Raw genomic sequence first — 111,975 nt, forward strand, 5'->3', positions numbered from 1 at the left:
CCCGGTGTCGGCGTCTTGTGTACCCGATTATGTCACGCCGTTGTGTACCGCGCAAGTTCTGTAACGGTAACTCGTCGTTACAGTCCCTCTCTCGTAGAGGTCTAGACCTCTTGGTAATTCTAGCAATTGGAACAACGGGCTATCGGGGGTGGGCGTTGATTATGTACCTGGGTTTGCGAATGGCGTTACATTCTCACGCTGTTGCCGGGGGGGATATGTTATGTACCGGCCTTCTCTGCCGTCTGAATTCTCATCCCGGAGCGTGGAGAATTGCTAGGTCTGTCTTTCGTGCTTTCCGGTGGTGAGGTCTTTCTGCAGTGCGAGGCAGAGCGTGAGGAGGGCGCCGGGGGTGGGGATTTGCGGGCCGGCCGGTTGGAGGCGGCCGGCCCGGCCGGTCAGGCGCCGAGGCCGATGTGGGAGACGTAGGTGTAGGCGCCCCAGTCGGAGTCGAGCTCGCCGATGATGTCGTCCCAGATCTCTTCGAGCCCGGCGACGTCGCCGGCGACGAAGGCGTCGACCGCGTCATCCCAGATGTAACGGACTTGGAAGCGGCGTACGCGCAGGTTGCTGCGGCGCCGCGGTGCCTCGACGACGTCCTGGTTGATGGGGTGGATCTCCAGTTCGGTGCCGTGGCCGCCACGGTTGAGGTGCTGTTTCAGGGCGCCGGGGTTGTTGAGGATGTTGGTGGCGCGCAGGTTCCAGTAGGCGGTGTCGATCGCTTCCTGGTTCTCGGGGCGGGGGTGTTGGGTGCCTCTGGTCCAGGCGCGGATGGTGGGGCGGGTGGCGGTGATGCCGGCTTCGGCCATGGCCTGGGCGCCGCCGCCGGTGGTGGTGAGGTAGTTCATGCGGGCCATGAGGCCGCGGCGGGTGCTGGCGGGGGATCTGATGCCGCCGTGGATGATCATGCGTTCCAGGGCGTCTTCGAGGGCGCGGCCGAGGGCGTATTTGCCGTGGATGTTTCCGGGGTCGCGGTTGGCCCCGTATTTTCCGAAGTTCTTCCATCCGTCGGTGGACATCAGGCGGTGGTCTTCCTCGGCAGGGTGTACTGGTTCTTGAGTTTCATTTCGGCGGGGCTGCGGCCTTCGGTGAATACGGTACGCCAGTCTCCGCCGGTGACGTGGAGTTCGTCCGTGCCGCGGACGCGGACGACGGTGAGGCCTTCTTTGTGGGCGCGGTGGGCTTTGTACCAGAGGTTGGCGAATGCCTGGGAGCGGATGGTGTGCATCCACTCGGGTCGGCGGATTTCGAGGTTGGCGTTTGATTCGCCGAGGGTGGAGGTGAATTTCGAGTACATGGCTTTCACGTATTCGACGGCCACGGTTCCGTCGGCGTATCCGGCGGCTTCGCGTTCCAGGGCGGTGTGGCGGGCTTCGGTGAGGACGCGGCGGAATTTCTCCAGCAGGCCTTCGCTGGCGCCGCTGGTCCAGCTCTCGGCGATCACCGGCTGGTCGCACAGGTCGTAGCGGGCGCAGCGGATGAGGAGGCGGATGGTGGCGTCGGTGAGGACGACGGGGCCGGTCTCGCGGCGGTTGCCGATGGGGTCGGGGAGGTGGGGGTGGTGCCAGGTGGGGCGTTGGGTGAGGAGGTGGACGCCGGAGAGTTTGGGGTCGAAGCCGCCGTGGGGGTTGTGCCTGAGGGCGCCGATGGGCAGGTGTGTCTTGAAGGCGGCCATGAAGGAGGCGTTGGTGTCGAGGGCGTCGACGGTGACGGGGTCCAGGGCGCCGGTGTTGAGTTGGTCGGTGAGGTGGGTGTTGGTCCAGTTGTGGCGTCCTTCCCAGATTTCGTCTGAGCCGTCCTTGGTCTTTTTGCGGAGGATTTCGAGGAGTTCCGGATAGACGGTGTGGTCGTAATTCGAGCCGACGCGGGTTTCTTTGAATAGGGCCATGGCGTCGGGCACGGCCTTTTTCACCAGGGCGGCGGTGGCGGCTTCGACGTCGCCGCCGTGCTCCTGGAGGGCCTGGTCGACCGCGCGGGTGATCTGGCCGGTGTAGTGGGAGTAGTCGCGGCCGGCGTAGGTGCCGCTGCTGGCGGTGGTGCGTGGCGGCTGGGTGTGGTGCGGCGTCGGGTCGGTGGTGGTGGCTCCAGGGTCTGGAGTGGGCTCTGGCGCGGGTGTGTGCGGATTGCTGGTCGGCTCGCTGGTTGCGACGGGTGTGGAGCGGCCGGGGACGGCTACGGGCGGCCAGGCGGAGGCTCCGGGCGCGGCGGGGGCCTGGGGGGTGGGCTCGGGGGCGGTCTGCTCGGGGGGTTCGGGGGCGTGGGCGTAGGGGTCGAAGTCGGTGGGGTCGGTGAGGCGGGCGTGGGCGCGGTCGGCGTGGAGGGTGAGGGTGGTCTGGAGGCCGAGGTCGCGTTCGGTGATGGCGAGTTGGACGCGGTGGTGGGGGTGGTCGGGGTCGGGGGTGAGGTGCAGGACGGTGTCGAGGCCGAGGGTGTTGATCAGGTCGGGGTGGTCGGTGTCGAGGGCGGCGAGGACCGGGAGGTGGTGGGTGCGGGCGAGGTGGGCGAGGGTCTGGGCGGCGTCGCGGAGGCGGGGGCCGGACAGGGGCAGGTGGGGGTCGTCGGCGGCCTGGAGGCGGTCGACGACGAGGAGGGCCGTGCCGGTGAGGTCGGTGAGGGTCTCGGCGATGGCAGCTGCGGTGAGGTCGGTGCCGTCGTCGATGTAGAGGGGAGCTGTGGCCAGGTCGTGGTGGAGGGCGGCGACGTCGGCCTGTTCGGTGTCGGTGAGCTGGCCGGCGCGCAGGCGGCGGTAGTCGACGGGGAGGTGGGCGGCGACGATGCGGGCGGCGATGTCGGCGCGGGTGAGGCCGGAGGCGGCGTAGAGGACGGGCTGGTGGTGGTCGAGGGCGGTGGTGCGGGCTGCGGTGGTGGCGAGGAGGCTGCCGCCGGTGCCGGGGGCTGCGGCGACGAGGTAGAAGCGGCCGGGCTGGAGGCCGCCGAGGGCGTGGTCGAGGCTGGGGATGCCGGTGGACAGGCCGCGCGGGGACGTGACTGTGTCGGTGGTGGGTTCGGTGTCCGGGGTGGTGGGGGCCAGGACGGTGGTGAAGGCCTCGCCGAGGGGGGCGAGGCGGCGTGAGGCGCGTGGCGCGGCCGGGACGCCGGTGTGGGCGGGGGCGGTGTCGGTGGGCGCGTGGTGCAGGGCGGCGGCCGCGGGGGTGTCATCGGTGGTGTCGGGCGCGGTCTTCGGGTCGGTGGCCGGGGGGACGGGGGCCGGGTGGGGGTGCTGTTCGGCCGGGGTCGGGTCGTTCGGTTCGGCCGGCGCCGGGGCGGCGTCGGCCGCGGTCGTACGGGCGGGCTGGGGCGACGGTGCTGGTTCGGCGCCGGTCGGGGCGGGACCGGTGGGCTCCGCGACGGGCGTGGGCCCGGTGGGCGGGACGGCAGCGGTGGCCGGGGGCGCCGCGGTGGTGGGTGCGGGGGTCGTCGGCGGGTGGGGGGTGCCGGTGGGGGTGGCCGGGAGCAGCACGGCGACGGGGGTGGTGTGGCGGCGCAGGACCTGGGGGTGGCCCTGGGCGGCTTCGTGGATGAGGTCGCCGAGCTTCTTGCGGGCGTCGGCGATCCCGTGGGCGGGCGCTTGCTCGAGGTCCCAGCCGAGTGCGGTGGCGGCGTCGGGGGTGGTCAGGAGGGCGTGGTCGGTGTCTTCGCGGGTGAGGGGGGTGGGGGTGCCGTCGGCGGCGGCGCGGATCAGGTCGGGCAGCGCGGCGCGGGCCTGGTGGAGCGTGGCGGGGGTCTTGCCCGGGACGGCCTTGGTCTTGCCGGGCGGCGGGGCCGGTTCGGTTGTGGTGGTCGCAGGCTGGTCGGAGTCGGCGGCGGGGGCCAGCGTGGCGGGGGCCGGCGGCTCCGCGGCGCCGTGGGAGGGCGGGACGGCGGGCCGGCTGGGGGCCGGGGCGGTGTCGGCGGCCCGGGGGGCGGGTTGTTCTTGTGGCGCTGTGAGTGCGTCGGTGGCGGGGAGCGGTCCGGCGGCCCTGTCTGGGGCGGAGGGTGTGGTCGGGGTGGGGGGCGCGGTGGCAGGTTCCGGGCCGGCTGCGGACGGTGCGGCGGTCGCCCCGGGCTCGGGAGCGGGCGGCACGAGGGCGGCGGCCGGGGTGGAGATGGGGGCGTCTTCGCCGGCCGGGTCCAGGTGGTGGTGCAGGAGCACGCACGAGCTCAAGGACGCCAGGGCACGACGCTGAAGGACGTCGTCGAGGCGGTCGTCGCCGCCCAGGACCAGCGGGAAGTTGTCGGCCGACCACAGGTCGTACAGCATGCGCAGGGCCGCGGTGGGCAGTTCGTGGGCCTTTGGCACGATGACCAGCCGGGAGGCGCGGCGCAGTTCGGCGGCGATCAGGTCCTCGGTGGCCCACAGCGTGCCGGGCTGTGGCACGCGCTGGTCGAGGCCGAGCTGTACGAACAGGTCGCGTACCAGGGAGGTACGGTCCTTGCCGCCCGTGTGCACGGCTGGAAGGTTCGGGAGGCTGGGAGTGCGGGTGAGGGCGGTGTGCACGGTGGTGGCGTCGGGGCCGGTGACGGTCAGGATGGCGCGGGCCTGGGCGATCTCCCGTACGTGGTCGGCCAGTTCTTCGCCGTGGGCGGTGCTGGCAGGTTCTGGGGCGGTCCGCGGGTCGCCGGTGACCGCGGGGTCGGCGGCCGCGTCGTCGGCGGGCGCGGCAAGGGCTGCGGGGTCGGCGGGCGGGGAGGTGTCGGGCGGTGCCGGGGTGGTGGCGGGCTCGGCGGGGCGGGGGTCCTGCTGCTCGGCCGGAGTTGTACCGCTCGGCGCGGGGGTGTCCGGGGAGGTCGGCGCTACGTGGTGCCGGAGGGTCACGCGGGAGTTCAGGCTCGCCATGTCCGAACGCGACAGGAGAGTGGTGAGGTTGGTGTCGCCGATCAGGACCAGCGCGAAGTTCTCGCGCGCCCACAGGCTGTAGAGCAGTTGGAGGGCGGAGGCGCGCAGGCCGGGGGCGGTGGTGGCGATGATGAGGCGGGGGGCTCGCTTGAGTTCGGCGACGATCAGGTCTTCGGTGTCCCCCAGGGCGTGGGGTCGTCGCTGTCGGCGGCCGAGGCCCAGCTGCGTGTAGAGAGCGCGGACCATGGAGGCGCGGTCGTCGCCGGCCACGGACACGGCCGGCTGGCCTGCGGGCAGGTGCTGGGCGAGGGCGGTGTGGGCGACGTCCGGGTGGGGGCTGTTGAGGACCAGGACGGTGCGGCGTTCGGTGATCTCGTGCAGGGCGCCGGCCAGCTCGTCGCCGGCCAGTTCGGCGGCGGCCGGCTCGTCGGCGGCCGGAAGGGGGTTGGGTGCCTCCTCGACGGCGCCGCCCTCGGGCCCGGCGGCCGAGACCGTGTCGGGAGCGGCAGCGGGATCGGGGAGGAAGCCGTCGGCGGACTCCGGCGCGGCGGGCGGCTCGGCCGGGACGGCTGCGGGAGCAGCCGGGGTGGAGGCGGGGGCCGGGGCTGTGGGGGGCTGCTCGGCGGGGGCCTTCCCGCTCGCTTTGGCCGGCGCGGCCAGGGCGGGGCGCAGGTAGTCGTCGACGACCTGCTGCAGCAGCGCGTAGGCCCGCCCGGCGCGGTCGCTGGTGGGACCGCCGAACGCGGAACGGGGGGCAATGAGCAGCACGTGCCAGTGAGCGCCGGTCGTGCGCATATTCGCGGCGGCACTCAGCGCCAGGCGCAGCGGGCGGCCGGACTTCTCCGCCAGCCCCCCGCGCGCCGGGTTCACCAGACCATGAGCGGGCACGGACAGGTTCTGACGCAGCGCGAGCGGCACACTCCCCCACACCGGGTCGTCGGCGGGCGGCAGCAGCAGGCCCGTAGCTGCCCCGGTGTTGGCGGCGGAGACGGAACGCGAGGAGGACACGGGCAACTCCAGCAGAAGCAGGACGGGGTGGGCCGCGTCGCGGGCGGCGGCCGGGGCCGGCGGAGGACAGGCGCGCAGCGGTCGGCCACACGCCGCACAAGGGGTGTAACGCCTTGAGGACGAGTCTAGCCCTCCGGTACATAATCGGGGCCGGTTTGTGTAACGCGTGAGGGTGGATGAGGTGGTCGGCACAGTGACGCCGACTGCGAGACGGCCGGGCACGGGCGGAGGGTGAGTCGGAGCTCGTGCCGGGGGTCGGCGGGCCGGGGCTGTGGAGCGGAGCGGGGCGTGGGTGGGCGCAGCTGCGGCGACGGGCAACGGGCGCGGCGCGGCGGGCGGGAGCGGCGGGCGGGCGGGCGGGCGGGCGGGCGGGAGCAGTACAGCCGCTGCGGGTCGGGGCGGTAGGGGGTGGGCGCGGTGCACGAGAACGTGGTCCCTGCCTGAACGTGCCCCGGGTGGGGCCGGGTTCACCGGGTCCGGACGCCAGCGCGGTCGAGCCGGGCGGACACGTTCACCGGGCTGCGGATGCCCGACCGCAGGAGCGGCATCATGCCGGGGCGGCTCGGTGTCCGCGTTCCGGTGGCGGCCGGCGGGAGCGGGGCCGACGCGACGGCACGGCGAGGCGCGCGCATGCGAGCGGGCGCCGGAACTCGCGGGCGGGCACCTGAGTTCGTACCTGCCGAGGAACAGGGGCGGGCCGAAGCGGGCGCCGGGCGGTACTGCGGCACAGGGCGGGGTGGTGGGAGTTGTTCACCGACGTTCGCCGAACAACTTCGTACAGCCGCGAGCACCCGACACGGCAGAGCCCGAGCCCCCAGGCCGACAGCGCGGCGGCCGGCGGTGCACGGCGCCGGCTTGGCGACGGGGCGGCCACGACGACACAGGGCGGGGCCGGCCCTGCGCGCGACGCCGGGCGGCGCACCGGGCCGGGCCGGGCGGGGACGGGCAGCGGTACACCCGTACGGCTCCGTGACCGTGTCCGCGGTTGGTCGTTGAACCGATGGGGTTATCTGTGGCCTGCTCCGCCCGGCTACCGGCTGGGGCGAGGTGTCGGTGACCCGGCACCGGAGGCCGTCGTCTCGGCGTGTTCCCGCGCGCGGGCCTGCTGGGCCGGTGGAACCCAGCGGCCGGGCGAGAGCGGGAACGGACGACGCGCGGCACGGCGGCAGCGCGGCAGGGGGCCAGTGACCTCGGTACCGACCGCAGGACGCCCGGCGCGGCACCGACCGGAGACGGCCGGCGGGGAGCCCGGCGGCGACGGCCGGCGGGCTGAGAGCTCGACGGCCCGGCGGGACCGGACAACGGACAACGGACAACGGACAACGGGCCGGGGCGCGGGCGGCCGGCGGACGGGCGGGAGCGGGTGCCGCGACGAGCCGGACGACGGACGGCGCGGCGGAGCCGCGGGTGGGAACGGCCGGGAGCCCGGCAGGCCGACGACGGGCGGCACGGCAGGGTGCGGCGGCGGCCGGCGCGGGGCCCGGCGGCAAGCACGGACGGGACTGTTCACCGATGTTCACCGAACAACCCCGAACAACGCCGAACAACCCACCACCCGGCAGCCCGGCACCGCCCACCCGGCAGCGGGCGCACGCGGCCGGCACGGCGACCGCAGGACGGCGGCGGGACGGCGGGGGCACGGCGGCGGCGCGGGAGCGCAGCGGGCCGGGAGCCCGGCGGCACGGCGACGGCGGGCGGGCGGACAGCGCGGCCGGGGCGGACGCGGAGGCGCGCGGCGCTGGGGCGGCAGGTTGGCGGGCGGCGCGGACGGCCGGCCGGAACGGCAGCGGGACGGCGGGCGGCAGGGAACGGGCGGCTTCCGCGGATGCCGTACGGGCGGACGAGAACGGGGCCGCGGCGGGCCGGGATCACGGCGTCACGGGAGCACGGCGGCGGGGGAACGGGCGGCGCGGGCGCGGCAGGGACGGGAAGGCAACGGCAGCCGGGGCGCGGGGCGGCGCTGGGGCGGCCGCAGGGACGGAGGGCGGGCGGCCGGCCGGCCCAGGCCGCGGATGCGGTCGCCGGGCGCGAAGGCCGAGAGGCTGATGCCGGGCCCGGCCAGGCCCGGGGCCGGCGCCACCCACCGCACCGCCGGCCTCCACCGCAGGACGCCCGGCGCGGCCGGCTGCGCGACGGGCAACGGACCGGGGCGCGGGGACGGGGACGGGCGGCCGGACGCAGCCGTGGGCCGCAGGCCGCGCAGGCGCGCCGGGCGGCAGGGAACGGGCGCGGGACGCGCGGGACGGCGGGCGGGCGGACGAGAACGGGGCCGCGGCGGCCCGGGAGCACGGCGCCACGGGAGCACGGCGGCGGCGCGGGGAGCGGACGCAGCGGCGGACGGCGGCGGCACCTCGACTCCTTCTGTGCGTGCCAGGATTGACCATGGCCATGGGGTACGCACAACGACGCGAGTTGCTCAAGAAGCGCTACGGCACCGGCTCCGCTGGTCTGGATCCGGTCCGGGTCCTGTCTGCCGTGGCGGCCGCAGCCAACGGGCACTTCACCCTGCCGGAGCAAGCACGGCCGATTGTCCCTACAGAGGACCTTCTCGCGGCGCTGAGTCAAGTACCCGAGGCGCGCTCGCGACTCGATCAGGTGGAGTTGGACCTCATCCGGGCAGCCCGTTCCGGCACCGTCTCCTGGCAGTCCATCGCCGACGCCCTGGGGCTGAAGTCCCGGCAGTCAGCGGAAGCGAAGGCGCTGCGGCTCGAGCGCGCCACCGCGCCGACGGGAGGAGACCGTGATGTTGCCGCCCAACGGGCACACCGAGCCCGGCAGCGGGCCACCACTGCCTGGTGCCGGAAGCACGAGGAACGCATCAGGGGCATCGCGGAGCACTTGGTCTCAACCGCCGGTGCTTGGCCCCAACTCACCGACGACACGCTGGCAGCCCTGTCGGTCCAGTCACTGACCGCCGCGCTGGAGGCCGGGGGCGACGGTGCGCAACTCGTCGGATACATGGCGCCGTTGGAGTGGCGCCTGTCCTACGAGGCCTCCACGCCGGCCGCCCAGGGGCGGCTGGCCGCCGCGGCCGAGCAGGCCCGCACGGACATGCTCCAGCTCCTGGCCGATCTCGGCAGCATCTCCTACGACACCTCTCCTCGCGACCTGTGATCAACACGCCCCACCACCAGCTGTTCGAGCGACGTCCGCAACCTGACCGCGCAAGCCGCAGTCCAGTGCCCCCGTCAGCGCGCCAGGCGGCTCTCGTCCATCGGGCAGCCTTCAAGCCCGACACCGACGACATCCGCGACTCGCCCGCCCTCGGCGTCGCCCAGCGTCTGCACGAGCGGCGCCAGCGTCACCGACCCCCAGGCCCTCGATAACGCCCGCAAGCTCCACCCCGAACTCGACTACGCCGACGACCCCATCGCCGCCGTCCAGGACGCCGACCTGCTCCTGCACCTGACCGAGTGGCCGCAGTTCTCCCACGTCGACCCGCACCGCCTCGCCGTCACGCACCGCCATCCCGAGGGTCGTCGACGGCCGCGGCACGCTCGACCCGTGACCTGGCGCGAAGCCGACTGGACCTTCCGCGCCCTCGGACGCCCCTGAGCCCCTTGGTCAGCCGATCAGGGTGCGGGTGGCGATACCCCTCAGCGTTGCAGCCTGCTTGGCGATGTCCAGGTTCTCGTCGGTGGGTTCGCCGCGCAGAGGCCCACAGAGCACAACGGGGCGTTGCCCTTCCACCATCGGCCACCAGTCGTCGGGCACCGGGATGCCGGCGCCCAGGTCGAACAGATTCTTCTCGACGGCGTTCTGTGCGTCGTTGAGGCGGACGACCTGCTTGATACGGCGGGTGCCGGCGTCGATGGAGACGACCCACCGGGGGTCGCGCTGGAGGACGTCGTCCCACAGAGGCCAGCCGAGCCCAGTCAGGTCATCCAGTTCCCCGGCGGGGGTGCGCGGCTCCATGGTCAGCATCAGCAGCCACCCAGCTGGCGGGAGATGGACCCGCGAGAGCACCAGGGCGAACGGGGAATCAAGCCGGGGATCAGCTGCACGGCTGCGGTCAATGCCCATGCTGACAGGATCGCAAGGGTAAGGCCGCGACACGCCGCGCCTCACCCGAACGAATGAATCAGTAGCTCAACGCTTGCGCGCGAGACTCCCTGCATGTCGCCCAGGCTGTGGCCTCCTTCAGCGTCAGATTCCGCGCGAGTCGGGCTCTCTCGGGTGCCGAGTCCGGGCCCGTGGATCCGGCCACCGCTACCTCCAGGACAAGGAGTCGATTGAGCGGCCGGGCTGCTGCGATCTTCTCGTCACGTTTGGTGAGCCGCTCGCGATCCTTGACGGGCTCACGTGGCCATCACTCGGGAGGGTGATGACCCGGCACCCGCTCGCCTGGCATACTGCTGGAGCGCCCGTGGGCGTGTGCCGTCAACTGCTTCCACCGCGTTCGGCGAACCAAGCCTCTGCTGGGACCACGAAAACGCATCCGGCCCGTCCAACTGATCTTTCCTCAAGGTCTGCCCGGTGCGCTGCGCGGTGGGGCGTACCCATGTTCCGGCAGACCGGAATGGATCACTGTGACGCCGAACCCCACCCATCGCAAGCGCCTGGCGAACGCGGTTTCCAAGGCCACCTCGGTGCCCTACCAGCGCGCCCTTGACGCGGTGATCCAAGCGTCCAACGCCGGTGAACTGCCCGCGCGACTGGACACGGACGGAATGCGGCAGGCCCTCGCTCTCCTGACCGAGCGACTTGGCGGCCCCGCGGAGTCCTTCGAGGCCTTCCTGGGCCGCCACAGTGGAGAGCCGACAGCCCGTCAGTACGAGCGGTGGGCAGCCGCCCGGCCCGACAATCCCGAGGCCGCGCCCGCTTTGATCAACGCTGGATGGCAGCACTCCAAAGACGGCGGGCACCGCAAGGCGCTGGACCTTTTTCGGCGGGCCGCGCGGATTGCCGATGCCGATTGCCGCCGTCTGGCGCTGATTGGACAGGCCGAGCAGCTACACCGGCTCGGCGACCAGGAGAACGCTCGATCGGTGTTCCTCGCTCTCGCGGACGAGCTTGCCGGCAAGGAGCCCGACTTGGATCTGCTGAACCGGGTCTGTGATTCCCTGACAGACCTGGACGATCCCGCGATCGGCTTGGAGTGGTGTGACCGGCTTCTCGCGGCCAGCGACGATCCCCTGGGCGATGGCCTGGACGCCGTCGTCATCCACCGCCAGAGTGTGCGCGCACAACTTGACCTGGAGCCCGACGAACTCGACCAGCTCTCTGACGAACTCGAGGAACAAGAGACCGCACTCCTGCAATCCTGGACGAACCTCGTCCGCGACGAAGCGGACCGAGTAGCCGTCTCCCGCACGACTCCGGACGGGGCATTCGACGGACTCGTCCTGGTCTGGCCCGACGAGGACGTGCCCATGGTTCAGGAACGGTGGCCACAGCTTCTGCCCCGCAGCGTCGACCTCGCCGAGTACCGGCGCAACCGGGAACACCGGGCACGGCAGTTTAGCGACGACGGCGCGCGCCGCGTCTTCCTCGTCCCCGGCGAGCTCTCCGAGTACGAGCGCTACGCCGCCCACGAGGGTGCCGCCCCAGTCCTCCCCCAGACTCTGACCGCCTACACCCAAGCCCTGCACGCCCAACACCCAGAGGGCGAGACGGCCTGGCCACCCCCACGGAACGGCCCGTGCTGGTGCGGCTCCGGAGTCAAATACAAGAAGTGCTGCCGCAATCCGGATGCTGGTTGAGGACATCCCGGCGTCTGCCTCGGCAGGGTGAACGCCCAGCCTGCCGAAGGCGCATCTGCGCGTGAGTGCCCCGGGACGCACGACCACCGTCCCGGGTACCACTCACCAGGTCAGCTGCACGATCCGTACGGCGCAATGTGCGTTGGGGCGTTGTGCACTGACCGAACCCTGGCAATTCGCGGCGACCGCTTCCCGCAACTGCTCGCTCTCGGCGCGGTGGGCCGCCAGCCGGGCTATTGCCAGCGGCTTGACCTCAGCTTCCTCCACCAACTTCTGGTCGCGGGCGGCGACGCGTCTCCTGAGCTCGGAAACCTCCCCTTTGAGGCGTTCGGGCCCACAGTGTGAAGCCTGTCGCATGGGCCGTCATGCTCCCCTCGCCAGCTCGATGGTGGCGGCTCGCGTTGCGAGTTGACGGGCTTCGGGCACGGTAGGGAAACGCCGTAGGCGTACCTGCATGTCCTGCAGGGCGGTGCGGACCTTCACGGAGCGAACGCCGTCGGCGCAGTCGAGGAAGTCTGACCAGGTGGCTATGGCGTCGGCGGTGTCGCCTTGGAGCAGGCGGACTGCTGCGAGGTCGGCCAGGACGATGGCGCGGGTGCGGCGTCGGTCCAGGCCATGAATGTCCAGGGCGAGGCGGAGGTGTTCCTCGGCGGCGGTGAGGTCTCCAAGGCTGCGGTGGATCATGCCAGCTTCGTGGGCCCAGCGGCCCGGGGAGTAGTGGGCTGCCCAGGAGTCGCGGGGACCGGCGGGCGGTTTTCCGATCGCGGATTCCGCGACTGCGAGGTGCCGTACGGCAAGGGGGCGGTCGTGGTCGTGGGCAGCAGCGTTGGCAAGGGTGGCGTTGTAGTAGGCGACGGCGCGCGGGTTGTCGAGGTGGCGGCCGTAGTCGACACAGGCCTCGCTGAGCTGCACGGCTTCGGCGCGGTAGCCGAGGTCCATGCAGTGGACGGCAAGGCCGCGCAGGGCGGTGGCGGCAAGTTCCGGTTCGTCGGCTTCGGCAGCGAGGCGGTAGGCGTGGGCGTAGTAGTCCTGGGCGAGGCCATGGAGTTCAGGGGTGTCGCCTTCGTCCTGGGCCATCCAGCCGGCGAGGTGGGTGAGCTGGGAGGTAGCGGCGAACAGTTCCTTGCCGACGGTCTCGGTGTACGAGCCATTCAACCAGGGTTCGACGTCCTCGGTCAGATAACGCACGGCGAGGTGGCGGGCGTGGCCGCCGCCGAGCTCGGAGGCGGAGTCGCCGAGGCTCTTGACCATGACTTTGATGGCGTTGACTTCGCCGCGGCCGACACGGACCGCGCCGGCGGGGACGGCGTTGACGCGTCGGGTGATGCTGTCGGGGTCGGGCAGGCCGAGGGCGGCGAGGGCGTAGCCGCTGGACGCGGTGAGGAAGCTCCGGCGGTCCACGTCGAGATCGCTCCTTCCCAGCTCGATGACGGAATCCACGGTATCGGCGCGGTCTGCTGCGCGGGCGGGGGGCTGCGGCACGGACCTGGCGTCGGGTTCGAGGCCGAGGACGTGGGCAACGTGGGGCCACCAGTAGTCGGGCGTACGCTCGCCGGTCATCCATTTGCGGGCGTACTGGCGCTGTAATCGGTCCGGCCCGCTGCCCTCGGCCTGGCCGACGGCGCGTGCCAGCTGGCTGGGACCCCAGCCGCGTTCCCGGCAGGCCGAGCGGATCAGGCGTGCGAGGTGCTGAGCGTGCGGCGTGCGCGTCATCCCTGACCCCGTCCCTGGACTACGCGGGATTACAGAGGACTACATCTTTCCCTCTTCCTGAAGCGGGCACGCGGCGCTTGACTGAACCTTCTCTCCGCTCGAACACGGTTGGTTCGCAGGGAAGTTGGCCTCGCACGGTCTGGCTTCGGCAGTGGGCGCAGGCCTCAGAGCCGGGACCGCGCCGTCCGGGCGGTGGAGCGGGCAGCTCGCGTCGGTGCGGGCGGCCCGGCCCGACGAACCGGTGTACGAGAGGAGTTCCGGTGACCGCCACTGTGGTGATCTTGGATTGCTTCACCGTGGAGCCCAGCGGCCTGGGCGTCCCGCCGTACCTGTCCGCGTACGTGCGGCAGGGGTACGCGGCGCTGCGCCGGTCCCACCCCGGTGCGCAGGTGCGTTACCTGACGATCGACGACGTTCGCTGGTGCCTGGCCGGGGGACGGCCGGCGGTTCAGGCGCCGCTGAGCGACCGGTTGACGTACTCCGCGACCGTCAACCGGGACAAAGCCATAGAGCTGCTGAGGGATGCCGAGGCGGTGGTCGTCGTGGCCGGAGACAAGGTGCCCTCGGTGCACCTGCACGCCGTCAACGGTTCACAGGACGACATCGCGCGCGCGGTCGGCTGCGTGCGCGGCCGCCGCTATCTGCTCGGTCCGATGGCGACGTGGGCCCTGTCGGAGCCGGCCTCGTGGGCCGGACTGTTCGACTCGGTCCATACCCACACCGTCACGTCCGGCACGCTCGCCCTGGGCAGCCGCACACCTGCTCCGTACGAGCAGCTGGAGGCGGACCGGAGTCCGTTCACCGAGCTGATCGAGCAGATGCCCTGGGCTCCGGTCGCCGAGCTGGAGCTGTACCGCGGCTGCACCCGGCGGGCGTTCTGCCGGTTCTGCAACGAGCCGGGCAAGTCGCCGGCGGTCGCGCACCGCACGGTTGATGACGTCCTGGCCGAGGTCGGACAGCTGTACGACGCGGGGGTGCGCCACTTCCGGCTGGGCCAGCAGACATGCTTCTTCTCCTACCAGGGCCGTGACGAGAACGCGATCCGGGCCCTGCTGGCCGGCATCCGGGAACGGTGCCCGGAGCTGGAGATGCTGCACATCGACAACGCCGACCCGCTGGCGGTGGCCTCCCCGGTCGGCAAGCGGATCGCGGCGGCGGTCGCCGAGCTGTGCACCGAGGGCAACTGCGCGCCGATGGGGATCGAGTCGTTCGACCCGGCCGTGATCGAGCGCAACACGCTGACCTGCACCGAGGACGTCCTGTTGCGGGCCATTGAGCACGTGAACGAGGCTGGCGCCGTGCGTGGTGCGGGCGGGCTGGCGAAGCTGCTGCCCGGACTGAACCTGATCTACGGGCTGCCGGGGGAGACCCATGCCACGCACCTGGCCAACCTCAAGGCGCTGCAGCGTATCTACGACGCCGGGCTGATGTGCCACCGCACCAACGTCCGCCTGGCCCGCGCCTTCCCCGGCACCCCGCTCGCCGAGGAGGAGACCGCGCTGGAGGGCCTGCCCTCCGCGGAGCATTTCGGGACGTGGAAGGCCGACATCGACGAGGTCTGGGACCGGCCGATGAAGGAACGCGTCTACCCGGCGGGCCTGGACATCCCCGGTGTGCACGCCTACTTCGTCGATGAGCGGGGCACCTGGTTTCGGCGTCTGGGTTCCTACGCGATCCAGATCATCGACCGCGGCGTCGCCGTCCCAGTGGGAACGCCGGCGGACGTCACCGTCACCGGTCACGCCCCGCGGGTCATCTACGGCGCCCACCGTGCCCGCTGACCCGTCGGCCGCCGCGCCACTGGCTGTCCGGCGGGTGGGGGTGCTGGTGCCGTGGGCGAACCAGGCGGTCGAGGAGGAACTCGCTCAACTCGGCGGGCCGGGCGTGGTTTTCCACTACGCTCGGCTCGTGCCGGCCTCCCGCACGACCGCCGTCGACGACTCGTTCTGGCATGGTCTGCGGTCCGCCGCGACCGATGCCGTGGACTCCATGCGCCACCTTCCTCTGCACTCCATCGTGCTGGCGTGCACGTCCGCCGGATTCACCGGCGGACCGCCGCTGCCGCCGCGCGTGATCACCGCCTTCGACGCTCTCACCGCCGTCCTGCACCGCCGCCGGCTGGCCCGCATCGTGCTGGCCACCCCCTACCCGCAGCCGGTCACCCGCGCCGAAGCTGCCGCGCTCGGCGACCACGGGATCCACGTGCTCGCCCACGTGAGCCTCGGCCAGGACGACGGCTACCCCGGCATCAGCACCCAGCAGATCCTCTCCCTGTGCGCCGGCCTGCCGAAGACGGCGCTCGCCCAGGCCGACGCGCTCGTCCTGTCGTGCACCGGCTGGCGCACCCTGGCCGCCGCCACCGCCCTGCAGGAGCAGCTGGGTATCCCCGTGGTGTCCTCCAACCGCGCCCTCGCCACCCACACCCTCACGCCCGCCCCAGGAGCAGCGCCATGACGACCGCGACGACCACGCCCGGAAGACGCACCGACGACCGCGTCCTCGCCCTGGTCACCCGGGCCGCCGCACTCGCCGATGTGCGCGCCGAGGTGGAAGCCAACCACGACCACAATCGCTGGTGGCCGCCCACCATCGCCGACCCGCGGATGCGTATGCTCGCCGCCGGCTGGTCCACCCGGATCAGCTACCGCATGGTCGACACCTACGCGGCCGTCCTCGCCAAGGCGGAGGCGATCGGCTTCGACGCTCTCATCGACCTCGACGACGCCCAGTTACGCGACCTGGTCACCCCGCTCGGCCTGACCGAAGCACGCCTCGCCTACCTGTACTCGCTGGCCGACACCCTGGCCCGCTGGGACAAGGACGGCACCGACCCGGCCGGCTGGGACGCGAAGACGTTCACCGCCACCTTCGCCCGCGAGGTGCGCGGCGCCTCGTACAAGGTCGCCCAGTGCGCCGCGCTCTATGCCCGCGGCTACCACTGCGGCATCATCCCCGTCGACTCCGGCATGGTCACCAAGCTCGCCCCCGCTCTCGGCTTCACTCTCCCCTCCGGGCCGGCAGCCCACGAACACCTGCGCCGGCTCCTCGAACACGCCGTCACCCGCCACACCGAGGTCCTGCGCACGCTCGCCGACGCCCAGAACGTCACCATCCCGGCCGGATCCGCCCCGACCTGGTGGACCCACCTGACCTTGATCTACTTCAAGCGCCTCTACCTCAACCGGCCACCCGCACACCTGTGCCCGCGCCGTCCGACCTGCTCCGCCCTGACCGACTGCGCGCACACCCGGACCTGACCGAGCGGGAGAACCGCGATGCAGCGCACCATCGTGATCGGCAACATCTCCCTCGACCACATCCACCGCCCCGGCCACCCTCCACTCCACCAGCTCGGCGGCGCCGCCCTCCACCTGGCCGCGGCCGCCGCCCGCGCCGGGCTTCCCGCCGCGCCGGCCGCCTCCATCGGCAGCGACCTCGCCCACCTGCCCGACGACCCGCGGCTGCCCGCACTGGACTGGACCCTCCTGCACCACGCACCGCAGTCCTCGGCCGCGTTCACCATCCACTACGACCGCGCCGGGACGGTCACCGCCGTCGACACCGCCTACGGTGCCGCCGAGCACCTCACCGCCCACGCCCTGCGTGTTATCGACCGTCATCCTCAGGCGGTCTTCCACATCAGCGGCCGCCGCCCCCTCGACCTCCCCGCCGTTCTCGGCGCGCTGACCACCCGCGACCACACCTTCAGCCTGGACTTCCACCTCCCCAGCGCCCCGCACCTCATCCCGGCCGCCGCTCCCTGGCTCCACCACGCCACGACCGTCTTCGTCAACGCCGAGGAACACCTGCTCCTCACCCAGAGCACCGGATCCCGGCCCTGCCCGGAAGTCGTCGTCACCGACGGCCCCCGCCCCGCCTACGTCGTCCTGAACGGCCGCCCCGGCCCGCCCGTCGTCCCTCCCGCCGTGCCCACCCTCCGGCAGATCACGGGCGCCGGAGACACCCTCGCGGGCACCTACCTCGCCCACCGGGCCCGCGGCATCCCGCCGGGCGCCGCGCTGACCCACGCCGTCCAGGCCGCCAGCCGCCACACCACCCAGCACCCGCTGACCCTCGCACCGCACCGCGCACCGCCCTGACCATCAGCAGGAGGCCGCCCGATGCACTACCTCGCCCACCGGCTCTTCGCCGCCCACGACCGCGCCCTCGCCGCCCAACTCGCCCACCACCTCAGCCTCAAGACCGGCGAGGACCACGTCTTCCTCCCCTTCTGCGACACCGACGAGGAAACCCTCGTCGCCGACGTCAAGGGCCGACGGCTGTTCGAACTCGACCAAGAGCGCCTGCGCCGCATCCGCGCTCTCACCGCCATCGTCCACGGCCCCAGCCCCGACGACGGCGTCTGCATGGAGATCGGCTACGCCGCCGCCCTCGGCGTGCCCGTGCTCCTGGTGACCACCGATTTCCAGGACTACTCCAGCACCCCCGACGGCCCGCACACCGTCTTCCCCGATCCGCTCCTGGACGCCCTCGCCACCCGCATCATCCGTATCCCCCAACTCGCTCCGTCCGCCGAACCGCCCGCCATCACCCGCTACGCCGGCTTCGCCGCCCGCAACCACTCCCAGGCCCAGCGCGCCATCGAGGCCTGCGTCGACGCCGCCCTCCAGCTCCCCGCCCCCACCACCCCGATCACACTGGCCCCCGTCTGCCCCGGCACCCGCAGCACCACGACGGTGTACGCGGAACCCTCCCTGTACGCCCCGCCGCCCGCCGGCTTCCCCGGGCTGGCCGCCCGCCAGGACATCACCATCACCGGCCCGACCCGGTTCACCTCCACCGATCCCCTCACCGCCGCGCACCACGACTGGACGGCCGCCCTCGGCAGCACCCGGATCGTCGTCGACGCCTGCGGCCCCGAGACCCCGCCCGGCGCAGCCCTCCTGATCGGCGCAGCCCGCGCCACGGGCCTGCCGGTGGCTGCCTATCTGCCGCGCAGCACCTACACCCACGCCTCCGGCCGGGAGCCCAACTACCGCAACCTCATGATCCAGTACGGCGTCGACGCCACCCTCCGCAGCGCAGCCGAGGTGACCGCATGGACCGGAGCGTGACCGTCGAGGAGATTGCCCGCCACCGCACCGTCGTACTCGAAGGCGGCGACGGTGTCGGCAAGAGCACCCTTGCCGGCCTCCTCGTCCCCCATGGCTTCACCAGCGTCCACTCACCGCGCACCCCCGATCACGAGGACCTGACCCGCCGCTACCGCGACCTCCTCGTTCGCCCGGGCCGGCTGGTCCTGGACCGCAGCTTCATCAGCGAACTCGTCTACGGCCCTCTCTACCGGGACCAATCACGCCTCACCTGGGACCAGGCACTCGTCCTCGCCGACCTCGTCACCGCACGCGACGGCGTATTCCTCCACGTCACCGCCCCCGCCACCACCGTGCGACACCGCCTCAAGACCCGAGACGGCCAAGCACCTGCCCTGGACGAAATCACCACACTCGCCGCCGCCTACCAGCAGGTCTTCCGCGCTCTCGCCGACCACGCCACCGTTCTCACCTACAACACTGCGCCGGAAACGAGTCACACCACCGGCTGACTCCTGTCCCGTTCCCGCCCCCACAGCACCCGAGCCTCGTTAGTGTTCCCCGAGAATGCCGCACCGCACCACAAGGGGAACGCCGTGGACATCGCCGAAGCCCAGAAACTCGCCTGGGCCAACAAGCTCGCCAAGGGCTTCAACACCACCGACATTCCCATGGAGTTCGGCCTCCTCAACGCCGAGATGGGAGAGGCGTTCACGGCCTGGCGCAAAGGCCTGCCGGACGCCGGCGAGGAGCTGGCTGACGTGTTCCTGTACCTCGCCGCGATCGCGCAGATGCAAGGTGTTGACCTCGGCGAAGAGGTCGCGCGAAAGATCATGAAGAACGAACAACGCGAATACAGCGCCGGAGCCAACGGCACACTCGTGCGAACCAGCGGCGACTAGACCAGCGCAAGCAGGACTCCGGCTGAACCGCCGACTGGAGACTGAAGATCCGGTGCCCCCGGAAGGGATCCCCCGCTGCGTCGAGGCGGATGTGACGCAGCCCGACGAGCTGCTGGCGGCCGTGGAAGGAGCCGGGATCGACTTCGGCCAGCCTGTCGCCCTAGGCCTGCACGCCCTGATGGACTTCATCCTCGACGACATGCACCCGTACACGATCGTGAGCCGGTTGCTGGGCCGGCTGGCCCCGAACTCGTACCTGAGCCTGTCCCACTGCACCGGCGACTTCGCGCCAGAGGTGTGGAAGGCCGTTACTCACACTTACGAGCAGCACGGCATACCGGTCCAGGCACGTACCGAGGCCGAAGTGCTGCGGTTCTTCCGTGGACTCGACTTCGTTGATCCAGGGCTTGCAGTGGCGCACCGGTGGCGTCCCGAACCCGCTAGTGGTCCGAGCCTGGTCACGGACAGGCAGGTCTCGTTGTATGCCGGGGTGGTCGCCCAGCGCCGCCTCCGGATCCGACAGGGACAACCCGTACACCGAGGCGGGATCGGCGAAGTTCGTCATATGCCACAGCTGTTCGGCGGTCATGCGCAGGTCGTGCCGGGCGGTCTCGAGCGCGGCCTGGACTGCCGGCGGGCGTTCATCATCCGGGTCGTCCAGGATGGTCTCCACCACGAGGTGGAGATCCTCAAGATCGACGACCACTGGTTCATCGAAGCCGAGACCGAGCACAAGGACCACTTCCTCTGGTGACCGCACGGGGTTCGCCGGGGTGGGGAAGACGGGCGCCGCGGTCCACCCTCATACCGGGAAACGAGGCTCGGCGGTAGCAGTCACCGGCTGGGCAAGCGAGGCGGCAGGACAGTGTCCCGTGCTGGCCTTACGTCGCGGCGGAGCTGCTGGTCAAGCTGCCGAAGTGCGGAGCCGGACATCGCCGGCGTCGTTGCTGGCGCAGGCCCACGGCAATGCGGGTATACGGGCGTGAAGGACGCTGCGGGACGCACAGCACGCATAGGGCGGGGGCGAGTGGCTGCGGCGGGCGTGCGATCCGCGGCCTCGTGGCGCTAGCTCGACGAAACGGGCGCTGCGGCTTCGGGGGCGCGGTTGCCAAAGTGCCCGGAGCCACGGAAGCCGGCGGGGGCGGAACGACGCGGTCAGCGGGGCGGCGGTCGGCAGGCGGCGGGGCAGGGCGGGGCGACCGGCAGGAATGTGGGGGGTTACGAGACCTTGCGGCCGGGGAAGCACAGCTGTTTGGTCAGGGCGCGGTTCACCAGAGGGTCGCGTCCGGGCACGTACGACGGGCGAGACCTGTACCCGCAGCGTTGGTAGAGCGCCAGAGCGCCATGATTGCGAAAGCCTGTTTCCAGCACGATCTGCGTGGCGCCAACGGTGACAGCGTGGCGCTCCAGGTATTCGAGGATGTGCTGGCCCAGGCCGTAGCCGCGCGCGGTCACGGCTACGTACATCCGCTTGATCTCCGCGGTGTCCGCGTCGAGGAGGCGGACACCGCCGCAGCCCACCGCCACGCCGTCGCGATGAGCTGTGAGGAACAGCCCATGCGGCGGGTCGAATTGTGCGGCAGGGGTCTCGCCGGGGTCGTCGGCGAACCCATAGGTGGCGACCTGGTCAAGTTGTAGGGCGCGCGTGAGGTGGCGTGCGTCCGGGTGGTCGTAGGGAACCTCACTCAGCAGCGGGAGGGCTCGGCTGGTCATGGAACCGATAGTGCCTGTTCGACTGTGGCGAGCGCATCAGCCCTGTCCGAGTGGATGTGACTGTCGGGCAGCGCCAGGACGAGCACGCGGGGCGGGTGGGGCGGTACATAGCCGGAGAGCCGAATATTGCTTAATTGGATTTATTTCGGTAGGGTTGGGGTAATGCACAGCATCAACGTCACTCCACTCGCCGATTCCAGCTGGCTGAGGTCCAAGGCGACAGATCCGTATGGCCGCGCCGGCACAGTCCGCCTCGCCTACCAGGTCAGCACCATCCAAGTCGCGATCCTCACCGACCTGACCCCCGCTCCGGACACGTGTCCGGTCTGGATCCAACCCCTCGATCTGTTGGCACGCGACGGTGGCACGGCGGACTTCCAGGACTTCCGCGCCCGATTCAAGGAGGAGTCGGACCTCAAGCTGCTCATGTTGAGCGATCGCGCCTGCGCCTCCGAGCGGGAGCGCCAGCGCGAACTGCAGGACCGCCTCACCCCATACTCCTTCGCCGAGCACCGCCTCCACCGGTTCCTGAACGCTCAGCTCCGGGTGGGCGACCGCGTGGTCGACACGTACAGGGGCAGGCGGGGCACCCTCCTCGATCCCAGCCCGCCACCGCTCCCGCACATTTCGAGCCCCATGATCGTCCGGTTCGACGAGCCGTACGTTCCCGGTGACCCGCAGTGGCTCAAGGGAACCTCCACCATCTCCGCCATCGGGCTCTACCCGACTCTCGGACTCCTCTGACCCGGCCCTATCCGACGACCGACGTCGGCCGGGGCGCGGTCGGCCGGCGCGGTGGCCGCGAGCGTGCGGGTGGATGGGCGCTGTCCGGCGGGCGCGGGCTCGGGAGGTCTTTTGCGGGTGGATCGGACGTAAGGTCAGCGGATCTGCACCAGTACCACGGGCCGGTAGGGGGCCGGCTTGCGCCCGGTGCACAGCAGTTGGTGGGTCCCCTGCAGGCCGGTGACGTGCCGCAGCTCCCACATCTCGTCCCGGAGCAGGATCACGTCGCGGCCAACGGCCGACGGCAGGACGGCGCGCTGGGGGAGTTCACGCATCGAGTGCATCCTTCGCCGGGAGGGCCAAGAACTCCGCAAGGGTCTGGGAGTTGGAGCGTGCAGCCTGCCCCAAGGCTAGATGGGAGCTCCGTACCTGCTGGAGGGCAAGGCGGAGGTGGTGGCAGGTGATGAGGGGCAGCAGGCCGCGTAGCCGGACGGCTGCCCCGAGGTGCTCGAGAGCCATCTCCAGGTACGCGGTGGCGGTAGCACGCCCGTCGACGTCGTGCGGGAGGTGACGGGCAGTTTCGGCAAGGAGAGCTGCGAGTTCGGCGACACCCGGGTCTTCAGGTACGTCAGCTCCCCACTTCGCCAGGGCGTCTGCAAGCTCTTCGATGGCGCGAGCACGGAGAGGTGCGAGGCGTACGGCAAGTGCGTTCACCTGGCTATTGTCTCTTGAAACGGCCACTGCGTGGGGCGAATTGGCAGAGGGCCAACTGCCCTGGGTGCGGTTCACAGCTCTCGTAACCACCGACTCGCGCACGTGAGACAGCGAACGCGCCGCGCCACCGTCGTCGCCGTCGACGGCGACGGCGACGGCGACGGCGACGAGCCGCGGGGCATCCGGTCGTACGAGGAGACCGGCTGTCCCTGCCCCGGACCGCGTGGGCAGGGACCAGTCGGTCTCAGGCTCCGGGGTCCTCGGGCAGCCGCTCACGCCAGGCGCGCAGCTGTTCGCCCACGCGGTCCAGGTCGGCCAGCACCCCATCCAGCTCGGCGCGGGTCCGCACCGGCACGTAGTCCCTGAACAGGTCGTTCCCGTTCTGGTCGTGCACCCCGAAGTCGATCCGCGTCCGCCGTCCGTGTCCCTCGAACGTCTCGTTCGCGCACGTCGTGAATATCCCTGTGAGTTGCTCGCCGCTGACCAACGGCGGGAATGTCACCGCCGCCGCCCCCGAGAGGTGAATGATCGTGTCGAGGCGGGCATCCTCCCCGCTGTGATCGGTCGTGCACCACGGCGGGCAGTTCTCGCCGGTCACCGACGACTTCCAAGCGTTCGCATCCATGAGCCAAAATCCTGCCATGTGGTCTGAATGCGTCATCACGGCGGGACCAGCGCCCCGCACGGCCAAGCAGCATCATGACCATCAGCCGGTGGACGCGACGGCTGGCTGACTCCGGCGGCCAGCGCCACTCTGCTGAGCTTGGGCAGTGCCACGGACGGTGGCAGGGCACACCTCCCCAGTGGGCAAGAGGTCGTGATCGTAGTGTCGAAACAGTGGGCTACGCCCCACGTGCGCAGGCGTCGAGGGTCTCCGCGACGCTAAGCGCCGCCAGGACTTGAATTTGCCCCTCGGCAGCAGGGAGGGCGCCGGTTGCGACCGCTTCCGCGATCCGCGCCGCGTGCTCGATCGCTGCCGCGACTCCGTTGGGCTCTCGGCATTCGGTCAGCCGCTCGTACGCCGTGCGCAGCGCAAGGGCGATGTCCCCCTCGTGGTCCTCCGGGCCTTCGGCGGTCAGCGGCCGAATCCACGAGTCGGCGTGGGACTGCACGATCGCCGTGTAGTCCCGGTAGTCCAGTACGGTGCCGCACCGGCCGCCCGCGCCCGCCTCAGTGCGTCGTCCGATCCAGCCGCTCGCCAGCCACCGGTGCCGGCGGCAAAGCTCCAGCCGGTAGTTCAACGGACGGTCCTGCGCCCGGGTGCGGCGTTCGATGACGACGGTCGACGGCTCGGTACAGGTGGTGATCTGACGTAAGACCGGCACGGTGCCTCCCCTTCCGGTAGTGGGTGAGGATCTGATGATGGCTGCCGCCGAGTCCGGGAACAGTCCGCGGTTGGATGGTGTGACGGTGACGCCGCTCTCACTTCTGGGCAACGGGGATTGGTGATCGAGAGGTGATCACCCCACCGAACCTAGTTGCTTAATTGGTTTTATCGCTGTATAGTTGCGTCATCTCCCGTGGGAGACAGGCTCCTGTAGCTCAGTAGGAAGAGCGGCCGTAAAACGGAACGGCGACATGGTGGGACGGTTGCGGATGCACCGGGTCCGGGCCCTGGCAAGCCAAAAGCCCCAGGGTTGGGGAACCTCAGCCCCCGGCAGGGAAGCGCGTTTTCCAAGCCCACCTACCCGGCGCGGGTTCGAGTCCCGCCAGGAGCACCCACCTTCACCGACCGCCTCACTTCCCGCTGGAGTCACTCATGAGCGCTTCTTGGCGCACTATTCCCATGCCGCCCCGCGTCGCACGGCTGCCTCGCAACAGCGCCGGGCTGCCGGTGCCCGGCAACATCGTCTGGTGCCCGGCAGACGATGACGGCTCGATCCTCGTAACCAAGAGCGATGAGCTGGGGGGTCACATCACTTGCCAGTGCACGCCAGGGCGCGGAACCCCCGCATTCGGGGAGCAATGCCCGGTCAGGCAGAGGCAGTTCATGGCCCAGCGGCGTTGCGGCCTGTGCACGCAGGACATCGCGGCCACGGAGCAGTTGGCGTTCATCGGCGAGACGGACGCCCAGTACTACCTGGAACCGCCGCTCCATCATTCCTGCGCTGCCTACGCTCTGCAGGTGTGCCCGCGTCTTCACGCGGCCGGCGAGCGCATCGAGGTCGCTCTCACCCAGACCTACGAGCTGGCGGAGGACCGGATCACCGGCATGACGCCCGAGGGGGAACTGCGACGCGCCACGTTCCTCTTCGGTGACCCGTTGTCCCGGCATCTGGGGATCCTGGAGTTCTATCTTGCCTTTCCGGTCTCGCCAACGCGGCTGACCGGACCGGCCTGGCTGGCCGAGCACCTGTCACGACCGTCCCAAGGGGCACCCTCCGCGTGAGCTTTCGTCTCGACGCGGGAAACCTCCGCAACCGAATCCGCCCCATATCCGGGGCTCACTTCCACCAATCCGGAGCCAGCATGCGCGCCGAGCACATCAAGTTCACCCGCAAGAACCCGATCACCGGCCGCAGCCACCGGGGGCAGCGTGACATTCAGTACGCAGCCGTGGACGAGGTCGTTCTCCGGGTGACCCACTTCCACAGTGGTCCTCAGCCGGTCCGCATCGAGTTCGCCGACGAGCACCTGTCCGCCGCGGGGCTGCAGAAATGGAGTCACAGCTGGTACCGGCACACCCACGGCACCGACTCCTTCGACACGGCCCGTACGTGGATGGCTGAGTACTTCCGCTCCCAGGAGTCGGCCGAGCTGCTGGCTCACTACGAACAGGCCGTCGAAACCTGGCAGATGCTCGACGTGGACTCCGCCAAGGTGCCCGCTCCGTACCGCATCGTCGAACTGCATCACGACCACTACCTCGCCGTCGCCAACAACCCGCGCCCGCTGCTCTGGCAGCACAGCAACCTGGCGTGGGAGGACGGCACCCCGAGGGTGGGCGGCACCTCGATCCTGGCCGAGGCCAACCGCCACTCGCCCAGCCGCGACGGCGCTGACTACACCGGCTGGATCGTCTCCAGTGACGGCGGCCGGAGCTATTCCGACCCCATCTCGCGCAAGCCCGACGCCCTCGCGTACCTCCGCGTCATCGCTGACCAGAACGTGCCCGCCGCCAAGGACAACCGATAGCCGCCACGCCTGGGGCCTTCAGCGATTCGTGCGCAGTTTCGATCAAACCTTCCTTCAGGAGGTATTTCCCACTCGACGCCCGAGCCTGGTGCCGGATGCGGCATCCTGGCCCCATGGAAGACGAGCCGCTGGCGGAATGGGCGCGCAGGCGTGACGAACGGCGCGCCCGAGCCACGGGCCGGCTGCGGGCTGTGGCCCTGACCGAGGGGCCATACCGCGCGGCCCATGTTGACCCGAACGCGCCTCGCGCGATTCAGGAATTCGACGGTACGCAGTGGGTGACCTTGAGCCTCGCCGTCGACCTGGCCGCCGCCAAGGCCGTGCTGTATCCGCCGCAGCCCGAAGCCGAACGTCCGGCCGAATGGGACCGCCCGGCGATGGCGAAGGGGACGGGCCGGCATCGCCGGACTACCCCTTCGGACAACAGTGACCGCTGAGGCGCGGGACATGAACGAAGGTCCGTCCGCGGCCACCTGCCACGTGTACCCCACAGGTACATCCGTGCGTCACGCCGCCGGTGAGCGCTGACGGATGGATGGCTCCGGGTTCGAGCCGCCCTTCATCGACCCGGAGTCCGACCACCGCTGCTGCGGCATTTGCCCGGCACTGCGGCTGCCGCGCCACCGGTTCGCGGTGGCCGACCGTCCCAGTAACGCCGCGTGGCCGTTCAACGAGAAGGACGGACACCGCTACACGCGTGACGAGGTTCCGGTCTGCGTTCACCCGGACAGGGTGGGCCTGGCTCCGGATCTGATGGCTCCGCCCCGCGTGCCGGATCCTCCGGCGCTGCCCCCGGCGACCCGGCACCGGTGGTGGCGCCGGAAGGGGACATGAAGTGGGGTGAGGTCTGCGCCGACTCAGCCGAAGGCGGAGAAGGAGCGCTCTCCCAGTTCCACGCTCTGCTGAGCGGACGGCCGCAGACCGCTCCAGTCCAGTGCCTGCCGCGCATGAAGCTGTGCTTGCTCGGCCGCGCTCCGAGTCTCGGCCAGGACGTCGCCGCGCTCCTTGACCAGACGGTCGTAGATCGGCGGATGCTCAGGTATCTCTCCAGCGTTCATAGCACCTGATCTTGCCCGCTCACCGATGATCTGTCAGGCCCGCCGCAGCGGGCCTGCACGGACCAGGTGGTTGTCGGATCGGGAAGGACGCCGGATGTCGTCGCTCACGTCAGCAGCGGGTCAGCACTATCCGTCATCGCCGGGTAGTCAGGTTGGTCGTGATGCGCTGACGTGCATGGCTCCGGAGTCCTTCTGGGTCGGCTGACACATGGCCGGAGTCCGTCATCCACGCGTAGCCGGCTCCCACACGGAATGTCCAGCCGCCGGGAGCAGGTTCGAATCCTTCCGCCTCTGGCCAGACTCCCCGAGCGCTCTCGATTGCGGCTTCTTCCTTCATGGTCTTCCTTCTCTGCTGACGATGTCCAACTACTGGCGCTCCCCCGCAGACCATCACAAGGAGATGGTCATGATCTTTCTGGGCGCCGAGCCTTCCCTTGGTGCCCACCCTCGGCGACCCTGCCGCTGCCGGCGGGTCAGGCCGTGCGGGAGCGGAGCTGGATGACCGTGCGCTGGCCGGTCGCGCGCTCGCCGAGGCGGTAGATGGGGGAGTTGGAGAGCTTGTCGACAAACTCCAGCCAGCCGTCCTCGACAAGCTGGCCGCGGACGCGGGAGAACAGGCTCGGTGTCCAGCCCAGCCAGTCCTCTGCCAGTTCACGAGCCGTTTTGCGTACCGCGCCGCCCGGCTCTTTCGGCATGATGGCGTACAGCTGCAGCATGAGGCGCTGGTTGGGAGTGAGTTCTTCGGAGCGGCGCAGCACTTCTCGCGCCAGTACCTGCGGGTCATCGGCGGTCATCACGACACGGCCCCCCTTACAGGCCCGTTCCCGAGGCCTGGGATGTCGGGCGGGTTATACGCCCGGATGGCTTCGCGCTGCTCGGCGGAGGACCCCTGGCTGGAGAGGTAGGGGGTCACCTTGTAGAACTTCTGGCGGCCGAACTCCTCTGCGAAGAAGAGCAGCCGGCGCTTGACGAGGGTGCGGATGATCCTGCCCAGCGCGTCGCCCGTCATCCCGTTGCGTTTGGCGATGAACGCCGTGGTCTTCATGACGGGCTTGTCGTATCCGGGCGTGGCCCCCACGAACCACTGCAGGATCCGGAATTCACGGTCGGTCAGTCCGCCGTCCTTCTTGGGCACCGCGGCCAGGGCCTCGAGCCGTGCGTTGTCGATGGTGCTGTAGGAGTCGATGTAGCCGAAGCGGGTCTGCGGCTCGCCGCGGCCGTCGTGCCGTTGGTGCGCGGAGCGCGGCATCGGGAATCTCCGGTCCCTCGACATGTCCCATGAGTACAGGCGTCACGTTACCTCGCGCAGGATCCGTGAACTAGCAGGACATGTACTCCTAGGACATCTATGCCGGTCCGAGGGTCCGGATATAGGGACTGGGTGATCTGAATGAACTGTTCGGTGAGCCGGTATAAGACGGTCCCCCAACCGGCATATCCGATCTTGGAGCCGGTATCCAAACCGGTAAAACACGAGGTCAGAGGGCTTCTCGGCGTGGCTCTCTCTGTATACACAAAGGACCGGTCCCACCACCCGCCCATACGTTCACAACATTCCTGCGGCGTCCGGCGCGTCGCGCAACCTTCCCCCGTTGCCCAGCCATCGAGGACCCGGTGGCGACATCGACCACAACCCGTGCAGGACCGCGGCGCGGCAGGTGCAGCTCAACCGGCGGGAGGCCACCGAGCCGTGCGGCCGGCCACGGCCTCACGGCGGCACCCGCACCGACCTCAGCCACGCTTCCGGGTTTTTCCGTCACGGCCCGAGCCACCCGAGACTCAGCAACGCTGCTGCTGTCCACGTGCCGCACCTGCGTACGGCGCCGCACGCGAAGCGAGGTCAGCCCCCACCCCGTGCCCACCGGCCGCGGCCCGCCCAGACGCGCGGACGGCCCCGCGATCGATCAGCGAGCCGATCTCCACACGGTCGCCGGGCAGGACGAGGTCACACACCCTTCGTCATGTAGTTGCGTAAATGGATTTATGACAGTAGAATTAGAAGCATCGGAGGGAAGGCGTACGCCACTTCTCCGAAAGCAGACGCTCCACATCCAAGAGGCCCACCTTGAACAAGCAGCAGTTGATCGACGAGATCGCAGCCAATGGCGGCATCTCCAAGCCGGAGGCCGCCGCGGCCCTGAACGTCGTACTGGACACCCTGATCCGACGCGTCGTCAGCGGAGACGCCGTCTCCGTCACCGGATTCGGCACCCTCCAGGCCGTCACCACCCCCGCTCACCGGGCACGCAACCCCCAGACCGGCAACAAGGTCCTGGTCCCCGCGCGCAAGAGGGTGAAGTTCAGCCCAGGCGCAGCATTCACCGAGATGGTGCGCGGCGACCGGGCAGTCCCCCCGGCGGGCCAGAGTTCCGCGCGCAAGCGGCCTCGCGTGACCCTCGCCGCCTGAGCGGCCGGCAGCCTCGGGCGGGCCGTCCAGCGGCCCGCCCGGCCAGGCAACCTCAGAGGTTGCATAAATGGATTTACACACGCAGGTTGAGCATTGGCGGGCGCTTCACTCCTCGCTTGGGCTGACGCGCACCCACACCCCCGCTCCCTACGGCATCTCCCGCTTCGCACCCGGACGGACCCCACCCCGCATGCCCGAAATCGATCTTTCCGATCGCTCCGATCCATCACCCCGAATCCGGATCGGGCGCGCCCGCTTCCGTGACGTCGACTCGTTCGTTGACCTTCTGTCCCTGGTCAACCCAGGACACCCCGTGCCGCCCCTCGTTCTGACAGCCCTGGCGCTACGGCCGGGAAGGCTGACGCACGGGGACTGCCTGTGCCTGATCGCCCGAAGCGGTGACCGCGTCGTCGGCGCGCTCATGGCCAGCCCGCCGCGCTGGACCGACACCCATCCACTGCGCCCGTCGCTGGTGCGCAGCGTGCTGTACATCGGGGGCGTGGCGGTGGCGAGCGGCCACCGCAGCCACGGCATCGCGACCGGGCTGTTGAACATGGCGGAGCAGCACGGCCGCCACGCAGGTCTCCGTCTGCTGACTCTGGAACACCCGCCCGCGATGACCGAGTTCTACACGCGGCTCGGCTACAGCGCGGGGCAGGAACGTCTCATCGTCGCGCTGCCCGGCCCTGCCTTGCAGGAGCGGAAAATGCCCGGCCACCTGAGCGCCGTCAAGCGTCTCGATCTCGGAGTCGGGCTTGCCACAGTCCCCGGGGCCCCGGCGGCCATCGTCACCGATTTGCTCCCCGGCTGCTCATTGCCGCCATCCGCGCGCTACCGCAACGGACGCCTGGTCACCTGAAACCCGGCCGTCGGCACTCAACCTCGGCGGTGGCCCGCAGGCGGCCGTCCTCCGCCCTTCTCACCACACCCCGCGCTTTCTGAGGAACATCTCCTTGACCACCACTCCCGCGCAGCACGCTGCTGTGATCGCCGACGCTCTCGCGGCCGTCGTCCGGCACCGGACCAAGCCCGGCCCGGCCCGTAACGCTCTGGAACACATCACGGATCTGCTCGACATCGCAGTCCTGGCCTTCGTCGACAGCGAACAGTTCGCCGACCCGGCGAGCACTGCGGCCACCGACGTGCCTGTCGATGCTGCTCTCGCCCTCCAGGATGCCGAGACCCTCGCCTCCGACAACCCTCAAACCGGCCTGCCTCGCGGATTCACCGCAGTGGTCCTGGCCCCCGTCACCGGCCGGGCTCCTGAACTACCCGCACCAGTAGACCCGGCCCCCGCCCAGCTCGCGCAGCAGCAGACCACACTGCGCAGCCGCCTCGCCCTCGTGGAGGAATGGCTGCTCGACACGGAACACCCCGAGGCGACGGCGGACTACGTCGCCACGTCCCTGACCCTCCGTACCAAGCTGGCCCACCTGGCCACCGCCGTTGACAACAGGCGTCCCGCAAACCAGCGCTGATCCCCCTCACGCCGACCTTCGGGCGGCCCGTCAACCGACGGTCCTCCCGCTCCTCCGGCAGCGCTGACCAGCACTGCCGGCCCATTGTCAGACCCCTGCGAAAGGATTCCCACCCATGACTACCGTTGCCGCCGGAACGGAATTTTCCAGCTCTTCCGAGTACCAGACCGCCGTGCGACAGGCCCGTGAGGCCGCCGCGTCCTACTACGGCGACGGCGACAGCCCGCTCGATGACGCGACCTACGACCAGCTCGTCCGCAACATCGAGGCCTGGGAGACGGACCACCCGCAGGATGTGGTGGACGACTCCCCGACCAGCAAGGTGGGCGCAGGTGCGGCCTCGGTCGGAGACGTCGCCCACACCACGCGCTTGCTGTCGCTCAGCAACGTCTTCAGTCCGGCGGAACTCAACTCCTGGGGGGCGTCCGTGGATCGGCGGCTGGGCCGCCCGGTGTCCGGAGGCTGGGCGACCGAGGTGAAGCTGGACGGCAACGCCATCGTCGCCCGCTACCAGGACGGTCTGCTGGTCCAGGTCCTCAAGCGTGGAAACGGCAGCCACGGCGAAGACGTCAGCCACGTCATCGGCACCATCGTCGGACTGCCGGTCCAGCTCCCCCAGCCGGTCACGTTCGAGGTCCGCGGTGAAGTGCTCTTCACGCGGACGCAGTTCGAGTACGCCAACACGGTGCGCGTCGAACACGGCGCGAAGGTCTTCGCCAACGCGCGCAACGGCGCCTCGGGCACTCTTGCCGCCAAGGACCGCCCCTACCAGCTCCCCATGACCTTCTTCGCGTACGGCGCGGTCGATCTGCCCGGACATCCGTTCCTGCCGCAGGGGGCCAGCCACACCGAGATCCTCCAGACGGTGGCCGCCGCTGGCGTTCAGACGATCGCGGAGACGCCCACCTCAGTGCGCGTGGTGGCCACTCTGGCCGAGGCGCAGCAGCGGGTCGATGAGATCGCCGCGCTGCGGCCGTCGCTTCCGTTCGAGGTCGACGGCGTGGTGATCAAGGCCAACGACACGGCCGAGCAGGCCGCAGCTGGGGTCGGCAGCCGGGTTCCGCACTGGGCCATCGCCTACAAGCTGCCCGCCGTGGAGCGCATGACGACGCTCAAGGCCGTGGTGTGGGAGGTCGGCCGTACCGGGGTCATCGCCCCGACCGCCGAACTGGAGCCGGTCGAGGTGGACGGAACCACCGTTTCCCGGGCCACGCTGCACAACCCGGCCGACATCCGCCGCCGCGATCTCCACCTTGGCGACACTGTGACCGTCCACCGGGCCGGCGATGTGATCCCGAGGGTCGAAGCACCGGTCGTCTCTCTGCGGCCGGTCGGCGCCGAGCCGGTTCCGCTGCCCGAGAAGTGCCCCAACTGCGGGGACGCGATCAACAAGTCCCAGAAGCGCTGGCGCTGCGTCAAGGGCAACGCGTGCCGCCTGCCCGCGCTGATCGAGTACGCCGCCGGGCGCGACCAGCTCGACATCGACGGTCTCGGCAAGCGGTACGTCCAGGCCCTCGTCGGCTCCGGGGCCGTCGCGGACATCGGCGACCTGTTCGGACTCACGGTCGAGCAGCTCACCGCCGCCGCTGGCAGCGCGAAGCGGGGCGCCAAGCTGGCCGAGCAGATCGGGGCCGCCAAGTCGCTGCCGCTCAACCGGATCTTCTGCGCACTCGGCATCCTGGGCACCGGGCGGAGCATGTCCCGCCGGATCGCCGCCTACTTCCTCAAGATGGAGGACATCCGCAAGGCCGATGCTGCGGCGCTGCGTGGGGTGGAGGGCATCGGGGCGGAGAAGGCACCGGTGATCGTCCAGCAGATCGCCGAGCAGGCCCCGGTCATCGACAAGCTCATCGCTGCGGGCGTCAACATGACCGAGCCGCAGGAGGACTCCGGCGACGCGGGCAACAAGCCCTTGACCGGGAAGACCGTGGTCGTCACCGGAAAGATGACCGGGCCTCTCGACGGCCTGGGGCGCGGTGACATGACCGCCCTGATCAGGAAGGCCGGCGGCCGGGCGGGCAGCAGCGTCACCGCCAAGACGGACTACCTCGTCGCTGCCACCGCGGCGAATGGCAGGCTGAGTTCGAAGGCAGTCAGCGCGGCGGCTCTGGGTGTGGAGGTCCTCACGCCGGAGGCCTTCGCCGAACTGATCGAGGGCTATCTCGACTGATCCGTGCCATCCGTCCGCGGGGCCGCGCCGTCGCGGCGCGGCCCCGCGGCGCTCTGCCGCCCCGCACGCCGGACCGGTACCTGCTCTTCGGCTTACGCGAGCCAAGGTGCCCGCCCGCGAGCTCCGGGCCGGCCGACAGCGCGCCGCTGAGCCTGCACCCACCTCCCGGATGTTGCTTAATTGGATTTATGACGGTAGAGTTTTAGTTAGTTGACCGCCGAATGGCGCGCCACTTCTCGCGCGCAACTCCCGCTCGGCAACTCCACCCCGCCGTAAGCAGTTTCGAAGGACACCATGACCATCAATACGACCCGCCCCGCCGTGGCCGTCGACGGACGTATCGTCGGCGAGCGCGCCCTTGCCACCCGGCAGCGGCTTGCCGATGCCCTCTCGCACATCCTGAGCTCGCAGCCCTTCCGTGACATCAAGGTCATCGACATCGCCCGTCAGGCGGGTACTTCGCCCGCCACCTTCTACCAGTACTTCTCCAGCGTCGAGGACGCGCTTCAGCTGGTTGCCCATCACGTCATCCAGGAGAGCAGTCAGTTGACATCCGACACCGCGGCGGCGGAAGGCATTGGCGGACTGACCGACGCGCGTCAGGTGATCGACCGGCTGTTCGGCTTCTGGCAGACGCGCCAGGCGGTCATTCGCGCGATCGACGCGAAAGCGGCCGAGGGGGACGAGCGGTTCGTCGAGGTTCGCAACCAGCTGCTCAGCGCCGCCGGAACTCCCCTGGACAGGGCCATGGAGCGGCAGGGTCCCTCTGCATGGTCCACGATGCGCCCGAAGGTCCTGGCGGGTGCCCTGGTCACGCTCCTGGCGTCGGCGGCCACCCATGAGAGCGGGTTCGCGGCCTGGGGAACACGAGACGAACTGCGCGACTGCCTCGCGTCGCTGCTGGTCAACAGCATCAAGGCGGCGTGATCTCGTGACTGATGCGGCCAGCGACGACCAAGCAGCGGGCCAGTCCGGGCCCCTGCCCGCGCATTCTGATCGCCTACCCCTCCCGGATGGAGCCGGCCCGCAGGTGGCCGGAGACCGCGAGCGTCTCTACCTCGCTCTGCTGGACCTCGCCCCGCAATTCGTCATCCGCTGCCGCCCGAGCGGCGCCTTGCGTGACATCACCGTCTCCCGCCATCGCCGAGGACCGGACAGCCCGTGGCAGTGGGCCATCCACCGTCTCGGCGTCGGCCTGACGACCTTCGCGTGGACCGGAACGGGCTGGACCGTGGTGGACGACCCGGCACGCATGCTGCCGCACGCGGTGTGGACTCACCCTCTGCACGCCATCGGTGAAGCTCAGCGCCTCGCCGACGGCGACGTCGCGCGCGGGCACACAGAAGTCGAGCAGTAACCCCTCGCACGCCGACCACGCACCCGGCCCCTCCCGGACCGAATCCACCAGCCCGCCACCGGCGCGCTGACGCCTCTCCACCCGCCCCGGACCGAACCCGGGCCGCTCCCCGCCTCGGCCCCCGCTTCCCGCCGAGCCGCTCCCAGGAAACGAAATGCTCCACCACGCCGTCCCGCCGGCCGCCTCCCGCCCCACCCCTCCCACGCCGACAGGGACAGCCGCTCCACCAGTACCCGTCACCTTCTCCGACCCCGGCGCACCCGGCGTCATGGACGGCGAAGGCTGCGGACAGGTAGGGAATCCCTGTCCGCTGGCCGAGGCGGAGCGGCAGCTCGCCCGCGCAACGGCACGGCGCGAGAGAGCACTGGCAGCCGCCGAAGCGCATTCAGACGAGGTCCGTGACGCGTATGAGGCCATCGGCCGAGCGCACCGGTGGCGGCTGCCGCAGTCCGTGACCGACGAAGGATGGTCGTACCGGGGGGAGTTGGAGGAAGCGAGCCATACGATCTGGGCGCGGGCTCACATGGCGTACTGGGTCAAGGAGCGGGCCCGGGCCGCAGTCGCAAAGATGCAGGCCGCGCTCGGTCTGCCCGTGGCCGACATCGACCTGCTCGACGACGCCGAGCGCGACGGCTACATCGATGCCCTGACCGACGAGGAACGCGCAGAACTGGCCGGACCGTGGCCGGTTGAGTGGCTCTACAGCCCCGAGCCGGGCGCCCCCATCCGGATCGTGAACCTGTTCGCCGGCCCGGGCGGCTGGTGCGAGGGCATCGAGCACGTGCTGGGCGAGCCGGTCGACATGGTGGGCGTGGACAACTCACCGGCCGCGTGCGCCACGGCGCAGGCCGCTGGATTCCGGCGGATCTGCGCGTCGGTCACCGAACTGGCCCCCGAGCACCCCGCGCTGCGGTACGTGGTCGCGGTGATCCTCTCGCCCCCGTGCCAGACCCTCTCCCCCGGCGGCAAGCTCGCGGGTCTGGCCAAGGAGGCCATGGGGATCGTCGAGGACGTGATCAGCGACGCCGGTGTCGCGGCCGGCTTCATCGTCGTCGACGACGCGGGTGACGGCATGGAGGGCTACGCCCCGCCGACCGGCGCGACCTGGGACGAAGTCCGCGCACCGCTGGCGGCTCTGGAGGACCAGCGCACCGGACTGATGGCGGAGGCCGTCATCTGGCCGCTCGCGCTCCAGGCGAGGCACGGCAACATCCAGTGGGTGGCCATGGAGCAGTCCTCGAATCTCCTGAAGTCCCCGGCAGCGCAGTACGTCGTCGAAGCGATCAGATCGGAGTTCTACGGCGCCGGATGGGAGTACACGGACTTCTCCCTGGTAGAGGCCGCCGACTACGGCACCGCCTCGAAGAAGAACCGGACCTTCATGGTGGCCATGCGCTACACCCGCCCCTTCGTGGACTACCGGCCCAGCGAGCCGTTCCCCGTCACCACCTGGGCGGCGTGCATGGGCTGGGACAAGGGCCACAAGGTCGTCACCCGGGGCGTACGCGGCATCAACCCCGCCACCGGCCGGCCGAAGGGCGGCGGGACTTTCAAGGCCGACGAGCCGGGGACGACAGTGACCGGCACCGCCTACGGCTGGGCGCGCGAGGAAGACGGCCTCAAGCACACCCACGCCGACCTCGGGCGGGCCGTCGGATTCCGGGGCGATTTCCCGTGGACCCATGTCGGCCGCGGCGAGGGCATCCGGAACAAGACGCAGCTCATCGCGGACACCGTCTCCCCTCTCGTCTCGGCCGCCTGGATCGCTCACATCCTCGGCCGGATCTGGGAACCGCAGTCCCGCGCCTACGTCCACAACCTCTACCGTCTCCACCCCCGCGGTCGGCCCGCTGCCGTACAGGCTTCGCAAGAGCGTGGTGCCCGGACCGCCCGTCGCGGGCGCAGCCTCTCGCAGCGGCGCCACAACGCCAGCGTCCTGGAAAATCGGGCGCTCACGCTGGCAGCCCATACGGTGTGCACCGAGGCACCCGCGATCGCCCCGGAAAAGCCGATCGCCCGTCCGTCGCGCCGCCCCCACTCCCGCACTCACTGAACTCTGTGGGTGCGGGGGCCGTACGCCGGGCGGCGCGTGCCAGGTCAGCCTCCGCGGGGGCACCACCGGGGAGGCCCCGGAGAGGATATTGACGTGGTGCGCGGGCGGTTACGCGGGCTCGGTGCAGAACCGTCGGGCGCCGCGCAGTGTGGTTCGCAGGATCCGCTGGGTCGCCTGACTGTCGAGGCGTACGTCGAGGGCTCCGGGAAGGGTGCTCTCAGCCCGCAGACCCGTGGGCAGACAGGAGGGATCGAGCCCGTCACGCCTGGCGATGAGGGTGCCGAGCTCGTGCCGGCTCAAGGCGTCGGCTCCTGCGAGATGGTGGATGCCCGCCGCGTCGCTCGACGCCAGTTCCAGCAGTGCGCCGGCCAGGTCGGCGACGTGTACGGGGCAGCGGATGTCGTCGGTGAACAGGGCGCCGTCGCAGCCGGCGGCGAGTTTGTGGACCATGTGCTCGTGTTCGGAACGGCCGTAGCCGATGATCAGCGATGTACGGGCGACCAGGGCCCCCGGATGCGCGGCGAGGACCCCGGTCTCTGCCGCAGCCTTGGCCGCGCCGTACGGAGTGACGGGGTCGGGAAGGCAGGACTCGTCGTAGTGGACTCGGGCGCCGGAGAAGACCGCGTCGCTGGACACATGGACCATGCGGGTTCCGTACCTCGCCGCGGCCATCGCGAGCTGGATGGGCCCCTCTGCCGTAATCGCCCAGTCGGCCCCGCCACTCGACACGTTGAGGACGAGATGCGGGCTCACCTCAGCCATGACGGCTTCCAGGCGTCCAACGTCCCGCAGATCAAGTGGGTACCACGCCGCTGAGGAGCCGTCGCCCGGCTTGGTCACGTACGTAGCAGCCGTCTTATGGCCCGCCGTTCTCGCCTGCTGGACCAGTTCGGCCCCCAGAAAGCCGCTGCCGCCGACGATCAGAACTGTCATGCACGCCACCGTAGGCTCCAACCCGGCCCCGAACCGTGGAACCGAGAACCCTCTCGGATCGCACCGTTCCTGATCTTCCTGGCGGACAAGGTCAGCTCGTCAACGCCACGTCGTACAACAGGCGGTCGACGCCCTGCTCCGAGCTGAGTGGGTCGAAGGTGGCGGACAGGTCGCGGACCTGTTGGATACAACGGGAGGAGCCGATCTGTTGGGCCAGGCCGAGGGATTGTCGAGCCAAGTGCGCGGCCTGGGCGATGTCTCCCTGCGCGAGCAGGCTCTCTGCCTCGTAGGCGAGGAACACTGCCTTGGTCTTGTCCCGTGCCGTGGGCAGCAGTGTGAGTCCTTGGCTGATCTGGTCGTGGGCGCGGCCCGGTTGCCCCAAGTCGATCAGGCACCTGCCGGTATCCACCGCCAAGTCGGCCGGCCCCATCCAGGAGCACCACTGGGGTGCCGTCTCGGTGGTCGAGTCCAGGAGTTTTTCGGCTTGGGCGAGGTCGCGGTAGCAGGCTCGGGCTTCGTGGAGCATGGCGTGTGCTCGGGCTTTGCGCAGGAACAGCAGGGACCGGGCGGTCGGGTTGGTGGTGCGGGAGAGGGCGTGCTCGAGGCTGTCGGCGGCGGCGCCGGGATGGCCGAGCCACATGCTCTGGTAGGCGATGTCCGAGAGGGCTCCGGCGCCCATGTCCCTATCGCCGGCCTGGTGGGCCGCGTGGACGGCGGCGTGCCAGTACCGGTTGGCTGCGGCGTGGTGTTCGTAGTCGAAGCGGTGCCAGGCGAGGGTTTGGCTGAGAGAGGCGGCAAGAGAGTGCAGCCGAATTCCGACGGCATGGCCGTAGCTGCCCTGTTCGAGGAGTTCGACGACGGTTGTCAGGTGTCCGTCGAGGAGCGGCCCGGTGTGCTGGCGGTGCGCGGTCGGCAGGCTGGTCAGGTTACGGGCGGAGCTCTCCAGCCAGTCGACGAGGGCGGGATCCACCGGGCGTCCGCTGGTGGAACTGGCGGCCAGTGCCGGGTCGATCGTGGCCCATTCGAGTGCCAGGGCGCCCAGTGCGGCCGGTGTGTAGGTCAGGAAGGTGCGGCGGTCGACGGCCATCTGCGCGGCCTTTCTCAGGACGGTGACGGTCAGCCCCGCTCCGAGGGGCGCGGGGGTCTCGTGGCCGGGCAACCAGTGCGGCCAGCCCAACGCGGTCACCTGGTCGTACGGGACATCGAAGATGTCGGAAAGAAGCAGTTGCGAGAACTCGTCCGGCATGACGCTTTTCTCCCATAAGGAGACGCGTTGGCGGCTGGTGCCGGCCCGGCGGTCGCGGCGTCGGGCCGCCTCTTTCATGCGCCGGGCGAGTTCGGCTTGTGACCAGCCGTGCAGCCACCGTGCGTAGGCCAGAGGATGCCGGATGGGTTCGTCCACCAGTTCATGGAAGCACCCCGGACCACCTCGCCGAGGCGTAATCACCGGGTGGGATGACAGGGGGATGACACCCGAACACTGTTGCGAATCGGCTCTGTTGCTCTGTAATCGACTCCGCGGGCCGACCGCGCCCGCGGTGACCGTCCGCGCGAACTTGTTCAGGCTGGAGGGACAAGTCCCATGACTCTTGGCATCACGCCTGGCGACCGCACCGCGGAGAAATCGGCGAACGGCCACGGCGTTGCTCAGTTGAACGGTGTTCGGTTACGTATCGAGACGCCGACGCCGGACGTGCTCGGATCCGTGCTGGGCATGCTGGTTCCTGCTTGCTCCGTTGCTTCCCCGGACGTGGTGACGCAGTGGACGCTCAAGGTCGAGGAGCGCGGCCCGGAGGTCGAGGATCGTGGCGGCCTGTTCGACGGCCGGCTGGTCCTGGAATTGCCGTACGGAGGGCGACGCCTGGCGGTCGTGGGCGTCGATGAGGGGGTGCTGCGGGTGGCGGCGTGCTACCGGCCGGGGGCGACGCCGGTGTTGATGGAGGTCGACTCGCGCCAGCAGGTGACGCGGCTCGTGGTGGCCTCGGGGGAGGTGGTCGGTCTGCGCTGGGCGGACTATCTGGGGCGGGTGTTCTTCGCGTCCCGGCTGCTGGCATCGGGATCGCGGATGCTGCACGCCTCGGCGGTCGCCGTCGACGGCGTCGCGCTGGTGTTCCTGGCGGGGCGCCATGGGGGGAAGTCCACGCTCGCCCACCGGGCGGTGCGGGAGCTGGGTGCGCGGTTCCTGGCCGACGACCTGGTGCTGATCGGCCCGGACCGCACGGTGATGGGGTGGCCGACCCGCGTCGCGGTTCCCGCCGAGCTCGTCGGCGATATCGACGGCGGGAGGCGTGAGCGCACCGTTGTAGCCGGCGTGCGGCGCGACCGGTTCCTTTTCACGCCGGCGCAGCACCGTGCTGCGCTCGGGATTGCGTACTCGCCTCCTGTTCCGCTCGGCGCGGTCGTGATCGTGGACGGTGACGCGGCCGCCGGGGAGGGCGTCCGGGCGGACGCGGGGATGCTTCATCGGGCGGTGGTCCGCGCTGCTCATGTCCCGCAGCAGCTGCTGTATGTGAGCGATCCGCTGGGTCTGATGGGTGGGGCGCGGCTGGCGGATCAGGTTGCCGGGGCCGGGCAGTTGGAGGGGCTGATGTCCGGGGTTCCGGCGGCGGTTTTGCGGGTGGCGGTGGAGCAACTGCCGTCGGCGCCGGTGTGGCGTGCTCTTCAGGACGTCATCCCGGGGACAGGGCGTGGCCGGTGAGTGGGCTGGGGCGGGGCGCGTACGAGGTGGTGAGCGCCGGGCGGAGTCTGTGGGTGGAGGCGGATGCGGCGCTGGGCTCCCGGTGGGATGAGATAGTCCCGCACCTGCCCGGTGTCTTGCCCGGCGGAGTTCGGCCAGGGGTCGGCCCGGGCGCAGCACTTCTGCCGGGCGGTGTGTCGGTGGGGGATGCTCGGCGGTTGCTCAACGCCCATCTGCATCTGCTGCATTTGGCCTGCGGCACGCTGTGTCTGCACGCGGTGGCGTTGCGGTTTCCGGCCGACGGCCGGGTCGTGGTGCTGCTCGGCGGACATGGTGCGGGCAAATCGCTCGTCGCGCTGGCGCTGGTGCGCCGGGGCTGGCGGGTCCTTGCCGGTGACGTGGCGCTGGTGGACCTTTCCGAGCCTGACCAGCGGGCCCGGGTGCTGGGTGGCACGGCCGGGTTCCTCGCCCGGAGCGGACCTACGCTGCGCTGGTTCCCCGACCTCGCGCTGCCGCCGCTGGGCGGGGACCGGGTGGATCTGGGCCACCTTCCCGGACTGCGGGAGTCCGCGCCGGTGGAGGCCGGCCCGGTGGCGGTGGCTGTCGTGGTGGACGTGGACGGCGACCCGGTGGCCGGCGCGGGAGCGGTCGAGGTGCTGGACGCGCACACGGCCGCGACGGTGTGGTGGCGGGCGAGCGGTCACCTGTTGGAACGGTTACTCGACGACAGTCCGGTGGTGCTGCGCCAGTTCGAGGACGGCCCGGCCGCCGCCCGCCGTCAGGACCGGGTGCGGGCGCTGGCCCGCGCCCTGCCGTTGCACGCGGCATGGGGAGCCCCCGACGCGATCGCAAGCCGAGTCTTGGACCTGGCCGACTCCAGCACACCAGCTCAGTCGATGGAGGTCCGTTGATGTCCGAGGAGAAGCCCGCGGCGCGCCGGTACACCGGAGCGCGGATCCGCGTCGGGCAGGGGCGGGCGCGCCTGGTTGCGGCGGCGGTGCCGGGGCCGGGCATGGTGGCGGGCCAGTTCAGCGTGCTCAGCCCCGGCACCGAGCGGCGGCATCTGGCGGGGGCGGACCGCGAGGCCGGATACATGACGCTCGGCCGGGCCGACGAAGCGGCGGGCTGGGTACTGGCCCCGGTGCCGCATGGCGCCGCCTTCGAGCCGGCCTGCCCCGGGGCGGTGACCGCGCCGCCCGGGATGGATCCTGGGATGGTGGCGCTGGCCCGGTTCCAGCAGATGGCCTGCCTGGGCCTGGACCGGGTGCCCACCGACAACCTGAGCGACGTGGTGGTCGTCGGGTCAGGACCGGTCGCGCTCGGCTGCGTGCTGGAGCTGTCCCGCCGCGGCGCCACCAGCATCCGGGTGGTGACCGCGCATCGGCACGCCGCGATCCGCCGGGCTCCGGGCGTGATCTGTGTACCGTCGGAGGGCGCCGGGCGGGGACGGTTGGTCATCGACGCAGCCGGCGTCCCGGCGAGCGCGGCCACGTTGACCGCGCCCGGCGGCATTCTCGGCCTGCTCGGCACTCCCGCCGACGGCGACGCACTCGGTGCGCTCCAGGTGCACCGGGCCGGCTGGAGCGTGGTGGGCATGCACGAGTTGGCACCCGCCGCCGAGGACGCGTACCAGGCCGCGTTCACCACAGCCTGCCGCTGGCTCACCGGGCATCTCGATCCGGCCCTGGCCACGTTCTGGTGCCGGACGGTGCCCGGCGACAAGGCGCCGGAACTGTTCGCCCTGCTCGACGCCCCGGGCCGCCCGGCCGAACCGGTCCTGCTGTTGGACTGGAGGACCGCGTGAGCGGCGTGAGCGCGGCTGGCATCGGGCTCTACAGCATCGGCGTGCGGGGCATGGACGTGCCGGAGCTGCTGGAGTGGGCTGGAGCGCAGGGCGTTCCGTTCGTACATCTGCGGGGCGGACCGCGCGGCTACGACCTGGTCCGGCAGTCACCGGAGGTGCTCGCGCACTGGCGTCGGTGCGGGGAGTCGTTCGTGCCGGTCACCGGGGTGACAGCCGACCTGGACCTGGCCGACCTGTTCGCCTTGTCCGCCCCCGAGCGGGCCCGGGCCCGGACCGAGCTGGAGCTCCTGACAGCCGCGGCCGCCGCGATCGGCGCCGGTTGGGTACGACTGCTGGGCCGCACCGTGCCCCGGGGGCCGCTGCTGGCGGCCATGCTCACCGGCGAGCTGCCGGCGGCCCGGCTGCCGCTGCTGGTGGAGCTCCACCATCCCGGCTGGCTCGCACCCGCCGCGCTGGACGCCCTGGAGACGTTGTTGGAACGCTGGCCCCGGCTACGGGTGCTGGCCGACACATCCCAGCTCGCCGCCGCCCTGCCGTCAGCAGTCGGTGAGGGGGACGAGACGCTGGAGCGGGTGCTCGATCTCTCCCGGGTGCTGCACCTGTCCGACGACGGAAGCGGCCTGGACGCGGCGGCCCGCGCACTGGTGGCGAGACGGGCCCGGGGCCGGGTCGGTAGCGGTCAGGGCATCGAGGTCGCCGTCGAGTGGACCGGTCAACCCCGCACCGCCCAGGCGTGCTTGGACCGACACCGGGAGGCCTGCCGGTGGTGGGCGCAGCGTTCCGGGGCTCCCCCACGAAGGCCATAGGGTGTCCATCCGATCACTACACGTCACAAGGAGGGGTTGTCGTGGACCCGAAAGCACAGCCTGATCTCACCGCGGTGCTCGCCAGCGCCTACGGCCTGCCCGGCGCCGTGCTGGAACGGCTGCCGGTCGGTCAGGTGACCGTCAACTACCGCGCCCACGTGGGTAACGGTGACCAGGTTCTGTTCGTGAAGCACTACCAGGGCAGCGAATCGAACCTGGGCGCCGAACAGGACGCGGTCGACCAGACGCAGCTGGCCGGCATTCACCAGGTTCCGGTCGCCTCGGTGCGCCCTTCGGTCGACGGCGACACCGTCGTGCGGCAGGACGGCATCGCCGTCTCGGTGTGGGAATGGGTGCCTGGAACGGTGGTCGAAGACGGTCTCAACCCCGCCCAGCAGCGGGCAGCCGGAACCACGCTGGGCCGTATCCACACCGCGTTCGCCGACCACCCGGCCGGGTCCGGCCCGTCGGCGAAGCTGGAGAAGTGGCTGCGCCCGGACATCGACAAGCTGGAGGCCACCGCGGTCAAGCTGCTGGGCATCGCCGGGGAGCGAGCCCAGCGTGACGCGTTCGACGAGCAGGCGCTGCGGACCTTGGCCGAGCGGCGCGCGGTGCTGCACCGTATCCCCGAGCTCCTGGACGGTCTTCCGCCGCTGACGACGCAGGTTCTGCACGGCGACTACTCGGCGGTCAACCTGCTGTTCCAGGGCGACGAGCTGACCGCCGTGCTGGACTTCCTGCCCCCCGACCCGTTCCTGGTCGCCTACGAGCTGGGCCGGATCGCGTTCGACCCGCGCACGGTCGTCCTCGACGAGGACTGGATCGCGGCGGGCGTGAACCTGGTCGGCGCCTACCTGGAGACCAACCCGCTCGTGCCGGCCGCCGACGTCACCGCCTGCGCCCGGGTTGCGCTGCTGCAGCTGATGACCAGTTTGTACGGGGTCAAGCAGCACTACCTCAAGCCCGGCCTCCTCCAGGAGGACCTGGACCAGTTCTGGCTCCTGCGGCACGCCGCGGCTCAGCGACTGCTGGCGGGCCTCGGCGAGGTCGAGAGCGCCCTTGCACGAGCAGCACATCACCGCTGACGGGCCGCCTCCGGGCGGTCCACAAATGAAGGAGTAACCGATGTCCACGACGGCCATAGCCGCCGACCAGTGGGTGGTCCTGCGCGGACCGATCAGCGCCGAGACGATCACCAGGGCCGCCACCGCGCTCGCTGAGCGCCGCCAGCTGCAGTGCGCGCTCGACGAGGGAGCCGGAACGCTCCGGCTCACCGACCCGGTGACCTCACACGTACTGGTCACGGTGCGGTGGAAGGGTCTGCCACCGCAGGCGCCGCGCACGCTGGGCTTCCAGATTCCGCCGCCGGCCGCCGTGGACATCCTGATCGACCCCGCGCCCGACTCCGGCGGGAGCCAGCTCGCTGCCGAGCTCCACGACGCTCTGTCCGCGCACGCCCTGCCCTACACCGGGAGCGAACTGGACGGCATCCGGGCCGCCATGCCGCTGCTGGAGCGCTACAGCACCGAGCAGCCGGCGTTCGGCAACTGGGCGCTGCTCTTCCGCGACCACTACCTGGAGCACAGCACCGGATTCGTCCTGGCGATGGAGCGGGCCGGGATCCCCCCTGAGTGGATCTTCGCCCTGGACAAGGGCGATAAGACGTGGAACCGGGACCGGGTCCACGCCACGTTCACCGCGCGCGGGTATCGCAGTGATGTCCTGGACAATACGGCCGTCAACGACCCGGAGGCGCACCGGGGCGAACTCGCCCGCGTCGGCGCGGATATCGACGCGTTCCTGGACGCCGCGCACGCGGCCGGTCGGCGGGTGCTGGTCGTCGACGACGGCGGCCTGCTGGCCCGCGGCTACGGCGCCGTCGGCGCGCCCCGCACGGTGGACGCCGCGCTGGAGCTGACCGTCAGCGGCATCAAGCGGATTGCCGCCGCCGGCCAGCTGGCGATCCCCGTGCTGAACATGGCCCGCTCCCAGGTCAAGTCCCGCCTGGGCTACCGGGAGATCGCCGACTCCTGCCTGCGACGGCTGCGCGCCCTGCTTCCGGACCGCAAGATCATCGGCCGTCAGGTACTGCTGTTGGGCTACGGCACCCTTGGCTCCCGTCTGGCCGCCCAGTTACGGGATCTGGGCTGCCGCGTCGACATCGTCGACACCGACCTCCCGGCGCTCATCGACGCCGCCGAGCACGGCTTCACCACCTACCGCACCGCCGCCCAGGCTCTCGCCGCCACCAGGCCCTTCCTCATCATCGGCACCACCGGCGAGGTCGCGCTGACCGACACCGACCTGAGCGTCCTTCCTGACGGCGTGCTCCTCGCCCCCTTCGCCACCCGCGACTTCTCCGCCCTGACCGAGAACGCCGTACACCGCGCGGGAGCCGTCCAGCTCCCCGGAGTGGGCATGCGCTTCGGTCTGCCCGGCGAGAAGTCGGTCACGCTGCTGGGCAACGGCCGCTCGATGAACCTCTTCGAAGCCGACTCCATCCCCAGCCAGGGCTACGACGCGTACCGCGCCGCCACCCTCATCGTCGCCACCGCCCTGTGCGCCGACCCCGGACGCATCCCCGCCGGACTGCACACCGCCCCGGCCGACACCGCCATCACAGACGCCGGCCTGTGGGAGGCGTACTACGACCTGTACGCCGCACCGGGCTCCGGCACCGGCCAGGTGTCCGCCTTCCCCGCCCCGCGCCCCGCTGCCCGTGGCCGTCTGGAGCGGGCCGCGATCGTGGGATACGGCGTCGCCGGGCGCCTGCACACCGAGATCCTCACCGCCCTGGGCGCCACCCCGGCCGTCATCGACCCCAAGCACCAGGACCTGCCCGCGTCCCTGCGGACCTTCCCCCACCAGGTCAGCGAACTGCCCCCGGCGGTGGCCGCGGGCATCGACCTGTGGTCGGTCTGCTGCCCCACCGCCGAGCACCTGGACGTGCTCCGCGCGATCCTCCGGCACAACCCGGCCGCCCGCGTCCTGATGGAGAAGCCGGCTTGCCGCGGGCACGAGATCGACGCCTTCAGCCGCCTGCTCGCCGACCACCCCGCCGCGCGGATGATCGTCAACGACCAGTACCGGCACTCCACCACGCTGCCGGCGTTCACCGGCCTCATCGCCGCACTGGAACCCGGCGCGCCCATCGACAGGGTCTCGGTGCTCTTCACCAAGGACCGGCGCCCCGACAGCGCTTCGGGGCGCTTCATCGACCGCGACTACGGCGTGCTGGGCTACGAATGGCTGCACATGCTCGCTGTCACCCGCGGCATCCTGCCCGCCCCGGCGTGGGAGCACTACATGGCCTTGGACCCGGCCACCACTACGACCGAGCCGGAATACGACCCGGCGCTGTTCGTCGCCGCCCTGACCGAGCGAGCCGACCTCCCCCGTCCCGGCGCCCCGGGCGCGCTGCGGCTGGAGCTGACCTCCTCCATCCTCGGCCCGGGGCAGGCCGACGACGCCGCACCCGCACCCCGGCCCCCGTGGCGCCAGGGACTTCGCGCGGCCGACGACCGCTACCGGCACGTCACCGTCCACGCCGGACGAACCCGCTTCACCCTGCATCTCGAACCCGTCACCGCCCCCGGCGGCTGGCAACTCGAGCGCAACCACCACCGGCTCACCGCAGTACGCGACGGCGCCGTCGTGCACGACGAAGTCCTCGCGGACTCCCCGCTGGAGACCTCCGTACGCCACGCGGCCGCGGCCCTGTTCGCCGAAGCCGCCCCACCCGCGCCCGACCTCGAACCGCTGCGCCGTATCGCGCGGCTCGCCGATGTTCTGCGCGAGCGGGCACCGGACGCTTTCACCGCCCCGGATGCGTCCCGGACCAGCGCGTAGCCGCACACGACCCCGCCCCCGGCCGCCTGCCGGGCCGACCGGAAGGCCCCGCCGTGATGAACGCCCTCTCCCTGACCGCCGGCCAGCGAGTCGTCACCATCCACTCCAACACCCCCGGTGTCACCGACTGGGCGACCAGGTACTTCGGCCGGTACTGGAAGGCCTCGCCGCCGGAGGGCAGCACCGCCGTCACCGGGCCGGTGGTCACCGTCATGGACGGTGACCACCGCGCCCCCGTCGCCGGCTCGCATACGCAGCATGCCGTCTTCGCCCGCGAACCCATCGGCTACACCCGCCACCCAGACGGGACCGTGAGCGCGCATACCCTGTCGGACCCGCCCCTCGCCTTCCAGTACGCCCCCGCCGAGCAGCACCTGCGGATCAGCAGCCAACAAGCCCTGCAGACGGCAGCCTCGCCGGGCCGGCCGACACGGCTGGCGACCGCCGCCACCCGCTTCGCCCGCGAGATGATGCGCGCCCGGCTCATCGCCGACGGATGGGTCCTGCTCCATGCCTCCGCCGCCGTGTTCCCCGGCGGACGTACCCTGCTCGCCCTGGGCGACTCCGGAGCGGGCAAGACCACGACCGCTCTCACTCTGGCCTCCGCCGGCGCCGCGCTGCTGGCGAACGACTGCTGCTTCGCCCGTCCCAACACCGACGGCACGCTCGACCTCTTGCCGTGGCCCGCCGCAGCCGCCGTCGGCCTCGGACTTCTCCACGCACTCACCTTCACCGAGTCCGCCCGTTCCCACCTCCAGACCGGTGAACCGCCTCATCCCACCCAGGACCAGCGCGTCACCGACGCCCTCACCACCGGGCGGGCCGGTGCGCTGATATCCGCGTCCGGCCGGGAACTGAAGGCACACATCTGGCCCGAGCAGCTCACCCGCTGGTTCGCTCTGCCACTGGCCACCACCGGCACCGCGGCCGGTGTTCTCCTTCCGCGCGTCGCCTCCTCCCCCGGGGCGCCGGGCCGCATGAACGACGACGGCCGTTCCGAGGTCACCACCACCGTCTTCGTGACCTCGGACGAAGAGCGCTACCCCGACATCTTCGGTTTCACCGAGGGAAGCAATGCCGGAACGCCCACGGCCCGTGCCGAGGTCCTTCAGCACCTGAAGCGACTGCCACGGCAGACGGTCGACCTGAGCCACGACCAGGCGGCCAACACCCGGCTGCTCACCGCTCTCGCCACGTCGCTCGTCGATGTAGGACGTGACCACTTTGAAGGGGTCGCTTGACTCAGGCGCTACGGATCAACGGCAGCGCCACCGAACGGAGATCGACCTCCGGCCTGAGCCGGAACGCGGCGGGGGCTTGTCGGGACATGGTGCTTCTCGCGGCCCCGTAGGGCCACTGACAAAACTCGGAACTTCCCGCCGACGAGGGGCGGTACGGTCGACGGGCACGCCCAGGCTGGGACAGGCCCCTCGCCACCCAACGAGGCCCGGCCTTCGCTCCCGACGCCCGCCGACCCGCTTTGCGCCGCTGACATCACTCCAGGGGCACTGCACCGGCCGGGGAGCCGTGACGCAACTGGACGGCAACGGCGGTGGCCAGAGCGGAGCTCACCACTTTGGCGTGACCTCCGATGACGATGCGGGCATCGTCCAGCGTGCCCAGCTCGGCGTCGATCACGATACTGCGGCTGGGCACCTCCACCTCGTACTCGTCGTGGCCGCGCTGGCGCACCAGGTAGGTCTCCAGGCCGAGTTCGCACTCCCAGGTCCCCGGCGTGGACTCGGCCAGGTCAACGAGGGTTCGGATCTGGTCCAGTGGGCTCTCCACGACCGGGTGGACCTCATCGGCATGCTCCTCGAAGGCCCTTCTCGCGAGCAGGGCGAAGCGGTGCCGGCTCACCTCGCCGCACTGCGGGCAGTGGAGCGCGAATCTGTCCGGTCCGGTGGCCTCGTCCTCGGTGAGCTCGGTGATCGTCGGCCGCAGCCCGTTCACCACTGGCTCTTGCGCTACGCCCTTGCGCGGTCGTCGGCTCACCGGACCCCGTCCCTCGTGCTGGTGCTGATGGCATCCACATTCTCCCGCGCCCCAGCCTCCCGGCCCGACAAGCAGACGCGCTGTCGGCATGAGCACACCGCGGGCGGCCCTAGGGTCCTCGGGTATGACGCAGCACATCAGGATCGCGAGCAGAGCCTCGGTCATGGCCACCGCACAGGTCGAGTGGCTGATGGGAGAGATCGCCCGCAACACCCCGGGCGTCACCCCGGAGTTCATTCCGATCACCACGACGGGGGACCGCTGGGCCGGACCCTTGTCCGAGGTGGGGGGCAAAGCGGTGTTCACCAGCGCGGTGACGCAGGCCGTCCTCGACGGCCGCGCGGACCTGGCGCTGCACTGCTCGAAGGACATGCCCGGCGATGAGCCCGAACCCCACGGCACAGTGTGCCTGTACCCGCGACGTGACGACGTCCACGACGTCCTGGTCCACCGCGGCGGATGCCAGTTGGACGACCTGCCGGCCGGTACCCGGGTGGGCACCTCGGCCCCGCGCCGGATCGCCCAGCTCACCGCCTCCCACCCGCACCTGGCCCTGGTGCCCGTACGCGGAAACGCGGACACTCGCCTCGCCTTGGCCCAGGCCGGCGAGGTCGTCGACGCCGTGGTCCTCGCCGGAGCCGGCCTGCGCCGGATCGGCCGGGAAGCCGAAGCCACGGAGATCCTCGACCTGCACCGCGTGATGCCGGCCCTCGGCGCCGGCCAGCTGGCCATGCAGGCCCGGGAAGCCGACCAGGCCACCCTTGAGATCTTGACCCCGCTCACCGACGCCGCCGCCACCCGGGCGGCGATCGCGGAGCGGACGCTGCTCCGCGCGCTCGCCGGGCACTGCCACGCTCCGATTGCCGGGCACGCCATCGCCCACGCGTCGGGCGAAATCCATCTCACCGCACGGGTCTACGCCGAGGACGGGTCGGTCGTGCTCGGCTCCGACCTGACCGGGCACGGACCGGAGAAGGTAGGGGCCGCCGTGGCCGAGGACCTCATCAGCCACGGCGCGGCCGAGGTCCTCGCCGCCTCCCGGCGCACCTGAGAAGCAGCCGCTCCCCAACTCGCCGGCGGCCGGACTACGCCGTGTCTGGCGCCGCCCGATGCCCCTTCTTGCTGGCCCTGCGAATCAGACACTCCCGGCACACACACTCGCCGCAGCACGGGCTTCAGGCCGCCGCAGCACCCGCGCCTTGTCCCACGTCGGCCGACGGGACATGCTGCTGGTGCTCAAGGCGGGCGGAATCCAGCAGGCTCCGCCACGAGGTGACATCCGGGCGGCGGCGCAGCAACGCGCGGCGTTCCCGCTCAGTCATGCCACCCCACACGCCATGCTCGATGCGCTGGTCGAGCGCGTCGGCCAGGCATTCGGTTCGGACCGAGCAGCCGAAGCAGACCGCTTTGGCCTTGTTCTGGGCCGTGCCGTCGGCGAACAGCTCCTCCGGGTCGGCGGTCCGGCACGCCGCGCGCTCGCTCCAGTGATCTTCCGTCCTCACCCCGGCGCCGTCCTCTCCCCGTCCTGGCCTGTGGCTTCGGTCCCAACTCTACGCAGCAGCAGTGCGGCATCGGTACGGCAATTTCCCGGCGTTCAAGGAGCGGTGCGCCTCCGGGAGCCCCGGAATCCGACGCAAGGTTGAACGAGTCGGCGTCGCGGGGCCCGGAACACACGGGTGCACCTGCCACCCGTGTGCTTGGCTCGTCGCCGCCGGCCCTGCCGATCTGTCTGGCCGGGCCGGCGGTGCCCCGCGCGCAAGGGGCAGTGCGAGGTCTCCGCTATGCGCCGCGCAGCCGGTTTACGGTGCTCAGCCTCACCACCGATCAAGTGGGGTGTGGAATTCCAGCTGGGTCCTGTCCGCGGGCAGGAGAATATGGGCCACCTCGACGACTCCCCCGGTGACGTCCCGCACGATCTTTTCCAGAGCGAGGACCGGCTCGTGCTCACGGAGACCGAGATCGCGAGCCTCGTCCGTGGCCGCTGCTCGCGCGGTGACCTGCTCGGTGATTTCCCCCACTTCGATTCCCAGCGTGTGAAGCTGCGCCTGCGTGCCACCCGGCCAGGGCTCGTTCCTGCTGTCGAGCAATTCCGGGTTCGCGGAAATTTTCTCCCTCACCAGATACGAGAGAATCACTCCGAGAGGATGCTCATCACCAACGTAGCTGGTGCGATAGTTCCTCTCCAGAAGTGCCGAGCCGTGAGGGATTCCGAACACTTCCGACAGATGCGCATTGGATTTGACGTGACGGTATTCAGCGGAGAAATCCAGTTCCGGCTTGGTCAGTCCGGTGTCGTACTCCGTCGCGCCCGTGGCCTTGCGTTCCGCGAAGGACTTTCGGGCGCGGGCCTTCTCCCACGCGTGGCGGCGGTTGCTGCGCCTGACGGGCGGGCGCAGCAGGGCGGGCGTCTGTGAGTGCAGTGCCTGATCCTGGCCGTCGTCCCGCTGCGCGACAGTGGATATGTCCATGGCAGTCGTCCTCGTTCGTCGTGATCGATGTCCTTGCCCCATAGAGGTGTCGGCGCGGCCGGCCGTGTGACATCCGGCGCGGGACCAATCTGGACGGACGTGCACAACGCGGCCGCGGCCGCCGGGACATGCTGCGGGTGTGGGTCTGGCATGCTGAGCCGGGTGAGCACGACACGTCTCAAGTGGGGCGACATCGCAGCCGATGTACGCCCCGTGGTCGAGGACCGCACCGGACCGATCCGCGCAGTCCATCCGGTGGACGGCGGCTTCAACAGCCACCTCGCGGTGCGTCTCGACACCGACCACGGCTCCGTCTTCGTCAAAGGACTCAGGAGCGATCACCCGCAGGCATGGACTCAGCAGCGGGAGGCCGCAGTCTCCCGATACACCGCGGAGCTGGGGCCCCGCCTGCTGTGGCACGCCCAGGAGGCAGGCTGGGACCTGCTCGGGTTCGACTTCGTCGAAGGACACCACGCCGACTACGCGACCAATTCACCGGATATCAATCTCCTCGCCGACACGCTGACTCAACTGGCAACAATCAAGGCGCCTCCGGTGATCCTGAAAAAGGCGGAGGAACGCTGGGCCGGGTATGTCGACGACACGTCGATCCTGCGGGAATTCTCGGGAAATACCCTGTGTCACACAGATTTCAATCCGGAGAATGTGCTCATCATTCCTCGCCAGAATCGGGCAATTCTGGTGGACTGGGCATGGTCGACAGCGGGTGCTGCGTGGATCGACCCCGCACTGTGCATCGTCTGGCTCATCGCCACCGGACACCAATCGCCGGAGGCCGCCGAGTCCTGGGCCCGCCGGATGCCGACCTGGAACTCAGCCCCCGTCACCGCGGTCGACACGTTCGCCGCGGCGAACGCCCGCCTCTGGGCCAGCATCGCCGCCGACAACCCGGGTTCCTGGTCGGAGGCCCTCCGGAACGGCGCGCTGATGTGGTCCGCCTACCGCCGGACTGCCGCCGGGTGAAATCCATGCCATATGCCCTGACACCCGCAGGTCGCGATGACGTCGTACTCGCTCGGGGCCGGCAGCTTCCTCCGGGCAGACGGGGGGCCCGTCGCGTACTACCCGGCACGCATCGGCCGGAGGTACGGCGGGCTCATTCCGTTCTCGTCAACACCAGCGCGGCCATTCGGCATGATTGAAGGTGGGCGATCAGCCGCACGGGCATCTTCTCGTACTGGCCGCCCCGCTTCCAGGAAGGAACTCCCGTTGTCTCGCGCTCAGCCCGCCTCGTACCAGTCCATCTCCGTGTCCCCTCCTCCGGTCATGATCGACAGCAGGGGCACCGTGGACCGAGACGATGCAATCGCCGTTCGTCCCCTCGACGACGGCTGGGAACTCATGGTGTACGTCGCTGATGTCGCCTCCGGCGTTGCGCTGGGAAGCGCGGCCGACCAGGAGGCGTTCCGGCGCAGGGAGTCGGCATACGGCGGATGGCGGGGGACGGCAAAGATGCTGCCCCGTCCCGTGGAGGATCGGCTGACGCTGGCCGAGGATCGCCCGTGCGCCACCATGAGGGTGCGCCTGGAGGTGACCAGTGAAGGAATCGTGCGACACACCGATGTCGCGCGGGCGGCGATGAGCGGGGCCGTGGCCGTCCATCACCAGGAAGTCGCCGCCGCCACCAGGGATCCGGAGCATCCCCTTCACAGCGGACTGCGAGAGGCCGCCGCCTTGAGTGAGGTTCTGCTCGCTCGCCGTCGAGACCAAGGCGCCCTCGCTCTGTATGACCTCCTCAGTGGCTGGGCGACCGACGAGGACGGCGCCGTGGTCCGTCTTGCGGCCTTCGAACGCAACATCGGCTACAAGGTCGTCCAGGAGTGCATGATCGCCGCGAACACGGCACTCGCTGCGTGGGCGGCGGAGCGCGATCTGCCGGTCCTGTTCCGCAATCACTCGGCCGCCAGGGTTTCCCCGCCTCGAAGTGAGCTCCTGGAGGACCTCGACCTCGCCTTCGCCGACGGCTCTCCGGCGCGTCTGGAAGCGCTGCAACGGCGGACCCTCATGACCATGAAAGCAGCCGAGTACGCGCCATACATGGGTGGCCACTGGGGTCTGAACCTTCCCGGCTACGTTCACGCCACGTCCCCACTGCGTCGGTACGCCGACTTGGTCGCGCAACGGATCATCTTCAGCCACCTCGACAACAGCGCCTCCCCATACGGGGAGGACGAACTCTCCAGCGTCGCAGGGGCACTGAACGATGGCGCGCGTGCGGACCGCCAGGCCCAGCAGGACTCGTTCAAGTCGTCGGCACACACTCGCGCACGGCGGGCAGCGGCGGCGGCCGCGGCCGACTACTCCGCGCTCGACAGCAAGGCCTTCCACGCGGTTCTCAAGCGCGGCTGCAAGGACAACATCGCGGGCCCCTCGCTCGTCGAGGAGACCGGCCGGCGCGCCGCCGCCCAGCAGCTCACCTCGCTCGAACTTCAACTGGTTCTGCTCGTCGCCGACGGGACGGGCTGGGGAGTTGCCCGCGCCGCCTGCTTGGCGGCGATCGCGGCGGCGCCGGAGACGGCCATCTCCGTGCTCTCTGTGCACGCCCAGGTCAACGACCTGCCGCTACCGCAATTCGCGGACCGCAGCACAGGCCAGGCACCTCACACCGTCTTCAGCGCGCAGGCTTCGTGGACCGCCGCAGACGGTGAAATCCGCGGGAGCACGCGCTCGGCGTCGGCCAAGAAAGCAGCCAGGCACCAGGCCGCTGTCAGTCTGCTCGCCCGCCTCGCCGAGTTGCCCGATCCTTCAAAGGATCTTGCGGAACCTGCACCCGAAGACTTGAACGCGACGAAGGGTTCCGCGCCGACGGTTACTGACGTCAGGTCACCCCTGTCGGTGCTCAACGAGTACGCACAGATCCGTGTCATCAGCGGCCTGGAGTACTCCGTGACCGGAGAGGGCCCCGATCACCTCCCCACCTTCACCTGCACGGCGCGCGCGTTTTGCGAGGGCCGATCTCTCGCTGGTGAATCCTCGGCGGCTTCGAAGGCTGCGGCGAAGAATGCGGCCGCCGACAGTCTGCTGGCGCAGGTCCACGAAGTACGGGCGAGCGCGACGGCAGGCACCTCCGTGAACGGCCAGAGCCATCGATGACGTCCGCGGGGTCCGTAGGCGGTCGGGCTGCGCCGCGAGGTCGCGCGCCGGTGCGGGGGCGGTGTCGCCGGGACTCGGCAGCCGGGCGGGGTACCAGGCCGACTGTGCCGGTGCCCCACGGCTTTGCCGTCCTACCGTTCAGCGCGCCGAGTCGGTGGTCCGGTCTTCGCCTTGTGCTTGTGTGAACGCGTTCAGCATCGCCACGCGCGTGCGTTCCCGGGCAGCCGTACGGCGAGGAGAGGAGGCGTCCGCCTGCCACTGGGCATAGTCCAGCACCCGCTGGTCGAACCAGTGTCGCCGAGCCTCAGCTACCTGAAGGGACGGAGCCGTACGGATTGCTGTCTCAGCAACGTCCGCATCGGGCGGGTCGAGCGCGTACTCCAACTCCACGCGGGCCAGGGCTTCCTGGCCGGCCGTTGTGCCCTGAAGCCACAGCACCAGACCGGGATCCTCGGCGAACTGCAGCCGGAGCCGCTCGCGACCGGCCGCGGACTCCGTCATGCTTAGGTACCTGCCCGGATCCGATCCGGAATGCAAGTGGGCGGAGGCCTCCGGGCTCTCGCGCACGATCCGGACCGCGTGCTCGAGCACAGCGGCCGTCCGCATGACGGAGGCTGAGTCCGGGTCGTACGGCCGCGGGCCCGGATCACCGGGCTCCCACGCTCTGGATGCCGCTATCTGCTCTTCGATGTCCACCGTGCTCCCACTCCGCACCCCTTGTGACCAGGTATTCAGCGTAGTTCACGCGGTGTGCAGTTGGCCGAGCGGCCGTCCCTGGTCAGCCCGCGCGACGACGAGCGCCGCGAGGTCGTTCTCGTCGTGGAAGACGGGCCCCTGCCACGACGGCGGAGCCGCGACGGCTTCGAGTCGAACCTCGGTGCCGAACCTGCTGGCCGAGTCGTAGAGCTGCTGCAGGACTTCCAGCGCCCGGACATCGACCTCACCGATGAATGCCGTCCAGATGCGGGTGGCCGGATCGAACCCGGCCACGGAGCGGAGCAACTGCCGCTGCTGCTCGAAGCTCTCGGGGTCCTGGGGGGCGGAGGTGGCGGAGACCCGCAGCAGCCAGGCCGTGCGGGCGGTCTGAGGTATCGAGGTCATGCCGATGACCGTAGCCGTGGCCACTGACATCGCGTCCGGCCCGGGGCGAGGGCGCGGCGGCGGACAGTGTGCAGGGTTCTCGGCTTGGCTACCGGCGTTGTTGGTCGACCAGGTCGGTGTAGCGGTCGTACCGGGCATCGGTGGTCTGGCGGCAGTCGGTCGGCGATCGGACAACGCGTACGCCCCAGGACCGACGGGCCCCGGAGGGCGCGGCAAACTCGGCGAGGCAGCCGGGTGTCGTCCGCGTCGCCGACGGCCAGGAGCAAGCGGGCGGAGTCAGTCCCCCTCGGCTTGATGCCACAGCACGCCCGTCTTCACCTGCCCGATCAGATAACGGATGCCCTGGTTATCGTCGGGGTTGGTCCACAGGCTGTCGCCGAAGACCGCAGCCGCCTTCGCCGTCTCGCCCAGCCGCCACCACGTCAGCCCGAGGCCCTGCAATGCCCGGTGGAAGGGGCGGTTGTTCAACTCTCCCCAGGCCAGGACCCCGGTGAAAGCCGGTGGCAGCGACAACTCGGCGACGGCTACGGCCGTCTGGTAGTAGCCCAGGGCCTCCGACAATGCGGAATCGTCGGCGTCGGCGCGCTCGAACGCCTCGCTGCCCAGGTGCGCCCAGCAGTCGATCTGCCGCGGGTCTTCACGGACCGCAGCACCCAGCGCCGCGCGGTAGGCGGCGCCGTCGCCCGTACGGTCGCGCAGGCTGAGCGCGCGGTCGACGGGCGGCTCATCTTCTCCGACGTACGGGTCGGGCATCTGGTAGAACGGCCGCGGGCCGGCCTCGCGCACCTTGCGCCACCAGGCCCAGTCCGGCTTGCCGCCGCGATCGGGGGCGGCTGAAGGTCGGGCCCCCCAACCCCGCTCCGACCGCGGGTCGTAGTTCTCGCCGTCGAAGGCCGGACACACCGGGGTGATCCCGCGATCATGGATGCGCTCAAGGATGCGGCGGGTGTCTCCGCGCTGGTAGTGGTCGGTGATCTCGGACAGGTACACGTACCGCTGGTCAGGGCATTCCTGCCGGGGTGCGGGCAGGACACGGCGAAGTCCGTCGAGCAGTTCGGACAACACTTCCTCGGCCTGCTCGTCGGTCAGTGGCCACGACAGCCCGAACGCGCGCGGCACGTCGTGGACGGGATACCAGAGCGAGTCCCTTTCCAGCCCGCTGCGCTCGGCCAGCATCGTGCGCAGGCTGTCCTCGGCCACCAAAGCAGCAGTTACCACGCGGATTCCCACCCTCCCCCACCGTCCTGTGCGCCAGCGGGCACAGCTCCGACAGGAGCCTACCCACCGCCCTCCACCGGCGTCCTTCCCCCGGAAGGGTGACGACGACCTGGACGCCCGAGTCCGTGCTCAGGTGGTCTACACGCCGTTGGGTGCACCGAGCAGCATGATTGTCTCGGAAGGCGTCCACTCTCTACGGCGCAAACAGGTGGTGGTTCATCACTTCGCATACCTCGTCGCCGCTGATCCGCCCTGCGGCGGCGAGCCGCCCGGCCACGTCCAGTACCGCCGACCAGTGCCGGGCCAGATGTGCATCAGCCTCCTGGGCTGCCGCGTGCCGGGCCCGCCAGTCGAAGCCCAAGGACCGCAGTGCCGCGTGGTCATGCAGCGCTGCGTTGCGCGTCGCCCTGCCTCGCATCGCGGTCCACAGCCTCTGCTCGTGCAGCCACCGCATCTGCGCCAACTCACCGCCGGGCAGGTAAACCAGCTGCGTGCGGATGTCACCCCAACTCACCTCGGTGTAGGCGTCGGTGAGGGCACCGGGGTGGATCGTGAGCACGGTCTCGCCCATCCAGAAATCCCCGGTCGCCGCGCCTGCCACCGCATGCCCTGCCTCGTGCACGGCCGTGAACAACAAGTACTGGCGGTCGTCGAAAGCCAGGCAGTCACGGATACGCAGCCGCGCCAACTCCGTGGTCATGCGCTGACCTTACGCACGCAGACCACCCTCCAGCCACGGCCCTCCGGCTTCGCTCGCCGGAGGAAATTCTGTACATCGTTCAGAGTTCTACGGACCGGGGCCAGCCCGCCGCGGGGGCGTTGGTCAGCGTGGCACGGTGAACGGTTGAGCCGGGGAAATGGGGCACTGGTAGGCGGTGGGAAGGCCGTGCCGTATCGGCAAGCTCCTGGCGGCTGAAGGTACACCTCGTCCGAGCCAGATCGTCAGCGCAGGGCCGCGTCGAGCACGTCGGCGAAGTCTTCCCCGGCCAGGTCGGCCCATGCGGTGAGGGTGCCGGCCAGTGCCAGCGCGCTGCCGTACAGGACGTGCTGGCCTCCTTGGCGAGCGATCACCTTCATCAGCGCCGAGTGCGCGCGGGCCTTGGTGGCCAGTCCCAGCAGGTCCTGGCCGGCCTGCTCTCCGGTCCAGTGCCCTCGGGGAAGGCGGGCACGCGCGGCGAGCTGGGGCGGCACCGGGGAATCGCGACCGCCGAGCCACTGGTCGAGGAGTGCGACGGCGACGCCGATGCATCCCGCGACGCTCGCGGCCTCGGGGTCGGCCGGCTTGGGTTCGACCGCGTCGAGAGACGCGCGGGCGCGCTCGTCATTTCCGTCGTGCAGGTCGGTCACCGTTCGTGCGAGTACGGTCAGCGCAGCCTCGCGGGCTTTCCCCTCCGGTGTGTGCAGTGCCATGTTCCGCCGCTGGACCGCACGGTCCATCGCCTGCTGCAGCTGCTCCATCGGCACGGTGTCGCCCTCGTGCACTCCCTCCTCGGCGAGGAACGGCCGCACTTCGAGCCACAGCTCGTCCGCAAGGCCGGGGTTGCGGACGACGGTCGGAGGACTGGCGGGGGGTTCGGGCTGGCTGAGCCTCATACGTGTCACCCCGTCATGCTGGCAGACCTGGACTGCGGCTGTGGCGTGCTTACCCGTATGGGCGGTGCAGGGGTCTGCACTATTTCGGCACGCCCAAACGCCCGGCCGCCGACCCGTGCCGTCTCCTCCGTCCGGAGTCACTCTGTCGTCAACCGGCGTTGTTGGTCGATCAGGTCGGTGTAGCGGTCGTACTGGGCGTCGGCGACCTGGCGGTTGCGTACGAGGCTTCCTTCCTCCATGCGGTACGTGCGGTCGGGATCGCCCCGGAAGGAGAGCCAGTTGAAGCTGGTGGTGACCCAGACGTCGTCGTAGACGAGAACCTTGGCGTGCGTGCTCTTGAGTCGGGTGAAGGTGAACTTGGCGGGATACCGGGCGGCGAGGTTGCCGAGTTTCCGTACGGCCGCCTGGTCGGTCCTGGTGTCGTTCTCCTCGTACCCGTAGGCGATGTGGACGGGCACACCGCGGGCGAGGCGGCTCTCCAGCTTTCCGAGGAATTCCGTGGTGATGATCGCGTTCTTGATCCACGGCGAGATGATCAGCAGCCTGCGGTGAGCCTGGGTGAGGGCCTCGTCGAGCAGCTCGGGGTGTTCGAAGACGCCGATGGCCCGGATCTCGTCCTGCAGCAGCTCGGGGCCGGCCGGCGCGACCGGAGTGGGGGACGCGGAGCCGACTTGAAGTGCGGCCTGTTCGGCGCGCTGCTGGGTGACCTCCGGGAGCGCGACGCGGGCCTTCTCCAGGTCGGGATCCAGGACAGGGCGGTCGGGAGCCGGCTCCACCTTGATGCCGAGGGAGGCGGCACCGCCGAGGCTGATCAAGGCGATCTCGTGGTGGTGGCTGAGCTCGCCGTCGACGACGACCCCGAGTTGGATGTCGGTGCGGTCCGGGTCGGCGTACACGAGGACCTTCGCCGGCATGACGCGGCGGGCCTTGGCCTGGCTGATGCCTCGTACCTGGAGGACTTCGCGGTCGGTGTTTCCTCGTTCGCGCAACAGGGCGTTGATGTCGGCGGCGGAGATGTCGCCGATCTCCACGAGTCCGGCGTGCGCGGCCGGCAGCATCAGGGTGTCGGTCTCTTCGGACTGTCCGCGGGGGATGACAGTGTGCCGGTCGTAGGGGCGCACCTTTCCCAGGAGCTGGTCGTAGACGACGGGCTGGTCGACGCGCACGGGGGTGATGGCCGCCATTTCGCGGGCGGTCTGTTCGCCGCGGGCGGTGAGGCGCAGGTTCCGGGTGCTGGACGGCTGGCCGGGGGCGGGCAGGGTGTAGGTGAGGTTGTCCGCGCTGAAGTGGTCGGCGACGGTCTGGCTGACCATGCGTTCGGGGAGTCCGAGCATGCCAGCGATGGAGGCTTCGCTGGGGACCTTGTTGTTGACCAGGCGGAGGACGAACTCGTCGAGCAGGGCGAGGCGTTTGCGGTCCTGCGCCAGGACGTCCGCGGTGATCAGGGCGACGGGCAGGGCGGCGTCGATGATGGCCACGAGCTCGAGACCGGGACGGGCGTTGTGGAAGCGGACGGCGAGGAGGCTGTCGAGACTAAAGGTAGGCATTGCGGATCTCGCACTCCTCGGGGTGGGCGCCCATGTAGTCGAGGACGTCTCGCAGGGCGCCGGGCTTGCTTCGGCAGAAGGCGGCGTCGCCGACCACGATGAGGCCGAAGCGGGCGCGGGAGAGAGCGACGTTGATGCGGCGCCAGTAGGACTGGCCGAGGAATCCGAACTCGGAGCGGGCGTTGCTGCGGGTGACCGAGAAAACGGCCAGGTCGCATTCGCGGCCCTGGACTGCGTCGACGGACAGGACCTCGGGGGTGAAGTGCTTGAGTTTGAGGGAGGCCAGTCGGCGGCCGAGTTCTTCGACCTGGCGTCCGTACGGGGCGATGACGAGGACTTCGAGGGGACGGCCGTCGGGGACCTTGATCATCTGCTTGTCGATGGCCTGGTCGATGACTTCCAGGCGCCGGGCGGCGAGCTTGGACTCAAGCAGGTTGGAGATGCTGGTCTCGGCGGCGGTGCGCTCGGACTCGCGCCGGCCGGGCAGCAGACTGGTGTCGAGCCACAGGACGGGCTTGTTGATCTGGTCGTAGCCGGGCAGGGCGTGGTCGTTGGGGGAGAGCAGCTTCTCGTCGTAGAAGCAGGTGGAGATCATGTTCCCGATGGCCGGGGTCATACGGTACTGCTCACGCAGCAGGTGCTTGACCGGGAAGTCGGTGTGGTTGGCCAGGTACTGGAAGAGCGTGGTCGACACCAGTTCGGGGATGAGCTGGTGGTCCGTCATGATCTGCTCGTCGCGCAGGAGGTCTTCGTCGATCGGCGGGAGCTGGTTGGTGTCGCCGACCAGGACCCATCGTTTGGCCTTGGCCAGAGGTACGAGCGCCTCGGTGGCGGTCGCCTTGGACGCCTCGTCGAAGATGCACACGTCGAACTCGAGGTCGCGGGCGGCTGGATGGCCGAGGAAGCCGAGGGCCGTTCCGCCGATGACCTGCCGAGTCCTCAGGAACGCGGTGATCAGGTGCTGGTCGGTGCCGATGCGCTGCAGCCATTCGCCCTGCAGGCGCAGCAGCCGCATGAGCTCCCGGCCGGGGCCGGCGGGACCCAAGAGGGCTTCGACCGCGTCGCGGGCGTCGAGGGTGCTGAGGTCCTCGCGCAGGGTGAGTTCACCGGCGAGCATGCGCTGCACCTCGGCGAACAGCTCGGCGCGCTGGTCCTGGAGCTGGTCGCGGCGGGCGCGGACGGTGACGACTTCTTCTCCGAGCTCGCGTGCGGAGGTGGTGCGGTCGGGGGCGGGCTGGCTGGCGAGGTCGGTGAGTTTGCGCTCGACGTGTTCGAGGTCGGCAGCGACAACGGCGAGCTCCTCCAAAAGCAGGGCTGCCTTCAGGTGACGTGCTTCCAGTCCGTTGTCGGAGGCGATGGCGTCGAGGTACTTCTCCGCACGGGCCCGCACACCCTGGGTCCAGCGCTTGACCTGCCGGTCCAGGAGGAGCGGCTGGGCGCTCTCGGCGACACGGGGGTCGTCGGGGCGGCCCAGACGCACGAGGCCCGTGATGCCGGCTTCCTCGATCCGCTTCAGGGCGTTGTCGATGGCGATGTGGGTCTGGCTGACGATGAGGATCCGGGCGTGGGCATTGCGTTTGAGGGTTTGTTCGACGATCTCGGCGATGACGGTCGTCTTGCCGGTGCCCGGGGGCCCTTCCACCAGGAGCAGATCCTGCGAGCCCAGAGCGTGGGCGACGACGTCGCGTTTGCTCTTGTCGAGGTCTGCGCGGAACCAGGTGGTGACGTCGGTGGGCGGCTGGGAGGTGATGCTCGTCGGGTCGTCGATGATCTGCCGCAGGACCGGGTTGGCGGCCTGGCCGGCGGCGACGTTGGTCAGGGCGTCGCGTTGGCGGTTGATGGCGCTCTGGCTGGGGCCGAGGAAGGGCAGGAGCACGCCGCGGCCGGGCAGGGTGTTGTCAGGGCGTGCGAACCGGATAACCAGGGTGTCCTCGGTCTGCGCGGTCACCTCGCCGCGGTCGACGGGCCTGCTGTAGGGATAGGCGGCCACCGACCACTCCTCGCCGACGAGCGAGGCGGTGGTGGGCATGGCCAGCCTGAAGACGCGGCTGCGGCCGTTGCCGTCGATGCGGTCGTAGTCCAGGGGCTGTCGTCCGCCGGCGGCGAGCTCTTCGCGCGCTTCGAGCAGGCGGCGCCAGCCGTCGAACAGGTCGCCCAGGTTGTGGGTCTCCCGGACCCGGGCTGCTGTCTCCCGCTCGTCGAGGTGTGCGTCGAGGCGTTGTAGAAGAAAGGTGAGCCCGTCGTATGCGGGATCCTCGCCGGGGTCGTCGAAGGTCCAGGTGAGGACCGGTCCGATGAGCGCGGAACGCTCGCGCCGTTTGGCCATCCATTCGTCCGGGCGGGTCTCGGCAGAGATGATCACACAGCGGTCCGGGTTGCGTTCGTCGGAGACCAGTCGCAGGAAGCGGGTGCGCCCGAAGATGCGCAGCGTCGCTGTGTCGACCTCGCCGGTCTGCTGGTTGTATCCGTAGTCGGCGTGGACCGTGCCGGACAGGTCTGCCAGGACGGCCGCTCGGGCCTGGTCCCAGTCGGCTTCGCTGTCGGTGGGTGCGTCACCGAGGCTCTCGGCCGCGCGGCGGGTCATCTTCAGCCACACGAAGTTCCTGCGCCGGGCCTGGCGGCTGCCGCAGATCCGTTCGGCCTCCAAGAGCCGGTGCTCGAGCACCGCGGCGTTGGCGGGGCGCTGCTTGGGGTCGTAGTCGATGCAGGTCCTGAGGATGGTGCGGAACTCGGTGTCGAGTGCCAGCTCGTCCAGGACCGGCAGGAGGTCTGGGTAGTCGGCTGCCTTGCCGCCGGACAGAACCTGGATCGCCAGGACGGCGTAGCTGTAGACGTCGCGTACGTAGGGGATCGCGTCGCCCTGTTCCGGCGGTGCGTACAGGGTAGAGCGGTACCCGGCGACGGTCTGGTCGGTGACGACGACCTTGGAGAGGATCTTGGCGATTCCGAAGTCGGCAAGCTTGACCACGCCGTCGTCGGTGACCAGGACGTTGCCCGGCTTCAGATCCCGGTGTTCGACCTGGTGCTCGTGTGCGTAGGCCAGTGCCGAGGCGAGCGGCCTGCCGATGCGCGTGAAGAAGGAGGCCCAGTCGACCGGGCGGCCGGCCGCCATCTCTTCTTTGAGGCTGTGCTCAATCCATTCGAGCGCGATGAAGTACCGGCCGCTTTCGGCGTCCCAGCCTGAGTCGAGCATCCGCACGATGTGGGGGTGTTCGAGGGCCTTGAGCGCGGCGGTCTCCCGAGCCAGGAAGATCTGGCTCACCTCGTCGTCACGCTGCCTGAGCAGCTTGACGGCCGCGTAGTCGCCTTCTTCGCTGGTCGTGTCCACGGCCTTGCGGACCTCGGACAGGCCGCCGGCTCTGGGTGTGTTCGGGAGCAGCAGGAACCTGCCGCTGATCATTTCGGCCCCCACGCACTGCTCCTCGCTCAGCACCGTTGCCGGTGCAGCCCTCCCCGACTGCTCATCTTGCCAGCCAGTTTCCATGCAAACAGGGCTTTGATGAGACACGGATCACGCCATCTGACGAAGGGTCACCCGGGCCGGAGGGCGGCCTACTCTGGCGGTCCGGCGCGGGCCGGGTGCGGGAGGAAGGTTGTGGGGCAGCCCGCCCGCGGGGCGGGGTGGAGGACGCGGTCCCCGCCCCGCCCCGCGGGGATCAGGCGGCGTCCTCCCCGAGCGGGTACACCGTGTCGAACCACGCGTTGAGCTCGTGCAGGTCCAGTGGCAGGGAGGCGAGGAAGCGGAGGAACCGGCCGTTGTCGCGGGGCGGCTGCCGCGGGTCGAGGGCCTGGAGCGCGGTCAGGTCGGCGCGGCGGAGCGCTTCGGCGCCGGCGCGGTGGCGGTCTTCGAAGTCCTGTGTTCCGGTGGCGCTGTCGGCGGCCGCCAGGTAGCAGGAGACGAAGGGGTCGAACGCGGCGCGGTGCGCGGCGAGATGGCGGCGGAACGCCGCGCTGTCCACGGAGCTGGTGTTGGCCTCCTCGCTGGTGAGGGTGGCGGGCGGAAGTTCGGTCCAACAGCCGATGGTGCCCGTGAAGCTGTGGGGAAACTCCCCGTATTCGTCGTCGTTCCAGTGCCCGTCGCTCGCGCCGGCGGCGGAGAAGACCTTTCCCCAGAGGTAGGTGAGGGATTCGAGCAGCGGAATGATGCTCAGCACGTCACGTTCGTGAGCGGCGATGATCAGGTCGGCGATGCTCGGGTCGGCGTCGGCCGCGACAGGCACGGGCCGGAGCAGGCGATGGGTGTACTCGTGGCGGTGCTTGGAGTGCGTCGCCGCGTTCTCGATCGCCTCGTGCGCCTCGGTGATCTGCGCTCGGGCGCGACTGGCTGCGGTCTGGAGTCCGCCGTCGTCGTCGACGGCCGTGAGCTTCGCCGGCGCCGTCCGTCGCGGCGGCGGGCTCGTTGCCGCCGCCAGCGCCCAGTCCAGCAGGTCGATGTAGGCGCTGGTCCCCCAGGAGTGGGGGACTTCGTAGATCTCGTCCCCTACCAGCTGCTCGGGTCCCAGCTCTGTGTCATGGGGCCGAAGGGCCACATGACCGAGTTCTACGACGTCGATCTCCGGCGCCATGAGCAGGATCTCGGTCCCTGGCGGGAGGAATTCGTCCTCGTGCGCAACGAACCTCTCGCTTCCGTCCCGGCGCCGGCAGTTGCCAGCCCAGCCGCCACCGTCCCAGACCGAGGTGTAGGCGGGGTCGGTCAGTACGGACTGCGCGACCGTCAGGGCATGGTCGGCCGCCTTCAGGGAGACCTCAGCCGCCTCGATGTCGGCGAGGTGGCAGAGGGCCAGCACCGGGTCGGTCGCGGCGCGGAGCGGGTGTGCGGCGTTCACGGCTGCGAGCACGGCCGCTCGCGGGTCGATGGCGGTGGGAGCGGGCGGGCACGGCCACAGCTCCAGGGGCAGCGACAGCGCGGTCCACAACGGAATCACGCTGGGGGTGTGAGGGCCGGGCGAGGCGTCGAGCAGGTACGTCGCGCCCGCGTGCTCCGCCAAGAGCAGTTCGACCGTCGAGTAGCGCTGAGCCACATCCCACAGCAGGCCGATCCGGCGCAGCGTGGCCGACATCTGCCGGGCCAGATCCTCGTCCAAGGGGCGTCGTGCGCCACCTTCGACGGACACGTTCGCCGCCGCGCTCCGCCACTGCGTCTCGGTGACATCCAGGAGCTCGATGCGGGCTCCGAGCCCTGCGAGTGCGAGCCCGTCGTTTGTCACTTCGACTGGCAGGCCGGCGGCCCCGGGGGAACCGAGTGCCGTGGCAAGGACGCGCGCCCAGCGTGGAAGCTGGTCGCCTGAGATGCGGATCCTCAGGACGTGTTGCCGGGGCGTCACGCTGACAATGCCGAACGGCCCGCCGGTGGTGAAGGGGCGGTGCATGCCGTACTCGTTGATGAGAGTGGCCATTATCTGTGCCTCGGCCGCGGCCTGCGGGTCGTCGGCCTCCGGAATGAGCGGGCCGGCTGCGGTGACCTCGCTCCTCGCCATCGGGTAGGACTCGCGTGTGGCCCAACGGCGCCATGCGGTCCGGTCGTCCAGCGAGGGCGCGGTGCCGGAGAGGTCGAAAGGGTTGTCGCGTCGGGGCGGGGGCGTCAGGGTACTGGGCAACGCATCTCCTCGGTGGGCGTGCTGGGTTGCCCATAGAGGTGTGCGAAAGCGGGCGCGTGTGACATGCGGCGTCCCGCTTTCTGGGAACGAAGGCGCGCGGGGAGCGTCGGCTGACCGGTGACGTCAACAGTGGGACAGCTGCCGCCGGAGGGGTCGTGGCGACACCAGTTTGTGCCGACAGACCTGGGTCACCGCAGTTCAGAGCCGCTGCCTCGCGTTGTCCAGCGTGTGGCTCACAAGGTCACAAGGCGGTGCGGTGGTGCTGTGCTGCGGTGACGAGGAGTGCGGCGACCAGATGCGGATCGGTGGTGCCGATGTCGAGGGTGGCGAGCGGCTTCTCGTCCTCCCTTCGAGCCGACTCCGCTGGTCTGCTCCGGGTCGTCCGGATGCCGTGCGCGAACACCCCGGTCCGGTGCCGGGCAGCGGCCGAGGTGCTCAGTGCCCGCGGGTGAGTACGTGCAGTGCGCCCCGGATCCGGTCACTCGCCTGGTACAGCCCTCGTCGTTCAGCCGGGGTCCAGGGCTGCTCCGGGTCTTTGCGGACCGGCAGGTAGAGCACGGTGGACAGCGTGATCAGGCCGACGTCGTCCGAGGTGATCTCGAGGGACTCCGCGCGGCCGCGGCGCTTCCAGCAGCGGCTGGGGGCCACCTCGTTGAGGATGCCGGGAATGGCCTCCTCCAGTCGGCGAGCGTAGGCCCCGGGCAGGACCACGGTCGCCGCTTCAAGGGGCTGCGGCGTGGACGGCGCCTCGGTCGGGCTGTCGAGCCAGAACACTTCCGTCGGTTCGGCCGGCCATCGCGGCCTTCCTGAGCGGTAGGCCTGTCCGGGCAGTTCCATTCCGGTCAGCAGCCGCAGCTGGTCCAGTCGCTCGAAGCGGGCCCGGTCGACGGACACCGTCCACCGGCTGCCGCAGTCGCGGTGCGTGCACTGCGCCTCGGCGCTCGCGCGGCCGGCGGACAGCTGGACGAACACGTGCTCCCAGACGCCGGGCCCGTCGGCCCATTCGGCGTGGCCGTACGGCGAGTGCCGGGCGGGATCGTAGTGCCGCAGGAGCAGTTGCATGGTCGGGATGATCCGGGCGACGCGGTTGCGTATCGGCGGGTGCCCGGCCGTCCGGCAGTCGGGGCAGCCCATCAGGTGCCGCACTCCGGACCGGGTGTGGACCCAGAATCCCTCGCTCCCGTTGCAGCTGCGGCACAGCGGTCCGCGGATCAGGCCGTGGTCGTGGCAGTGGTCCCAGAACGCGGCCGGGTCCGGGCACAGGTCGCACCGGTAGGCGGTGGCGCGCGGCCGGTAGCGCGGATGGTAGGCGGCGCCGGTGTGCTCGCCGGTGTGGCAGGGCAGCAACGGCGCGCTCTGGGCGGGGAGTTCTAGTGGGGGCATGTGAGTCACGGGCTCAGCCTGGCCTACGCCACTGACAGCGCCGCTCGCGCTCGCATCAGGAGGCGGCGTTGGGGCCGGCCGTGACGAAGGCGGCAACGACGGCGGTGATCTCGGCGGCGGTGATGCTCGTCGTCCAGAGGGCGTTGTGGGCGGAGCAGCTCAGGGTGAAGGCCAGGCCGGAGGCGGTGGGAGTGGTGTCCTGGACCCACGGGCGGCTCGGGCAGCGGCCGTGTCGTTCGATGCCGCGTACGTGCTCGGTGGCGACGTCGACGCGGAAGCGTGCCGGGAGGGTCTGCTCGCTCCGGCAGCCTGGGCAGTTCAGCAGAAGGGCGAGGGCGCCCGGGCGCTCGAGGAAGCGGACGCCTTTACCTTCGTAGGTGTTGCAGCTGGCGCAGAGCGGGCCGCGGACCAGGTTGTGGTCGTGGCAGTGATCCCAGGTGAAGGCGCGGCTGAGCCCGCACAGCCGGCACAGGAAGCGGTCGGGCCGGCTGGTGCGCGGCACCTTGGTGTAGCCGACACCGTAGAGATGCCCGGCGTACGGCTCGCAGGCCGCGACCGAACACGCGGGGCACAGCGTGACGTAGCCGCGCGGGGTGGGTGCGCGCCAATCTCCGTAGCGCGGCGCGATGTTGCCGCATCCGCGGCAGAGGCGGGCCTGCTCCAGCAGCTCGTTGTCGCGAGTCTGCCAGCGGTCCATCAACGCGACGTACTCGCGCGGCATCTGCCAGGACGTTCCCGTCCAGGTCAGGTGATCCAGCGGATAGGTGCCGACGCGCACCATCTTGCCGAACCGGGCGCGGAAGCCCTCCATCGTCAGCGATCCGGGCAGTCCCTGGGGGTTGACGGTGTGCAGGAGGTCCCAGTCGCTGTCCGGCTCCCGCTCGTGGAAGGCGGCGTTGCCCATCCAGCTGATGATCTCGCTGCGCCAGTTGGTGTCCGGGCCGAGCCAGTCATCGCCCTTGTCGCCGCGGATCTCCCCCGGCTGTCGGACGGATAGGGGGACCTCGACGAGGTCATCCGGTTCGAACCGCAGGCCGGCCAGTGCGCGGCCGGCCTTCTCGACCTCGTCGGCGACGAACCACCAGCGGTTCTTCGCCTTGTGCCCCTCCAGGGCGGTGTCGCCGAAGAAGACATGGCCGTGGTGATGGAAGCCGCGGGTGCCGAGGGCGGCCACGGCCAGGCGCATCGGGCACGTGCGGGTCAGCTCGGCGAGCAGATCCCGGGCCTGCTGAGGGCTGATGAGCATGACCGGAGGATGGCACCGGCCACTGACAACGGCTCCGGGCCTGCGGTCTCAGCTGCCCTCCCGGCCGAGACCTTTTGCAGCGCATGGCTCATGGCCTCCATGGTGGCTTCTGTGTATTTAATTGCTTAATTGGATTGCTTCATGTAAACTATGATCAACGATCGGGGCGTTGCACCTTGGCCAACTCCCTCGCCGCCCCCGCACCTGGTGCGAGGGCGGGTCCGACCGAACTGAGAAATCACCGTGTCTGTACTGAACTTCAAGCGTCTCGGCCATCTGCGCGACGAGGTCGACCACCTCCCCGGCCCGCGCAAACGCGGCGAGAATCGCCGCAACCACAATCGCAAGACGCGCCGACTGCTCAAGCGATGGGAGGAGCGCGCCTGGCGCTCCGAAGCCGAAGCGGACGTCGACGAATGAGCGCCGCGTACCTCCTGGACGGCACCGGCCCCGTTGTCGGCGAAGCAGAGGCCGCCCCCGGCGGAAAGCTCCACCGGGCCGTCACCTACCGCAGCGGACCCGCACCGTGGGCCGGGTGCGGGGTCGCCAAACGGCTGGCGAAGCCGTCGCTCACCCTGGCCGCAGACGCAGACTCAACACGCTTCTGCCGTCACGCCGGGTGTATGGGGCTGCCGCCACGGCGCGGCACCGCCCAGAGCTGACCGCCCCGCCGCGCACCCGGCCAACTCCCCTTCACTCCCAGTTCCAGGCCCCTTGGAGAGACCCATGCTCTCCAGCAGTACGTGTTCCTCGACAGCGACGCTGCCGGGAACCTGACGCCCGCCCAGGTGGAGAGCTACCTGGAGAGCAAGGGCTGGGTGAAGGCCGAGACCGTGCCGCCCGCCGGGCAGGTGTGGACCCGACCCGAGGGCGAGGCGCTTCCCGGCCATCTCCAGGACCTCCCGAAGCGGAAGCCTCACCTCGTCTGGCCCGCATACCTGACCTCTCTCACCAGCCGTCTCCGCGACTACACCGGCCGCACCGTCGATTTGCTGCTCATCCTCGCTCTGTTTGAGCACCGGCTCGCCTCAGCCGTCCTCGCCGACATCGCCTCCCAGTCCCCCTCCGCCTGAACGGACCACATCTGTGAGCCACCCCAACCCCGCCGGATCACCCCCGCGTCCCTTTGCCCCCTCCGACTTCGAAGAGCCCTGTGAAGGATGCGGAGCGCCGGCCGGAGCGTACTGCCGCCCCGACTGCGACTCCGGATACACCGCTGAGGACGCGCGCGCCGAAGCCGCTCGCCTGGAACAGCGGCCGGCCTCCCGTTCGTGACCCTCTGGCACCCGCGCCACCCCTTCCCCATCGTCCGCCCGTAAGAACGGAGCACCACCATGCCCACCACCCCCTCCCCGACGACCGATCTCGTCCGTGACGTCAGTACCGCCCTCGCCTTCCTCGACGAGAACGACGATCTCGACGCGCACCGCGACGCCGCTCCCGCCGCCTACGGCATGCTCCAGGGGCGGGCCGTCCGGGCCGTGCGCCGTCTGCGGGACGCCCTGGCCGGAGCGCCGACACGCTACGCGGACCCCATCGCGTGGCGCAGAGCCCAGGAAGACCAGCAACAGGACGCACAGGGCCTCGCGCTCCTGATCGCCGACACGCTGCGTGCCCAGATTCCCGGCGCGGCCTACCTGGTGTTCCACATCAACGACAGCTATGAAGCGGAGACCGGCCGGGACCTGGAGCTGCACAGCGTCCGGGGCACCGACGGCAGGGTGCTCCACGGCTTCCGCGACGACTCCCTCCCCGGCCTCGGCCTCGACCGTCACCGTGAGCTCGTTCACGCCTGGCGGGATGCCGGACTTCCGCGGACCGGCGCCGACTTGAACGCCCTCATGCAGCCGATGCGCGCCGCGGGCCTGGTGCTCGACGACTACCCCGAGCCGCTGTATCTGCAGGGACACCCGTGCTACCGAAACGACACCGAACACCTCCTGTGCATGCTCCTGTCCGACTCGGCACACCCGGAGCAGTGGGACCTCCAGGAGGTCTTCGGCCCTCAGCTGCTGCGCCCGTACGGCACGCCTCTACCCGCCTGAGTCGGAACGCCGGGCGGCCCGTCCGGCCGGTCGCGGGGCGAGCAGCAGGCGGCCACCGATTGCTCGCCGTACGGCACCGCGCTTCGCTGGCGGGCGGCCGTTTCCACGCCGGCCGCCCCTACCTCTTCGGCGCGTACACCACTCCGATTTCCGCGTATGCCGCGTCCTCCGCGGCCGCATCCCCCTTGAGGAACCATGTCCAGCTCCTTGATCCTGCCGCCGATGCCCCGCACCCTTGAGACCGGTGACCGGCTCACTCTGCGTTCTACGACCTACACCCGCCACGATTCCGGCACCTGGTGCGACGACCACCAACGGTCCTTCGGTACGGACGAGGATGTGCGGGCCGCCTACCGCTCGCGGCTGTCGCTCGGGGCGGTGGGCGCGCCGCTTTTCGCGCCGCGAGCTGTCCCGTCCGACAGCGCGCCGCCCGGCTCCGTCCTGCGGGCCGGCGACTGGGCGCTCGCCGCGGGCGTGACGTATCTGTGGTGCGAGCGTGAGGACGACGGAACGCTGATCGGCGCTCCCGGCCCTCTTGGGCCGTGGGGCCTGACCCAGCTTCATCAGACGTGCCGCGATATGCCGGTCGCCGACGCGGACCACATATGGTCGGTGACTGCGAGCGGTCGATGGTTCGTCCGCCGGGGGCGGATCTTGCGCGCATATCTCCCCGCCGACGTGGCCGTCGATCCGCCGCGTCCGGCCAGGGTGGTCATGCCTCGGCAGCCAAACCCCTGATCGGTATTGCGTAATTGGATTTACTACCGTAGAGTGGAGTCGTACGGCGGCGAACAGCCGCTCATATTCAGCTCATTGAGCCAGCCCGTCTCTGACGGCGGCCGAACCTCTTTCCAGTGAGACAGACCCGATGAGACTGCTCGGCGCTCTGCGGCCCGGCCACCGTCAGGTGTGCGTCCAGGCAACGAAGCACTGCACCTGTTACCTCTATCCCGGACAGTGGGGCCGCCGTGCCAAGGTGCTGCGGCGCCGGGCGCAACGGTACGCGGAGAAGCGCATGTTCCTCCGCCGCGCCGATGACGCCTGACTCAGCGTCGGCCCTCTCCTCCTCCGCTCCACCATCGCTTTCCCGGAGACTCCCATGGATGTTCGCGCGCCCTCCGCGCTCTTCGTACCTCTCAGCTCTCTCCGCCCTCCCGTCCCTCTGACCATGGACTCGGCAGGTGAAGCCGTAGGACTGCCGGCCTCGCTTTACGAGACGTACGAGGCCCAGCCGTTCAGCAGTGAGGACGGTGCCTTCCGGGGCGGCCGCCCCATGGCGGCGGCCGGTGTCCTCGATGTGCTCCGTCTCCATCTGCACAACACCGCGCACGGCCGGTGCTCCGGGACGGCACACGGCCACATCCTGACCGTGCAGTGCGGATCGGAGCCGGGATGGCGGATCGTCCCCCGCGAGATGGCCGAGACGGTCGACCGCGGAGCCCACTCGCTGCAGCAAGCCGGAATGCATGTGCTGCGGGGCCGTCAGTCCGGAACTGGCGTACGGCTCTACGCCGTCCCCGACGACCCCGGTGTCGTCCAGGTCCGCCCTGTGGTCGACGGCGTCGAACGGCTGCCCATGGGCGGGCACACCTTCAACGGACGGCGCCAGCAGTGGGTACAGCTGATGGCATCGGCCCGAACGGTGCTGAGCGGCAACGGCTGGGAGAGCTGCGGCGAAACGCCCGACGGGCGCACGTTCGCCGTCCGGCCGGAGCCGATCGAGCTCACCGGCAGCGGGCGCCTCCAGTCAGTTCCCCGCTTGGCCGCCGAGTACGAGCTGGAGACTCGCTGGCCGCACTCGGACTGGGCGGCCCAGTCCCGCGTGCCCGCCTCCTCGGTCCTCAAGGCCGTCCACTTCTGTCTGCGGAAGGACATCGCCACCGCGGAGGCCGTCGGCAGCACGATCTACCTCACCAGCATCACCGCCAGCGATTTCGCCCCGTACTCCCGCTACACCCCCGCGCCGCAGCCCGAACCGGCCCGCGCCGCCTGACCAGGGGCGCCGGACCCCGGCGCCCCTCCCTCAAGAAAGCACCACATGACCCACCGCACCGTCACCGTCCAACTGAAAGCCGTACGCGCGACCCTGCACGACGTTCAGCTCACCCTCCAGGTGCCCGGCAGCCGCGTACCGAGCCGCACCACGATCGAGCGGCACATCCGGGACCTCGATCCGGCCATTCTCGACAACGCATGCACCCCGGGCACCGTCGACTACTCCCGGTTTGCCGACCTTCTTGAAGTCCTGGACATCCAGGTCACCGAGGAAGGCGAAGGCGAGGCGGACCATGCCGAGTGACTCAATCGGCGTGTTCGGTCGGGTGGTCCGGGTCCGCGACTCGACCGATACGGACGAAGCCGTACGCACCCTTCTGCCCGGCCCGCGATTCCGCACCGGCCTTGCCGACTTCCTGTGCTTCCTCGTTCCCCTGGCCATTGAGGAGCAGAGCCATCTGTCCAGCGAGCGGATCGACGGCATGCGCGAAGAACTTCTCGACACGATCGCGGCACACGGAGACGATCTACAGTTCGGCGGCACCCACCAGAAGTCGGCCCGGGTAGCCCTGGCAAAGGCCCTGGCTCTCCTGGCCACGGCCGAAGGCGGTGTCACCATCCTGGGCGTGCACGCGTGTACGGCGGTGCACGAGGGCTGCCCCGGCTTCAAGTCCAAGGAGAGTACGCCGCCCGCGTCCGGCAGCGGCCCGTGACCGACCCGTCGGGCCTCCCGCTCCGTTCAGCGCCGGGGCAGTCCGCCCCGGCCAACACCACCAGGAGAGAACGCCCTCATGCACAAACCCGAGACCAACGGGGCCGGCCGTGACCGCTCCGTCTCGCCGCCGGGCAGGCCTCGCTTGACGCCGGCCGGAGTCGTCGTGCGCGCCACGCGCAGCCACACTGTCGAACAGGCGTTGTCAGGGCTCGGAATCGACCGCCTGCCGGAGTACAAGGTGAAGGACCTCCCCGCGGAGGGCCAGCCGGCCGGATACGCGATGCACGACACACGCCACCCTTCCGGGGCCGTCGTGGCGGTCCTCACCGCATGTGGCCCGGACCGGACCGCGTTGCTGGCCCGGCTGCGCTCTCACCTGGAACAGCCCTCTGTCGGCTACTCGGTGGAGGATCTCGAAGGACTCGCCGAGCACCAGTTCATGATCCGCCGGGCGAACGCGGACGAGCTGCGGCAGCGCAGGGCGCTCGCGACGGAGGCGCCAACGGACGACAGCGCGGCAGCCGCCCGGTCCCAGAGACGCGAGGAGCTTGAAGAGGCGGGGCAGGAGAGCCTGTTCTGAGGCTGGGGCAGAACCGACCGACAATCTTTATTGCGTAATTGGATTGCATGGCGTATTCTGGTAATCCATTGACGGTGCGTCGGCGGTCTCCGTCTCTCCCGTTCGCGCGTCAGCGCACTCCCGTCAGCGGTGCTCACGCCGCGTATGAGGATTCCCAGCCGATGACTGTGTACTTCGCCTTCATTCCCTCACGCCGACAGCGGTCGACAGACCAAGCTCCCCTGGAGTTCGCACCGAACCAGGCCGTTCCCGAATGGGCTCTGAAGCGGCGCGTGTCGCACCGCTACGGCCAGACTTACTACGACGGCGTCAACTACACCGTGGCCCCGGCGGACAAGCCGACCGAGGATTTCCCCGACGCCGACCCCAGCGCCTTTCTGCTCGTCTGGAAACGCACCGCCGCTCAGGCCGTCCCGCAGCGGGGCGAAGTGCCCGACGAACTGTGGACGCTCACGCCGCGCGGTCGCGTGGTCAAGAACCCCTGGACCGCGACGCCCGAAAACGACACCCCTTACCCCGACCCTTCACACGAGGAGAACCAGCAGTGAGCACCACCCGCGCAGGAGTGCGCATCGACACCGACCTCACGACCTCGAACACGCACGTACCCCGCCCCTGGGCGCTGAGGAAGGCGGTGCTGCACGACGAACTGGGGGGCGACCCGCACTTCAGTCGGTTCGCGGCAGCCGGCGGCGCGTTGTGCGTGATCTCCCGGACGAGTGCCGACGGGGCCGACCCGACGTTGCCGGTGAACGAACTGGCGACCGCCTTCGTCCGCCGGGCGACGGGGCAGGCACCGCCCCGGTCCCTCCGCGGGCCGGTCGTCATCCTGGGTGCCGGTCACATCGGCGGGCTGTGGCGCACCGGCGATCTCACCGATTTCCACCGGGCGCTGCTGTACTCGCTGGCCCGCGAACAGGGCGGCCCGTCCGGTGGCTGACGCGCTCCCGCGCTACCCGCGGACGCCTCATCTGCCGGGGTCGCCGGGTGCCACGAGCGACGACATCTGGTGCGACTGGGCCCGGTTCACCCCGGAGCCCGGCCGCGAGCTCGTCACCACGATGAAGATGGACGGGGCGAACACCACCCTTCACGCGGGCGGGATGTACGGCCGCTCCCCCACGGGGCGCAGCAGGCCGTGGCAGAGCCGGATGCGCGCCTTCGCCGCGGCGGTCTGTCCGTCGATCCCGCGAGGCTTCCGCGTGTGCGGGGAGGATCTGACGGTCCCGCACTCCCTCGACTACGAGCGGCGGCTTCCCCCGTTCATGGTGTTCTCGGTGTGGGAGGGCGATGCCTGCCTGCCGTGGGACGAGACGGTCGCGTGGGCCGGCATGCTCGGCCTGTCGACCGTCCCCGTACTCGCGCGGGGCCCGCGCCCCAAGGACCCCCGGCTCCTGCGCGAGGCCTTCGATCGCCGAACGGACACCGACCGGGACGAAGGGTTCGTCATCCGTGACGGTCAGGGCTTCGCACGGACAGAGTTCACCGCTCGCGTCGCCAAGTGGGTGCGTGCCGGGCATGTCCGGACCGGCTCACGGTGGCCGGCGGACACACCTCCGAAGGATATTGCTTAATTGGATTTATTCATGTAGGATCAGGATATCGGTTGCGGCGCTCGCCGCGTTACCGCCTCGGGGCGCACGGCGCCCGCTCTTCCGCCTCATCTCAGGAACACCCGTATGTCTTCTCGACGCCCCCGCCCGTTCCGCGTCCGCGACGCCGGACACCGCGACCTCGACGCCTTCATGAACCTGATCCAGCATGCGGACCCCGATCACCCCGCGCCTTTCCACTCGGCCCGGCTCATGCTCGGCCTGGCGCCCGAACCGCCGCTCTCCCACAACCTCAACCTCTGCCTCATGGCCGAGGACCGGCGCGGCAAGCCCGTCGGCGCGCTGCTGGCCGGGCCTCCGGACTGGCTCGTGGAGCACCCGGGACTCCGCGGATCCCCGCTGACCCTGGCCCTCGTGCACCGCATGACCATGATCCAGGGGGTGGCCGTCGACCCGAAGTACCGCAGACGAGGCCTGGGCACGGCCCTGATCCGCCGCGCCGAACAGCGCTACCGGGAAGCCGGCTGGGGACTGTCGATGCTCATTCACAGCCCGTCGCTGGAACCCTTCTACCAGCGGCTCGGCTACGCCTCGCACCCCGGCCTCCTGATGAATCTCCCCAGCCCGCACCCGCTGATCGGCCAGGACTTCCTGAACATGCTCACGGCGCTGAAGCCGCTCGCCGACGAAGTCCGCCTGGCCGACGTCCTCTTCGCGCCCTGCCCCGTCATCTCGGGTGTCCTCCCTGGCACGCAGGTGCCGGACCACGCCTGGTTCGACGGCGCCGGGCTCTGCTACTGACCCGGCCCGCCCCGTCAGCCCACTCTGCGCCCGTACCAGAAAGTGACCCATGCCCAACCGCGAAGCGGTCGTGCGCGTCCTGACCCAGGACGTCCTCGGCAACCAGCGCCGGAACGGCCGGACCCGTCAGTACGAGTCCATGCCCACCAGCGCCTACCACGACATGCTCGACGCAGCGGCGGCAATCGTCGAGCGAGCGGCCGGGGCCGTCGACTGGCCCCGGCTGCTGTTCGAGGCGGCGTCCCGTCACGCGCTGCTGCACCCCGACCGCCCCGCCGAGGACGACCGGCAGTACCCCTCCCCTGTCGCCGACTTGTGCGGCGAGTGCCTCCGCGAGGCGTTTCTCGCCGACGACACCGGTGCGCAGGACTGGACGGCCCGTCCAGCATCACCCCGTGAGCACAGCGACACGGACTGGCCCGCGACGGTGGCCGCCGTCTTCCCGCACCGCGCTGCGGCCTCCTGGCACCCGTTCCAGAACTAGCCCCGCCACCACCCCCTCACCTCTTCTTCAGGAGCCCTCCATGCCCGTTGCTCGCTACGCACTCCAGTACGCCGCCCAGCTCGCCCAGTTGCTGGGGTCCGGCTGGAGCGCGTCAGGTTGCGACTCCTCGACGTTCGCCGTCCTCGACGGCCCCGGCATCGAACTCGGCGTCTCCACCACCTCGCCGATACGGTCGCGCACCAAGGTCCGCGTGCAGATCCGTTCCCGGGGCGACCTGGTGTGGCGCAGGCGTACGGACTACGACGGTCAGGTGTCGGGAACCATAGGCGACCCGGCAGCGGTCGCCGACGCCATCCGCACGGAGATCCTTCCGGCATGGGAGAAGCTGGTGACGGAGCTGGAAGCCCGCACAGTGCGGACCCGCGCGGCCATCCGGGAATTCGCACCCCTCGCTGCCGAAGCGGCCGGCGGGGGCGCCTCGGTCACCTACGGTTCCCGCCCCGGAGTAGCCGACGTCCGCTGGGACGGCGGCCACGCGGTGCTGTGGGCGGGCGACGACGGCCGCATCTCCTCGCCGTCCATCGAGATCACGCGTGCGCGCGGTGCCGCCACGGTGCTCGCCTTGCTGCGCACCGCAGCGGGCCTCGTGCCGGACCCCGAGCGGTTCAGCGTCAGCGACATCGGGGGCGCCGCCGCCCGGCTGCTCGGCGCCGGCTGGTCCGCGACGCCCTGGCAGTGGCACGACGGCGCATGCATCGAGCACCGGGACGACCCCGGCGGCGGGTACACCCTCGCCGCCCAGGACGGCCACCTGTACGTCTCGGCGAACCTCCGCGATGAGAGCCGCACCTTCCTGACCGGCGTGTCCACCGCCGACAGTCTGGAGACCCTCGGTGCCGCCGTCGCCGTCATCGTGCGCAGCATCCACGACGACGGCTGATCGCCTCCCGGGGCAGGGGCGCGCCGTCCGCGTCCCTGCCCGAACCGGCCTCGCTTCCGGCGGGACGGGCAACCGCAGCCGGTTCGACCGGCTCTACACGAAGGCTTCCGTATGCGTCCTCCTGTACTCCTGGGCCTCTCCCCCACGCGCACCGTCCCGTTCGCGGGAGGGAGCATGGGGCGGTGGCTCCGCGGCATCCTCGACGAGATCCGTGAGCTGTACCGCGCCGACTCCGTGCCGTGGGTCATCGGCTACAGCGGCGGCAAGGATTCCACGCTGTGCGTGATGCTCGTGTGGATGGCGCTCGTCGGCCTGCCTGCTGCCGAACGCACCAAGGTCGTCCACGTCATCAGCACGGATACCGGTGTGGAGAATCCCGTCGTCGCGGCTTGGGTTGACGCGTCGCTGGCCTCTATGCGCCGAGCGGCCGCGGAGCAGGGCCTGCCCATTGAGGCTCACCGGCTCACACCCGCGGTGGAGGACTCCTTCTGGGTGTGCCTCATCGGCCGCGGCTACGCGGCCCCGCGGCCGAAGTTCCGGTGGTGCACGGAGCGCTTGAAGATCAGGCCGTCGAACGCGTTCATCCGGGCGGTGGTGGCCGAGCACGGCGAGACCATCCTGGTCCTGGGCACCCGCAAGGCCGAGTCGGGGACGAGGGCGCGGGCCATGGCGCGCCACGAGCGGCGGCGGGTGCGGGACCGTCTCAGCCCCAACGCCTCTCTGCCCAACTCGCTGGTGTACTCGCCCATTGAGGATCTGAGCAACGACGAGGTGTGGTCGCTGCTCATGCAGTATGAGAACCCCTGGGGGCACACCAACAAGGACTTGCTCACGATGTACCAGGGAGCCTCGCCGGACGCCGAGTGCCCGCTGGTCGTCGACTCGACGACACCGTCGTGCGGCGACAGCAGGTTCGGCTGCTGGACCTGCACCTTGGTCTCTCAGGACAAGTCCATGCAGGCCATGATCAGCAACGACGTGGAGAAGGAGTGGATGCTGCCCCTCCTGGAGCTGCGCAACGCCCTGGACGTCGACGACGACCGGGATCTGCGGGACTTCCGGCGGATGAGCGGCAGGCTGCACCTGTTCAAGGGGCGCCTCGTACACGGCGCCTACCTGCAGCAGGCCCGGGAGGAGTGGCTGCGCCGGCTCCTGGAGGCCCAGACCTGGATCAGGGCCAACGGACCGCAGTACGTTCGCGAGCTGACCTTGATCACCATGGAGGAGCTGCGCGCCATCCGGCACGAGTGGGTCTATGTGAAGCACGAGATCGAGGACTCGCTGCCCGGCGTCTACGAGGCCGCCACCGGCGAGCCGTATCCCGACCCGCCCCAGGAGGCCGCTTTCGTCGACGGGGCGGAGATGATCAGTGTCCTGCGCGAGGTCTGCGGTGACGACGAGCAGCAGTTCCTCATGACCCGCGAACTGCTCGGCGTGGAGCGGCGTTTCCGGACGATGACCCGCCGCGCCGGGCTCTTCGGCGAGCTGGAGAAGGTCGTTCGCAAGTACGCGTTCGACGATGAGGAGGACGCGCTCAGCTTCGCGCTCGCGCGTGAGGAGAGGATCGCCGAGGCACGGGGCCTGCCTCAGCCCGACACCAGCCCGCCCGAACAGCCGGAACTCGCCTCCGGGGCGGACGCGGATGCCCGCCGGGAGGCGGAGAAGCTCGCCGCAGACCTGCGTGCGGTCGGGCTGGTCCCCGTTGAACGCCGCGGCGATGAGCCGTGACGTTCTCGGACAACGGCCGGGCCGGCCGCCCGCAGGACTCGCGGCAGCCGGCCCTGGACCGAACGCTCTTACGCGCCCTTGGCGGCTTCCTTGAGCTTGCTGCCCGCGGAGACCTTCACGCTGTAGCCGGCGGGGATGTCGATCGGGTCGCCGGTCTGCGGGTTGCGCGCGGTGCGAGCGGCACGGTGGGTGCGCTCGAAGGTCAGGAAGCCGGGGATGGTGACCTTCTCGTCGCCCTTGGCGACGATGTCGCCGACGGTCTCGGCGAGAGCGGCCAGAACGGCGTCGGCGTCCTTGCGGGTCACCTCGGCTCGGTCGGCCAGGGCGGCCACCAGCTCACTGCGGTTCATAGGGGTAACTCTCCGTATCTCGAATCGTCTGCTCACCGTACGGCGGGCAGACTGGTCGGATCCAATCCTGTCATTCACCACTGACAAGCCCTGTCCGTCGTCCGACCGGCCGCCGCGTGTTGCGACCTGCACGGGTCGGGCCCACCGCTGCGGCTGGCGGCGGTGCTTGTCGACCGTGCTCAGCCAAGTTGTGACTGAACGTGCCTCCGTGTGAGAGGCACGGGCATGTGAGTCAGCTGGTCGGCCAGGTGACGAAGGCCGTCGGGTTCGGAGTACGGCTCCCTGACGGCTTCAGCCGCGACCTGAAACTGCTGCAGACCGCCGGGCAGAGCCTGGTAACCACGCCGGACCGACCACCGGGCACCCGGCAGGTCGCCTCCTTCCAGGTAGCGGTGCGTCAACCGGCGGGCGACGCCCACGATGGACTCGGACATCTCGCTGGCGTACGGCTCAGCCCACGCATACCAATCCAGGCCGATGACGTCGGCGAACGGCGGCCCGTTGACGAGTTCCAGGGCTGCGCGCAGATTGCGTGTACCGGCCTGGGAGCCGTCGTTCTCGCCGCGGGCGGCGAGCTCCTTGAACTGCCCCCAGTCACTGGTGACCAAGGAGGTCAGTGCGTACCCGGTCTCCTGACTCCACGTCGGAAAGTGATCGGAGCCGAGCCAGGCCCGCAGGCGGCTCATGGCAGTGTTGCGGCTGTCAGCGCGAACCCGCTGCCCAGGCCACAGGGCCGCGTCCAGGGCGTGACGGTCGCTCCCGGGGTTCAGGTACAACCAGATGGCGTACTCCGTGAGCCGCGAGCGGCGCTTGGACTCGACCGGCCCTTGCGCACCACGGACCTTCGGGGCCCCCAGCAGCACGAGATTGAGACCGCTCGACGGCCGGGGAAAGGGAATCGCCGGCCAGTCATCGAGTTCGTCCTGCTGGCCGGCCGACTCCGCCTCCGGTGTTTCCGGGCCGGGTTCCGCCTCCATCAATGTGGGGAGCAGGCCCTCCAGCACGCCGAGCGTGATGGCCCATCCCTCGGCGAACGCCAGCTCTTGCTTGCTTGCTTCGACCATGGTGGCGGGGAACCAGGTTGCCTCGGGACGCAGTATCTGCCACGCGATGTCATGGGGCCCGCAGATTGACCGGATGACGACCAGGGCAGCGGCGCGCCAGCGTGTGAGCGTAGCTATCGGGCTGTTGAGGTCGAGGTACTCGGCTTGCTCCAGGAGGCGCTGTACGGCGTGCTGGGTATGCCGCGCTGTACTTCCTCCGAGGGGACGGCGGGCAATGAGGGGCTCGGTATAGGGAAGGGTGGGGGCCCTGTTCATGGCGACTCCTGGTCGGGTTCGGCGTGGGCGAGCTCACCATCTGCGCATCGTCCGGTCTGGGGGTCGTTCATGTCCGGCGTCTGCGGTGGTCCGGTGGTCTGGGGGCGGGGGCAGGGCTTCACGGCAGACGGGTGTCGCCGGTACGGCCCGTATGGATCAGCGGGCCCGTGATGCGCGCGTGGGGGCCTGCGGCGTTGACGTCTCGCCGTAGTTCCGGACGGGGGCGGGGCGCCGGGAGCGCGGGGTCCTGTCGACAGAACGGCTGGAGATCATCGCGGGTTCCAGGTCGATGCTGACCGGCAGATGGTCGGAGCCGTTCAACGCCGCGTGGGTGCGCAGGACTCGGTAGCCGGCGAGAGCGGGCAGCAGGTGCCGGGTCGTACGGATCATGTCGATGCGCCGCGGCCCGAAGGGGTCTCCGACGGGCCAGTGACCGGTCGTGGGCTGCCACGGGCAGTCGAGGGTGGCCGCCGCGTCCAGGAGTCCGCCGCGGCGCAGGACCTCTGCGGGGCTCCGGTCGGCGCGGTGTGGTGCGTCGGGATGGGCGTTCCACTCGACCTGGTAGAGGAGATCGGCGTACCACTCCTGGTCAGCGTAGGGGTCGTAGTAGTCGCCCTGTGCTGTCCGGTCGGCCGAAACGCTATTGAAGTCGCCTCCGATCACAGCAGGCCCCGGCGGGCGCGTCAGAGCGGCGACAATACGGTGAGCCTCGTCGAATCGCCGGGCGGGCCGGAAGGGGTCTGCGTGGTAGCTGGCGAACGTGACCGGTTCGCGGGCTCCGAGGTCCAGTTGCAGGCGCGCCAGTGCGTGATGGAAGTCGCCGGCCTGGGAGGCACTCCAGGTGCCGGGGAGCGAGGTGATCCCCGGGCGCCAGAGGAGCCCGACGTGGTAGCGGTGCTGGCCTGAGGCGATGGCGGTGGTTCCTCGGGCGTCAACGGTACACAGCAGGCCGAGGGAGTCGGCGAGTTGGTGCAGGAGCCGTCCCGCGCCGGCGGCGGTGTCGTCCACGATCTCCTGGACCGCCAGCACGTCGGGCTGCGCCTCGGCGAGCGCCTGCCGCAGGGAAGCGGTGCGATCGTCGGGGCCCGTGAAGTCGAGCAGGTTGTAGCTGGTGAAACAGACGGCCACTGCTGTCTCCATGGATCTGAGCGGCCCGGGCGGGTGCTCGCGTGCCCATAGAGGTGTGGAATCTGGTGCCCGTGTGACATCCGAGCACGCACTATCCGTCGATAGAAACGACTCAGGCCCCGGCGTTGATGCGCCGGGGCCTGAGTTGCGAGTAGCGGGGACAGGATTTGAACCTGCGACCTCTGGGTTATGAGCCCAGCGAGCTACCGAGCTGCTCCACCCCGCGTCGGTAGCGCTCACTATACGGGGCGCGGGGGAGCACCCGAACATCAATATTGCTTAATTGGTTTTACTGATGTAAGATTGCAATCACTCGGAACGGGTGACGCACAGGGCGCCACACCGGTCCCGCCCCGCCCCGAGGGACAAAAGCCGATCCAGGAGAACTCCCTTGTCCTTCCACTCCCCCACCGAGCTCCAGCTCCCCATCCGCGACGTCACCGTCCCCGCTGTCGGGACGTTCGACCGGTTCACCGGCCAGGCCCGCTACCAGCTCACCGGCGACGAGGTCCGTGGCAGCTTCATCGTCGTCCCCGAGACGATGCCCGGATCCGACGCATGTCACGTCCGGGTCGTCTACGGCGACCACCCCGCACAGCCGCAGCACGAGCGGGTGGACGAGCCCAGGATCCGCCGGACCCGGGTGCGCGGGGAATGCGGCCCGCTCGCGGTCGACGCTCTGCCCGAGCGCCACCACCTCTCCGCGCGCGGCCAATGGGTCCGGTCGGACGGAACCCTGGGCACCGTCCCGCGCAGCACGCACCGGTACCTGGCCGAAGTCGTACACGCCGTCGTCACCCACTGGGCCACCCGGCCGAACCGGGAAGGGCTCATCAGGGCCGCCGCACGGCACGCCCAGCAGCAGCCCGACATCCCGGCCCAGGCAGCCCGAGAGGCCATGGAGCGCGAACTGGACGACATCCGCGCGCAGATCGCACCGCACTGGACACTCCTCCAGCAGTTGGAGGCGGTCGCCCAGGCCGACGCGCCCCGACTCCCCGTACTGCCGCGCACGGTCCACATCGACTACCTCGACCCCGCCAACGGCACGACGGGCATCATGACGGCCCTCCCCCGACTCAACGCGCATGACGGAACGATCACTTACACCGTGACGAGCGGTGGCCGAGCACGCGGAGACTTCACGGTCGGCCCCGACCGGTACAGCCGCGACGCCCTTCCCGGAGGCGTGAGCGTGCGGCTCGGGGCCACCCCGCTACCCGAGGGCGCGGGCCGGGAGAACGAGCCCGTGGTCAACGGGATCCGTTTGCGCGGCTCCTGGAACTGCACCGACAGCCAGTCGCTCACCCCGGCCCTCCCGGCGGTGATCCCCGGCATCCAGCGGGCGGACGCTCCCGACCAGTCCGTGCCCGCGAACACCGCCGCATGGATCAGCACCGCGATCCGGGCGCTCGCCATCGCCTACCGCGACCACAGCAACGTGGACGCGCTGCGGCTGGCCGCCGGAAAGAGCCGTGTGGACCAGCTGCGCCAGGCCCCCGTCCTGGCGGTCCTCGAACTTCGCCGACAGGAATCCGCAGCCCAGGCGCGCGTCAGCGCCGCCCAAGAGGCCGAGGCGGCTTACGCGGCCCTGTCAGCCTGACCAATTCACCCCTCCAATCCATCCCCCAGGAGCGCCACCATGGCTGAACCCACGTACACCCGCGCCGACCTCCGCGCCGAGGCCGCGCGCCAGCACTTCGAACTCACCCGGGACCCCGACCACATGGGCGTCGGCGAATCCATGGGCACCGAGGCCGTACCGTCCACGAACCCGACCCACACGTGGGAACAGCTGCTTCCGTACGACGCCGATGACGGAAAGGCGTACAGCACGGCCACCGACGCGGTTCACGACCTGATCAGCGGGGCGGTCAACCTGTCCACCTGGGCAGTCGAAATGGGGGTGGACGGACTGAAGCCGTCGGAGACCGCCTTCACCGTCAGCAGCGGCGAGCAGCCCATCGGCCGCATCCACCTCGCCTTCGGACCCGGCATGTCCCACGAGATGCGGGCCGGCCTGATCGCGAGCATCAGCCATGCGGTCGACGCTCATCTCCGGTCCGCTTCGAGCGGTGCCAGCCTCTCCAGTCACGGGCCGGGCCGGGCGTAGTCTCCGTCCGTACGTGGGTGCCGCGCCTGGCGCGCGGCACCCGACCCCCTCTCTTCCACACTGCACGGGCGGGGCCCCGGCCGGCTGCGCCGCCACACTTCCCGACCTTGAGTATTGCTTAATTGGATTTATCGCAGTAGAATTAGCTTATTGGCGGCGGGCGCTGCCGAGTCCGCGCAGAGGGCGAGCCCGCAGCCTCTCAACCGACTACGCGGCCCTCAACGAGCTTGAGACGTTCGGCTCGGTCGGGTGGGCAGGCCAGGGCGGCAACGTGTCCGACTGGAATTTCCACTTGGCCCGCCCGCCTCCTGATCACGCGATCGCCCACCGGTCCCACCGCACCGCGTTCCCGGGCCCACCCGCATCAAGGAAGTCCCATGCACACTCCGACCACGACGCTCGCCGTCGACGTCGCCGCACTGCTCCCCAAGCGCCTCCACACCCAATGGACCGTCAGCGTGGCTCACCGCGAGGGGCATCCGGACCACCCGGCTACCCACCTGACCGACGGCCAGCGCCGCTTCCTCCTTCTCCTGACCGACAGCGGTCACACCACGCTGACCGCTCCGGCGCCCGCCGCCGATACCTCGCTCACCGTCGAGGGCAGCGCCCCCACGGCGGTCGCCGGAGCAGCGCTGCGTTCGCTGCTGCCGCGCATCGACCGCGACATCATCCGGCTGTCGCCGCCTCGGCAACGGCAGCACCGTCTCCAGCGCCTCGCCGAAATCGACGATCTGCTCCGCGAACTCGGTACATCTGCGGAGCGGTTCGAGCGGGCTGACGACACCACCGGCCTGTCCTGGCAGTGCGGCGACGCATTCGTGAGCTTCACGCTGCGCGGCACGTCGGCCACCGGCTCGGTGAGCTTCAGGGGAGGTCTGGGGGCACTGGAACGCTTCCTCGCCCCGTTCCTTCCTCCGCATCCGGGTCCAGGCCGTGTCCGTACCAGCCCGCTGCGCGGCTGCGGCGGTGTGGCCCGCCGTGTCGTCGCGGCCTTCCCCCATGCCGTCGAAGCCGACGAAGACGGCCTCGTCCGGTTCGCGGACGCAGACGGCGGCCCGCTCCAGGGCTGGGTGATGCCCCGCGACATCAACAGCCCCACCGGGCCGACGACACCGGTCACGGCCGGAGTCTGCGGCGCCGGTATCGACCTCATGCTTTCCGCGCTGCCCACGCTGGCCTGAGCCACAGCCCCGGCGCGCAGCAGAACTGACCGCTTTACGGGGCCGGGCGTGCCAGCCCGGCCCTCTCTGGCGCAAAGCAACAGCGCCACGCCCCAATCAAGGAACACCGCAGTGAGCACCGCAGTCATAACGAACACGTTCACCCACCCCGACGTCGTCGCCGCACTCGAAGCCGGGATGGAGATGGCCGCCGACGAGTCGGGCCGCCCCGTCAGCGCTGAGCGCTTCACCTGGGCCACGGCCGCCGCCCTGACCTATCTCGACGGCGCCGGAGCGCCGTGGGCGGATGTGTACGCCCGGCACATCGAGCTCGCGGCCGCGCAGGCCGCCGCCGACAGGGGCGAGGACGTCGAGGACACCTCGGATCTGTACGCGGGCATGCGCTACAGCCGCGAACAGGTCTCGGCCGCCGTGAACGCGGGGGTCGACGCCGCCGCCCGGATGATCCGCGAGCGGCAGGCGGACGACATCGACAACCTGGCGGTGAACGCCGTCCTGACACTTCTGGATGCCCCCGACGCCTCGTTCGACGCCGTCGTGGAGGAGTGCTACGGCGTCGACGCCGATGCCGTCAGCGGCTGGCTCTCGGACGTCCCGGCCGACAGCGACGCCGAACTCGATGCCCAGCAGACGGCCCGGATCGACGCGTACCTCCGCTCCGTCGGCCTCTGACCACGCCGCATGCCCCGGGCCGGGCCGCCACGCGGCCGCCCGGTCCCATCGAAGGAAGGAACATCCCGTGTCCGTACTCCTGATCGGCCGCTGGGACGCCGAAACCCTCGAGATCGAGGAGTCCCACACTGTCAGCGACGGAGACCAGGAAGCGATCGACGCCCTGCTCAGCGGGCGCGCCGGCGACTGGTGGTCGTGCGAATACCTGGTCGACCGCCACCGCGACGCTGTGCAGCGGGCGTACGAGGAACTGGCTCCCGGCGAGTACCTGGTCGACGAAGCCGAGGGCTTCGATCCCACACCGTGACCGCCGCCCCTGGTGCCGCTCGGCAGGCCACCCACCCCGGCGATCCCGGCAAGCAGCCGGAACCGTCCGCTTTCCCCCGAGAGGTCTTCCCCCCGTGACCACCTTGAAGTTCGCCCTGGATGAGGCCCTGGCCGTCGCCGACCACGCAATGTTCGCCCCGAACGGGAGCCACATCCCCACATCCGACCAGGCCGAGTCCGGCCAGACCGTCTACGCGTCCCTGTGGTGGGTCAAGGACAACGGCACCTACCTCATGTCCAACGCCCCGTACGCGAAGGGCAAGGGCCCGGACAACGCGTTCGCCAAGGGCTACGGTCCAGGCACCGACGCGCGCGGCATCCTCGGCGGCGACGACCGTGTCGTCGCCGTCTTCGCGCTGCACGATCCGCACACCCGCCAGTGCCTGCACTCTCAGCTCATCCGCGCACGCCGCGACGGGCACACCGCGCTCTTCCTGGAGATGGACGGCGACACCGTGGCCATGAGCACCGGCCGCTGACCGGAGCTCCGACGGGACGCCTGCTGCCTGCAGCGACATGCCGTCCACGAAGATCGACGCCCGCCGTCGGGCGGGACGAATCCCATCCGACGGCGACCGGCTACCAAGCGCCAGCCGTTGCCCGGCTACTCAGCTTGCTCCAGCACAGCCTGTAGGTGGTCGTCGCTCCAGCAGCGACCGCTCCACCGGTCCCTGTGCAGTGCCTCGCGACGCCGGACGTGTCCCGGCTCCTCGCTGCACTGGACCCAGCCGTAGCTCTCGGGGGCGGCGTCGAAGAACATCGCCGAACACGCATCAGCCGCAGGTTCAGGGGTTGGGCCGTACAGCCCCAACCGGTCCAGCAGGCCGTCCGCGAGCCTCTCCGCTGCCTCCTCACCCAACTCTGTGGCAGCCGTAATCAGCTCCACGAACTGCCCGTACCTCGCCGGCGGCGTGATGGTCGGCAGAGACGTCTTCGGCGGGATCATCAAGTCCTCCAACACCAAATCGAGTAAACCTCTTCACTCTTCAGGCGTGGTACGGACCGGAAACGACAATAAATCTTGAAAAGGTGACGGGTGTCACACTGGTCAGGGAGCGCCCCCTACGACCTCAACCACCGGTGAGTCACAGTCATCGAGCTTCGTCAGTTTGCGGGAACCGATGGCTACCTGGCGTGGGTCAGCGCATCGTGTGTCGCCAGGCCGGAATTTCATGAGGCGCTGGCAGGCCGGGCAGGTGGCGGCGGCCGGCAGTGCTGCGGGTTTCCAGGTGGTCGAGGAGAGCCCGCGGCCCGGGGTTGCCCAAGACCCGGGCATCGTGAGCTGCCGCCTGCAGCGCGGCCTCGAGTTCGGTGATGGCCGCATGGTAGGAGGTGAAGCCACGTACGCGTCCTATGTGCCGCTCGGCGTCTTCGGCCCGCCCGTACGCGGTCAGGAGCCGTCGTGTCCCGAACTGTTCGATGTCCTCGAGTTCGGGCCACCCCGCCCGCCAGGACGTGTCGGTGGCAAGCGCCCCGAGAAGTTCCTTGACCCTGTCGTGCCGCGCGCGCAGCGGCGCCTTCCATCCCACCATGCTCCAGACCGCGATGCTCAGCAGTACGGCGGCCTCCGCCGTGACCGTCGCCCAGGCAAGCCGGGTCATCGGCGTTCTCCCTCCCTTGCCGGAACGTGTGCGAGGGAGGGAGCGTGCCGACGTCGGCCGCCGTGCCTGTGGCGGTGGCTGCCGCTGTTCACGCGTGGGTGATGATGTTGTAGATGACCCACCCCGCCCATATCAGCGGTGCGATCGCGAGGTACGCCATCGGGCGCCGGAGGACCGGCTTTCCTTCCTGGAGGCGGGAGGCGCCCGGCAGGGCCGGCCCCGGTTGCGGCAGAGCGGCGAGTTTGTGGCTGACGACGAGGTTCCAGATCAGCGTGAACGGAGTGAAGATCACCAGGGAGAGCGGGGACCACCAGCCCAGCCCCAGTGTGTTGGTCGTCAGCTGGCGGACGACGGCGGTGCCGCAGGCCTTGCAGAACGGGCCGTCGAGCTTGTGGAAGCGCATCACGATCAGCAGCCCCTGATGGGCGCGGACGGTCACGGCGACGGCCGGCTGTGCGCCGCAGTTGCGGCAGATCGGGGCACCGGGCTGCCATGCGGTGGCCCCGGGGTGGGCGGGTGCCTGCATTCCGGCCGGGGCACCGTACGACGGGTTCGGCGGGCCGAACGAGCTGGGCTGCGGTGCGGCTGGAGTGGTCATCGGGAGGCCTCCCAGAGGCTGGTCGGGGCAGAGAGGGGTGTGGCGGAGAGGGCACTGGTGCGCACCGGGGAACGGAAGGGACTGCGGAGCCAGCTGCCGTTTTCCTTCACGGGCCGGGCCGGGGCCCTCGCGGCGACTGGCTCGTTCGCCGGCTCGGTGAAGGGGGTGGAGCTCGGTCTCGGAGAGGGCGCCAAGATGCGGGGCTGCGGCGAAACGGCGTGAGAGAAGCGCGGCTTCAGCGCATCCGGTGGTGTGAGGGGAGCCGGACGGTGCGGCCGTGCAGGACGGACGCGGGTGCCGCCGGTGCTGTTCCGGTAGCGCGGCGGTACGGCAGGACGCCGGGGCTGCGAGATGGTCGTCATGCGCGGTCCTGGGTGAGTCGTCGCAGCAGAGCGGCGAGGGCGGCCTGGTCGTTGGGGGTGATCCGGATCAGGGCGTGGGCGACGGCGAAACCAGGTCCGCCGGGGCGAGTGTCGCGGTCGGAGTGGATCCAGGCGGCGACGGCGTTGGCGAGGTCGTGACGAATCTGCGCTTGGGGGCCGCCCAGCCGGTGAATCGCGACGGCGGCCTCGGTGTACAGAGCAGCCCCGGCGGCGTGGTCCTGGGCCATCAGGGCGAAGTGCGCCTGCAGTTCGACCCCCATCGCCGCGTAGGGGTGGTCGCGGCCGTGCTGAGCGGCGAGGTGCTGGGTGGCGCGGTGAGCGGCCAGCTGAGCGGCGCGCCACTGTCCAGCGCGTTGGGCTGCTCGCACGCTGGCCAGGAGCCGGGTGCCGTCCGGAATGCCCTGACCCCATATCGGGTCGGGGGCCGATTCGGCGACCGCTGGCATCCGGCCGGGGTGGATGGCTCCGTCGGCGAGGATCTGGTGCTGCTCGACGCGGCCGTCGGCGTGTCCGATGCTGAGCCGGATCGGCCGGCGCTGCTGACCGGCCGCAGCACGCAGAGGGGCGCACACGCGCTCGATGAGGACCTCGGGCGGTTCGGGCCCTTCCCGCAGGATGCCCTGGGCATGGATACTGCCGTTCGGGAGGATGATGATCGTCTCGTGGATGTCGGCGGTGAGTGACTGATCCAGGGGCACCGCGGTCTCCCTCGGTCGTGGTGGGGTGGGCGGGCTCGAAGTCAGCGGGAATCGACCATCGCGTAGCGGTAGTCGAGGATCTCCGGCTTGCCCTGGAGGGGGAGGTGGACGACGGCCTCACCCTGGAAGCTGTCGGCGACGACGGCGCGCGGCGTCCGGTTGTAGACGGACTCGGTCTTGCCGGGGGTGATCTGGAGGCCCGAGTTCTTGACGAGGCTCTCTTCCTTGTGGGCCAGCGGTGCGATCACCAGGACGCCGGCGCCGGTGCGCAGCGTGTAGACCTTCTCGTGGAGGGGTGTGGCCGGGAAGAAGTTCACCGTGGCCTGGGACCCGAGGCTGTCGCCGCGTTCCTTGTAGGTCGTCAGGATGCTCTTCTCGTTGTCGTTGCGGGACAGCTTGCTGCCGTCCTTTGTGCCTCCGGTGGTGAAGAGGTCTTCGACGGCGTCGGTGACGTTGGCGGGTGCCAGCAGGCCGACCGTGGTGTTCGCGTCAGCGGGCTCGGCCAGGCCGTTCTTGGCCGCCGGGGCCGGGAGGGCCTGCTGAGGGAAGAGGGAGATGACCTTCTTCCAGGTGTCGGCGGTGTCGGCGGACTTCTCGAAGACCATGACGGTGTGGTTCTTGCCGGTGGTCGATGCCTCGGCCGCGAACCAGTTGCCCGCGGCCGGGATGTAGAAGGTGCGCTGGGTGAAGGTGAAGGGCTCGCCGGCCTGCTTCTTGTCCTTGGCGCTGAGAGTGCCGAACTGCTCGTAGTCGGCCTTGCTGCGCGCATACAGCTGGCCGGCCTCGACGGTGGCCAGGAGGGCCGCGTCCCGGGACTTGTTCGCCTTGTTGTTGACCTCCTGGTAGTGGTCGAGGATCTTGTCGGCCTCGGCGCGGGTCACCACGCCGCGAGGTGGCGCGCTGGTGGGTGGTGCGCTGGTCGGGCTGTCGTGTGCGGGCGTGCCGCCGCGGGCGCAGCCGCTCAGCAGCGCGGCCGTGACGACGGCCAGAAGGGACAGCGCGTGCAGAGGCCGGCGGTGCGGCAGGGATGTGCTGATCATGTTCGGTTCCTTCGGGAAGGACGGGAGAGGGCTACGCGGCCGCGCTCAGTCGGCGAACGCCGAGGGCCAGGTCGCGGGCGAGGGCGAGGGCGGCGCGGACGCCGCCGGGCCCGGGGACGTTCTGGATCTGGCGGATCAGGGCAGAGCCGACGATGACGCCATCGGCGTACTGAGCGGCCTGGTGGGCTTGTTCGGCGCTCGACACCCCGATGCCCACGCTGACCGGAAGTGAGGTGAGGGCGCGCAGCCGGGTGACGAAGCCGGGAAGACCTGCTGCGAGGGGACCGGTGTGGCCGGTGACCCCGGCGACGGCCGGGGCGTAGATCATGCCGCCCGCGGTGGCGCAGATCCGGGCGAGGCGCGCGTCGTCCGCGGTGGGTGCGACGACGGGCACTGTGTGCAGGCCGTGTTGCTGTGCGGCAGCGAGCCACGGACCCGCCTCTTCCAGTGGCAGGTCGGGGATGATCGCGCCGGCCGCGCCGGCGTCGGCTATTTCCGCCGCAAATCGGTCGGCGCCCCGGCGGGCGACGGGCTGCCAGTACGTCATCACGAGCACCGACGCGCGGGAGGTTGTCCGGACGGCGCGCACGGCGGTGAGCAGGTGCCGCATGCGGAATCCGGCGTCCAGGGCCTGGCGGGTGGCTTGTTGGATGGTCGGGCCGTCGAGTATCGGATCGCTGAACGGCAGGCCCACTTCGATGACGTCAGCGTGCTCGGCCAGGGCCCGCAGATTGAGGATGCTCTGCTCGACGGTGGGGAAACCGACGGGGTAGTACGCCGCGAGCGCGGCGCGCTGCGCGGCGCGGGCAGTGCGGAAGGCCCGGTCGAGCTCAAGCGCGGCGGGGCCTGGCGTGAGAGTCATGGCAGTGTCCGTTGGTGTGGGGTTGTGCGGCGGGCGATGAGCGGCGTGGGGCGGCTGCGTGGCCGGGCGGGGTTTGCGCCTGACCACGGTTGAGCGACGTACGGCAGGTGCCTCGGTGGGCGCGGTGCCGCTCGCGAGGTTGTCGCCGCGGTCAGTTGGCGAAGCCCCAGAAGTAGGCGCCGTACATCCAGCCGGTTCGGCCGGCGTTGGCGCCGCTGGTGACCGTGACTCGGTACCACTGGAACTGAGACTTGCCGTCCCACCAGAGGCAGTTGGAGGTGACGCGGGTGTCCTTGCTCAGGACCCCGAGGGCCGCCGAGCTGGTGGAGTGGTTCGACCGGAGCTTCACCGCGGTCGTGGCCTTGCCCTTCTGCGTCCAGGAGTTGCACGAGGCCGCGGCGGCTTCCGGCGCGGTGGTCACTACTCCTCCCAGGGCCGCAGCTGCGATGACCGCTGTCGCGACGGCGCTGCGGATCTTGGTCTTCGTCATCGGATGCGCTCCTTGCGTTCGGTACGTGGTGACCTGCGGAGACGGCGTCTGCAGGCGGTCTGCGGCCGCGGACGGCGCACCCCCGCCATCGGTGGCATGGGGCCTGTTGCTGGGGTGTCTGCTGGTCAGCCGCGGGTGATGACGATCTCGACGCGCCGGTTCTTGACCCGGCCGCTTTCGGTGTCGTTGTCGGCGATCGGGTTCTTCTCGCCGTACCCGGTGGCTGCGAAGCGGGTCTTCGCCAGGCGCGGGTCCTTCTCCAGGACCTCAAGGACCGCCTCCGCGCGGTCGCGGGACAGGGTCAGCCCATGTTCCGCACTTCCGAGGTCGTCGGTGTAACCGTTGACCTTGACCGGCTGAGTGGTCCCGGACCGGGCGATCTTCGCGGCGATGTCGTCGAGCCGGCTCTGGGCCTGGGCGGATAGCTCGGCGCTGTCCTTGGCGAAGAGGACCTTGGACTGCAGTCCGTAAGTGACCTGCTTGTCCTGGTCCACGGTCCGTTCGGTGCCGTCCAGGCTCTCGACCCGCGAGACGATGTCGTAGTGACGGGCCGGAATGTCCGCGGTGTTCTTCCGCTCGTCCGCGTGTGCGTACGGGGCGGCCAGAAGGACGGCCGGCAGTGCTGCCAGCGCAGCGGTACGGAAGCGCACCACCGTTCAGCCCTCCTGGACGGGCACGGTGACCACGCTCAGGTTGCCGAGCGCGAGGTCGACCTCCTTCACGTCGTTGGGCGGCGCCTCGAACTGTGCGTACAGCTGCTTCGTCGCCCCCTTCTCGATGGAGCCGGTGTGCTCGCTGCACAGGCATCGGCCGTTGGTGTCCAGCAGAGCCATGTAGCGCTTCTTGTTCTTCCGGTCGACGATCGAAGAGCCGGCCAGGGTGTAGACGTTGGGGCCCTCGTCACGCCATTCGACCGTGAGGTAGTCCTTGCTGCGGTGGTTGGTGACTTCGAACTTCGCCATCACCATGCCGTCCTTGCGCTGGACGCTGTGGATCGTTCCGTCGATGCCTTCGTCCCCCTTGAGCTGGGCGACGCTCACGCCGTCGGCGCTCTGCTGGGTGGCGCTCGCAGGGGGCGCGCCCGGCGTTCCGTCGGTGCCCGGGGTGGCGTCGGCGGGGCTCGCCTGGGCGGCCCGGGAGGTGCTGTCGTCGCTGTTGGAACAGGCGGACACGGCGACGAGCGCGGATCCGGCGATGAACGTGGCGACAAGGGTGTGCAGGGTTCTGTTCACCAGGTACCTCTCAAGGTGGTGTTCGGGCAAGGTCAGGTCCGGTGCCGGCCCCCGGCACCGGACCTGCCAGTGATCGCTCAGGACACGGCGGAGGTCCCGGTCAGGCCCCAGGCCTTGGATCCCTTGCCGTCGTCGGCGATGTCGACGTAGGCGGTGGCGTCGGCGGTCCAGTTCTTCGACTTGGTCTTCACGTAGGCCTCGCCGTAGCCGCTCGCGCCGGTCGCGAAGGTCTTCGACCCGCTGTTGGAGTCGTTGATCTCACCGCTGACCGAACGCTCTTCGCAGATGCCGTAGTTGCAGTTCTCGACCTTGGTCGAACCGTGTTCGGCGCGCATCAGGATGGAGAAGTCGTTGAAGCGCTTGCCGCCTATGTAGAAGGAGTTGCCTTCCCAGGAGGCCTTGTTCACCCATGCCTTGTAGTGGCGGTAGCCGCCGCTGGAGCCGGTGTACTTGATGCAGATGTTGAGGCTGACCTTCACGTCGGGCTTGCCCGGGAGGTCGAAGTTCTTGCTGCTGGTCTTGCAGTGGGTGGTGGCGGCAGCCTGGGCCGGCGCGGCCAGGGTCACGGAGCCGCCGATGGCGACTGCTGCAGCGATCGCGGAGGCGGCGACGGTGCGGGGGATGCGCATGAGGTCGATCTCTCTCGCTCGGTGGTGGGGGGAAGGGCCGGACGCGGGCGCGGGACGCGCCGGCGGTGCGGCTGTCGCCGCGCCCGCGTCCGCCGGTGAGCAGCTGAGGGCTACTTCGGGATGGGCGGCGTCGGTGCCGGGTTCGTGCCGTACGGGTTGGCGCAGCCGTAGGGCACGTAGCCGCGGATCTTGGCGCCGTCGCTCTTGCGGGTGACGGTGCCGCGCGTGTACCAGGCCTTTTCGGACTTCTTGTACGCGAACTGGTCGTAGACGATCTTGTCGCCGCGGTAGGCGACTCCGTTGGCGGTGGAGTTCTTCGCCGGGTTCTGGCGGACCTTCGCCGCCGAGCAGGAGATCTTTCCGGTGCTGGAGTCCGCGGCCTGCGCTGCGGGGGCGATGGCCACGCTCGCGCCGAGCAGTGCGGCACCGACGGCGCCGGCCGCCGCGAGGCGTCCGATGTGCTTGAGGGGGGTCATGTCGACCTTTCCTTCGGTGTGGGTGGACGGGAAGTCGTGTGAGGGGCCGGCGGGCCCCGCGGGTGGGGCATTGCTTTCAAGGCGCCTCCGTCGGGGCGGGGTTCGGACGTGGTGGGCTAAGCGGTCCCGGGGGCGGGGGTCGCCGTCCGGCCGTGTTGTGGCGGCTGGGTGGAGGCCCTGGCGACGAGGGGCGGGGGCGTGCGGGCGAACGGCGCCGTCCTGGCGGCGGCCGGTGCATGTGTCGGTCCGGGAGCCGATGAGGTTGTGCTGGAGGGGAGTTGGCGGGTTCAGCAGCATGGGCGGGCCTCCGTGGCCGGTCGGGGCTGGTCAGGGTGTGCGCAGGTCGCGGCAGAGCTCGTCGATGGCCGAGCGTGTGACGTGGCCGACGGTGATCAAGTGGGCGGTGGGCCCTTCGCACGCGAGGTGCCATTTGCGGACGATCCAGTCGGCGGGGCGGTCGAAGCAGACGGTGAGCGAGTCGGTGGTCCGCGTGGGGTGGACGCCGGCCTGGGTGAGCTGGTCGACGCCGTACTGGGCGGTTTCCAGGCAGCGCAGGATGTGGGCCCGCAGCCCCGTGTGGCCCAGGCGGCGCAGCGCGGACCAGAGCAGGAGGGCGGCCAGTCCGCTGCGCGAGCAGCCCAGGGTCCGGGCGGAGGCCATCGTGTATTCGCTGGCGATGACCGGCTCGTCGACGAGGTCCTTGCGGGCGAGTACGACTCCGCAGGGCACGGGAGCGCCGATGATCTTGTGTCCGCTGATGGAGATCGAGTCGGCGCCGTGCGCGAAGTTCCAGCGCGGATTGGAGGGTGCGTGGGCCGCGATCGGTCCGCCGGAGGCGGCGTCGGCGTGAACGTGGACGTCTCCGGCGACCGCGGCCGCCCTGCGGAGTTCGGTGACGTCGTCGTAGGCGCCGCGCATCGTGGTGCCGATGGTGGCGACGACGATGGCGCCCGGTCCGCGGCCCGCGTGCGGGCGCACGCGGCGGTGGAAGAAGGCGGCGACTTTCAGGGATTCGGGGTCCAGGGTGCCGTCGTCGTTGCTGGGCAGGGTCACCAGGTGCAGACCGAGGAGGTCGGCGGCCCTGGCGACGCTGTAGTGCGCCTGGTCGGAGGCGTAGATGTCGGCGTTGGGAAGGTGCCGGCGCGCGGTGGCCAGGCCGAAGAGGATGCCTTCGGTGCCGCCGGTGGTGACGTAGCCGTAGACGTCGTCGGCGTGTGCGCCGGCGGTCTGTGCGAGGAAGCGCACCACTGCTTGTTCGTAGGACTTCGTGTGGACGCCGGATGCGTCACTGCTGGTGGGGTCGCCGACGTTGTTCGTCAGGATGGACAGGGCGGGTCCGAGGTCGCTGAAGTCGAAGGCCAGGTTCCCGGGAAAGCCGAGGACGCGCGGGGCTTCGGCGCGCAGGGCGGAGGCGAGGTCCAGCAGCCGGGCGGTGTCCGCGGCGGGGTCTGCGGGGAGCGCACCGATGTGCAGTTCGGGCAGGTCCGGCACGAGGTCCGGGGCCGGGCGGGTCATCACGGTGTCGGTCACAGCTGGCCTCCGGTGCACAGGAGCGGGGTGCCGGACTCGGTGTGCCGGGCCGGGCGGGGGTGGGACGCGCGGGCGCCGGGGCGCTGGGCCCAGGGGCCGAGGATGGTGCTCGCCGGCAGGGCCACCAGGCGGAGGTGGTCGGCGAGCGAGGCCTGGTACTGCGCGAGTTCGGCAGTGGCCACGGGCGGGTGGGGTGCCCGCTCGGCGGCCTCGGTCAGTGCGGTGAGGACTTCGTCGTCGATGTCCTGGAACCCGCACCAGCGCACGGCCAGCAGTTCGTGGCCTTCACCGGTGCGCTCGGGCAGCGGCTGGCCCTGCGGCGGACGGCTCCAGACCGGCATCGGATCAACGACCACCAGAGCGAACAGCTGGCCAAGGCCGTAGTAGGCGACCTGGACCGGTGAGGCGGGCGGGGCCGGAGCGTGTGCCCGGGGCGGCGGTGTCATGCGGGGCTCCCGTACAGGCCGAGGCTTTCGGCGGCTCGGATCACCTGGTGGTCCTGGTTGATGGCGCGGCTGTCGTCGGCGGCGAGAAGGAGCCACCCCGCGATCTGGCCGGCCCGCACCGGGGCGTCGGCGTGGAGCGCGGTGGTGGCGGCCACGGTCGGCAGGGTGGTGAGGGTGCGCAGCAGGTAGGAGTCCAGGGCGCCGTCGGACCGTGGCAGCAGAGCGACCTTGGTGACGTGGGCGCGCCGCTGCTGATGGGGGGCCTCGTATCGGCGTCCGGTGGTGAGCAGCAGGGCGGTGTCGCGGACCGGGTCGTGGCCGGTGGCCCGGCGCAGTGCCTCGGAGGCGAAGTCTGCGTAGGGGTCCGTGCGCAGGGACAGCAGCGCCGGTCCGCGGTCGGGGATGAAGGTGACCGTGGCGTGGGCGGGGCCGTAGTGCACGCCGAGGGCGGTGAGCGCGCGCATGGTGTAGAGGGCGAGGGCTCGCGAGAGCAGCCCTCGGCGGCTCAGGAGATCGGCGCGGCAGACCTGTTGTCCGGGGGTGCGTATCTCGGACCAGATCGAGGTGATGGTGTGGTCGGTGGATCCGTCGGGGCCGGGCCCGGTGAGGGTGTGGATGCGGTACTGGGTGCCGGTGAGGTGTTCTCGCAGGACGAGCGGCTGGGTACCGGAGGGCTGCAGGTGCTGCCAGGCGGAGCGGATGTCGGCCGCGGTACGGCAGTAGTACGCGGAGGCCGGGTGGGCGGGGTCGGGGTGTTCGAGGACGAGTTCGGTCACCTGAGTGAAGGCGGCCCAGTTCAGGGCGTCGGCCAGTCGTGTGGTGCGGATGCTGCGCGGGGCGGTGATGCCCGCGTCGAGGAGCGTGGCACTGGTGAGGCCGGTGTCGCGGCGGATGTCGGCGGTGTCGGGGTCGTTGCCGGGCAGATGGAGGCGGGCGGCCAGCCGGTCGGCGAGGACGGCGCCCGCCGGTGATCCGGCGAGGACGGCCCGGACGTTGAGGTGCGCGAGGTGGGCGGCGGTGCGGCGCAGGCTGCCGCGGTGGCTGAGGTTGCGGAGATAGCCGTCAATCTCGCCCGACCGGTGGGCGCCGGGGACGGTGACCGCCACGGAGTTCCAGCCGTGCCGGGCCAGCGCGGCCACGTACAGGTCGCCGGCGTCGGCGGGGGCGACAACGGCGGCCGCGCCGCTTCGGTGCGCGGGCGGGGCCACCTCAGGGACGGGGGCGGCGAGGGCCATGGTGCGGGACTCCTGGGGCGTGTTCGGATGGGTGTGCGGCGTAGGTCAGGCGACGCAGGCGGTCGTGGCGGTGTCGGCCTGGATGTGGATGCCGCTGCGCTCTTCGACCAGCTGGAGCCGGCGATGGCAGGTGTCCGGGTCGGGGCCGGTGACGACGGCGAGCGCGGTCCGGTCCAGCAGAGTGGCGCGGGGCGGGGCGGTGACGTGGCTGCCGGGCGCGGCGGTCCACTCGAAGCGGTCGAGCCAGGCGGCGAACACGCCGGTGTTCACCGCTGTGACGTGGCCGGTGACGGCCGGGTAGAGGAAGCGGACAGCGGCGCTCTGGCTCTGGCTGGGGACCATTTCGGGGTCGACACCGACGGCGAGGTCGGCGGTGATCTGCGGCAGGTTGAGACCGGTGGCCAGGTGGACGAGGTGCGGGATGAGGTCGCCCCCGAGGCGCGCGTTGATCTCGACGATGCGCGGGCCCTGGCGGGTGAGTCGCATCTCGACGTGCATGACGCCGCTGGAGATTCCGACGGCGGTCAGGGCGCCCAGGGCTACGTCATGGATCCGCAGGTCGGCCAGGAGGGGGTCGGTGGGGTCCACGAGGTGGCCCACTTCCTGGAAGGCCGGTTCGTCGCCGAGGTACTTGCGGGTGACCGCAGCGATGTGGACGGTGCCGTGGCCGAGGACCACGCACTCGACGCTGACCTCGGGGCCGTCCAGGTACTCCTCGATCAGCACGCCGGCCGCGCCGGTGCGCTCGATGCCGAACAGGGATGCTCCCTTGGCGGCGTGGAAGGCATCGCGGACCTGGTCGGGGGTGTCCGCGCGGTGGACACCGGCGCTGCCGCCCAGGGAGCGCGGTTTGATGACAACCGGCCCGCCGAGCAGGACGGCGTACTCGACGGCGGTTTCGGCATCCGCCACGAGGTAGGAGCGGGCGGAGGGCACGCCGGCTGCGGCGAGCAGAGAGCGCGTGAGGTACTTGTCCCGGCAGGCCTCCACCGCGGCGGGGGTGTTGCCGGGCAGCGCGAAGCGGTCCGTGAGCCGTGCGGCGAGCACGACGTGGTTCTCCATGTAGGTGAGCACTCCGGCGACGCCTCGGTCGGCGGCGAGTGTCGCCACCGCGTCGGCGACGGCTTCGGCGTCCGTCAGGTCGACCGCGACCGAGACGGCGACGTGGGCGTCGGCCCAGGCGGGCGGCTGGTGGTCGAGAAGGGCGACGGGATGGCGGGCGGCGATGTGCTGGAGTCCGTAGCCGCGCCAGGTGCGGCTGCCGGCGCCCAGGACGACCAGCAGTGGCGCATGCGGGGAGTTCGCGTTCGCCTGCTGGTCCTGCGGGTTCGGAACGTGGCGGCGGGTGCCGGTGGCAGCCTCGGAGAGCGGGTTGGAGCCGGAGGGGTTCATGGGTGCGGTTTTCCGTTCGCGTCAGTCGGGTTGGGGGTGCGCGGGGGTGTCGCCTTCAGCGGCGGGCGCGCGGGGCACTGCGATCGACCGAGGGGGTGGTCTGCCGGGCTGTGCGGGGCCCCGTTCATCGGCCGGGGGTCAGGCAACAGCGGCGTACTTCCAGGAGATCCAGCCCCAGACGCCCTTGTGGGCGCCCGTGCGGACCTGGCCGTAGTACCAGTAGTCCTGGCCGTCCTTGCGGAGCCAGGTGCACTTCATGTTGATCACGGTGCCCTTGGTGAGCTGGCCCTTGGAGTAGTAGTTGGTGCCCGGCCCGTTGCGGAGGTTGAGGTTGCCGACGGTCGTCTTCCAGTTCCCGATGGCCCCGCCGGCGTTGCAGGCGGAGGTACCGACGGCGCTCGCGGACGGGGCGGCGACCAGGGTGGCCGCCGCTCCCATGGCCACAGCGGCGACCGCGAGGCCGAGGCGTCGTGCGGCGAGGCTCTTGAGCCGGGCGGGAGCCGTGGCGGTGCTGTCCATGTGGGTGGTGCCTTTCTTCGGAAAGGGGTGAGGTCAGGCTTTGTTCCAGGCGCGCAGCACGCGCTGGTTGAGCCCGGTGTGCAGGGCGCCGAGGCGACTGACGAGGTGGGGGTTGGGGCGCGTGAGGTAGACCGCAGAGGTCAGTGCGACGGGGAGCATCCCGAGGCGCGCCTTGTAGGCGTAGTTGCAGCGGCCGGCGTCCAGGACGCTCGCTCCGGTGGCGGCGGCGAAGCGGACGCTCTCGTACATCAGCCAGGCGTAGGTGTTCAGGTCGTTCTTGCGGGCCTGGTCGATCGCGGCGGTCCACAGGTAGAGCGCCGAGCCGTAGCGGAAGCAGAAGAAGCCGCCGGCGAGCGTGCCGTCGCTGTGCTCGGCGAACAGTCCGACGGCGCCGGGCACGCGGGTGAGCGGGGCGAGCATGTCGCTGCCGTAGAGAGCGGGGCGTTCGCTGGCGCTTCGGGCCTGGGCCGTGAACTCGGGCAGGTAGGGCAGGAGTTCAGGACCTCGGGCGATCTTGAGGGTGAGGCCGGCGTCGGTGCCGCGGCGGTGCTGGCGGCGGAATTCGCGGCCGGTCTCACTGGAGGGGAAGTTCGCGATGAACTCGTCGACGGAGGCTCCCACTCGGGCGCGGTGGGCCCAGAACAGGACGACTTCGGCGTCGGGAGTGCGGGCTTCGCGCCACAGGGTGCGTTCGGCCGGCGGGATGTTCGCGATGACCAGGGCCTCGGTGCCGAGATCGTGGGCGAGCGCGCGGCCGCGGTCGACGGCTTCGGCCAGGACGGGGACGGTCGCGCCGGGCAGGCCGCCGTACTCGCCGTAGACCGACGGGCCGTAGAGGACGTCGGCGTCGAAGGTGGGCCGGGTGACGCCGGAGTCGCCTTCCATGGCGCGCCACAGCGGGCTGTTGCTGACCTGGTAGAAGGACATGCGGTGCTGGCGCGGGCCGTCCTGGAGGAAGAGGTGGTGGCGTCCGCGTACCTGTTCGGTGCGCACCGTCTGCCAGGCGGCGGCCCACTCGCGGCTGTGGAAGGGGGTGGCGGCGCGGCGCTCGGCGGGAAGTGTGACGACCGAGGAGTGCCAGGAACTGTTCAGCGAGAGGACGTTGGGGTGCACGGCGGTCAGGCTCATGGTCGGTTCTCCGGTTCGGCGGTCAGGAAGCGGCGGGCACCGGCGTGGGGGGCGCGTTGGTGGCCGTGCGGCGGTGGGTGAGCCCGATGAGCGGCAGGCACAGGACGGCTCCCAGAGCGCCCGCAGCGAGCGTGGTGAGCGCGGCGAGGCTGCCGCCGCCCGAGGTCAGGGACACGGCGGCGAGAACAGGGGCGATGATCACCGCGACGGCCAGCGTCGAACCCCAGATGCCGGCGTAGAGGCCGCGGGCGTCGTTCGGGGAGATCTTGTTCAGGACGTCGGATGCGGCGATGAAGAAGACGATCTCGCCAGGGACGGCCGCGGCGACGGCAATGCTGTAGCCGGTGGTGGTGTCCGCGAGGCCTGCGCTTCCCATGCCCACGCCCAGCAGGAGGGCGCTGACGGCAAGCATCCCGAGCATGGGCCGCTGTCCGCCGCAGCGGCGGCTGAGCCAGGGGGTGAGCAGCGGGGTGAGGACGATGACGGTTCCGGCGTTAGCGACCTGGGTCAGCCCGTAGGCGTCAGCGGCGAGCCCGTCGTCCTCCATCAGCATCGGCAGCGCCGTGAACATCCCGGCGGCGCAGGTCAGGGCGGCCGTGCTGGCCGCCCACAGCAGCCACAGCCGTGCGTCACGCAACGCGGCCCGCCCGGGGCTGCGCTCCGCGGCCCGTCCGGGGCCGGCGACGAGGTCGGGACCGAGGTAGCGGTGGGTGATCACGGCGCAGGCGGCGCAGGCCGCGGCGTTGAACCAGAAGAGAGCTTCGAAGCCGAGGTGGCCCGCCAGGAAGCCTCCCGCCGCACCGGTGATCGCTGCGCCGATGTTCACCGCGCCGTGGCGCCATCCGTTCGCTGCGGCGCGCTGCCCGTCATCGGTGAGCAGGTCGGCTATGACGGCGGACACGACCGGCCTCGGCGCGTCGTAGACGACACCGGCGATCAGCGATCCGGCACAGACTGCGGCGAACGCGTGGGCCTGGGCCATCAGCGGCAGGCATACGGCGGCAGTGGCCATCGCCGTCACGAGGGTGCGGCGGCGCCCGAGCCGGTCGGCTGCCCACCCGGTGAGCAGCTGTCCAATAAGCCAGCCCGCGCCGAACACGGCGAGGACCTGGCCGACGGCCTGGGTGCTGTAGCCCAGGTCCTCCTTGAGGCGATAGCTGAGGAATGGGTAGGCGAAACCGAAGCTGCGCGCCACGAGCGTGGTGATGAGCAGCGCCCAGATCGCGGGCGGCCACCGCCGTGAAACCGGCTGCTCGGGGGCTTTGACGGGGGCGGTCATGGTGGCTGACACAGACGCTCCAGGGAAGGCTGATGCGAGACGTTCCTGGTGGGCGGCCGGCGTCAGCTGGTTCAGGCGCCGGACGGGTGGGGTGGGGGCGTCGCCGTGGGCGGGCGACGCCCCCGCTGAGCAGCCGGCCCGCGCCCGTGCCGGAAGGACACGGGGAACGCCCCAGGGGGATGGGAGCGAGGGGCCTGGCTGCGCCTGGTGCCAGGCCAGCGGAAAGAGGACCGCATGACCGGGAGTTGGGCGGTTCTACACGGTCGGGGACGCGCTGAAGTTCGTGTTGCGGTAGCCCTTGCCGTCGTTGTTCCAGTCCAGCTGGATGATGCCGTCGGCGAGGTATCGGCCCGAGCCGGCCTTGTACTTGATCGTCCCGGTCGTGTAGCTGCCGTTGCCGGCCGTGTTGCCGTGCTCGAGCTTGTACTCGAGGCCGGTGTAGTTCGCCGACTTCACGACGGGGTCGGTGCCGGAGACGGACTTCTTGGTCTGGAGGTGGAAGCGGGCGCCGTCGAGCGTGTCCGTCATGTTGACGTACGAGACGGGCCCCTCGAAGTTGACCTTGGCGTAGGTGTAGATGTAGCCGCCGGAGCGCTTGGCGCAGAGGCTGACGTCGAAGTTGTAGTTGTCGGCCCACGGTCCGGAGTAGGCGGGGTTGTCGACGGAGGCGCTGCTGGTCTTGCAGTGGTAGCTCGCCGCGGAGGCGGTGGTGGCGGTGGCGAGCGTGGTGCCGGCCGCGGCCGCGGCAGTGATCAGGGCCGCGGCGGTGACGCGCTTGAGGTGGAGCATGCCGGTTGTTCCTCCGGGAGAAGTGCGGGCGGGATGGTGGGAGCCGGGGCAGCCGGCCATCTGGTCGAGCCTCCGGATCCGGTCCGGGCAGGTACGGAGCTCCGCCGGCCGTTCAAGACCGCTGAGGGCTCGGCCGCGGAAGCGGGCCGATCAGCCGGCCAGCTGGTAGAGGCCGTCGCTGCGGACCCAGCCGCGGGCTCCCTTGGGCAGACCCGACTTCGAGCGGGCAGACAGCTCGGTGTAGTCCCAGGTGCCGCGGCTGCACAGGATGTTGAGTCGGTCCCCGTTGTAGAGGTAGCCCCGACTGCTGTAGCCGGTGGACGGGCCGGTGCGCAGATTCCAGCCGTTCGCCTTCACCTTGCCGGCGGCGTTGCTCCAGTTGACGGTGCACTTGCTGTTCTCGCCGACGGCGTGGGCGGCGGGAGCCGTGGTGACGGCCAGGCCGGCGGTCACCGACAGGGCGAGCGCGGCCGAAGCAGCCAGGCGTGCGGGAGTTCGAGCGATGATCTTCACAGGTGTCCTTCCGAGGTTCGCGATCGATCGAGGAGCCGTGCGCTGACGCGTCAGTCGAGCTGCATGGGCACGCAGTCGGAGAGGTACTTCGCGGCGACCCATCCGGTGCTGCCCTTGGCCAGGCCGGTACGCGACTTCTGGCCGAGCTGGAGCTTGATCCAGCCGCTCTTGGAGCCGACCTTCTTGCCCCAGTCGTGCTTGTAGAGGAGGCCCTTGGACGCGTAGCCGGTGGACGGGCCGGTCCGGAAATTGACCGCCGAGTTGGTATAGAGCTCGTAGTAGACGCGCGGCTTGCACGGCATCGACGCCGCACTCGCCGCCGGGGCGGTGGTCACGGCCAGCCCGGCGGTCACGGAGAGCGCGAGAGCGGCGGAGGCGGCCAGGCGTGCGGGAGTTCGGAGCTGCATGAGTGTCCTTGGGGCGCGGAGGTGAACGGGCGGGGAAGCGCCGGCGGGATGCCGGAGCGCCCCGTGGCGGTGATGAACCGGAGACCGGTAGCTCGCCGGTGCTCGGCTGGTGTCGGCGGGCACGTAGCACCGCGGTGTAGGCGAGCGCCGGACGGAAACAGCACGGCGCGAGGGTGCTGTCGCTGACGCAGCAGAGGCGGCGAATCCCGGCGCCGGGCGCGGAGGGGAGGGTGCCGCGGTGAGGGGCGCCTTGTGCGGCGCGGCAGGAGCAGCTGCTGGGAGGCCGCCTGGCTCCTGCCGCGCGCCGTCGCTCAGGGGAAGCGCATCTTCCCCGGGCGGTGGCCAGTCGCGGATCTGGTAAATCCGCGAGCGGCTCTGCTGCGCCGCCGGGCGGGGCGGGTGCTAGCCGCTGAGCCCGGTGGCGCCGAGGTCCTGGGTACGGCCCGGCTCCACGAGGGAGCGCCGGTCGCCGTAGGCCGTCATCACGTCTGTGCGCGGTGCCGGCTGGATCGTCAGGTGCCTGTTCATTCGTTTCGCCCCGATGATTCGGGGGGCCTGGTGCCAGGAAGACTGACGATCAACGCTGTTGCAGCGGGTCGCGCTGGTCTATCCTGAGCTCCGCCGACGTGGTCCAACACGTCGGCGAAAGACCCCAGTGGTTTCTTCGGATCTGCTGGTGGTGACTCTGCCGAGAGTCGTTTTGCACAGGCCCGGTCCACGGGCCTGGTTTTGCACTGGCGGCGGGTGATCCGGCGGATGTGGCTCCAACCACTCCCCCGGCGCCCGCCTCCCGGTGTTCGCGACGACTGTTTCCGTCGCACACACCCGCCTGCTCGCCACAGGCCTGCCTTCCCCCTCTTTCAAGTCCGTCGCCTGGCCGCACTCCTCGGGTGAGGTGTCCGGTCCGGCGTCGTGGTCGTGCTCGGCGGGCGCCTTGCGCGACCAGGGACTGCGAGGTCTGGCTGGGCTTGCACCGGCAACGCTATGCATATGCTGAATGCACCACCATTACGCACATGCACAATCTGACCGGTATGACCTATAGGTTGTGCACCACTCGCCATGATCACGACTCTGCGGTGCACTTTCAGTAGCAGCTGCCTTGCGGAGTTGCACATCGGTGCGACCGGTGGCGGGATTTGACTCCTTGACGCGCAGACCGGAAGTACCCAACTCGCCATCCTTGAAAGTTAGTTGAATTTGGGAATTTGCCGGTTCATAGGTTGCTGATGGAGTGCCAGCGGCGGCGTGTCCGGCTTGCGTGACGCCTTGTCGTGTGGTCGCCGGGTGCCCTGTGCGGCGCGTTCTCGCCATGGTTCGTGAGGGCGGCGTGATACCTGTCCCCCATGATCGAGATTCCGGCGGAGCCCATACTGGCGGCTCCCGTCACCGAGTTCGTGCTGCCGCCGGGCTGGATCGCCGAGCCGAAATGGGACGGGTTCCGCGCCTTCGCAGCCCGCGACGAGAACGGCAGAGCGGTCCTGCGCTCGCGCCGCGGGACGGATCTGGCCGCCGCGTTCCCGGAGATCACCGGTGCGGCCAGGCAGCTCCCGGTGTCTGTGCTGCTCGACGGCGAACTGGTCGTGTGGGAGGACGGCCGGCTGGCGTTCGAGCGCCTGACAGAGCGGATGCACCGCCGGGGAGCGAACGCGACACGGTCGGCCGCCGCGGCCCCGGCCCACTTCGTGGCCTTCGATCTCCTGCACGTCGGCGAGCGCAGTCTCGGCGGCCAGCCGTACGCCGTGCGGCGCGAGGCACTTGAGGAGCTGTTCGACCGGCACCGGCTTTCACCGCCGTGGACCCTATGCCCCTCGACCGGTGACCCGGACACCGCCCGCACATGGCTGTCGTGGTCGGTGGTCGGAGTGGAGGGCTGCGTCTTCAAGGACAGCCGACAGCGCTATCTCCCCGGGGTGCGGTCGTGGCGCAAGTACCGGGTCCGCGACAGCGCCGAAGCCGTCGTGGCGGCGGTGACCGGCCGGCTGTCGCAGCCGGGCAGTGTCCTGCTGGGACGGTTCGACGCGGCCAGCCGTCTGCGCTACGCAGGCCGGAGCACTCCCCTACCGGCCGCCCGGTCCCGGGCGATCGGAGCCCTGCTGCGCGCTGCGGACCCGTCGCATCCGTGGCAGGGCCGTAGCTTCTCGACGGCATGGGGCCGGCGGGAACAGCTCGATGTCACGCTCGTCGAGCCCGAGCTCGTCGCGGAGGTGAGCGCGGACATCTCCCGTGATGCCGCGGGCCGGTGGCGCCACCCGGTCCGGCTGTTGCGCGTCCGCGAGGACATGGCAGTCGCCGACGTGCAGCTGTTCGACGCTCCGCCGGCGAGCGGGTGACCACGCCGCTTCGTCGTCGCCCCGCCGCTGGACGGTTGGCTCTGGTGGCTGCCGACGAAGCGGCGGGTCACGACCGACGGGGCCCCGGGCTCAGGCGGCGCACAGTTCGCGGCCGGCCGCCGGGATGTTGGGCTCGCCCGTCACGAGGTACAGCGCGAACTGCAGGTCGCGCATGCCGCTCAGCGACGAGAGGTCACGGGACAGATAGCCTTCCAGCGCCCTGATGTGGGAGCGGACCGTGGCCTCCGACAGGCCCAGGGCGCGCGCGGTCGGTTCAAGGTGCGCGTCGAAGGTGAGCCAGGCCGTCGCCGTGGTGAGCAGACCGCGCCGGTCTGCGCGGGCAGAGCTCAGCAGCGTCTCGGCCCAGGCGTAGATCTGGGGAGCGTCGAGCAGCGCCCGCAGCGACGGGGCCTCGGTGCCGAGCAGCCCGGCCGGGGGCTCAGGCAGTTCCCGGTGGGTGACGACCTCCAGAGCCAGGCCGACGGCGATGCGGTCCCGCAGGGCGGCGAAGTCCTTGTTCAGCAGTTCCGCGGCGCGCGCCACCCGCCGGGTCACGGTGTTGCGGTGCAGGTCCAGACGGCGGGCGGCGACGGTGTAGGGGTAGGCAAGTGCGGTGGGCAGGGTCTCGCGGAGCTGCTCCCACTGCGTGTCGGTCTGCATAAGGGGCTGCAGCAGAGTGCGGGCCCACAGCTGCGCGTCGTGCGGCGGGAGCAGGCTGACCAGGTCGGTGTCCTGCACGGACAGGGCTACGGAGTCCGGTTGGTGGAGGGCGAGCCGCTGGGCGGTGGTCGCCTCGTGGAGGGCGTCGGCGAGCAGGGACAGGGAGTAGACCCCGCTGCCGCCCAGCGAAGCGTCGGCGCCGAGCGCGGAGACCAGGCGCGTGAGTTCGGCGGCAACGATGTCGTCGGCCTCGCCGGGCCGGACCGGGTGGATCACGAGGATCCGGTCGTGCTGGCGCGGATCGGCGACGACCAGGGCGTGACCGGCCGTGGCGGTTTCGCAGCGGCGCACTGCGGCGTCCCGCCGGGTGGGCGAGGTCTCGACGACGAAAACCCGGGCGGTCTCGGGGTCGAGCAGTCCCGGTGCGAGGTTCCTCATGACCCTTCGGGCCTTGGAGACCTCGCCGTCCAGCAGCAGTTCCACCGCGGCGATACGCGCGGCGGAGGAGGCGGTGGACGCGGCGCGGAACTCGCGGCGTGCCTGGTCGACGAGGCCGAGGAGCTTGGCTGCGTGCCGTAGAAGGCGGAGGTCCGCCTCATCGAAGGGCGTTCTGCGGGCGACTGCGAGGACGGCTTCCGCCCCGGATGCCGGGGCCAGGGAGATGAGCTGGGTGTGGGGGCCGGAGGGCCCCTCGGGCGCGGTGCTCTCCACGGACTGGCGGATGATCGCGTGGGCGAGGTGCTCGGCGGCGGTGGCCGGCGAGGCGGCCAGGACGCGTTCCCGCTCGCTGACGAGGACCTGGACGTCGAGGGCGCGGGCAAGCCAGTCCGTGATGCGCTGCATCGCCTTCTGGTCGGCGAGCTGGGCGGGCAACTGCTGTACCAGTGCGTTGAGTTGAGTGGCGCGCCGCTCGGCGGCCAGGAGACGGTGCGTCTGGATGCCGGAGTGCACGTCCGCCCAGCATTCCTCGGGCGCGGTGGTGACGAGGAGGGGGATGTCGATCTGGTCGGACATGTCCCGGATCGCCTGCGGGAAGGGCTGATGCACCCCCGGCGCGGCGCTGACGACAAGCCCGACACACTCGTCGAGGGCCATCTGCTCCAGAAGCGTCTCCATGGCGACCGCGATGCGGCCCCGGATACGGAAGGGTATCGCCCCGGTGACCAGAATCAGGGCACCCGCTGGGAGGCTGCGTGGAACGCCGGTCTCCAGCAGCGCCGACAGGGGCAGGGTGATCAGCCCTGCGATCTTCGTCGCCTGGTGGGGCGCGGCGGTCCGCGGCCAAGCGAACGTGAGTTCGAGAGACGGCTTGTCGACGGGCAACGAGCCAAGGGTCGGCATGTGCTCTCCTCGTTGCGGCCCGTGACACCGGGCCGGTCCTGGCGAGATTGTGAAGTGGTGGGATTCCTTCGGTTGCGGCTGCCAGGGGCGGCGGACCCGGCACTGTCTGTCCGCGGGATGGCTAGAGGCCCACGCCCGCTCCACCGGCGACGGGGATGACGGCACCGGTGGCGTACGAGGCGGCCGGAGAGGCGACATCTGCGGCAATCCCCCGTGGAACGGCTATGCAGCCGAGCGGGGTGCGCTCGATGAGAGCGTCGCTCTTGTCCTCGGGCAGCCTTGAGCCCCTGCGCATCAGGAACTCGTGGTGAGTGATTCCGGCGGTCGCGACGAGGCCGCCGACGAAACCGCGGGCCTCCTCGACCCTCCCGACAGCCGGCTTCGCCAGGGTGGCGTCCGTCGCACCGTGGTGCGCGTCGCGCATGCCATCGGGTGCCTCACCGACGCGGTGCGCGATGACTACAGAACAGCTCACGTGTCCCACTTCCCCGTGTCCGAGGCACTCCTCCGGTCCGCGCCCGGACCCGACGGCCTCAGCAGATGTTGCTCGAACTACTGCGCGCGGCGCATTTCAGCCAGCCACTTGTTGGGCTGCGCGGATCGGCCGGACGCGTCTGGGGAGAGGGTTCCCACATGCCGTACCGGTCCGGGGGCGAGAGAGGTTCGCGATGGCAGGCGCAGTGCAGCCGTCACCTACGGCCGCGTCCCAGCAGCGTCCAATCCCTGTTTGCCCAGCCATCTGGTCGCGGCACCCCCGCCCGTTCACGGCGGATCCGATCCGCCTTGCCGATCTTTGCCGAACACTCCGGGCCCCGTGGACCGGGGTGGACAGTTCGGCCACGAACAGCGATCATGCTGCACACGAGAGACCATGTCAACAATTGTTAGTATTGTGATGCGCGCAACACTGATGGACCTACAAAAGCTTGGTTTCGTGGTGTGGAGCGCTGTCGGCAGGGTTAGGGTTCTGACGCCAAGATCACGGAATTTTTCGAGCAACGAGCAGGAGACCGCCCGTCCATGGAAACGTCCGGCGCCACTGGCGGGGTGAACGATGTTGCCGAGAAGGTAGCCGCGCTCAAGGACCAAATCGAGCAGCTGGGCATGACGGTCGACGAACTCATCGACTTCCCGGACGTGGCCAAGCGGGCCGCACTCCCGGAGGGGGTCATCCGCCGTCTCTTCGCCGGCGAAATCGTCCCGTCCGAAGAGATCGACCTGCCCTTCTCAGAACGCCTTCAGCACCTCGTGCCGACCAAGCTGCGCGAGGACGGCAAGCGCTACACCCAGGGTCAGATCGCCGAATACGTCGGCGTCACTGTGGCCACCATCCAGAACCTCCTGCGAGGTACGCGCAATCCCGGCCTCGATGTGGCGAGCAAACTCGAGACGTTCTTCGAGGTGCCGGCGGGGCGGCTCTCTCGTGACGGCAGTGACGCCCTGGTCAGTGCGCTTGACCGCACGGTTGAGGGTGTCATGTTGATGGCCCAGCTCAAGGGGATCGAGCTCAGCAACCTGTCCCTGCGCGGCGGCAGCCCGCTGGTCGGCGACGACGCCTTGGCGAAGGCCGTCCGCAGCGCGCTGAATGAAGCGGACGCTCAGCGGCGCGCAGCGCCCACCGAGATCCTCGAGGCCCGCGAAATCGGCGAGGAACTGCAGAAGATCCCCGAGGAAGAGCGCCCCTCCTTCAAGGACATGGTGATGCACTCGGCCAGGATGTGGCGCCGGCGCCACCACTGACTGCTGCCAGCCCAACAGTCCTATGCGCGCGGGCGGCGCGCGGCCCTGTACTGGGACGCCAGAATCTTCAAGACGGCGGGCATCGGTGCCTCCGCTCCCCCATCGACCAGGTTGCCGCCCTTGTTGCGAACCGCGGCCAGCTTCAGGTTCTGCAGCTGCCACAGCGCGGTGACAAAGGGGCGTACCGCGGGCTCGACAAGTTGCGGAAGCTGGGCTGCGGCGTGCAGTTGTTCCTGCGCCAGGTCCGCCTGCTCATGTGCAAGTGCCGTGAGGGAGCGCCGGACGGCGTCATTCGCACTGGGGGCGATGTCGGCGACGGTGAGCTGGTGGCGCGCCAGGTCCTGGTGCGGGATGCCGATCACGCCGCCGGCCGCGTCCTCGGCCAGGTCGTCGAGGAAGTCGACGCGCTGCATGGACTCGATCAGTGCGCGGCAGGCCGCTTCGAAGGAGGCCTGGTCGCCGCCGGTGTGCGTGGGGGTCATGAAGCCCGCCATGAGCATGAAGGCGGGCAGTGAGTAGCCCTGTACGTACGCCTGCAGGTCCTGCTCGGTTGCGAAGCCTGTGTAGTCGACTTCGAGGTGCGCGCCCCTGAGGAACGTGTCGATGCGTTGGCGCAGGCCGGGGTGGCGTTGAACGGCGTCCGCGAGCGTCCGGAGCGTCGCGATGGCGCTGGGATGGGGGCCGTCGGTGGCCGCGATAGTGGCTGCGTTCCATTCCGTCAGGGCGTGTTTGCGGTCGCTGACAGCGCCGGTGTCGATGCGCTCGTCGGTTGCGTGCATGTAGGCGACCGCAGTGAGCACCGGGGGGTGCAGTTCGGAGGGCAGCAAGAGGCGGACGGCCAGGTACTCCTTCTTGGCGAACTCCTTCACAAGGCCGCGTTGTTCGGTGTAGTCGTCGCACAGGTCGGGCCGGTGGATGCCGGCTGCGCGCAGGGTGTTCTTCCAGGTGGGCATGGGGGGATTCCTAGGTGGTGCGAGTGGCGAGCGTGCGCGCGGTGCGCAGCAGGATGCGGGGGTGGGTCAGGGCGCGGGGGTGCCGGCGCATGTGCAGGACGTCCATGAAGGTGCGGTTGATCTCGGCGTCCACGATGGAGGCTTCGGTGACGCGGTCGGCGGCCCAGCGTAGGACGGAGTAGCCGAGCGGGTAGGGGCCGGTGACGTGCGGCTGTGCGAGATCGGCGGTGGTGGACAGCTGCCAGGCGGCGCTGACCACGGTGTTGGCGCGGCGGAAGTAGCCGGTCGCCGGGTGGTGTGGGCTCGTGCCGGAGCGCAGATACCGGTCGAGGGCCGCGGCCTGGAGGGCACTGAGGGTTAGTCCTTGCCCGTAGATGGGGTTGACCGAGACGAGCGCGTCGCCGGTCACGGCGAGGCCACCGGGCAGTCGGGGCAGTTCCAGGTAGTGGCGGCGGCGGCTGTCGCGGACGTGGAAGGCGGTGGGTTCGCCGTCCATGGTGCACAGGTCAGCGACCTGCTGGATGGGGGCCACGCAGCGGCGCATGCGGGTGAGGAAGGCGGAGGGGTCGCTGGTGGGCCGGTAGCCGGTGTAGCCGGCCAGGACGACGTTCCACCGGTCGTTCTCGACGGCGGTGAGGGCACCGGGCTCGCATACGGACGGCAGGTAGTTGCTGGCGGGTCCGGGAGTTGAGTGCGCGATGACGGTGTCGGGCAGTTCGTGGCCGCGGTGGAAGCGGGCGGTGGCGTAGCCGAGTTCGATGGGCATGCGCTCGACCCGTGGCGCCGGCCATCCTTCCTTCTCCAGCCACCGGCTCAGGCGGCTGGAGCGTCCCATCGCATCCACGGTGAAGTCGGCAGGCAGTTCGTCGCGGTGCCCCTCGGCCGTGACGTAGGAGATGGCGTCCACGCGGCCGGCGTTCACGCGCACCCCCGTCGACCGGTGTGGCAGGACCTTGATCCGGGGAAGGTCCAGGACACGTCGGCGTACATGGTCTTCGATGAATGTGCGGGTGGCGCCGATCATGCACATGTCGGGGACGGTGGGCTTGAGTTTGCCGTCGATGTAGAACTGGATCTGCTCTCCGCTGCCCAGGTGCGCGCCGGCCTTGGCCATCTCGTCGGTCAGGGCGGGGAAGAAGCGCTCCAGCTGTTCGTGGCCCATGGCCAGCAGGGCGTGCAGCTGATCGCGGTGCGGTACGCCGGAGCGGGTGGTGGGTGCCCGTTCACGGTCGGGTTCGAGAATGGTGACTTCGTCGGCGAAGTCGTGGAGAACCCGGGCTGCGAGCAGCCCTGCGAAAGATCCTCCGAGTACGACGGCCCGTCGCACGGGTGTCCCCCTTCGTGTGGGCCTGGCGGCCCGTTGGCTGCCTGGCATGATGCTTCCGCTCCATGGCAGAAAGTCCGGGTGCCCCTACCGATGCTCAGGAGTATCGCCGCGTGAGGGCGCTGTGGCTGTGAGGCCGGCCTCACGACGCTGGGCTGCGAGGTCCACGGCTTGGGCCACGAGCGGGTGGTTGAGGTAACGGGCGACCTGGACGAGGCGAGCGCGTTCGTCCTGAGCTTCGATATCTGCGCCCGGAAAATCCTGTGCGGTGCCGGTCGGCGCTGGCCTCGGCATGGTGTGCGCGGAAGTCTTGGTCCGGGATGCCTGGTAGCGCGCGACGGCGTCCCTCAGGATGGCCGCTGTCCTGATCGCCTCCAGGTCCTGCTCCGCGAGCGGTTCGTCCTGGGGGTCACTCAGGGCCTGGCCGACGTCGGCATCGGCCCAGGAACGCAGTTCGCGGATGCCGTCGAGGATCTCGATGATGCGCCGGTGCAATCCGAAGCGGACGTTGACCCACCGAGGCGGCTCGGCACTGGCCGGGCTGAAGGCGAACCGCTGGTCGACGTCGCGCACGACGAGGTTCCACAGCGGCTGCAGGAGCCGGATGTCGCGGCGTTCTTTGAGCCAGGCCGTCACGGCGGCTCCCGTCATGCCGTAGCAGGTGCCCAGACAGCCGAGGATGCCGAAGCCAGCACCGGCGACGCCGACTCCCTCCAGCTGCTGGTACCCGAATGCTGCGGCCGTGATGGCGGGTGCGGAGCAGATGACGTAGCCGAAGGTGACGAGCATGGACCCGCCGAACCACCGCATGGCGTGAGCGATCTTCGGGTCTTCCGGGGCGGTGCGCCGTACGCGCAGGAACGTGTTGAGCGTGCCGCAGGACAGGACGGTCAGCAGGATCGCCAGGAAGGCGAGTGCGGCCGGGTCGTTGGCTTGCTGCGTGTTGAACTTCAGCGGGTCTGCCGGGCCATCGAGCTTGGCGTGCAGAAAGGTGAGGGTCATCGCCGTAATTGCGGCTGCGTAGGCCGTACTCCAGGCGGCGACGAGCTGACGGATCCGGCGGCGTGGTGTCGTGCTCGCCGGAGTCCAGAGCAGGGTGAGGATGTGGGTGTCGGCGTAGCAGAGCAGGATGCCGACGTAGATCGGCAGCG

The 111,975-nt window shown here is 70.3% G+C and carries 116 protein-coding genes and 1 tRNA gene (1 of these 117 only partly in view); 56 read left to right on the top strand and 61 right to left on the bottom strand.

Going from position 1 to position 111,975, the window contains the following annotated elements:
- Positions 1–395 precede the first annotated feature (395 nt).
- From OIU81_RS39810 to OIU81_RS39820, 3 genes are all read right to left on the bottom strand, one after another.
- Complete coding sequence (locus tag OIU81_RS39810; protein ID WP_329332062.1) at positions 396–1,016, bottom strand: hypothetical protein; 621 nt, start codon at positions 1,014–1,016, stop codon at positions 396–398.
- Positions 1,016–5,821, bottom strand: a complete 4,806-nt coding sequence (locus OIU81_RS39815) for a type II toxin-antitoxin system prevent-host-death family antitoxin (protein ID WP_329332064.1) — start codon at positions 5,819–5,821, stop codon at positions 1,016–1,018. The genes OIU81_RS39810 and OIU81_RS39815 overlap by 1 nt, the downstream gene beginning before the upstream one ends.
- 1,876 nt (positions 5,822–7,697) lie before the next feature.
- Positions 7,698–7,901, bottom strand: a complete 204-nt coding sequence (locus OIU81_RS39820; RefSeq protein WP_329156294.1) for a hypothetical protein — start codon at positions 7,899–7,901, stop codon at positions 7,698–7,700.
- A gap of 302 nt (positions 7,902–8,203) precedes the next feature.
- Between OIU81_RS39820 and OIU81_RS39825 the strand changes: the two genes are divergently transcribed.
- Complete coding sequence (locus tag OIU81_RS39825; protein ID WP_329155666.1) at positions 8,204–8,935, top strand: hypothetical protein; 732 nt, start codon at positions 8,204–8,206, stop codon at positions 8,933–8,935.
- A 450-nt stretch (positions 8,936–9,385) separates the two neighbouring features.
- Here the strand turns inward: OIU81_RS39825 and OIU81_RS39830 are convergent, their stop codons facing one another.
- Positions 9,386–9,844, bottom strand: a complete 459-nt coding sequence (locus OIU81_RS39830) for a hypothetical protein (RefSeq protein WP_329155668.1) — start codon at positions 9,842–9,844, stop codon at positions 9,386–9,388.
- A 506-nt stretch (positions 9,845–10,350) separates the two neighbouring features.
- Between OIU81_RS39830 and OIU81_RS39835 the strand changes: the two genes are divergently transcribed.
- Positions 10,351–11,523, top strand: a complete 1,173-nt coding sequence (locus OIU81_RS39835; protein WP_329155670.1) for an SEC-C domain-containing protein — start codon at positions 10,351–10,353, stop codon at positions 11,521–11,523.
- 102 nt (positions 11,524–11,625) lie between these two features.
- Here the strand turns inward: OIU81_RS39835 and OIU81_RS39840 are convergent, their stop codons facing one another.
- On the bottom strand, positions 11,626–11,790 hold the full coding sequence (locus OIU81_RS39840; protein WP_329155671.1) for a hypothetical protein: 165 nt from the start codon (positions 11,788–11,790) through the stop codon (positions 11,626–11,628).
- A 96-nt stretch (positions 11,791–11,886) separates the two neighbouring features.
- A complete protein-coding gene (locus OIU81_RS39845; protein WP_329155673.1) occupies positions 11,887–13,236 on the bottom strand; it encodes a tetratricopeptide repeat protein in 1,350 nt (449 codons plus the stop codon).
- A 260-nt stretch (positions 13,237–13,496) separates the two neighbouring features.
- On the opposite strand from OIU81_RS39845, the gene OIU81_RS39850 reads away from it, so the two are divergent.
- The 8 genes from OIU81_RS39850 to OIU81_RS39885 all read left to right on the top strand — a co-directional run bounded on the left by OIU81_RS39850 (position 13,497) and on the right by OIU81_RS39885 (position 19,946).
- The gene (locus tag OIU81_RS39850; RefSeq protein WP_329155675.1) at positions 13,497–15,017 is read left to right on the top strand and encodes a radical SAM protein; all 1,521 of its coding nucleotides are present in this window, start codon (positions 13,497–13,499) and stop codon (positions 15,015–15,017) included.
- Entirely contained in the window at positions 15,007–15,690 is a 684-nt protein-coding gene (locus OIU81_RS39855) for a maleate cis-trans isomerase family protein (RefSeq protein WP_329155676.1), read from the top strand. Before OIU81_RS39850 ends, OIU81_RS39855 begins: the two co-directional genes overlap by 11 nt.
- Complete coding sequence (locus tag OIU81_RS39860) at positions 15,687–16,493, top strand: hypothetical protein (RefSeq protein ID WP_329155678.1); 807 nt, start codon at positions 15,687–15,689, stop codon at positions 16,491–16,493. The genes OIU81_RS39855 and OIU81_RS39860 overlap by 4 nt, the downstream gene beginning before the upstream one ends.
- 18 nt (positions 16,494–16,511) lie before the next feature.
- Entirely contained in the window at positions 16,512–17,336 is an 825-nt protein-coding gene (locus OIU81_RS39865) for a carbohydrate kinase family protein (protein WP_329155680.1), read from the top strand.
- A 21-nt stretch (positions 17,337–17,357) separates the two neighbouring features.
- The gene (locus tag OIU81_RS39870) at positions 17,358–18,311 is read left to right on the top strand and encodes a nucleoside 2-deoxyribosyltransferase (RefSeq protein WP_329155682.1); all 954 of its coding nucleotides are present in this window, start codon (positions 17,358–17,360) and stop codon (positions 18,309–18,311) included.
- Positions 18,296–18,802, top strand: coding sequence for a hypothetical protein (locus OIU81_RS39875; protein WP_329155684.1), 507 nt, complete (start codon positions 18,296–18,298; stop codon positions 18,800–18,802). Before OIU81_RS39870 ends, OIU81_RS39875 begins: the two co-directional genes overlap by 16 nt.
- Before the next feature lie 84 nt (positions 18,803–18,886).
- A complete protein-coding gene (locus OIU81_RS39880) occupies positions 18,887–19,192 on the top strand; it encodes a hypothetical protein (protein ID WP_329155686.1) in 306 nt (101 codons plus the stop codon).
- Between the two features lie 52 nt (positions 19,193–19,244).
- Positions 19,245–19,946: an SAM-dependent methyltransferase gene (locus OIU81_RS39885; RefSeq protein WP_329155688.1), complete on the top strand. Its 702-nt coding sequence runs from the start codon at positions 19,245–19,247 to the stop codon at positions 19,944–19,946.
- Between the two features lie 464 nt (positions 19,947–20,410).
- Here OIU81_RS39885 and OIU81_RS39890 read toward each other — a convergent pair whose 3' ends face one another.
- Positions 20,411–20,905 carry a GNAT family N-acetyltransferase gene (locus OIU81_RS39890; protein ID WP_329155689.1) on the bottom strand — a complete coding sequence of 165 codons (495 nt, stop codon included), beginning with the start codon at positions 20,903–20,905 and terminating at the stop codon, positions 20,411–20,413.
- A 162-nt stretch (positions 20,906–21,067) separates the two neighbouring features.
- Here OIU81_RS39890 and OIU81_RS39895 point away from each other — a divergent pair, with 162 nt between their 5' ends.
- Complete coding sequence (locus OIU81_RS39895; protein WP_329155690.1) at positions 21,068–21,649, top strand: hypothetical protein; 582 nt, start codon at positions 21,068–21,070, stop codon at positions 21,647–21,649.
- 134 nt (positions 21,650–21,783) lie between these two features.
- Here OIU81_RS39895 and OIU81_RS39900 read toward each other — a convergent pair whose 3' ends face one another.
- The 4 genes from OIU81_RS39900 to OIU81_RS39915 all read right to left on the bottom strand — a co-directional run bounded on the left by OIU81_RS39900 (position 21,784) and on the right by OIU81_RS39915 (position 23,667).
- Positions 21,784–21,963, bottom strand: a complete 180-nt coding sequence (locus OIU81_RS39900; protein ID WP_329155691.1) for a hypothetical protein — start codon at positions 21,961–21,963, stop codon at positions 21,784–21,786.
- Positions 21,956–22,342: a hypothetical protein gene (locus tag OIU81_RS39905; protein WP_329155693.1), complete on the bottom strand. Its 387-nt coding sequence runs from the start codon at positions 22,340–22,342 to the stop codon at positions 21,956–21,958. Before OIU81_RS39905 ends, OIU81_RS39900 begins: the two co-directional genes overlap by 8 nt.
- 244 nt (positions 22,343–22,586) lie before the next feature.
- A complete protein-coding gene (locus tag OIU81_RS39910) occupies positions 22,587–22,967 on the bottom strand; it encodes a DUF6907 domain-containing protein (protein ID WP_329155694.1) in 381 nt (126 codons plus the stop codon).
- 217 nt (positions 22,968–23,184) lie between these two features.
- Positions 23,185–23,667, bottom strand: coding sequence for a hypothetical protein (locus OIU81_RS39915; RefSeq protein ID WP_329155697.1), 483 nt, complete (start codon positions 23,665–23,667; stop codon positions 23,185–23,187).
- A 665-nt stretch (positions 23,668–24,332) separates the two neighbouring features.
- Between OIU81_RS39915 and OIU81_RS39920 the strand changes: the two genes are divergently transcribed.
- The 3 genes from OIU81_RS39920 to OIU81_RS39930 all read left to right on the top strand — a co-directional run bounded on the left by OIU81_RS39920 (position 24,333) and on the right by OIU81_RS39930 (position 25,914).
- The gene (locus tag OIU81_RS39920; protein ID WP_329155698.1) at positions 24,333–24,731 is read left to right on the top strand and encodes a hypothetical protein; all 399 of its coding nucleotides are present in this window, start codon (positions 24,333–24,335) and stop codon (positions 24,729–24,731) included.
- Positions 24,732–24,811: 80 nt separating this feature from the next.
- Complete coding sequence (locus OIU81_RS39925; RefSeq protein WP_329155699.1) at positions 24,812–25,477, top strand: hypothetical protein; 666 nt, start codon at positions 24,812–24,814, stop codon at positions 25,475–25,477.
- A 113-nt stretch (positions 25,478–25,590) separates the two neighbouring features.
- Positions 25,591–25,914 carry a DUF6087 family protein gene (locus OIU81_RS39930; RefSeq protein WP_329155700.1) on the top strand — a complete coding sequence of 108 codons (324 nt, stop codon included), beginning with the start codon at positions 25,591–25,593 and terminating at the stop codon, positions 25,912–25,914.
- Positions 25,915–26,334: 420 nt separating this feature from the next.
- Here the strand turns inward: OIU81_RS39930 and OIU81_RS39935 are convergent, their stop codons facing one another.
- The 3 genes from OIU81_RS39935 to OIU81_RS39945 all read right to left on the bottom strand — a co-directional run bounded on the left by OIU81_RS39935 (position 26,335) and on the right by OIU81_RS39945 (position 27,784).
- Positions 26,335–26,535 (bottom strand): hypothetical protein, encoded by a 201-nt coding sequence (locus tag OIU81_RS39935; protein WP_329155701.1) that lies wholly within the window; start codon positions 26,533–26,535, stop codon positions 26,335–26,337.
- Between the two features lie 473 nt (positions 26,536–27,008).
- Positions 27,009–27,329 (bottom strand): replication initiation protein, RepL2, encoded by a 321-nt coding sequence (locus OIU81_RS39940; RefSeq protein ID WP_329155703.1) that lies wholly within the window; start codon positions 27,327–27,329, stop codon positions 27,009–27,011.
- Positions 27,329–27,784: a MarR family transcriptional regulator gene (locus tag OIU81_RS39945; RefSeq protein ID WP_329155705.1), complete on the bottom strand. Its 456-nt coding sequence runs from the start codon at positions 27,782–27,784 to the stop codon at positions 27,329–27,331. The genes OIU81_RS39940 and OIU81_RS39945 overlap by 1 nt, the downstream gene beginning before the upstream one ends.
- An 816-nt stretch (positions 27,785–28,600) precedes the next feature.
- On the opposite strand from OIU81_RS39945, the gene OIU81_RS39950 reads away from it, so the two are divergent.
- The 7 genes from OIU81_RS39950 to OIU81_RS39980 all read left to right on the top strand — a co-directional run bounded on the left by OIU81_RS39950 (position 28,601) and on the right by OIU81_RS39980 (position 36,000).
- Positions 28,601–28,942: an HU family DNA-binding protein gene (locus tag OIU81_RS39950; protein WP_329155706.1), complete on the top strand. Its 342-nt coding sequence runs from the start codon at positions 28,601–28,603 to the stop codon at positions 28,940–28,942.
- A gap of 190 nt (positions 28,943–29,132) precedes the next feature.
- The gene (locus tag OIU81_RS39955) at positions 29,133–29,801 is read left to right on the top strand and encodes a GNAT family N-acetyltransferase (RefSeq protein ID WP_329155708.1); all 669 of its coding nucleotides are present in this window, start codon (positions 29,133–29,135) and stop codon (positions 29,799–29,801) included.
- Positions 29,802–29,895: 94 nt separating this feature from the next.
- On the top strand, positions 29,896–30,420 hold the full coding sequence (locus OIU81_RS39960) for a hypothetical protein (protein ID WP_329155710.1): 525 nt from the start codon (positions 29,896–29,898) through the stop codon (positions 30,418–30,420).
- A 115-nt stretch (positions 30,421–30,535) separates the two neighbouring features.
- On the top strand, positions 30,536–32,590 hold the full coding sequence (gene ligA, locus OIU81_RS39965; protein WP_329155712.1) for an NAD-dependent DNA ligase LigA: 2,055 nt from the start codon (positions 30,536–30,538) through the stop codon (positions 32,588–32,590).
- A 294-nt stretch (positions 32,591–32,884) separates the two neighbouring features.
- Positions 32,885–33,517: a TetR family transcriptional regulator gene (locus tag OIU81_RS39970; RefSeq protein ID WP_329155714.1), complete on the top strand. Its 633-nt coding sequence runs from the start codon at positions 32,885–32,887 to the stop codon at positions 33,515–33,517.
- Positions 33,518–33,620: 103 nt separating this feature from the next.
- Entirely contained in the window at positions 33,621–33,947 is a 327-nt protein-coding gene (locus OIU81_RS39975; protein ID WP_329155716.1) for a hypothetical protein, read from the top strand.
- 154 nt (positions 33,948–34,101) lie between these two features.
- Positions 34,102–36,000, top strand: coding sequence for a hypothetical protein (locus tag OIU81_RS39980; protein ID WP_329155718.1), 1,899 nt, complete (start codon positions 34,102–34,104; stop codon positions 35,998–36,000).
- A gap of 108 nt (positions 36,001–36,108) precedes the next feature.
- Here OIU81_RS39980 and OIU81_RS39985 read toward each other — a convergent pair whose 3' ends face one another.
- Together OIU81_RS39985 and OIU81_RS39990 are read right to left on the bottom strand one after the other, a co-directional pair.
- Complete coding sequence (locus OIU81_RS39985; RefSeq protein ID WP_329155720.1) at positions 36,109–36,933, bottom strand: SDR family oxidoreductase; 825 nt, start codon at positions 36,931–36,933, stop codon at positions 36,109–36,111.
- Between the two features lie 91 nt (positions 36,934–37,024).
- A complete protein-coding gene (locus tag OIU81_RS39990) occupies positions 37,025–38,335 on the bottom strand; it encodes a helix-turn-helix transcriptional regulator (protein WP_329155722.1) in 1,311 nt (436 codons plus the stop codon).
- A gap of 180 nt (positions 38,336–38,515) precedes the next feature.
- Between OIU81_RS39990 and OIU81_RS39995 the strand changes: the two genes are divergently transcribed.
- From OIU81_RS39995 to OIU81_RS40025, 7 genes are all read left to right on the top strand, one after another.
- Positions 38,516–39,631 carry a hypothetical protein gene (locus OIU81_RS39995; protein ID WP_329155724.1) on the top strand — a complete coding sequence of 372 codons (1,116 nt, stop codon included), beginning with the start codon at positions 38,516–38,518 and terminating at the stop codon, positions 39,629–39,631.
- A gap of 197 nt (positions 39,632–39,828) precedes the next feature.
- Positions 39,829–40,521 (top strand): hypothetical protein, encoded by a 693-nt coding sequence (locus tag OIU81_RS40000; protein WP_329155726.1) that lies wholly within the window; start codon positions 39,829–39,831, stop codon positions 40,519–40,521.
- Positions 40,521–41,414: a hypothetical protein gene (locus tag OIU81_RS40005; protein WP_329155727.1), complete on the top strand. Its 894-nt coding sequence runs from the start codon at positions 40,521–40,523 to the stop codon at positions 41,412–41,414. Before OIU81_RS40000 ends, OIU81_RS40005 begins: the two co-directional genes overlap by 1 nt.
- A complete protein-coding gene (locus OIU81_RS40010; RefSeq protein ID WP_329155728.1) occupies positions 41,411–42,220 on the top strand; it encodes an AP endonuclease in 810 nt (269 codons plus the stop codon). The genes OIU81_RS40005 and OIU81_RS40010 overlap by 4 nt, the downstream gene beginning before the upstream one ends.
- A gap of 41 nt (positions 42,221–42,261) precedes the next feature.
- The gene (locus OIU81_RS40015) at positions 42,262–43,305 is read left to right on the top strand and encodes a phosphotransferase enzyme family protein (RefSeq protein WP_329155730.1); all 1,044 of its coding nucleotides are present in this window, start codon (positions 42,262–42,264) and stop codon (positions 43,303–43,305) included.
- A 40-nt stretch (positions 43,306–43,345) separates the two neighbouring features.
- Positions 43,346–46,069, top strand: coding sequence for a Gfo/Idh/MocA family oxidoreductase (locus tag OIU81_RS40020; protein ID WP_329155732.1), 2,724 nt, complete (start codon positions 43,346–43,348; stop codon positions 46,067–46,069).
- 56 nt (positions 46,070–46,125) lie between these two features.
- Complete coding sequence (locus tag OIU81_RS40025) at positions 46,126–47,310, top strand: hypothetical protein (protein ID WP_329155734.1); 1,185 nt, start codon at positions 46,126–46,128, stop codon at positions 47,308–47,310.
- 253 nt (positions 47,311–47,563) lie between these two features.
- Here the strand turns inward: OIU81_RS40025 and OIU81_RS40030 are convergent, their stop codons facing one another.
- Positions 47,564–48,064 (bottom strand): hypothetical protein, encoded by a 501-nt coding sequence (locus tag OIU81_RS40030; RefSeq protein ID WP_329155737.1) that lies wholly within the window; start codon positions 48,062–48,064, stop codon positions 47,564–47,566.
- Between the two features lie 124 nt (positions 48,065–48,188).
- On the opposite strand from OIU81_RS40030, the gene hemC reads away from it, so the two are divergent.
- Positions 48,189–49,115, top strand: coding sequence for a hydroxymethylbilane synthase (hemC, locus tag OIU81_RS40035; RefSeq protein ID WP_329155739.1), 927 nt, complete (start codon positions 48,189–48,191; stop codon positions 49,113–49,115).
- Positions 49,116–49,239: 124 nt separating this feature from the next.
- On the opposite strand, the gene OIU81_RS40040 is transcribed toward hemC, so the two are convergent.
- On the bottom strand, positions 49,240–49,566 hold the full coding sequence (locus OIU81_RS40040; RefSeq protein ID WP_329155741.1) for a WhiB family transcriptional regulator: 327 nt from the start codon (positions 49,564–49,566) through the stop codon (positions 49,240–49,242).
- A 312-nt stretch (positions 49,567–49,878) separates the two neighbouring features.
- Complete coding sequence (locus tag OIU81_RS40045; protein ID WP_329155743.1) at positions 49,879–50,532, bottom strand: UTRA domain-containing protein; 654 nt, start codon at positions 50,530–50,532, stop codon at positions 49,879–49,881.
- A gap of 162 nt (positions 50,533–50,694) precedes the next feature.
- On the opposite strand from OIU81_RS40045, the gene OIU81_RS40050 reads away from it, so the two are divergent.
- Both OIU81_RS40050 and OIU81_RS40055 read left to right on the top strand, forming a co-directional pair.
- A complete protein-coding gene (locus tag OIU81_RS40050) occupies positions 50,695–51,516 on the top strand; it encodes an aminoglycoside phosphotransferase (RefSeq protein WP_329155745.1) in 822 nt (273 codons plus the stop codon).
- Positions 51,517–51,819: 303 nt separating this feature from the next.
- Complete coding sequence (locus OIU81_RS40055) at positions 51,820–53,646, top strand: RNB domain-containing ribonuclease (protein ID WP_329155746.1); 1,827 nt, start codon at positions 51,820–51,822, stop codon at positions 53,644–53,646.
- Between the two features lie 138 nt (positions 53,647–53,784).
- On the opposite strand, the gene OIU81_RS40060 is transcribed toward OIU81_RS40055, so the two are convergent.
- From OIU81_RS40060 to OIU81_RS40110, 11 genes are all read right to left on the bottom strand, one after another.
- Positions 53,785–54,147 carry a hypothetical protein gene (locus OIU81_RS40060; RefSeq protein WP_329155747.1) on the bottom strand — a complete coding sequence of 121 codons (363 nt, stop codon included), beginning with the start codon at positions 54,145–54,147 and terminating at the stop codon, positions 53,785–53,787.
- Between the two features lie 240 nt (positions 54,148–54,387).
- On the bottom strand, positions 54,388–54,747 hold the full coding sequence (locus OIU81_RS40065; protein ID WP_329155749.1) for a hypothetical protein: 360 nt from the start codon (positions 54,745–54,747) through the stop codon (positions 54,388–54,390).
- Positions 54,748–55,023: 276 nt separating this feature from the next.
- Positions 55,024–55,947, bottom strand: coding sequence for a hypothetical protein (locus tag OIU81_RS40070; protein WP_329155750.1), 924 nt, complete (start codon positions 55,945–55,947; stop codon positions 55,024–55,026).
- 211 nt (positions 55,948–56,158) lie between these two features.
- Positions 56,159–56,665, bottom strand: a complete 507-nt coding sequence (locus tag OIU81_RS40075; RefSeq protein WP_329155751.1) for a hypothetical protein — start codon at positions 56,663–56,665, stop codon at positions 56,159–56,161.
- A gap of 242 nt (positions 56,666–56,907) precedes the next feature.
- Positions 56,908–57,558, bottom strand: a complete 651-nt coding sequence (locus tag OIU81_RS40080) for a hypothetical protein (RefSeq protein WP_329155752.1) — start codon at positions 57,556–57,558, stop codon at positions 56,908–56,910.
- Positions 57,559–57,695: 137 nt separating this feature from the next.
- A complete protein-coding gene (locus tag OIU81_RS40085) occupies positions 57,696–59,105 on the bottom strand; it encodes a hypothetical protein (protein WP_329155754.1) in 1,410 nt (469 codons plus the stop codon).
- Positions 59,092–62,517, bottom strand: coding sequence for an AAA domain-containing protein (locus tag OIU81_RS40090; RefSeq protein ID WP_329155755.1), 3,426 nt, complete (start codon positions 62,515–62,517; stop codon positions 59,092–59,094). Before OIU81_RS40090 ends, OIU81_RS40085 begins: the two co-directional genes overlap by 14 nt.
- 244 nt (positions 62,518–62,761) lie before the next feature.
- A complete protein-coding gene (locus OIU81_RS40095) occupies positions 62,762–64,702 on the bottom strand; it encodes a hypothetical protein (RefSeq protein WP_329155756.1) in 1,941 nt (646 codons plus the stop codon).
- Between the two features lie 241 nt (positions 64,703–64,943).
- Complete coding sequence (locus OIU81_RS40100) at positions 64,944–65,105, bottom strand: hypothetical protein (RefSeq protein ID WP_329155758.1); 162 nt, start codon at positions 65,103–65,105, stop codon at positions 64,944–64,946.
- Between the two features lie 32 nt (positions 65,106–65,137).
- Positions 65,138–66,085 carry an endonuclease domain-containing protein gene (locus tag OIU81_RS40105; RefSeq protein WP_329156298.1) on the bottom strand — a complete coding sequence of 316 codons (948 nt, stop codon included), beginning with the start codon at positions 66,083–66,085 and terminating at the stop codon, positions 65,138–65,140.
- A 55-nt stretch (positions 66,086–66,140) separates the two neighbouring features.
- Entirely contained in the window at positions 66,141–67,331 is a 1,191-nt protein-coding gene (locus OIU81_RS40110; RefSeq protein WP_329155760.1) for an endonuclease domain-containing protein, read from the bottom strand.
- A 243-nt stretch (positions 67,332–67,574) separates the two neighbouring features.
- On the opposite strand from OIU81_RS40110, the gene OIU81_RS40115 reads away from it, so the two are divergent.
- The 17 genes from OIU81_RS40115 (at position 67,575) to dndC (ending at position 78,133) form a co-directional block, all read left to right on the top strand.
- Positions 67,575–67,751 carry a hypothetical protein gene (locus tag OIU81_RS40115; protein WP_329155761.1) on the top strand — a complete coding sequence of 59 codons (177 nt, stop codon included), beginning with the start codon at positions 67,575–67,577 and terminating at the stop codon, positions 67,749–67,751.
- Entirely contained in the window at positions 67,748–67,993 is a 246-nt protein-coding gene (locus tag OIU81_RS40120; RefSeq protein WP_329155763.1) for a hypothetical protein, read from the top strand. Before OIU81_RS40115 ends, OIU81_RS40120 begins: the two co-directional genes overlap by 4 nt.
- An 81-nt stretch (positions 67,994–68,074) precedes the next feature.
- Positions 68,075–68,404 (top strand): hypothetical protein, encoded by a 330-nt coding sequence (locus OIU81_RS40125; RefSeq protein WP_329155764.1) that lies wholly within the window; start codon positions 68,075–68,077, stop codon positions 68,402–68,404.
- Positions 68,405–68,665: 261 nt separating this feature from the next.
- Positions 68,666–69,376: a hypothetical protein gene (locus tag OIU81_RS40130; protein ID WP_329155766.1), complete on the top strand. Its 711-nt coding sequence runs from the start codon at positions 68,666–68,668 to the stop codon at positions 69,374–69,376.
- A gap of 195 nt (positions 69,377–69,571) precedes the next feature.
- Positions 69,572–70,114: a hypothetical protein gene (locus OIU81_RS40135; protein WP_329155768.1), complete on the top strand. Its 543-nt coding sequence runs from the start codon at positions 69,572–69,574 to the stop codon at positions 70,112–70,114.
- A 130-nt stretch (positions 70,115–70,244) separates the two neighbouring features.
- Positions 70,245–70,421: a hypothetical protein gene (locus tag OIU81_RS40140; RefSeq protein WP_329155770.1), complete on the top strand. Its 177-nt coding sequence runs from the start codon at positions 70,245–70,247 to the stop codon at positions 70,419–70,421.
- 123 nt (positions 70,422–70,544) lie between these two features.
- Positions 70,545–71,369 carry a hypothetical protein gene (locus OIU81_RS40145; RefSeq protein ID WP_329155773.1) on the top strand — a complete coding sequence of 275 codons (825 nt, stop codon included), beginning with the start codon at positions 70,545–70,547 and terminating at the stop codon, positions 71,367–71,369.
- 45 nt (positions 71,370–71,414) lie between these two features.
- Positions 71,415–71,675 carry a hypothetical protein gene (locus OIU81_RS40150; protein WP_329155775.1) on the top strand — a complete coding sequence of 87 codons (261 nt, stop codon included), beginning with the start codon at positions 71,415–71,417 and terminating at the stop codon, positions 71,673–71,675.
- A complete protein-coding gene (locus OIU81_RS40155) occupies positions 71,665–72,084 on the top strand; it encodes a hypothetical protein (protein ID WP_329155776.1) in 420 nt (139 codons plus the stop codon). The genes OIU81_RS40150 and OIU81_RS40155 overlap by 11 nt, the downstream gene beginning before the upstream one ends.
- A gap of 78 nt (positions 72,085–72,162) precedes the next feature.
- A complete protein-coding gene (locus OIU81_RS40160; protein ID WP_329155777.1) occupies positions 72,163–72,666 on the top strand; it encodes a hypothetical protein in 504 nt (167 codons plus the stop codon).
- Positions 72,667–72,827: 161 nt separating this feature from the next.
- Positions 72,828–73,214: a hypothetical protein gene (locus OIU81_RS40165; RefSeq protein WP_329155779.1), complete on the top strand. Its 387-nt coding sequence runs from the start codon at positions 72,828–72,830 to the stop codon at positions 73,212–73,214.
- The gene (locus OIU81_RS40170; RefSeq protein WP_329155781.1) at positions 73,211–73,606 is read left to right on the top strand and encodes a hypothetical protein; all 396 of its coding nucleotides are present in this window, start codon (positions 73,211–73,213) and stop codon (positions 73,604–73,606) included. Before OIU81_RS40165 ends, OIU81_RS40170 begins: the two co-directional genes overlap by 4 nt.
- Positions 73,599–74,240, top strand: coding sequence for an RNA ligase family protein (locus OIU81_RS40175; RefSeq protein ID WP_329155783.1), 642 nt, complete (start codon positions 73,599–73,601; stop codon positions 74,238–74,240). Before OIU81_RS40170 ends, OIU81_RS40175 begins: the two co-directional genes overlap by 8 nt.
- Before the next feature lie 105 nt (positions 74,241–74,345).
- A complete protein-coding gene (locus OIU81_RS40180; protein WP_329155785.1) occupies positions 74,346–75,020 on the top strand; it encodes a GNAT family N-acetyltransferase in 675 nt (224 codons plus the stop codon).
- 49 nt (positions 75,021–75,069) lie between these two features.
- A complete protein-coding gene (locus OIU81_RS40185) occupies positions 75,070–75,504 on the top strand; it encodes a hypothetical protein (RefSeq protein ID WP_329155788.1) in 435 nt (144 codons plus the stop codon).
- Positions 75,505–75,544: 40 nt separating this feature from the next.
- Positions 75,545–76,405, top strand: a complete 861-nt coding sequence (locus OIU81_RS40190; protein WP_329155789.1) for a hypothetical protein — start codon at positions 75,545–75,547, stop codon at positions 76,403–76,405.
- Positions 76,406–76,579: 174 nt separating this feature from the next.
- Positions 76,580–78,133: a DNA phosphorothioation system sulfurtransferase DndC gene (gene dndC, locus OIU81_RS40195; protein ID WP_329155791.1), complete on the top strand. Its 1,554-nt coding sequence runs from the start codon at positions 76,580–76,582 to the stop codon at positions 78,131–78,133.
- 68 nt (positions 78,134–78,201) lie between these two features.
- Here the strand turns inward: dndC and OIU81_RS40200 are convergent, their stop codons facing one another.
- The 4 genes from OIU81_RS40200 to OIU81_RS40215 form a co-directional block, all read right to left on the bottom strand.
- Positions 78,202–78,483, bottom strand: coding sequence for an HU family DNA-binding protein (locus tag OIU81_RS40200; RefSeq protein ID WP_329155793.1), 282 nt, complete (start codon positions 78,481–78,483; stop codon positions 78,202–78,204).
- A gap of 179 nt (positions 78,484–78,662) precedes the next feature.
- Entirely contained in the window at positions 78,663–79,802 is a 1,140-nt protein-coding gene (locus OIU81_RS40205) for an AfsR/SARP family transcriptional regulator (RefSeq protein WP_329155794.1), read from the bottom strand.
- Positions 79,803–79,958: 156 nt separating this feature from the next.
- A complete protein-coding gene (locus tag OIU81_RS40210) occupies positions 79,959–80,942 on the bottom strand; it encodes an endonuclease/exonuclease/phosphatase family protein (protein ID WP_329155795.1) in 984 nt (327 codons plus the stop codon).
- 140 nt (positions 80,943–81,082) lie between these two features.
- Positions 81,083–81,156, bottom strand: a tRNA-Met gene (locus OIU81_RS40215).
- 165 nt (positions 81,157–81,321) lie between these two features.
- On the opposite strand from OIU81_RS40215, the gene OIU81_RS40220 reads away from it, so the two are divergent.
- The 6 genes from OIU81_RS40220 to OIU81_RS40245 all read left to right on the top strand — a co-directional run bounded on the left by OIU81_RS40220 (position 81,322) and on the right by OIU81_RS40245 (position 85,705).
- Positions 81,322–82,533, top strand: coding sequence for a hypothetical protein (locus OIU81_RS40220; protein WP_329155797.1), 1,212 nt, complete (start codon positions 81,322–81,324; stop codon positions 82,531–82,533).
- 39 nt (positions 82,534–82,572) lie between these two features.
- Positions 82,573–83,043, top strand: coding sequence for a hypothetical protein (locus OIU81_RS40225; protein WP_329155799.1), 471 nt, complete (start codon positions 82,573–82,575; stop codon positions 83,041–83,043).
- Between the two features lie 377 nt (positions 83,044–83,420).
- A complete protein-coding gene (locus tag OIU81_RS40230) occupies positions 83,421–84,227 on the top strand; it encodes a hypothetical protein (protein WP_329155801.1) in 807 nt (268 codons plus the stop codon).
- Between the two features lie 111 nt (positions 84,228–84,338).
- Positions 84,339–84,899, top strand: coding sequence for a hypothetical protein (locus tag OIU81_RS40235; protein ID WP_329155803.1), 561 nt, complete (start codon positions 84,339–84,341; stop codon positions 84,897–84,899).
- Positions 84,900–84,966: 67 nt separating this feature from the next.
- Positions 84,967–85,206, top strand: coding sequence for a hypothetical protein (locus tag OIU81_RS40240; RefSeq protein WP_329155805.1), 240 nt, complete (start codon positions 84,967–84,969; stop codon positions 85,204–85,206).
- Positions 85,207–85,300: 94 nt separating this feature from the next.
- Entirely contained in the window at positions 85,301–85,705 is a 405-nt protein-coding gene (locus OIU81_RS40245; protein ID WP_329155807.1) for a DUF3085 domain-containing protein, read from the top strand.
- Between the two features lie 125 nt (positions 85,706–85,830).
- Here the strand turns inward: OIU81_RS40245 and OIU81_RS40250 are convergent, their stop codons facing one another.
- The 22 genes from OIU81_RS40250 to OIU81_RS40355 form a co-directional block, all read right to left on the bottom strand.
- Positions 85,831–86,187, bottom strand: coding sequence for a hypothetical protein (locus tag OIU81_RS40250; protein ID WP_329155809.1), 357 nt, complete (start codon positions 86,185–86,187; stop codon positions 85,831–85,833).
- A 178-nt stretch (positions 86,188–86,365) separates the two neighbouring features.
- Positions 86,366–86,827, bottom strand: coding sequence for a hypothetical protein (locus OIU81_RS40255; RefSeq protein WP_329155810.1), 462 nt, complete (start codon positions 86,825–86,827; stop codon positions 86,366–86,368).
- A gap of 88 nt (positions 86,828–86,915) precedes the next feature.
- Entirely contained in the window at positions 86,916–87,425 is a 510-nt protein-coding gene (locus tag OIU81_RS40260; RefSeq protein ID WP_329155811.1) for a hypothetical protein, read from the bottom strand.
- Positions 87,426–87,783: 358 nt separating this feature from the next.
- On the bottom strand, positions 87,784–88,506 hold the full coding sequence (locus tag OIU81_RS40265) for a hypothetical protein (protein ID WP_329155812.1): 723 nt from the start codon (positions 88,504–88,506) through the stop codon (positions 87,784–87,786).
- 41 nt (positions 88,507–88,547) lie between these two features.
- A complete protein-coding gene (locus OIU81_RS40270) occupies positions 88,548–89,546 on the bottom strand; it encodes a hypothetical protein (RefSeq protein WP_329155813.1) in 999 nt (332 codons plus the stop codon).
- A 31-nt stretch (positions 89,547–89,577) separates the two neighbouring features.
- Entirely contained in the window at positions 89,578–90,408 is an 831-nt protein-coding gene (gene trpA / locus OIU81_RS40275; RefSeq protein WP_329155815.1) for a tryptophan synthase subunit alpha, read from the bottom strand.
- Positions 90,409–90,559: 151 nt separating this feature from the next.
- On the bottom strand, positions 90,560–90,898 hold the full coding sequence (locus OIU81_RS40280) for an SH3 domain-containing protein (protein ID WP_329155817.1): 339 nt from the start codon (positions 90,896–90,898) through the stop codon (positions 90,560–90,562).
- A gap of 125 nt (positions 90,899–91,023) precedes the next feature.
- On the bottom strand, positions 91,024–91,551 hold the full coding sequence (locus OIU81_RS40285) for an OmpA family protein (protein WP_329155818.1): 528 nt from the start codon (positions 91,549–91,551) through the stop codon (positions 91,024–91,026).
- A gap of 3 nt (positions 91,552–91,554) precedes the next feature.
- On the bottom strand, positions 91,555–92,130 hold the full coding sequence (locus tag OIU81_RS40290) for a hypothetical protein (RefSeq protein WP_329155820.1): 576 nt from the start codon (positions 92,128–92,130) through the stop codon (positions 91,555–91,557).
- Positions 92,131–92,207: 77 nt separating this feature from the next.
- Complete coding sequence (locus OIU81_RS40295) at positions 92,208–92,759, bottom strand: hypothetical protein (RefSeq protein WP_329155822.1); 552 nt, start codon at positions 92,757–92,759, stop codon at positions 92,208–92,210.
- Between the two features lie 110 nt (positions 92,760–92,869).
- The gene (locus tag OIU81_RS40300; RefSeq protein WP_329155824.1) at positions 92,870–93,235 is read right to left on the bottom strand and encodes a hypothetical protein; all 366 of its coding nucleotides are present in this window, start codon (positions 93,233–93,235) and stop codon (positions 92,870–92,872) included.
- Between the two features lie 327 nt (positions 93,236–93,562).
- Positions 93,563–94,765: a histidine decarboxylase gene (locus tag OIU81_RS40305; RefSeq protein WP_329155826.1), complete on the bottom strand. Its 1,203-nt coding sequence runs from the start codon at positions 94,763–94,765 to the stop codon at positions 93,563–93,565.
- Entirely contained in the window at positions 94,762–95,211 is a 450-nt protein-coding gene (locus OIU81_RS40310) for a hypothetical protein (protein WP_329155828.1), read from the bottom strand. Before OIU81_RS40310 ends, OIU81_RS40305 begins: the two co-directional genes overlap by 4 nt.
- Positions 95,208–96,446, bottom strand: a complete 1,239-nt coding sequence (locus tag OIU81_RS40315; protein WP_329155830.1) for a glutathione synthetase — start codon at positions 96,444–96,446, stop codon at positions 95,208–95,210. Before OIU81_RS40315 ends, OIU81_RS40310 begins: the two co-directional genes overlap by 4 nt.
- Positions 96,447–96,491: 45 nt before the next feature.
- Positions 96,492–97,838, bottom strand: a complete 1,347-nt coding sequence (locus OIU81_RS40320) for an ATP-grasp domain-containing protein (protein ID WP_329155833.1) — start codon at positions 97,836–97,838, stop codon at positions 96,492–96,494.
- A 138-nt stretch (positions 97,839–97,976) separates the two neighbouring features.
- Positions 97,977–98,357 carry an SH3 domain-containing protein gene (locus tag OIU81_RS40325; RefSeq protein ID WP_329155834.1) on the bottom strand — a complete coding sequence of 127 codons (381 nt, stop codon included), beginning with the start codon at positions 98,355–98,357 and terminating at the stop codon, positions 97,977–97,979.
- A gap of 33 nt (positions 98,358–98,390) precedes the next feature.
- A complete protein-coding gene (locus OIU81_RS40330) occupies positions 98,391–99,485 on the bottom strand; it encodes a GNAT family N-acetyltransferase (RefSeq protein WP_329155836.1) in 1,095 nt (364 codons plus the stop codon).
- A gap of 22 nt (positions 99,486–99,507) precedes the next feature.
- The gene (locus tag OIU81_RS40335) at positions 99,508–100,776 is read right to left on the bottom strand and encodes an MFS transporter (RefSeq protein WP_329155839.1); all 1,269 of its coding nucleotides are present in this window, start codon (positions 100,774–100,776) and stop codon (positions 99,508–99,510) included.
- A gap of 243 nt (positions 100,777–101,019) precedes the next feature.
- Positions 101,020–101,553 (bottom strand): hypothetical protein, encoded by a 534-nt coding sequence (locus OIU81_RS40340; RefSeq protein ID WP_329155841.1) that lies wholly within the window; start codon positions 101,551–101,553, stop codon positions 101,020–101,022.
- 150 nt (positions 101,554–101,703) lie between these two features.
- Entirely contained in the window at positions 101,704–102,066 is a 363-nt protein-coding gene (locus tag OIU81_RS40345) for an SH3 domain-containing protein (RefSeq protein WP_329155843.1), read from the bottom strand.
- Positions 102,067–102,116: 50 nt separating this feature from the next.
- Entirely contained in the window at positions 102,117–102,473 is a 357-nt protein-coding gene (locus tag OIU81_RS40350) for an SH3 domain-containing protein (protein ID WP_329155845.1), read from the bottom strand.
- 402 nt (positions 102,474–102,875) lie between these two features.
- Entirely contained in the window at positions 102,876–103,001 is a 126-nt protein-coding gene (locus tag OIU81_RS40355; RefSeq protein WP_329155847.1) for a hypothetical protein, read from the bottom strand.
- Between the two features lie 818 nt (positions 103,002–103,819).
- Between OIU81_RS40355 and OIU81_RS40360 the strand changes: the two genes are divergently transcribed.
- Positions 103,820–104,806 carry an ATP-dependent DNA ligase gene (locus OIU81_RS40360; protein ID WP_329155849.1) on the top strand — a complete coding sequence of 329 codons (987 nt, stop codon included), beginning with the start codon at positions 103,820–103,822 and terminating at the stop codon, positions 104,804–104,806.
- Between the two features lie 90 nt (positions 104,807–104,896).
- Here the strand turns inward: OIU81_RS40360 and OIU81_RS40365 are convergent, their stop codons facing one another.
- Positions 104,897–106,807, bottom strand: a complete 1,911-nt coding sequence (locus tag OIU81_RS40365) for a PucR family transcriptional regulator (protein WP_329155851.1) — start codon at positions 106,805–106,807, stop codon at positions 104,897–104,899.
- Positions 106,808–106,928: 121 nt separating this feature from the next.
- Positions 106,929–107,282 carry a hypothetical protein gene (locus OIU81_RS40370; protein WP_329155853.1) on the bottom strand — a complete coding sequence of 118 codons (354 nt, stop codon included), beginning with the start codon at positions 107,280–107,282 and terminating at the stop codon, positions 106,929–106,931.
- A gap of 545 nt (positions 107,283–107,827) precedes the next feature.
- Between OIU81_RS40370 and OIU81_RS40375 the strand changes: the two genes are divergently transcribed.
- Positions 107,828–108,547 (top strand): helix-turn-helix domain-containing protein, encoded by a 720-nt coding sequence (locus OIU81_RS40375; RefSeq protein ID WP_329155855.1) that lies wholly within the window; start codon positions 107,828–107,830, stop codon positions 108,545–108,547.
- A gap of 20 nt (positions 108,548–108,567) precedes the next feature.
- On the opposite strand, the gene OIU81_RS40380 is transcribed toward OIU81_RS40375, so the two are convergent.
- From OIU81_RS40380 to OIU81_RS40390, 3 genes are all read right to left on the bottom strand, one after another.
- Positions 108,568–109,500: a phytoene/squalene synthase family protein gene (locus OIU81_RS40380; protein WP_329155857.1), complete on the bottom strand. Its 933-nt coding sequence runs from the start codon at positions 109,498–109,500 to the stop codon at positions 108,568–108,570.
- Positions 109,501–109,510: 10 nt separating this feature from the next.
- Entirely contained in the window at positions 109,511–110,827 is a 1,317-nt protein-coding gene (locus OIU81_RS40385; protein WP_329155859.1) for an FAD-dependent oxidoreductase, read from the bottom strand.
- Positions 110,828–110,911: 84 nt separating this feature from the next.
- Positions 110,912–111,975, bottom strand: the 3' portion of a protein-coding gene (locus tag OIU81_RS40390; protein WP_329155861.1) for an MAB_1171c family putative transporter. It continues 214 nt past the right edge of the window; the window shows 1,064 of its 1,278 coding nt (coding positions 215–1,278); the start codon falls outside the window, past its right edge — the gene reads right to left on this strand; it ends in the stop codon at positions 110,912–110,914.

The sequence above is a fragment of the Streptomyces sp. NBC_01454 genome (assembly GCF_036227565.1).
Lineage (GTDB): Bacteria > Actinomycetota > Actinomycetes > Streptomycetales > Streptomycetaceae > Streptomyces.

Excerpts from the sequence above, each read along its gene's own strand:
- OIU81_RS39810 (WP_329332062.1), bottom strand. The coding sequence starts at position 1,016 with ATGTCCACCGACGGATGGAAGAACTTCGGAAAATACGGGGCCAACCGC.
- OIU81_RS39825 (WP_329155666.1), top strand. The coding sequence starts at position 8,204 with ATGGCCATGGGGTACGCACAACGACGCGAGTTGCTCAAGAAGCGCTAC.
- OIU81_RS39830 (WP_329155668.1), bottom strand. The coding sequence starts at position 9,844 with ATGGGCATTGACCGCAGCCGTGCAGCTGATCCCCGGCTTGATTCCCCG.
- OIU81_RS39845 (WP_329155673.1), bottom strand. The coding sequence starts at position 13,236 with ATGACGCGCACGCCGCACGCTCAGCACCTCGCACGCCTGATCCGCTCG.
- OIU81_RS39860 (WP_329155678.1), top strand. The coding sequence starts at position 15,687 with ATGACGACCGCGACGACCACGCCCGGAAGACGCACCGACGACCGCGTC.
- OIU81_RS39865 (WP_329155680.1), top strand. The coding sequence starts at position 16,512 with ATGCAGCGCACCATCGTGATCGGCAACATCTCCCTCGACCACATCCAC.
- OIU81_RS39870 (WP_329155682.1), top strand. The coding sequence starts at position 17,358 with ATGCACTACCTCGCCCACCGGCTCTTCGCCGCCCACGACCGCGCCCTC.
- OIU81_RS39875 (WP_329155684.1), top strand. The coding sequence starts at position 18,296 with ATGGACCGGAGCGTGACCGTCGAGGAGATTGCCCGCCACCGCACCGTC.
- OIU81_RS39890 (WP_329155689.1), bottom strand. The coding sequence starts at position 20,905 with ATGACCAGCCGAGCCCTCCCGCTGCTGAGTGAGGTTCCCTACGACCAC.
- OIU81_RS39895 (WP_329155690.1), top strand. The coding sequence starts at position 21,068 with ATGCACAGCATCAACGTCACTCCACTCGCCGATTCCAGCTGGCTGAGG.
- OIU81_RS39900 (WP_329155691.1), bottom strand. The coding sequence starts at position 21,963 with ATGCGTGAACTCCCCCAGCGCGCCGTCCTGCCGTCGGCCGTTGGCCGC.
- OIU81_RS39910 (WP_329155694.1), bottom strand. The coding sequence starts at position 22,967 with ATGGATGCGAACGCTTGGAAGTCGTCGGTGACCGGCGAGAACTGCCCG.
- OIU81_RS39920 (WP_329155698.1), top strand. The coding sequence starts at position 24,333 with ATGGCCCAGCGGCGTTGCGGCCTGTGCACGCAGGACATCGCGGCCACG.
- OIU81_RS39925 (WP_329155699.1), top strand. The coding sequence starts at position 24,812 with ATGCGCGCCGAGCACATCAAGTTCACCCGCAAGAACCCGATCACCGGC.
- OIU81_RS39930 (WP_329155700.1), top strand. The coding sequence starts at position 25,591 with ATGGAAGACGAGCCGCTGGCGGAATGGGCGCGCAGGCGTGACGAACGG.
- OIU81_RS39935 (WP_329155701.1), bottom strand. The coding sequence starts at position 26,535 with ATGAACGCTGGAGAGATACCTGAGCATCCGCCGATCTACGACCGTCTG.
- OIU81_RS39940 (WP_329155703.1), bottom strand. The coding sequence starts at position 27,329 with ATGACCGCCGATGACCCGCAGGTACTGGCGCGAGAAGTGCTGCGCCGC.
- OIU81_RS39945 (WP_329155705.1), bottom strand. The coding sequence starts at position 27,784 with ATGCCGCGCTCCGCGCACCAACGGCACGACGGCCGCGGCGAGCCGCAG.
- OIU81_RS39955 (WP_329155708.1), top strand. The coding sequence starts at position 29,133 with ATGCCCGAAATCGATCTTTCCGATCGCTCCGATCCATCACCCCGAATC.
- ligA (WP_329155712.1), top strand. The coding sequence starts at position 30,536 with ATGACTACCGTTGCCGCCGGAACGGAATTTTCCAGCTCTTCCGAGTAC.
- OIU81_RS39970 (WP_329155714.1), top strand. The coding sequence starts at position 32,885 with ATGACCATCAATACGACCCGCCCCGCCGTGGCCGTCGACGGACGTATC.
- OIU81_RS39980 (WP_329155718.1), top strand. The coding sequence starts at position 34,102 with ATGCTCCACCACGCCGTCCCGCCGGCCGCCTCCCGCCCCACCCCTCCC.
- OIU81_RS39985 (WP_329155720.1), bottom strand. The coding sequence starts at position 36,933 with ATGACAGTTCTGATCGTCGGCGGCAGCGGCTTTCTGGGGGCCGAACTG.
- OIU81_RS39995 (WP_329155724.1), top strand. The coding sequence starts at position 38,516 with ATGACTCTTGGCATCACGCCTGGCGACCGCACCGCGGAGAAATCGGCG.
- OIU81_RS40005 (WP_329155727.1), top strand. The coding sequence starts at position 40,521 with ATGTCCGAGGAGAAGCCCGCGGCGCGCCGGTACACCGGAGCGCGGATC.
- OIU81_RS40020 (WP_329155732.1), top strand. The coding sequence starts at position 43,346 with ATGTCCACGACGGCCATAGCCGCCGACCAGTGGGTGGTCCTGCGCGGA.
- OIU81_RS40025 (WP_329155734.1), top strand. The coding sequence starts at position 46,126 with ATGAACGCCCTCTCCCTGACCGCCGGCCAGCGAGTCGTCACCATCCAC.
- hemC (WP_329155739.1), top strand. The coding sequence starts at position 48,189 with ATGACGCAGCACATCAGGATCGCGAGCAGAGCCTCGGTCATGGCCACC.
- OIU81_RS40045 (WP_329155743.1), bottom strand. The coding sequence starts at position 50,532 with ATGGACATATCCACTGTCGCGCAGCGGGACGACGGCCAGGATCAGGCA.
- OIU81_RS40055 (WP_329155746.1), top strand. The coding sequence starts at position 51,820 with ATGATCGACAGCAGGGGCACCGTGGACCGAGACGATGCAATCGCCGTT.
- OIU81_RS40060 (WP_329155747.1), bottom strand. The coding sequence starts at position 54,147 with ATGACGGAGTCCGCGGCCGGTCGCGAGCGGCTCCGGCTGCAGTTCGCC.
- OIU81_RS40065 (WP_329155749.1), bottom strand. The coding sequence starts at position 54,747 with ATGACCTCGATACCTCAGACCGCCCGCACGGCCTGGCTGCTGCGGGTC.
- OIU81_RS40075 (WP_329155751.1), bottom strand. The coding sequence starts at position 56,665 with ATGACCACGGAGTTGGCGCGGCTGCGTATCCGTGACTGCCTGGCTTTC.
- OIU81_RS40080 (WP_329155752.1), bottom strand. The coding sequence starts at position 57,558 with ATGAGGCTCAGCCAGCCCGAACCCCCCGCCAGTCCTCCGACCGTCGTC.
- OIU81_RS40085 (WP_329155754.1), bottom strand. The coding sequence starts at position 59,105 with ATGCCTACCTTTAGTCTCGACAGCCTCCTCGCCGTCCGCTTCCACAAC.
- OIU81_RS40105 (WP_329156298.1), bottom strand. The coding sequence starts at position 66,085 with ATGCCCCCACTAGAACTCCCCGCCCAGAGCGCGCCGTTGCTGCCCTGC.
- OIU81_RS40110 (WP_329155760.1), bottom strand. The coding sequence starts at position 67,331 with ATGCTCATCAGCCCTCAGCAGGCCCGGGATCTGCTCGCCGAGCTGACC.
- OIU81_RS40120 (WP_329155763.1), top strand. The coding sequence starts at position 67,748 with ATGAGCGCCGCGTACCTCCTGGACGGCACCGGCCCCGTTGTCGGCGAA.
- OIU81_RS40130 (WP_329155766.1), top strand. The coding sequence starts at position 68,666 with ATGCCCACCACCCCCTCCCCGACGACCGATCTCGTCCGTGACGTCAGT.
- OIU81_RS40135 (WP_329155768.1), top strand. The coding sequence starts at position 69,572 with ATGTCCAGCTCCTTGATCCTGCCGCCGATGCCCCGCACCCTTGAGACC.
- OIU81_RS40140 (WP_329155770.1), top strand. The coding sequence starts at position 70,245 with ATGAGACTGCTCGGCGCTCTGCGGCCCGGCCACCGTCAGGTGTGCGTC.
- OIU81_RS40145 (WP_329155773.1), top strand. The coding sequence starts at position 70,545 with ATGGACTCGGCAGGTGAAGCCGTAGGACTGCCGGCCTCGCTTTACGAG.
- OIU81_RS40150 (WP_329155775.1), top strand. The coding sequence starts at position 71,415 with ATGACCCACCGCACCGTCACCGTCCAACTGAAAGCCGTACGCGCGACC.
- OIU81_RS40155 (WP_329155776.1), top strand. The coding sequence starts at position 71,665 with ATGCCGAGTGACTCAATCGGCGTGTTCGGTCGGGTGGTCCGGGTCCGC.
- OIU81_RS40160 (WP_329155777.1), top strand. The coding sequence starts at position 72,163 with ATGCACAAACCCGAGACCAACGGGGCCGGCCGTGACCGCTCCGTCTCG.
- OIU81_RS40165 (WP_329155779.1), top strand. The coding sequence starts at position 72,828 with ATGACTGTGTACTTCGCCTTCATTCCCTCACGCCGACAGCGGTCGACA.
- OIU81_RS40180 (WP_329155785.1), top strand. The coding sequence starts at position 74,346 with ATGTCTTCTCGACGCCCCCGCCCGTTCCGCGTCCGCGACGCCGGACAC.
- OIU81_RS40185 (WP_329155788.1), top strand. The coding sequence starts at position 75,070 with ATGCCCAACCGCGAAGCGGTCGTGCGCGTCCTGACCCAGGACGTCCTC.
- OIU81_RS40190 (WP_329155789.1), top strand. The coding sequence starts at position 75,545 with ATGCCCGTTGCTCGCTACGCACTCCAGTACGCCGCCCAGCTCGCCCAG.
- dndC (WP_329155791.1), top strand. The coding sequence starts at position 76,580 with ATGGGGCGGTGGCTCCGCGGCATCCTCGACGAGATCCGTGAGCTGTAC.
- OIU81_RS40200 (WP_329155793.1), bottom strand. The coding sequence starts at position 78,483 with ATGAACCGCAGTGAGCTGGTGGCCGCCCTGGCCGACCGAGCCGAGGTG.
- OIU81_RS40205 (WP_329155794.1), bottom strand. The coding sequence starts at position 79,802 with ATGAACAGGGCCCCCACCCTTCCCTATACCGAGCCCCTCATTGCCCGC.
- OIU81_RS40210 (WP_329155795.1), bottom strand. The coding sequence starts at position 80,942 with ATGGAGACAGCAGTGGCCGTCTGTTTCACCAGCTACAACCTGCTCGAC.
- OIU81_RS40225 (WP_329155799.1), top strand. The coding sequence starts at position 82,573 with ATGGCTGAACCCACGTACACCCGCGCCGACCTCCGCGCCGAGGCCGCG.
- OIU81_RS40230 (WP_329155801.1), top strand. The coding sequence starts at position 83,421 with ATGCACACTCCGACCACGACGCTCGCCGTCGACGTCGCCGCACTGCTC.
- OIU81_RS40255 (WP_329155810.1), bottom strand. The coding sequence starts at position 86,827 with ATGACCCGGCTTGCCTGGGCGACGGTCACGGCGGAGGCCGCCGTACTG.
- OIU81_RS40260 (WP_329155811.1), bottom strand. The coding sequence starts at position 87,425 with ATGACCACTCCAGCCGCACCGCAGCCCAGCTCGTTCGGCCCGCCGAAC.
- OIU81_RS40270 (WP_329155813.1), bottom strand. The coding sequence starts at position 89,546 with ATGATCAGCACATCCCTGCCGCACCGCCGGCCTCTGCACGCGCTGTCC.
- trpA (WP_329155815.1), bottom strand. The coding sequence starts at position 90,408 with ATGACTCTCACGCCAGGCCCCGCCGCGCTTGAGCTCGACCGGGCCTTC.
- OIU81_RS40280 (WP_329155817.1), bottom strand. The coding sequence starts at position 90,898 with ATGACGAAGACCAAGATCCGCAGCGCCGTCGCGACAGCGGTCATCGCA.
- OIU81_RS40295 (WP_329155822.1), bottom strand. The coding sequence starts at position 92,759 with ATGCGCATCCCCCGCACCGTCGCCGCCTCCGCGATCGCTGCAGCAGTC.
- OIU81_RS40300 (WP_329155824.1), bottom strand. The coding sequence starts at position 93,235 with ATGACCCCCCTCAAGCACATCGGACGCCTCGCGGCGGCCGGCGCCGTC.
- OIU81_RS40310 (WP_329155828.1), bottom strand. The coding sequence starts at position 95,211 with ATGACACCGCCGCCCCGGGCACACGCTCCGGCCCCGCCCGCCTCACCG.
- OIU81_RS40315 (WP_329155830.1), bottom strand. The coding sequence starts at position 96,446 with ATGGCCCTCGCCGCCCCCGTCCCTGAGGTGGCCCCGCCCGCGCACCGA.
- OIU81_RS40320 (WP_329155833.1), bottom strand. The coding sequence starts at position 97,838 with ATGAACCCCTCCGGCTCCAACCCGCTCTCCGAGGCTGCCACCGGCACC.
- OIU81_RS40325 (WP_329155834.1), bottom strand. The coding sequence starts at position 98,357 with ATGGACAGCACCGCCACGGCTCCCGCCCGGCTCAAGAGCCTCGCCGCA.
- OIU81_RS40330 (WP_329155836.1), bottom strand. The coding sequence starts at position 99,485 with ATGAGCCTGACCGCCGTGCACCCCAACGTCCTCTCGCTGAACAGTTCC.
- OIU81_RS40340 (WP_329155841.1), bottom strand. The coding sequence starts at position 101,553 with ATGCTCCACCTCAAGCGCGTCACCGCCGCGGCCCTGATCACTGCCGCG.
- OIU81_RS40350 (WP_329155845.1), bottom strand. The coding sequence starts at position 102,473 with ATGCAGCTCCGAACTCCCGCACGCCTGGCCGCCTCCGCCGCTCTCGCG.
- OIU81_RS40355 (WP_329155847.1), bottom strand. The coding sequence starts at position 103,001 with ATGAACAGGCACCTGACGATCCAGCCGGCACCGCGCACAGACGTGATG.
- OIU81_RS40360 (WP_329155849.1), top strand. The coding sequence starts at position 103,820 with ATGATCGAGATTCCGGCGGAGCCCATACTGGCGGCTCCCGTCACCGAG.
- OIU81_RS40365 (WP_329155851.1), bottom strand. The coding sequence starts at position 106,807 with ATGCCGACCCTTGGCTCGTTGCCCGTCGACAAGCCGTCTCTCGAACTC.
- OIU81_RS40375 (WP_329155855.1), top strand. The coding sequence starts at position 107,828 with ATGGAAACGTCCGGCGCCACTGGCGGGGTGAACGATGTTGCCGAGAAG.
- OIU81_RS40380 (WP_329155857.1), bottom strand. The coding sequence starts at position 109,500 with ATGCCCACCTGGAAGAACACCCTGCGCGCAGCCGGCATCCACCGGCCC.